Origin of the sequence: Lapillicoccus jejuensis (genome assembly GCF_006715055.1) — a bacterium.
Classification (GTDB): domain Bacteria; phylum Actinomycetota; class Actinomycetes; order Actinomycetales; family Dermatophilaceae; genus Lapillicoccus; species Lapillicoccus jejuensis.
In genome coordinates, this window is record NZ_VFMN01000001.1 from 1,413,260 (window position 1) to 1,528,602 (window position 115,343).

The window sequence follows — 115,343 nt, forward strand, 5'->3', positions numbered from 1 at the left end:
GCGGGTGGCGACCGTGGCCGCGGTGTAGACGGCCGTGGACCGCAGCACCGGGTGCTCGTCGCGCAGGACGGTGAAGAGGGCCCCCCGGAAGAACAGCTCCTCGCCGATCCCGTTGGCGCACGTCGTGAGGACGACCAGCGGCAGCTCGCCCTCGTCGGCGAAGCGCAGGACGTTGCCGATCGCGCTCTCCAGGAAGGGGATCCGCTTGGCGACGAGGGCCAGCCCGTAGAACGTGCCGAAGGCGAGGACGCCGGTCGCCACCGGCGTGACGACGGGCGTGCGGCGGATGTCGTCGCGCCCGCGGATCGTGCCGACGTGCAGCGGTCCGGACGCGAAGGCACCGATCGTCCACGTCGCAGCCACCGCCCCGGTGAGCAGGTAGAAGCGCGGCGAGCCCGGCTTCGTCGACAGCGAGAGGCCGAGCAGCCCCGCGCCGGTGAGCCCGACGATCCCGACGAGGCGGCGCCGCCGGGTGCGGACCGCCTCGCTCTCCTCGCTCAGCAACGGCTCCTGACGGGTCATGGGCAGCGGAAGGCGGCCGGTGACCTGGTCACGGGCCCGCTCCCACCAGGCGGTCACGAGCGACCCTTCGCCGCCGCGTCACCGCTCGGGGCCGGGTCGGCGGACCCGTCGGGGCCGAGGCGCCGGGCGCGGTCGCGCAGCGCCACTCGGACGGCGTCGTCGTACGTCATCGGCTCGAAGGGGACCAGCCGCCGGATGCTGTCGTCGCGCACGACGACCTCGTTGGTCATCGAGTCGACGAGCGAGCGCGCCGTCTGCGGGTCGACGCTCGTGACGAGCGAGAGCCACCGCGAGGACAGCCCGGGGGTGAGCAGCGGGACCGGGGCGACGACCAGCGGCCGCCCCTCGATGTCGGCCACGCGCTTCATCATCTCGGAGTAGGCGAGCACGTCGGGGCCGCCGACGTCGAACGAGCGCCCGTAGGCGTCCTCGAGCCCGAGCACACCGACGAGGTAGCGCACGACGTCGTCGAGCGCGATCGGCTGGGTGCGGGTCTTGACCCACTTGGGCGTGATCATCGCGGGGAGGTGCTCGACGAGCTGGCGGGTCATCTCCCACGAGATCCCCTCGTCGCCGATGACGATCCCGGCGCGCAGCGTCGTCACCGGCACGCCGGCGTCGGCGAGCAAGCGCTCGACCTCGCGCCGGCTGCGCAGGTGGGCGGACAGGTCGTCGTCGTCGTCCCCGAGACCGCCGAGGTAGACGACCTGCTTCAGCCCGACCTCGCGGGCGGCCCGACCGAACGACCCGGCCGCCTGGGCGTCCTTGGTCTCGAAGTCCGCGGAGTCGAGGGAGTGGACGAGGTAGTACGCCGCCTCGCAGCCCTCCATCGCCGTGCGCAGGCTGTCCTCGTCGGCGACGTCACCGAAGACGGCGGTGCCGGCCCCGCTGTAGTCGTCCGGGTGCCGGGTCATGGCGACGACGTCGTGGCCGGCGTCGGCGAGGGCGGGGGTGAGATGGCGCCCGACGAACCCGGACGCTCCGGTGACGAGGACCTTCACCCCTCCAACGTGCCAGACGCGCGCGCCCCCCGCAGCCGTGGGGCCGCGGGGGGCGAGCCCGGGTGGGGCGGGGCCGTCCGGTGGCTCAGGCGTTGAAGGGCTGCACCTGGAGCTGGTGGACCGACGGGTTCGCGCACGCCTGCAGCGAGTACGGCACGTACGCCGCCGCCGTGGTCCCCGGCAGGTACACCCGGAAGCCGGAGGCGGTGGTCTCGCTGCAGGACGGGAAGTTCGCCGCCTGGGCGACCTGGATGGTCGCGACGGCGGTCTTGCCCGGCTCGAGCCGCATGAGGGGGGCGGACTGACCGGTGGCCCGGTCGGCGGCCGCCCCGAGCTGCTGCCCGGTGCCGCCGGCCACGAGCGAGACGCCGGGGAAGCCCTGCGTCGTGCAGACCGTCGAGCCCTTGTTGGTCGCGATCAGCTGGACGGCGACGTGGCCGGCGCTGCCACCACCCGCGGGCATCTCGACGCGCAGGGTCATCTGCGAGGGCTGGCAGGTGGTGGTCGTGGCCGACCCTCCCGTGGTCGTCGTGGTCCCGGGCGCCTCGGCACCGCCGCTCGCGGTCGTCGTGGTGCCCGAGCCCGACCCGGCGTCGGCGGAGGTCGTCGTGCTCGCCGGCGGCTCGGTGCTCGTCACCGTCGTCGTCACCGGCGCCTGCGCGCCGGTCTGGGTGGTGCCGTCGCTCGTGCTGCAGGCACCGAGAGCACCCGCGGCGAGCAGGGCGGAACCGAGGGCGAGGGTCGCCCGGGTGGTGGTGCGGCGGGTCGTGGGTCGGTGTGCTGTCCCCATCACGCGTCCCTTCGAGGTGTGGTTCGTGGGTTGACGTCCTCTGGGACGCCGTACCGGGTCGTGGGGTTGGGCCCCGGTCCGGCTCAGTGCGAGCGCGGGCGGTCGCCGTCACCGGCGGGACCCGCGTCGGCGGCCGGGCCCGGCCCCGCGGGGTGCTCGGGGACGACGATCGGCTTGAGCCGGGCCCACGCGAGGAAGGCGAGACCGACGACGAGCATGCCGATCCCGGCCCACAGGTTGGCGTTGACCCCGCCGGTCTTGGCGGTCTCGGGGTCGGCGAAGAGCCCCATGACGGTGAGGACGACGCCGTACAGCCCGATGAGGGCGCCGATGATGTTGCGGATGTCGAAGGCGCCCGCGGTGTGCTGCCCGCCGCCCGTGCTCTTCTGGCCCGTGCTCTTCTGGCCCGTGCTCTTCTGGTCGGGGGTCTTCTGGTCGGGGGTCTTCTGGTCTGGGGTCTTCTGGTCTGGGGTCTTCTGGTCGGCCATGTCGAGGTCCTTCCGGCTCAGGCGAACACGAGGTTGAGGGCGACGACGAGGACGAGCCCGATCGAGGCCAGCGGGATGGTCCGCCGGTACCACGGGTAGGACTTCTCCTGCGGGTCGACGAGGTCCTCGCGCGGGGTCTCGGAGTAGACCAGCCCGCGCAGCTCGGAGACCGGCTTGGGCTCGGTGACCATCGACACGACCACCGACAGGACGATGTCGACGACGAAGGCGGTGCCGGCGGCCGCGAAGGACGCGCCCTGGCCGCCGACCGGGAGGACGCCCAGGCTGGCGGAGCCGAACGCGTCCTCGGACAGGAACGCGACGACGACGGCCGACAGCGTGCCCGCCGACAGGCCCACCCAGCCGGCCGTCGCGGTCATCCGCTTCCAGAACATGCCGAGAATGAACGTCGCGAAGAGGGGGGCGTTGAAGAACCCGAACAACGTCTGGATGTAGTTCATGACGTTGTTGAACGAGCTGGCGATGAGCGCGGTGAAGATCGCGATGACCGTCGCCCCGACCGTGGCGAGCCGCCCGATGCGCAGGTAGTAGTCGTCGTGGTGGTTCTTGCGGACGTAGCGCTCCCACAGGTCGTAGGAGAAGACCGTGTTGAAGGCCGAGATGTTCGCCGCCATGCCGGCCATGAAGGCGGCGAGCAGACCGGCGATCGCGACCCCGAGCAGGCCGTTGGGCAGCACGTCGCGCATGAGCAGGATGAGCGCGTCGTTGTAGGTGACGGTGCCCGACGCGCCGCCGGCGGTGGGGTTGCCGGCCTTGAGCTTGCCGATCTCCGGCACGAGCACGGCCGCGACCATCCCGGGGATGATGACGATGAAGGGGATGAACATCTTGGGGAAGGCGCCGATGATCGGGGTCTTGCGGGCCGCCGAGATCGACTCCGAGGCCATCGCGCGCTGGACCTCGACGAAGTTCGTCGTCCAGTAGCCGAAGGAGAGCACGAAGCCGAGGCCGAAGACGATGCCGATGACGGACAGCGTCGAGGAGCCGAAGCCGGTCAGCGCCGTGCCGGGCCAGGAGTGCAGCTGCTGGTCGGCCGTCGGGATCGTCGTCCCGGCCGCCGGCTGCGTCGACGTGGCGTACTCGGTGACCTTGTCCTTCAGCCCGCTCCAGCCGCCGACCCGGTTGAGGCCGACGAGGGTCAGCGGCAGCAGCGCGCCGACGATGACGAAGAACTGGAGGACCTCGTTGTAGATGGCGGCCGAGAGACCACCGACCGTGATGTACGACAGGACGATCGCGGCGGCGACCAGCAGCGTGAGCCACAGCGGCCAGCCGAGCAGCGCCCGCACGATCGAGCCGAGCAGGTAGAGGTTGACGCCGGCGATGAGCAGCTGGGCCAGGGCGAACGAGAGCGCGTTGACCAGGTGCGCCCCGGTGCCGAAGCGGCGGAACATGAACTCGGGGACCGAGCGCACCTTGCTGCCGTAGTAGAACGGCATCATCACGACGCCGAGGAAGAGCATGGCCGGGATGGCCCCGACCCAGAAGTAGTGCACCGTCGGCAGGCCGTACTGCGCCCCGTTGGCCGACATCCCCATGATCTCGACGGCGCCGAGGTTGGCCGAGATGAAGGCCAGGCCCGTCACCCAGGCCGGCAGCGAGCGGCCGGAGAGGAAGAAGTCGACCGAGTCCGAGACCTGGCGGCGGGCGACGAGCCCGATGCCGATGACGAAGACGAAGTAGAGCGCGACGAGCGCGTAGTCGACGGGCGACGCGTCGATGAGCGTGGCCGACGCGAGAGCCGGGACCGACGTGGCCGGGTGCACGGTGCCTCCTGCAGGCTGGGCGGGCGAGGGGTCGGGTCTGCCCGGCCATCGCCCACCGTATGCCCAACCCCGCGGGTCGTCTCGCGCGCGCGCCGCACGGGCCCCGCACCCTCGGGTCAGGCGCCGGCGGCGGGGTCCGGGGTCAGCCGGAAGACGGGGAAGCCGGCTGCGACGGCGGCGATCTCGTCGTCGGTGGAGGCCTTGGTCAGCCCCTCGACGAAGCGCCCGACCTCCCACCCCCACCGCACGAGGTACTGCCGGATGACGGACACCCGCTCGTCGACCGGGAGCTCGGTGACGGTCACGTGCTCCGTACGCCGCCCCACGGACAGCTGCGCGGTGCCGCTCACCCGCACGTTGCGCACCCACGCGGTGGTCCCCCGCGGGGCGACGAGGTAGCGCTCGCCGTCGAGGGTGAGCAGGTTGACCGGGGTGCTGTGCGGGGTGCCGGTCCGGCGGCCGGGGACGGTGAGGACCCGGGAGCCCAGGAGGCTGACCCCGTGCCGGGTCAGCCAGGCGACGACCCGGTTGAAGGCGAGGTCGCCGCTGGTGGGGCGGACGAAGCGGTCGGTGCTGGCGCTCATGATGACTCCCTGGGGGAAGTGAGAGCGGTGCTCTCGGATGAGACGACCGTACGGCGCGTCGTCCGGGATTGTCAAGAGCAGTGCTCTCGTTTTGCTAGGGTGGGGCGGTGCCGACGACCCGCGCCCCCTCGTCGACCCCCGCCCCCTCCACGCGCGCCGAGCGCCGCGAGGAGGTCACCCGGCGGATCCTCGAGATCGGGCGCGACCACCTCGCCAAGGAGGGCGCGGCGGCCCTGTCGCTGCGGGCGGTGACGCGCGACCTCGGCATGGTCTCCAGCGCGGTCTACCGCTACGTCGCCAACCGCGACGACCTGCTCACCCTGCTCGTCGTCGACGCCTACACCGAGCTGGCCGACCACGTCGACGCCGCCCTCGCCCGGTCCCGGGGCGGGTTCGCGGCGCAGGTCCTCGTCCTCGCCGGGACGATGCGGTCCTGGGCCGTCGCCGAGCCCGCCCGGTGGGCGCTGCTCTACGGCTCACCCGTGCCCGGGTACGCCGCCCCACCCTCCACGGTCGAGGCGGGGACCCGCGTCATGGTCGTCCTCATGCACCTGCTCGACGAGGGGGTCGCCGCCGGCGAGGTACCGACGGGGGCCGGGGCGGTCGCCCTGCCGCGAGCGCTGGGTCGCGACCTCGCGGCCGTCCGCACCGAGGTGGGGCTGCAGCAGGCGGACGACGCCACGCTCGCCCGCGGCATCCTCCTGTGGACGACGCTCGTCGGTGCGGTGAGCCTGGAGGTGTTCGGTCAGCTCGGCGAGTCGACCTTCGCGCACCCGGACGTGCTCTTCGAGCACCAGGTGCGCCAGGCGCTGCGGGTCGTCACCGCCCCCTGAGGTCGTCGCCCCCGTCACCCCGGCCGTCACCCCGGCCGTCACCCCGGCCGTCACCCAGCCGGTCGCGGATCGTGCGGGTGTCCTCGGCGAGCCGCACCAGGGCGAGGACCGCCTCGATGAGGACGCGCGCGCCGATGACCGTCACGAGGGCGAGGACGCCGCCGACGACGAGGACGACGAGCGCGTAGGTGGCGTCGGTCAGCAGCGCCCCGACCAGCTCGGCCACCCAGGTCAGCCCGACCGCGACGATGACGACGAGGTAGGCCACCTTGGCCACCACCGGCGTGACGAACCGGTCGAACGAGGTGTCGAACAGGCTGGCCAGGAAGCCGGCCGTCCGCGGCGCGTGGTGCTGGCCGGGGGCGGGGGGCCAGGCCCCGTGCTGGACCCCGTGCTGGACCCCGTGCTGAACCCCGTGCTGAACCCCGTGCTGGACCCCGTGCTGCGGGCTCGGCTGACCACCCCACGGCGGGCTGGGGATCCCGGCACCGGACGGGTCGCCGTACGGCGCGCCGTAGGGGCTCGCGGGCGACGGGCCCGAGGGCGTGGCCGTGGGGTCGCCGTACGGCGAGCCGTAGGCGGCGGCCACCCCCTCGTAGCCGGTGCCCGAGCCCGACGAGGAGCCCGACGAGGAGCCCGAGGGTGAGGTCAGCGGGGTGGGCTCCGTCGACGGCGAGCCGTAGCTCCCGGTCGCCCAGGACCCGGGCTCGGGCTGCACGGGTACCTGCTCGGTCGGCGCGGCCGCCTCGCGGACCTCGTCCTCGTCCCGGGCGTAGGGGTTCTCGCTCATCGCTGCTCCTCGGGTTCCTCGTGCTGCTGGGGCGGGCTCAGGTGAGCCGGCGGAACCCGTCGGTGGTGTCCGCGGGTCCGGGGGTGAACGGGTGGACGGCCTCGGTCCAACGGATCCCGGCGCGGTCGAGGGCCTCGGTGACCGCCTCGAGGACGTGCCCGGTGACGGACGCCCCCTGGGGCTCACCCATGACGACCTCGAACTCGACGACGCCGACGACCGTGGTGGGCGCGGTGGCCGGGCCGGGGCGGGCGGCGTACCGGGTGTCGCCGGTCCCGGAGTGGACCCACGCCTGGGTCTCGCCCTCGCGGGGGGCCACCGGGTCGACGACGGCGACGGTCGCGACCGCCTCGGCGAGCAGCGACGCGAGCTCGCCCGGGCCGCCCTCGGCCGTGACGGTGCGCCCGATCGTCCGCAGCCGGCGGTCGGTGAGGGTCTGGGACAGCGAGTCGCCGGCGTCGCGGACCGCGCCGGCCGTGCCGCGGGCGACGTCCGCGGCGGTGCCCGCGGCCTGGCGGGCCGTGCCGGCGGCGGCCCGGGCCTGCTCGGCCGCGGTGCGGGCCTGCTCGCGCGCCGAGCGGGCGAGGTCCTGACGGTTCTCCTTGCGGCCGAGCCCGGCGAGCCCGCCCAGGGAGCGACGGACCGACGGCATGAGCAGCAGGGCGAGCGCCAGCAGGAGCAGGACGGCGTAGACCTTGTACACGGCGGGACCCTGCTTCTCGTCGACGAGCCGCTGGCTGGGGTGGATGGGCGGCTGGGGTGCCACCAGGCTAGACGAGGGGGCTGTCACCACCCCCGAGGTGAACGAGTTCCGTGATGCGGTACGTGCGCGGTGGTGGTTGACTCCCCACGTTCGACGTCCATCCCGTACGACGTCCATCGCCCCTGGGGGTTGTCGCATGACCCGATCCACCCGGCCCACCCCGGGCCGTCACCGGCGCCGCGCCCTCGCGCTCGCCGCCACCACCACCCTCGCCGGCTCCCTCGTCGGCGCGGTCGCCCTCGGCGCCACCCACGCCGACGCCGCGTCGACCAGCGCGTCGGCCGGCAGCACGGGCCCGACCGCCCGCGGCGCCGCCTTCGGTGCGGCCGCCCGCGAGTTCGGCGTCCCGCAGAGCGTCCTCGAGGCGGTGTCGTACAGCCAGACGCGCTGGGAGGGCCACGCCGGCCAGCACAGCACCGACGGCGGCTACGGCCCGATGAACCTCGTCGACGGCACCCTCTTCGCCGACGACGCCGCCGAGGGCAAGGACGGCACCGACGGGTCCACCCCCGGTGCGGTCCCCGGCGGCGTCGACACCCTCGGCAAGGCGGCCGCCCTGCTCGGTCTCCCGCGCCAGACGCTGCGCACCTCCGACGTCGCCAACATCCGCGGCGGCGCCGCGCTGCTGGCGCAGGAGCAGCGCGCGCTCGGGTTGCCGACCGGCGTCTCGAGCGACCCCGGTGCGTGGTACGCCGCCGTGGCCCACGCCGGCAGCGCCACGACGGCCGACGACGCGAGGGAGTTCGCCGACGACACCTTCGCGCAGCTGCAGGCCGGCTCGGCGCGCACGACGACCGACGGCCAGACCCTGGCCATGGCCGCCACCCGCGTCACCCCGCAGACCGCGCAGCTCTCCAGGCTCGGGCTGAGGGCCGCGGCCAAGCGCGACCCGAACCTCGAGTGCCCGGCGGGCCTGCCCTGCGAGTGGGACCCGGCGCCGTACGAGCAGTACGGCCCGGGCGCGGGCGACTACGGGAACCACGACCTCGCCCGCCGCGACGTCGGGTCACCGAAGATCACGACCATCGTCATCCACGACACCGAGGCCACGTGGGACACGACGCTGGGTCTCATCGCCGACCCGACGTACGTCTCCTGGCACTACTCGATCCGCTCCGAGGACGGCTACATCGCCCAGCACGTCCCGACGAAGGACGTCGCCTGGCACGCCGGCAACTGGTACGTCAACATGCACTCCATCGGCATCGAGCACGAGGGGTTCGCACCGCAGGGGGCGACCTGGTTCACCGAGCCGATGTACCGCAAGTCGGCCAAGCTCGTCGCCTACCTCACGCAGAAGTACGGCATCCCGGTCGACCGCGCGCACATCATCGGTCACGACCAGGTGCCGGGGACGACGCCGTCGACCGTCGCCGGGATGCACTGGGACCCGGGCCCCTACTGGGACTGGTCGCACTACTTCGACCTCATCGGCAAGCCGCTGAGCGACGTCGGCCCGAAGCCCAGCTCGCAGCTCGTGCGGATCCTGCCCGGCTTCAACCGCAACCAGCAGCCGGTCACCGGGTGCGACACCTCCGGCTCCGGCAACCCGTGCGACCCCCAGGGGACGAACTTCGTCTCCCTGCGCCAGTCGCCGAGCGACGCCGCCCCGCTGGTCAAGGACCTCGGCCTGCACCCCGACGGCTCCGCGTCGACGACCGACGTCGCCGACATGGGCGCGCGCGCGGCCGCCGGCACCGACTACGCCGTCGCCGGTCGCCAGGGCGACTGGACCGCCATCTGGTACCTCGGTGACATCGCCTGGTTCAAGAACCCGGTCAAGCGCCCCACCGCGGTCCCGGTCACCGGCTCGTACGTCGTCCCGAAGGCGGGCAACGCGTCGGTCCCGGTCTACGGGCGCGCCTACCCGGAGGCGTCGGCGTACCCCGCCGGCATCCTCGTGCAGACCGTGACGCCGCTGCAGTACACGATCAAGGCCGGCCAGCGGTACGCCCTGCTCGACGCCCACATCCCGACCGACTACTACCGCGCGAGCACCTTCGCCGGCACCCCGCCGACGGACCACGTGGACGTCATGGGCCAGGACGTCTACTACGAGATCGACCTCGGTCACCGCGTCGCCTACGTGCGCGCCGCCGACGTCGACATCGTCCAGGCCAAGTGAGGCGCTAGCCCCACTACGGCTCACGTACGACGCCCCTCCCACCGCTGCGGTGGGAGGGGCGTTCGTCGTGCGGGTCGTGCTCGACGGCGGGGAGGGCGCGTCAGCCGCCGTACCGCTGGAGGAAGGCGGCGATGAGCGGGCCGGCGGTGCCGCTGCCGGACTGGCCGGTCTCGACGTAGGCCGCCACGGCGAGGTCGCCACGGGCGGCGACCATCCACGCGTGCGTCGGCAGCGGTGAACCGGTGCCGTACTCGGCGGTGCCGGTCTTGGCCAGGGTGACGCCGACGGGCGCGAGCACGCGCCCGCTGCCTTCGCTGACGACCGCGCCCATGAGGGTGCGCAGCGACGTCGCCTCGGCCGACGTCAGCGGCACCGCGGGCTTGGGGAACGAGGCGACCGCCGGGTTGTCGCGCACCAGCTGCGGTCGCACGGTCGTCCCCGTGACGACGCTCGCGACGACGGTCGCCATGTCCATCGGCGCCACCTCGACCTGCGCCTGGCCGATCATCGACGCGGCGTGCGTCGTCCCGGTCCCGGTCGACGGTACCGAGCCGAGGAAGGCCGGGAAGCCGAGGTCGAGGTCGACGCCGATCCCGAGGCTGGCGGCGGCGTTCGCGAGGTCGGCTTGGCTCACCTTGGCCTGCTGCGAGATGAACGCGGTGTTGCACGAGTTGGCGAACGCCACCCGCAGCTGGATGTCCCCGACCTTGTCCGCGGGGTAGTCGTCGTAGTTCTTGAAGCTGCGCCCGTCGACGGTGACCGTCGGGGTGCACGGCACGACGGTGTCGGGGGTGTAGCCCTTGCGCAGCAGGGCGAGCGCCGTGACGATCTTGAACGTCGAGCCCGGCGCGGACCGTCCCGTCGTCGCCAGCGAGCCCTGCGCCGCGGGGCCGTTCGCGGCGGCGACGATCTCGCCGGTCGACGGGCGGACGACGACCAGCGACGTCGGGGTCGAGGTCTGCGAGGCCAGGACCTCCTCGGCCGCGACCTGCGCGCCGACGTCGAGCGTCACCTGCAGCGGCGTGCCGTCCGAGGCGTCGCGGCTGAACAGCTCGCGCGACACCGTCTGCCCGGAGGCGTCGGTGCCGGCCGCGGTGACGGTGAGCCCGGTGGTCCCGCGCAGCCGGGCGTCGTACCGCGCCTCGAGGCCGGAGAGGCCGGCGACGTCCCCGGCCTTGAGCGTCCCGCCCGACTTCTGCACCATCTCGGCCGTCGCGTCGCCGACCGTGCCCAGCAGCGACTTCGCGAAGGTGGGGGTCGGACCGAGCACCTCGTTCCCCGGGACCGCGGCGCCACCGGGGACCGCCTGCACCTGGGCGACCTTCTGGGCCAACGGGTCCGACGTGCGCACGACGAGACCGACGACGAACTGCTTGGCCCCCGCGGAGGCGACCTTCTTGGCGTACGACGCCGCGTCGATCCCCAGCAGCGCGGCCAGCTTCGCCGCCGAGGCGGACGCGGTCGCCGCGTCGACCTTGCCCTTGTCGAGGCCCAGCTGGAAGACGGGCCGGGAGGTCATGAGCGGGGTGTTCCCGGCCCCGACGATGTCGGCGCGCTTGCCCTGGGTCGTGCGGACCTGGAGCTTCTCGCCCGAGGTGAGGTCGGGCGCGAGCAGCGCCGGGGACCACACCGCGTGCCAGGCCATCGACCCGTTCTGCTCGTCGTGGCGCACGAGCGGGACCTGCACGGTGTAGGTCCAGGGGCCCGTCGCGTTCGCGCCCGTCGTGCTCGTGCCGCTCGGGGTCGCGCTGGTCGTCGCAGGGGTGGTCGCAGGGGTGGTCGCTTCGGTGGTCGCGCTCGAGGTGGGGCTCGAGGTCGCCGTACCGGAGGCCGTCGAGGCCCCCGCCAGCGGCCAGCTCCACGTGAGCGTCGCCGTCGCCTTCTTCTCGTTCGTCGCGTCCTTGGCCACCGAGGTGACCGTGACGCTGCGGGCGGCGGTGGCGAGGTCGCCGAGCAGGCCCTTGGTCGACGCCGTGGCGTCGGCCCCGGTGGCCCCGTCGAGGGGGACGCTGTCGAGGGTGCCGCTCGTCAGGCCCTTGGCCAGGGCGGCGGCGACGCCGTCGGGCGCCGGCGGCGGGGGCGGGGAGGTGCAGGCGGCCACGCCGCCCGTCAGCGCGCCGAGAGCGATCGCCGCCACCCACGCGCGTGTCCGACGTGCCCGAACCTGTCCCTGCCTGGCCATGGCGCCGATCCTCGCACGCGTCCCTCAGAGCCCCCTCACGCTCCCGCGGCGCGCGAGGTCACGGTTCGGTGGTGGGGTGCGTCGCCGCGGGTAAGGCTTGCTGCATGACCGACTCCACTTCTCCCCAGACCCCCGAGCGGGTCGTCGTCGTCGGCGGCGGCCTGGCCGGCGCCCGCACCGCCGAGACCCTGCGCGACGCCGGGTACGACGGCTCCATCACCCTCTTCGCCGCCGAGAACCACCTGCCCTACGACCGGCCGCCGCTGTCCAAGGGCTTCCTCCAGGGCGAGACCCCGCGCGAGGAGACCGTGCTCCACCCGCAGGAGTGGTACGACGAGAAGAAGATCGACCTCAAGCTCGGCACCGCCGTGACCGCCGTCGAGGCCCACGACAAGCAGGTCCGCGCGACCGACGGCTCCAGCACGCCGTACGACGTCCTCGTCCTCGCCACCGGGTCCTCCCCGCGCCGCCTCGACCTGCCCGGCGCCGACCTCGGCGGAGTCGTCGTCCTGCGCACGGTCGACGACGCGCAGGCGCTGCGCGACTCCTTCGAGGAGGGCAGGCGGCTCGTCGTCATCGGCGGCGGGTGGATCGGGCTCGAGGTCGCCGCGTCCGCGCGCCAGGCGGGCGTCGAGGTCACCGTCCTCGAGAACGCCGCCCAGCCGCTCGTCGGCGTCGTCGGCGAGGAGATCGGGGCGTTCTTCGCCGCGCTGCACCGCGACCACGGCGTCGACGTGCGCACCGGCGTCGAGGTCGAGTCCATCGAGGCGGCCGAGGGCTCCCACAAGGCCGGGTCGGTCAGGCTGAAGGACGGGACCTCGGTCGCCGCCGACCTCGTGCTGCTCGGCGTGGGCGCCACTCCGAACGTCGACGTCGCGCGCGGCGCCGGCCTCCAGATCGGCGAGAGCGGCGGCGTCCTCGTCGACGCGCAGGGCCGCAGCAGCGACGCCTCGATCTTCGCCGTCGGCGACATCGCCGAGGCGGAGACGCCGGCGCTCGGCGACGGCGAGCGCGTGCGCACCGAGCACTGGGCGACGGCCAACGACCGACCGGAGGCGACGGCCGCCGCCATCGTCGGGAAGGACGACGCCTTCGACAAGCTGCCGTTCTTCTACTCCGACCAGTACGACCTGGGGCTGGAGTACAGCGGGCACGGCTCGAAGGACGACGAGGTCGTCGTGCGCGGGTCGCTCGAGAAGGGCGAGTTCGTGGCGTTCTGGCTCGACAAGACGGGCCGGGTGCGCGCCGGGATGAACGTCAACGTCTGGGACGTGCAGGACGACATCCAGAAGGTCATCGCCTCCGGCAAGGCCGTCGACAAGGCCGAGCTCGCCGACGAGGAGACGGAGATCGGGTCGCTCGCCTGAGCCGCCTTCCCGAGAGCCCGGGCTGTCGGGTCACGTGTCGTCGATCCGGTAGATAGTTCCGTGATCAAACCGTGACCCGACAACCGGCAACTTCGCCCCGCCCGCGAGCGACCTGTTGTCGACCGGATCGAGGAGGGGACGTCCCTCCTGGACGGGGGGCCGACCACAGGTCGGGGAGCAGGGGTTCGTCATGGTCGGCAAGGGTGCGGGGATCGTCGGGCGCGAGGGTGTGCGGCGGGGCGTGACCGGTAGCGGGTGGGCGCGTCTCGCGGCGGCCCTCGCCCTCGGGGTCGTCGGGGTGGGGGCCGTGGGCGGGCTGTCGGCCTGCTCCTCGAGTGCCTCGGCGAAGCCCGCGGCGCAGAGCACCCCGCTCACGTCCGCCATCACGTCGTCGGCCACCACCTCGGCCACCACCTCGGCCACCACCACCGCGTCGGCCACCTCGGCGACCTCGTCGGCCACCGCGAAGGCCACGACGACCACCGCGAAGGCGACCGCCCCGGCGACGGTCGTCCCCACGCGGAGCGCCAGCACGTCGTCCCGGCCGGCCACGCTCGACCCCGCGCTCGTCGGCCAGTGGAACGTCCACGACGCGTCGCTGACCATCCACGCCGACGGCACCGGCACGATGTCCGCGCACGGCTGCACCGCGGGGCCGGGCGGGCAGCAGGTCTGCGACCTGCTCAGCACGGTCCGGGTGACGCCGATGGGGTCGGGGGCGCGCCTGACGGTGACCGGAACCCGGGCGTACCTCAGCACCGGGACCCCCGGGCAGACCGCCCAGCTCGTGCCGGTGCCGAGCTGGGTCGACGCGAGCGGGCTGTACGCCGCGGTGGGTGACTACTCCGTCCTCGAGCCCTTCACGGCGGCGACCTGGCCCTACGCCACGCCGCTCACCTCGTCGGACCAGCGGGCGGTCTACAGCTGGCGCTCGGCCCACCGCGGTGGCTCGCTCGGCGACCCGAAGAACGTCCTGGCCCGCCAGTGCCACGAGGGTCTGCCGGTGAGCGCGCAGGTCCGCACCTACTGCGGCGGCTGACTCCTCGCTGGTGGGCTCAGCCGCGGCGGGCGACGGCGCGCCCGATCCGGGTCAGCGCCTCGTCGAGCAGCGGCGCGGTCGTCGCGTAGTTGAGCCGCGCGAAGCGGTGCGCCGGGGCCCCGAAGGGCACGCCGTCGTTGAGCGCGACCCGGGCCTCGCGCAGCAGCCAGGCGGCCGGCTCCTCGTCGAGCCCCAACCCGGTGAGGTCGAGCCAGGCCAGGTACGTCGCCTCGTTGGTCCGGTGCTCCACCCCGGGCCACGAGGCGACGGCCTCGGCGACCAGCAGCCGGTTCGCGTCGAGCCGCTCGCGCACCTGGGCCATCCACGGCCCGCCGTCCTCGTAGGCGGCGACGTTCGCGGCGATCCCCAGCGTGCCGACGCCGATGAGCTTCTCGTGCGGCAACCGGGAGAATGCTTCCTGGTCATCGTCGTTGCTCGTCACGAGCTGGGCGCAGGTCAGACCGGGCACGTTCCACGCCTTCGAGGCCGAGACCACCGTGACGGTGTGCCGCGCGGTGGCCGCGGACAGGGCGGCGTACGGCAGGTGGCGTCCCTCGAGGACGAGGGGCGCGTGGATCTCGTCCGAGACCACCCGCGCCCCGTGCCGCTCGACGACGTCGGCGAGACCGAGCAGCTCCTCGCGGGTGTGGACGTGGCCGAGCGGGTTGTGCGGCTGGCACAGGATCACCGTGCGGGCGCCGGCGGCCAGCGCGGCGTCGATCCCGGGCAGGTCGAGCGACCACGGCGCGCCGGCGCCGTCGCCGGCCCGCACCATCGGGACCGGCACGTGGTCCAGCCCCCGCAGGTGCACGACGTCGAAGAACGGCATGTACGCCGGGGTGGGGATGACGACCGGCGCGTCGGCGCACACCGTCTCGAGCGCGAGACCCACGCCCTTGACGACGTTCGGCACGAGGACGATCCGGGCCGGGTCGAGGGCCCACCCGTGCTCGCGCTCGTACCAGCCGGCGAGGGCGTCGGCGACACCCGACCGCTGCGCGTCGAGGGGGTAGCCGAGGCTCTCGCGGTCGAGGGCCCGCCGTACGGCGTCGAGCACGACCGGTGCCGTCGGGAAGTCCATCTCCGCCACCCACAAGGGGATGACGTCCGCCGGGTAGCGCGACCACTTGGCCGTCCCCCGGGCCCGCAGGTCGTCCGCGGTGAGGGCGTCGAGGTCGACGACCCCCGTGGTGGAGGCAGGGGTCGGGGCGGCAGCGGTCACCCGCTCATCCTGCCGCGAGGGGCTCCCCCTCGCGGGGCCGACGCCGCCGGCGTCGCCGGTCCAGCAGGTGCCTCCCGCAGAGGCGTCGTGGGGGATGCTCCTATGGATGTCAAATGGTCTGTAGGGCCGGCGACGGCTGAAGTCGTGGGTTGAGGACGTAGTAGATCTCCCGGGCGATGAGGCGCTTGAGGCAGCGGATGATGTCCTTCTTGCTCAGGCCTTGCTCGGTTCGGCGGTGCATGTAGGCCTGGGTGCGAGGGTCCCATCTCAGCCGGCACAGCACGACCCGGTACAGGGCGGCGTTGGCCTGACGGTCCCCTCCCCGGTTCAGGCGGTGGCGGTGGGTCCGCCCGGACGAGGCGGGGATCGGCGCGACGCCGCACAGCATCGCGAACGCGGCTTCGGAGTGGACCCGGTCGCTGTTCTCTCCGGCGGTGACCAGCAGCTGACCGGCCACGTCGGCGCCGACGCCGTTCAACGCGACGAGCTGGGGGTTGATCGCGGCCACGAGGGGGTCGATGACCGCGTCGAGGTCGGTGATCTCCTCACTGAGGGCGTGGTGGCGGCGGGCCAAGGCCCGCAGCGCAGTCTTGGTGGCCTGCTCGGGGTCACCGACCCGGGTCAGGTCCGGGCGCAGCCCGGCGCACGCTGCCAGCAGCTGCCGCGTCGGCAGGCCCCGCAGTCGCGCGCGTAGCGGCTCGGCCGCGGTCACGATGAGGGTCTTGATCCGTCGCTGGCAGTCCGCGCGCTGGTCGATCGCGCTGCGCCGGGCCACGCGCAGGTTCCGCAGCGCCTCGACCCGCCCGTCGCGCACCTTCGGGACCCCGGTGCGGGTGCGCGCTAACGCGGCCAGGGCCGCGGCTTCGGCGTCGAGCGGGTCGGACTTGCCGGCGCTGCGGCGCGCCCGCCGGTCGGGACGGTCGATCTCGAGCAGCTGCACCTGTTCGGCCCGCAGGTGGCGGGTTAGGCCGGCGCCGTACGCGCCGGTGCCCTCGACCCCAACCACCACCACCGTCCCGAACGACCGCAGCCACGCCAGCAGCGCCGCGTACCCGCCCGGGTCGGCCGGGAACGTGGCATGCCCGAGCAGCCGCCCGACCGGGTCGAGCGCGGCCGCCGTGTGGGTGTCAAGGTGGGTGTCCACCCCACCAACCACCTGACCGGGCTCGCGCTGCTGGTCCAGCTGCGGATCCGGATCCGCCTGCTGGTCTCGCCGATGGTTTGTCGTGGTGCCGCGTGCGATGGTGGTCATCGCCGTCCTCTCTCACTCTCGAACGGTGGGTGGGCGGCATGCACCATCCGAACGAGTGGACAAGACAGTGATGGGTGCCTGCTGGCACAGGCTCCTATGAGGTCACAACCCTCGGACGATGAGTGCCGTGAGACCCCGCGCCGGGACCGACCGACAGATCCCGTTGAAGACCTCAAGTCAGTCAGGCGGCGAGTCAGGACGACCCGGCGCGGGGGCCCGCACCCATCATCACTGTCAGGCGGGGGCCGGGGTGGTGAGCGTGCGGGTGAACGTGCGCCGGTAGTCCAGCGGGGGGACGCCGACCTCGCGGGCGAAGTGGTGGCGCAGCAGGGCGGCGCTGCCGAAGCCGGCCCGGGTCGCGACGGTCTCGACGGGCAGGTCGCTCGCCTCGAGCAGCTCGCGCGCGTAGTGGATCCGCTGCGACAGCAGCCACTTCGCGGGGGTCGTCCCGCTCTCGGCGACGAAGCGGCGGGCGAAGGTGCGCTCGCTCATCGAGGCGCGCCGGGCCAGCTCGCGCACCGGCTGGTCCTCGGCCAGGTGCTCGCGCATCCAGTGCATGACCGGCTCCAGGCTGTCCGCGGAGCAGGCCGGGACGGGCAGGTCGACGTACTGCCGCTGGCCGCCGTCGCGCTGCGGCGGGACGACCATCCGCCGCGCGATGGTCGAGGCGATCGCCGCGCCGCGGTGCTTGCGCACGAGGTGCAGGCAGGCGTCGATGCCGGCGGCGGTGCCCGCGCTGGTGACGACGTCGCCGTCGTCGACGAAGAGGACGTCCCGGTCGACCCGCAGGGCCGGGTACGTCGCCGCGAGCTCGTCGCAGTGCACCCAGTGGGCGGTCACCCGGCGGCCGTCGAGCAGGCCGGCGGCGGCGAGCGGGAAGACGCCCGTGCAGACGGAGGCGATGATCGCGCCGGCAGCGTGCGCCGCGCGGATGGCGTCGAGGAACGTCTCGTCGAACTCGCGCAGACCGGTGGCGCCGACGACGACGAGGTCAGCCCCCGCGAGCCCGTCGAGGCCGTGCGGGACGGTGAGGGTCAGGCCGCCGAGCAGGTCGACCTGCGGCTGCGCGGCGCAGACCCGGAAGTCGACGGCGGGGACGCCGTACGGCGTGCGGTCGACGCCGAACACCTCGGTGACGAGGGCGAACTCGAAGGCCGCCGACTGCGCCGGCAGCAGGAGGGCGACGGTGTCGAGGGCCACCGGCCCAGTCTGCCACGCAGGTGGCGGGATCTTGACGTCAGCCGTCGTTCCTGCCACTCGTGGCAGCGGATCGACGGGCGCAGGATTCCTGCCATGGAACTCCTGACGACCCTCTCCGCCCTGCTGTTCTTCGTCGGCTTCGTCGCCTGGGTCTCGGCGACCCTCGAGCGCCACCAGCGCGAGCACGGGGGCCTCGCCTGGTTCGAGGCGCTGGCCCGCCGGATGCCCTACGGCCTCGAGCACGAGGCGGACCGCGACGGCCAGCGCCTCGCCGACGACCTGCGCGCGGCCTCGCAGCGGGACGCCGGGACGCCGTGAGGGGGATGGCCTAGGTTTGTCCGCATGGCCCGCCCGCACGCCGCCGCGATCGTGGAGGACGCGTGGCACCGCCAGGTGGACCGGGCCCTGCGCCGACGGCACTGGACCAACCGTGTCATCGGGCACGTCGGCTACGGCTCGTCCGACTTCGTGCGCGTCTTCGCTCGCGTCGTGCTGAGCCGACCCAAGGACCCGCCGCCGGACGACGGGCTGCGCGAGGACGAGCCCGACAAGAAGGCGGAGAAGAAGGCCGGCGACAAGACGTACGGCGGCCTGCGGTCGCTCGACGGGCGGCGCCGCGGGTGGCGGGTGTTCTTCACCGCGCCGGCGATGGACGTCCCCGTCACCGTCACCGTCGGCGATCACCGCGCGCACGGGCGCAGCGACCGCAGCGGGCACGTCGACCTCACCTTCCGCGGGACCGGGCTCGACGCCGGCTGGCACTCGGCGACGGTCGAGGCCCAGAACTCCGAGCCCGTGCAGGTGCCGATCTTCGTCGTCGGCGACGACGTGACCTTCGGGATCGTCAGCGACATCGACGACACCGTCATCTCGACGTCCCTGCCGCGCATGTTCCTCGCCGCCTACAACACCTTCGTCAAGCACGAGGGCACGCGGCGGGTCGTGCCCGGGATGGCCCCGCTCTACCGGGCCCTGCTGGCCGAGCACCCCGGGGCCCCGACGGTCTACGTCTCGACGGGGGCGTGGAACACCGCGCCGCCGCTGACCCGGTTCCTCAAGAACCACGGCTACCCGATGGGGCCCCTGCTGCTCACCGACTGGGGCCCGACGAACACCGGCTGGTTCCGCAGCGGTCGCCAGCACAAGCGCGCCTGCCTCGACCGGCTGGCCCGCGACTTCCCGCACATCCGGTGGGTCCTCGTCGGCGACGACGGGCAGCACGACCTCGAGGTCTACAGCGACTTCTCCGAGGCCAGGCCGGAGTGCATCGAGGCGGTCGCCATCCGGCAGCTGACCCCGACCGAGCAGATGCTGTCGCACGGCATCCCGGTGCCGACCGACGAGCTGACCCGCAACCCGCGCACCCCGCGGGAGATCCCGATCTACTACGCGCCGGACGGCTTCGGCCTGCTGCGCATCCTGCGGCAGGCCGGGAAGGTGTCCGAGGCGGCCGAGCCCGGCTGACGCCGGCCCTCGACCCGGTCCGCCGACCTGCTGCGGGTGTCGGTGGCGCCTGACAGGATGGCCGGCATGCCGGAGCTGCCCGAGGTCCAGGCGCTGGTCGACTTCCTGGCCGAGCGCACCGCCGGCCTGGCCGTGGCCTCGCTCGACCTGGCCAGCTTCTCCGTGCTCAAGACGTTCGACCCGCCGCCGTCGGCGCTGGCGGGGGCCCCGATCGACGGGGTGCACCGGTACGGCAAGTTCCTCGACCTCGACGTCGACGGCACGCACCTGGTCTTCCACCTGGCCCGGGCCGGCTGGCTGCGCTGGTCCGACGAGCTCCCGCAGACGGTGCTGCGGCCCGGCAAGTCGCCCATCGCCTTCCGGCTGCGGCTGTCGGACGGGTCCGGGTTCGACGTCACCGAGGCGGGGACGAAGAAGTCGCTGGCGGCCTACATCGTGCGGGACGTGGCCGACGTGCCCCGGATCGCGAGCCTCGGGCCCGACCCGATGGCCGACGACTTCTCGCTCGAGCGGTTCGCCGCGATGCTCGAGGGCCGCCGCACCCAGATCAAGGGCCTGCTGCGCGACCAGGAGTTCCTCGCCGGCATCGGCAACGCCTACTCCGACGAGATCCTCCACGTCGCGCGGATGTCGCCCTTCGCCCTCGCCGCCACGCTCAAGCCCGCCGACGTCGAGCGGCTGTACGACGCGATGCGCGACACCCTGCGCGGCGCCGTCGTCGCCGCGTCGGGCAAGCCGGCCAAGGAGCTCAAGGACGCCAAGCGCGAGGGGATGCGGGTGCACGGCCGCACCGGCCAGCCGTGCCCCGACTGCGGCGACACCGTCCGCGAGGTGTCCTTCGCCGACTCCTCCCTGCAGTACTGCGCCACCTGCCAGACCGGCGGCAAGCCGCTGGCCGACCGCCGGATGAGCCGGCTGCTGAAGTAGCCCCGTCGGCGAGTGGGGCTCGCCCCACTACGCTCGTCCCCGATGGAGACGAGCCTGTGGGACCGGTCCGCGGACGAGCTGCTCACGCGGACGGCGTCGGCCGACCCGACCCCCGGTGGTGGCTCCGTCGCCGCCCTCACGGGCGCGCTGGGCACCGGGCTCGTGCTCATGGCGCTCGCGGTGACCGCGCGCCGGCGCGACCTCGAGGACGCGCAGCGGTCGCGGCTCGCGGACCTTGCCGCCCGCGGCGAGGCGCTGCTGACGCGGGTGCGGGCGGGGGCCGACCAGGACGTGGCGGACTTCGAGGCCCTCATGGCGGCGTACGGCCGACCCCGTGACGACGACGAGCAGCGCGCGGCCCGGTCGGCCGCGATCCGCACGGCCACCGTCGCGGCGACCCGCAGCCCGCTCGGGCTGGCCGAGGCGCTCGCTGACGTCGTCGACCTCGCGGCCCAGGCCGAGGGCGCCGTCCACGCGGGGATCCGCTCGGACGCGCTCGCCGGTGGGGACGTCGCCCGCGGCGCCGCATGGGCGGCGATCCGCACGGCCGACGTCAACCTCGCCGCCCTGGAGAGGGCCGGCGCCGACGAGACCACCGAGCTGGTGACCCGACGGGACGCCGTACGGCGGCGTCTGGAGACCCCCGGGACGCACGATCCCCACCAGCAACAGCACCAGGACCAGCGAAAGCAAGGAGACCCGGCGTGAGCGCGCTCGTCGTCGACCCCGCCGAGGTGGCGGCCCGGTTCCGGGCCGAGGTGCGCGACGAGGTGGCCGCGGTGACGCGGCGGCACGGGGCGACGCCCCGGATCGTCGGGCTGCTCAGCCAGGGCGCGGGCCCGGCCCGGACCTATGCCCAGTGGGCGGCCCGCGGCGCGGCCGACGTCGGCATCGACTTCGTCCTGCGCGAGGTCGAGCCGGGCGCGGCGGGCGACGCCGTCCGGGAGGCCAACGCCGACCCCGGAGTGCACGGGATCTTCTGCTACTACCCCCTCGCCGACACCGACGAGGACCCGTGGCTGCGCGAGCTCGTCGACCCGCGCAAGGACGTCGAGGGGATGCACTCGTTCTGGAGCCGGATGCTCTACGAGAACCGGCGCGTCCTCGACGGCGGCCGTCGCGCGATCCTGCCGTGCACGCCGCTGGCCATCCTCAAGCTGCTCGACGACGCCGGGCTGCGCCGCTCCGGTGAGCGCGCCCCGCTCGAGGGCGTCACCGCCTGCGTCATCAACCGCAGCGACGTCGTCGGCCGGCCGCTCGCGGCGATGCTCGCCAACGACGGCGCCGAGGTCGTCTCGCTCGACCTGGACGGCACCGTCGTCTTCGAGCCCGCCATCGGCCGGCACGCGCACGCCGTCCGCGACAGCGACGAGACCCGGGCGCGCGCGCTGGCCCGTGCCGACGTCGTCGTCACCGGGGTGCCGTCGCGCGACTTCCCGCTCGTCACCGCCGACGAGATCCGCGACGGGGCGATCTGCGTGAACTTCTCGCAGTTCAGGAACTTCGACGAGTCGGTGCTGGAGAAGGCGTCGGCGTTCATCCCCCGCGTCGGGCCGATGACGGTGACGATGGCGATGCGCAACCTCGTGCGGCTCGCCGCCTTCTAGCTCCGGACACGGGCAACCCCACGTCCGCCCGGTGCTCCGGCGCCCAGGACGTGGGGTTCCCTGTGTCCGGAGGTCAGGTGGTGAGGGTCGCCAGCCAGGCGTGCACGAGCGGCACGGCCGCGGCCCCCTCGCCCGACGCGGCGGCGACCCGCTTCATCGAGTCCACCCGGATGTCGCCGGCGGCGAAGATCCCCGGCACCGTCGTCTCGAGCGCCGCCGGCGGGACGCCCTCGCGCCACCGCTCGGGCGGCACGTCGCGGCCGGTGACGACGAAGCCGCGGGCGTCGCGGGCGACCTCGTCGGGCAGGTAGTCCGCGCAGGGCTCGGCGCCGAGCAGCAGCACGAGCCCGGAGGTCTCGACCCGCTCCTCGTGCCCGTCGGCGTCGCGCAGGGTCAGGCCCTGCAGCCAGCCCTCGCCGTCGGCGCCGACGACCTGGGTGCGGGGGCGCACCTCGATCCGCGGGTTCGCGGTGACCTCGCGGACCAGGTAGTCCGACATCGTCTCGGCCAGCCCGTCGCGCCGGACGACGATCGTCACCTGCTTGGCGAACCGCGACAGGTGCACCGCGGCCTGTCCGGCGGAGTTGCCCCCGCCGACGACGTGGACGGAGCGGCCGGTGAGGTACGGCGCGAGCGTCGTCGCGGCGCCGTACGTCACCCCGAGGCCCACCATGGACTCCACCGAGTCGACGTCGAGCCGCCGGTACGCCGCCCCGCTGGCCACGACGACCGCGCGGGCGCGGATCCGGGACCCGCCGGGCGTCCCGTCGTCGACGACGACGGTGTGCGGCTCGCCGTGGACGGCCGCCGTCTCCACCGCGCTGACCGGCATGCCGACGAAGAACCGCGCCCCGAAGCGCAGGGCCTGCATGCGGGCGCGCTGGGCCAGCCGCATCCCCGAGATGCCGCGGGGGAAGCCGAGGTAGTTGCGGATCATCGAGCTCGTGCCGGCCTGGCCGCCGATGGCCTCGGACTCGAGGACGACGGTGGCCAGGCCCTCGGACGCGCCGTACACCGCGGCGGCGATCCCGGCCGGGCCGGAGCCGATGACGAGGAGGTCGGCGACGAAGCCGTCCTCGAGGTCGGACGGGCGGCCGTACATCACCGCGCCGAGCTGGGCGAGCGTCGGGGCGGCGAGCACCTGCTCGGGCTGGACCTCGCCGCGCTCCCCGCGCCGCCCGACACCGGGAGCGTTGCGCACCAACGGGAACGGCGCGCCCGGTCCGGCGGCGGCGACGACGGCGCGACCCACCTCGGAGTCGGCGGCGTACTTGCGGCTGGGGATCCCCATCCGCTGGAAGTAGTCGAGGATCTGCGAGACCTGCGCGGTCTTGCGGTCGAAGACCACCTGCACGCCCTCGGTGCCGAGCGCGCCGGTCGACCAGGCCCAGTCCGAGAGCACCTCGACGACGGCGGTGTGGAACTCCTCGTCGCGCGGGCCGGTCGGGATGCCGAGCCAGGTGTCGAGCCGTCCCTCGGCCGACGCCTCCCGCAGCCGGGGCAGGCTGGCGCTGTAGCGGGCCGGGGCGAGCAGGGCGATCCGCCGCGCGGTGGCGGTGACGTCGTGGACGGTGTCGAGCGCCCCGATGCCGTCCCCGTCGGGCAGCTCGGTCTCGGCGGCGACGAGCGCGATGCCGCGCCCGTCGAGGGTCAGCTCGCGGGCGGTGTCGAGCAGCGCGTCGACGCCGTCGGTGAGGACGACGTCGTAGTCGTGCGCGTACCGCGAGGTGAAGGCCTCCTCGACGGCGTCGCGCTGGTCGGGACCGGCGGCGAGGAGGACGACGGGGCGGGTCGGGTCGGGCTGGTTCTCCACCACGACGCTCGAGCCTAGTCGCGTCAGCCCGCGAGCAGGGCGCGCGCGAGGTCGACGCCCGAGCGCCACGCGCTCTCCACCCGCGGCGTGCCGCCACCGGCCCACTGGTCGCCGGCCAGCCCGATCGTCCCCCCGTCGGTGCTCGAGAGGTGGTACGTCGTCTCGTGCGTCCCCTGCGGCTTGGCCATCCCCCAGCGCATGGCGTGGGTCCACTCCGGCTCACCCAGGTCGAGCAGGCGGCGCAGTGCGGCGACCACCGGCGGTACGGCGCCCAGCGGGTCACCGTCCGCCTCGGCGAGGACCCGGGCGGCGAGCTGCGGGCTCGAGTGCGCGACGAGGACCGGCGCGCCGTCCCCGCGACGCGACCCGTCGTCGGCGACGAAGACGACGTCCGGGTCGTCGTTGACGAAGGCGCAGCGCAGGTCCCAGGTGCGCTCCGGCCAGCCCGTCGCGACGGCGACGGTCGGGTCGTTCTCGACGACACCGATCTCGGCGAGCAGGTCGGGGGCGAGCCGGGCGGCCTGGGGGTCGGGCATGGCGAGGACGACTGCGTCCGCGTCGCCGCGGACCTCCCGCAGGTCGTCGACCGGGGCGCCGAGGTCGACGTGCAGCCCGGCGGCGACCGGGTCGCCGAGGACGTCGCGGACGAGGCTGCGCAGACCGCCCGGGGCGGCCCACCGCACGGGGCCCTCCTTGCGGGTGAGACCGTCCGGGCCGAGCACCTCGGTGCCGTCGACCCACGGCGTCGCCAGGCCGCGTCGCTCCCAGTCGCGCAGCAGCGCCCCGAACTCGTCGTCCTTGCTCGTGACGAACCCCGGGCCCAGGTCGACGCGGCGGCCGTGGACCTCAGGCGAGGCCATCCGCCCGCCGGGAGCGCGGCCGCGCTCGACGAGCCGGACCCGGGCGCCGCCGTCGACGAGGGTCCGGGCGCAGGCGGCCCCGGAGAGCCCGGCTCCCACGACGACGACGGACAGGGGGTGGTGCGGATCAGAAGGGGTCACCGGAGCGCCGTACCCGTTCGGGCGTCGGGAGTCCCGCGGTGGCAGGATCGGCCCATGGCCATCCCGCAGACCTCCGTCACCGACCTGCCCGACGACGCCGTGCTCCTCGACGTGCGTGAGCAGGACGAGTGGGACGCGGGGCACGCGCCCGGCGCCGTCCACATCCCGCTCGGCGACCTGCCGGCCCGCGTCGGCGAGCTGCCGCAGGTCGACGGCCCGCTGGCGGTGACCTGCAAGGCGGGCGGCCGGTCCGCCCGCGCGGTCGCGTGGCTCTCGCAGCAGGGGTACGACGTCGTCAACGTCGACGGCGGCATGGGCGCCTGGTCGGCGGCCGGCAAGCCGATGGAGTCGGCGTCCGGCGAGACCCCGCGGGTGAAGTGACGCGATGAAGGTCCTGTCGATCCAGTCGCACGTCGCCTACGGGCACGCGGGCAACTCGGCCGCCGTCTTCCCGCTCCAGCGGCTCGGCGTCGAGGTCTACCCGGTGCTCACGGTCACCTTCTCCAACCACACGGGGTACGGCGCCGTCCGCGGCCCGGTCGTCGCGCCGGACGACGTCCGCGAGGTGCTGCTGGGGGTCGAGGAGCGCGGGGCGTTCTCGACGATCGACGCGGTGCTGTCCGGCTACCAGGGCGCCGAGACGATCGGCGAGGTCGTCCTCGACGCGGTCGGCCGGGTCAAGGCGGCCAACCCGTCGGCGGTCTACTGCTGCGACCCCGTCCTCGGTGACGTCGGTCGCGGGTTCTACGTGCGGCCCGGCATCCCGGAGTACATGCGCGACCACGTCGTCCCCGCCGCCGACGTCGTCACCCCGAACCAGTTCGAGCTCGAGTTCCTCACCGGCAGCGAGCTGCCCACCCGCGCGGCGCTGCTCGACGCGATCGGCCGACTGCGGGAGCAGGGCCCGCGCACCGTCCTCGTGACGAGCGTGCAGAACGCCGACACCGCCGAGGGCACCATCGAGATGGTCTGCGTCAGCGACGAGGGCGCGTGGTCGGTCGCGACGCCGATGCTCGACATGGTCGTGCGCGGCGGCGGCGACGCCACCGCCGCGATCTTCCTCGCGCACCTCCTGCGCGACGGCGCCCGCACCGCCCTCTCGCGCACCGCCGCCTCGATGTACGCCGTCCTCCAGGCCACTCACGACGCCGGCGGCGGCGAGATGCGCCTCGTCGAGAACCAGGACGCCATCGCGCGCCCGGACGAGCGGTTCGCCCTCACCGACCTCGCGTGACCGACCCCGCCCTGAGGGGCCGGCCCACCGACTGCGAGGTCGATGCCCTGCTCGAGCGGGTCGTCGACCGGGTCGGCCGCGACCGGTTCGACGCGGCCGTCGAGTGGGCGTGGCGGACCGCGGAGGGGTCGGGGCGCGCGGAGACCCCGGAGGACGTCGTCCCGACGTGGCCGGACGACGTTCGCGAAGTGCCGCACGACGTGGCCGACGTGCTGTTCCCCGATCCGACCGACGACACCGACCCGCTGCGGGGACAGGACGACGTCACCCGGTTACGCGTGCTGCTCGCGGCGTACCGGCGGATGCCGACCTACGCGCTGCTCATGACCGCGCCAGCGGTGCGCAGCGACGAGGTGCTCGCCGTGTGGGACGACGCCGTACGGGCTCTGCTCGACGACCCGGACCCGCGGTTGGCCGACCTGATGAGCTACCACCTGTGGTCCGGCGACCTCGACGACCCCGACCAGATCGAACGGGCGTGGGACGCCGTGACGCAGGGTATCGAGGACGCCCCGTTGCGGCGGGTGCGGCTGCTCGAGATCGACGAGCCCGTGCCGTGGCGGCTCAAGCGCGTGCTGTACGGCGAGCACCCGCGCGACACGCCCTAGCCGTCTCTGCCGTCCTATCGGGTCCGCACTAGACGGCGCCATACGCTGCGATCGTGGACCCGATCCGGAACCCGTACGCCCCCGGCGCGGGTCAGCGCCCGCCCGAGCTGGCCGGCCGCGACGCGCAGCTCGACCAGTTCGACGTGACCCTCGAACGGGTTGCGCGGGGACGACCCGAGCGGTCGGTCGTGCTGACCGGGCTGCGCGGGGTCGGGAAGACGGTGCTGCTCAACGCGATGCGCTCGCAGGCGGTCCGGGCCGGCTGGGGGACGGGGAAGCTGGAGGCGCGTCCGGACCAGTCGCTGCGGCGACCGCTCGCGGCGGCGCTGCACGTCGCCGTACGGGAGCTGGGGCACCCCGACCGGGACCAGGCCGACGAGGTACTGGGGACGGTCAAGGCGTTCGCGCTGCGTGACCAGCCCGCGGCGAAGCTGCGGGACCGGTGGAGATCCGGGATCGACGTCCCGGCGACGAGCGGTCGCGCCGACTCCGGTGACGTCGAGATCGACCTCGTCGAGCTGCTCACCGACGTCGGCGGGCTCGCGGCGGACCGGGGTAAGGGCATCGGGATCTTCGTCGACGAGATGCAGGACCTCGGGCCGGCCGACGTCTCCGCGGTGTGCGCGGCCTGCCACGAGATCAGCCAGGCGGGCTTGCCCGTCCTCGTCGTCGGCGCGGGCCTGCCGCACCTGCCCGCGGTGCTGAGCGCCAGCAAGTCCTACAGCGAGCGTCTCTTCCGGTACTCCCGGGTCGACCGGCTCGACCGCGAGTCGGCCGACCGTGCGCTCGTCGCGCCCGCCGCGGAGGAAGACGCCGAGTTCACCCCCGAGGCGCTGCAGGCGATGTACGACGTCACCGCCGGCTACCCGTACTTCGTCCAGGCCTACGGCAAGGTCGTCTGGGATGTCGCGGCCCGGACGCCGGTGACCGCCGACGACGTGCGGGTCGCCGCCCCGGAGGCCGAGGCCGAGCTCGCCGTCGGGTTCTTCGGGTCGCGGCTCGAGCGCGCCACCCCGGCCGAGCGGGAGTACCTGCGGGCGATGGCCGACGTGGCGGTCGAGCCCGATGGCGCGACCGAGGAGAACGCCGACGTCGTGGGCCCCGCCGCGGCGGAGCAGGACTCGGTCCTCACGTCCGCCGTCGCGGCGCACCTGGATCGCAAGCCGCAGTCACTGTCCCCCGCGCGGGACGCGCTGCTGAAGAAGGGGCTGATCTACTCCGGCGAACGTGGTCGGATCGCGTTCACCGTGCCGCACTTCGGCCGGTACCTGCGCAGCGCGGCTGACGGGCCGGCGTGAGAACGTGCCTGACGAAGTCCTACGGCCCTGGTACTCGATCCCCATCGGCTACAGCATCTACTGCCCGCAGCACGTCCCGAGATGGGCCGCCTACATGGAGCGGTGCGCCGTCCGTGAGGCGTTCCAACAGAACAGTCCCGAGTACGGCGCCTGGGTGGCTGAGCACGTGCCGGTCGTCGACGTCTCCATGGTGCTCAAGATCCTGCCGGTGGCGGAGGGCCGCCGATCGAGCCGCCGGACAGCTACGGGAGTCTCGTTCACGATCACGCAGCCACTCGCCTCGTATCTTGCGGACCCGTCGCACGCCGGGATGGGGCGGTGTGCAGACAGCGACGCGGCGGTCTTCGACGCCCTCATGATCAGCCGCTGGCGCATCCCCGCACCGCCGCCGCTCGACCTTCCTCCTGCAGAGGACGCGCCGAGCTGGACTCGGCTCGGACGCTTGCTGATCGGCGGCGAGGAACCACACCACGTGATCGACCTCTGGCGGCGGGGTGAGCTGCCGGAGTCCTGAGCCCCCTCGTACCGGCTCCGAACTCGGCACGCGACAGGTGCGACCGGCGCGCATGCCATCGCCGTTCGCGAGCAGATCGCGGCGTTGTCACGTCCCCGCTCAGGTGCGCGTCGGTGGTGTCGGTGGTGGGGCGTGCCAGGTGACGCCGGTGGGGGTGATGGGTGCGTGCAGGTCGTGGGTGTGGACGTGGGTGTGGTGGCGTCGGCAGAGCAGAGCGGCGTTGCTGCGGTCGGTGGTGCCGCCGCGCGACCACCACTGGACGTGGTGGACGTCGCACCAGGTGGCGGGGACGGTGCAGCCGGGGTAGGTGCAGTGCTTGTCCCGTCGCCACACGATGAGGCGTTGGGCGGGGGTGAAGAGCCGCTTGGTGCGGCCGAGGTCGAGGACCTGTCCGTTGGTGCCGAGGATGGCGGGGATGATCCCGGCCTCGCAGGCGAGGCGGCGCACGGTCGCGGGGGAGAGGACCTCCCCGGTGGAGGTGATGCCGGCGCGGTCGAGGGCGCCGACCAGGGCGTCGAGGTCGATGGTGACGAGCAGCTGGGTCTTGTCCCCGAGTCCGGGCCGCGGCCCGAACGCCGCCCCAGCACCCGCGCCAGCACCCGCCCCAGCACCAGCCTCAGCCTTCGGGTCAGCCGTGGTGTCGTCATCCCGCGAAGAGCCGGTCGAGCCGCCGGTCGAGCCGCCGGTCGAGCCGCCGGTCGAGCCGCCGCCGGGGACGCCGGGGTCTTCGCCGCCGGCGGCGACGGCGCGGTTGACGAGGTCGAGCAGGGCGTCGGCGCGCCGCGTCGCGGGTGAGCGGGGGTCGCTCATCTCACCCGGTTCCAGGGTGCCGTCCTGCAGCCGCCGCGGCGCGGACAGCGCGGAGACGGCGGCGTCGACGATCGCGGCGCCCTCGGGGTCCAGGGTCAGCTTGTACGAGGCGAGGCCGGTGGCGGAGGCGCCGCCGTCGATGCGGGTGAACGCCCGCGCCTGCCGGGCGCGGCGTTCGTCGTCCTCGAGGTCCTTCGCCGGTTTGACCACGGCGGCGGCTTCGCGCAGGTGTCGGGCCAGCCGCTTCGCGTCCACGCCCCGAGAGGACCCCGGAGCCTCGGTCTCACGCGCATCCGTGGAGCCGTCTGGTCGGACGTCGGGCAGGACGTCGGAGGCGCCGACGACGAGCCCGGTCACCCACGTCGTCAGGTCGTCTTCGTCGGCGACCGGTTGGATCTGCTGGGCGAACCGCACGATCTGCGCGGCCCGCCCGACCGGCAGCGCGGTGGAGAAGACCGCCTCCCGCACGACGTCCGCACCGGGCACGCGGTCCCGCGACGCGCCCCCGAGCTGTCCTGTGTCGGCGAGGACGGTGGTGGCCCTCGCCACCGTGACCGCGGCGGCGACGGTGTTGACCTCCGGCAGCGGCGCCCGTGCCCCCAGGGCCTGACGGGTGTAGTCCGCCACCGAGAACCCCGCCTCGGACGCCAAGCCCCGCGAGAGCACCTCACCGAGCAGGACCTGCTCGAGGACCTCCAACCGTGCCCGCGCCTCCCCGACGTCCGCGAACGCGGCGAGGACCTGACCGGTCGACAGCCGGTACCCCTGCGACGTCGGCGTCGGTTCCGCCGCCGCCCGCAGGTGCGCCACCGCCACGGCGGTCGCGTCGGTCAGCAGCCGCTCAGCTCCGAGGTCACCCCGATCTTCAGGGGCGATGCCGTCACGCTGCTTCCCGAACCCCGCCGACCACTGCTCCGGCTCACCCAGGACGTCCCCGACCCGACGCCACGACCCCGCACCAGCGGACGCGGCAGCGGCGTCCGCCGCACCGCGCTCCGGGGTCAGGTCCTCGTCCATGTCCCTACGCTAGAACCGACCACCGACAGCCCAAGCCGGCTGTTGCGCGCCAATCCCGGTGTTGCACAGCCGGATTCGCGACACAGAACAATTCGGACGTCTCGTCACCCTGGCGGATCATCCGCTTGACAAAACCGTAGGAGCCTCTGTCAGGCGACGGAGGATGAGCGACCCGCCGGCACGTCGAGCACCAGCCGGTCCTTGCCGAGCCGCTTGGCCCGGTACATCGCGGCGTCCGCGCGGCCGACCAGCTGCTCCGGGGTCGTCGTCGCGTCCGCCCGGGCGATGCCGACGCTCATCGACACGGTCACCTCGTGACCGTCCCACCGCACCGGTCGGGACACGGCTCGCGCCAGGCGACCCGCGAGGCGGGAGACCTCGTCGTCGGTCCCGATCTCCTCGCACAGCACGAGGAACTCGTCACCACCGAGCCGGCCGACGGTGTCGACCGTCCGCACTGTCGCGCTGAGCCGGCGGGCGACCTCGACGAGGACCCGGTCGCCGGCGGCGTGACCGTAGGTGTCGTTGACGTCCTTGAAGCCGTCCAGGTCGCAGAAGAGCGCGTAGACGGCGCCGTCGCCCCGTCGCTGGCCGCGTGAGACCGCGGCACGGATCCGCTCGGACAGCAGGGTCCGGTTGGGCAGGTCGGTGAGGGCGTCGTACAGCGCCTGGTGGGTGAGCCGCCGCTCGGCCTCGCGCCGCAGGCTCACGTCCTCCGCCTGCAGCAGCAGGCAGTGGCCGAGCTCGGGGTCGGGCAGGTCGGTGACCGTGAGCAGGCACCACACCGTGCGGCCGTCGTGCGTACGCAGCTCGCGCTCGGCCGTCACCGCGTGACCGGGTTCGCGGTGCGCCAGGTCGACCAGACCGCGGACGACGTCGCGGTCACCCGGGGCGAGCAGCTCGTCGACGGTCTCGGCCGCCGCGACGCCCTGGGCGCTGAGCCCGAGGACGGTGGCTACCGCCGAGTTCGCCTGGACGACCCGCCCCTCCAGCGTGAAGAGGACGAGCGCCGCCGGGTCGGACTCGAAGATCGCCCGCGAGCGCGTCTCGCTGGCCAGCAGCGCAGCCTGCTGCGCCCGGGCCGCGGTGATGTCGTTCATGGCGACGACGGCGCCGAGCAGGTGCCCGTCCTCGTCGACCATCGACCGGCCGGAGCACTCCACCCGGGTCGCGGGCCGGTCCGCAGGGCTGATGACGATCTCGACGTCGTCGACCGTGCCGTCGCGCAGGGCCCGCAGCAGCGGCACCCGGTCGGGGACGAGGACGGTCGTGCCGTCGTCCTCGAACAGGGCGAAGGACGTGCCGAAGCTGTCGGGGTCCTGCGCACCCGCGTCGTCGACGCCCATCCCGTGCCACGCCTGGGTGGCCCGGTTGAAGACGGTCAGCCGGCCCCTCTCGTCGCACGCGACGATGCCGACGTCGATGCTGTCGAGCACGGCGTCGGTGAAGATCTGCCGGCGCCGCAGCTCCTCGTGGGCGGCGGTCAGCCGCTGCTCCGCGAGGACCTGGTCGGTGATGTCGGTGACGGTCGCGATGAGCCGGTCCTCGACGCCGTCGTACGCACCGGGGCCGAGCACCCGCGCGACCCCGACGAGCACGGGCAGCGACCCGCCGTCGGACTGCCGGTAGCGGCGCCGCGCGAAGTAGGACAGGCGGCCGTCGAGGGTGCCCAGGTCCGCCTCCTGGCGGGCGCGCTCCTCGTCGTCCGCCAGCAGGTCCGCGGAGAGCGTCCCCAGCAGCTCGTGCCGCTCGTACCCGAGCATCCGGCAGAGGGTGGTGTTGACGTCGACGAAGGTGCCGTCGGGCAGGCACTCGGCCAGCCCGATGGGCGAGTGGTCGAAGAGCACCCGGATCCGGCGCTCCGAGCGCGCCACCGACTCGGCCGCCTCTCGCAGGTCGGCCTCGACCTGCTCGCGGACCTCGGCCTCGCGGGTGAGCAGGGCGGCCTGACGACGCAGCACCAGCTGGCCCGAGGCCTGGCGCCCGAGCATCCACAGCTGGTCGAGCTGAGCCTCGGTGAGGTGCCCCGGCCGCGGGTCCATGACGCAGAGGGTGCCGACGACCTCGTCCTCGACGACGAGGGGCACCCCCGCGTACGAGCGGACGTACGGCGCCCCGGCGACCACCGCCCCGTCGGCGAACCGGGGGTCGAGCCGCGCGTCCTCGACGAGCAGGGGAGTCTCGTGCGCGACGACCCAGGCGCAGAAGGTGCCGTCCTTCGCCGTCTCGGAGGCGTCGAGCCCGCGGTGGGACTTGAAGAGCAGCCGGTCGCCGTCGACGAGGGTGACGAGCGAGATCTGCGCGTCGCAGAGCATCGCAGCGAGCCCGGTGAGGTCGTCGAAGTCCCGCTCCGGCGCCGCGTCCGGTCGGCCGGTGAGGGCGCAGGCCGACGTCACCACCACCTCGCTCATCCGGCCTCCCTTTGTCGACGGGCGGCGGATCCCACCGTCGGGAGAGCTCGCCCGTGCGCACCATCGGCCGGGGGTGGTCCCGTCTGAGGGTTCCCGTGTGAGCGTTTCCGCGCGCTACCCGCCCGTCCCGGTGACGTCGAGCAGCACCTTGCTCGCGACCGACCGGTCCCCGGCGAAGTCGAAGGCCTCCCGGGCCCGGTCGACGCCGACGACGTGCGGGACGACCGGCGCCACCGGTCGGCCGTCGGCCAGGAGCCGCAGCGCGTCGTCCAGCTCGTGGTCGAACCGGAACGCGCCGCGCCGCTCGATCTCGCGGGTCACGAGAAGGTTGCCGGAGAAGGCACGATGACCTCGTGCTGCTCACCCTCACCGCGACCGCCTCGCCGGGCCTGCCCGACGCGTCCGACCTGGGCTACCTGCTGCACAAGCACCCCGAGCGCGTCCAGCAGCTCGACTCCTCGGTCGGTCTCGCGCACGTGCTCTACCCGGAGGTCTCGCGCGAGCGGTGCACCGTGCTGCTGCTGCTCGAGGTCGACCCGGTCGGGCTGGTGCGCGGCACCCGGTTCGCCGTCGACGGCTTCGCGCTCGGCCAGTACGTCAACGACCGCCCGTACGCCGCCTCGTCGCTGCTCGCCGTCGCCCTGGGCCGGGTCTTCCGCACCGCCGTCGCCGGGCGGTGCGCCGCGCGCCCCGAGCTGGTCGACGTCCCCCTCGACCTCGAGGTCCACGTCCCCGCGCTGCCCGCCCGGGTGGGGAGTGGGACAGCCGGTGGCGCGGGCGGCGCGGACCTCGTCCGGCGCCTCTTCGGGCCGCTCGGCTGGGAGGTCGAGGCGCGCGAGGTGCCGCTCGACGACGAGCACCCGGAGTGGGGCGGGTCGCCGTACGTCGACCTGCGGCTGCACGGCACCCACCGGCTCGCCGACGCGCTCGGCCACCTCGTCGTCCTGCTGCCCGTCCTCGACGGGTCGAAGCACTACTGGGTGAGCAGCGACGAGGTCGACAAGCTCGTGCGCACCGGCGGAGGCTGGCTGGCCACCCACCCGGACCGCGACCTGGTGATGCACCGCTACCTGGCCCGGCAGCGTTCGCTGGTCCGCGAGGCCACCGCCCGGCTCGACGCGCTCGACGACACCCCGGAGCCGGACGTCGTGGACGCCGACGCCGATGCCGACGCCAGAGGACCCGAGGCACCCCTCGCGGTCCAGCGCCGCGACGCCGTCGCCGCCACCCTGCGCCGGCTCGGCGCCCGCTCGGTCGTCGACCTCGGCTGCGGCGAGGGCGCCCTGCTCTCCGTGTTGCTCGACGACCCGGCCGTCACCCGGGTCGTCGGCGTCGACGCCTCGGTCACCGTGCTGCAGCGGGCGGCCACGCGACTCCGGCTGGACCGGATGCCCGACCGCCGCCGCGAGCGCCTGGAGCTGCGGCAGTCGTCGGCGACGTACCGCGACCCCGCCCTCGCCGGCGCGGACGCCGTCGTCCTCATGGAGGTCGTCGAGCATGTCGACCCCGAGCGGCTGCCCGAGCTGGCCCGGTCCGTGCTCGCGCACGCGCGGCCGGCCCACGTCGTCCTCACGACCCCGAACGCCGAGTACAACGTGCTCTACCCGGCGCTGCCCGCCGGCGCGGTGCGCCACCCCGACCACCGGTTCGAGTGGACCCGGGCCGAGCTGGCCGCGTTTCTCGAGGACGTCGGGGCCACGTACGGCTACGCGGTGGAGGTCACGGGCGTCGGCCCGCAGGACGCGACGTACGGCGCCCCGACCCAGCTCGCCGTCCTCACCCGCCTCGACGTGCCGCCCGACCAGGAGGTGTCCGCATGACCGACACCCCGCGCACCCCTGTCGTCACCGTCCCCGAGCTGTCGCTCGTCGCGCTCGTCGGCGCGTCGGGCAGCGGCAAGTCGACCTTCGCCGCCCGCCACTTCGCGCCGTACGAGGTCGTCTCGAGCGACGCCTGCCGCGGGATGGTGTCGAACGACGAGGACGACCAGTCGGCCTCGGCCGACGCCTTCGGGCTGCTCGGCGAGATCGTCGCGCGGCGGCTGCGCCGCGGGTTGCTCACCGTCGTCGACGCCACCAACGTCACCCGCGACTCGCGCGCGCAGCTGGTCGCGCTGGCCCGCGCGCACGACGTGCTGCCCGTCGCCGTCGTCCTCGACGTGCCGGTGTCCGTCGCCGCCGAGCGACAGGCCGCGCGGCCCGGCCGCGGGATCGACCGGCGCGTCGTGCAGCGCCACCACGACCAGCTGCGCCGCTCCCTGCGCGGGCTCGAGCGCGAGGGGTTCCGCGTCGTCCACGTCCTGCACGGCGTCGACGAGGTCGACGCGGCGACGGTGGTCCGCGAACGGCTGCGGGGCGACCGGCGCGACGACCACGGCCCCTTCGACGTCGTCGGCGACGTGCACGGCTGCCTGCCCGAGCTGCTCACCCTCCTCGACCGCCTCGGGTACGACGTCGTCCGCGACGACGCGGGTCGCGCGGTCGACGCGGTGCACCCGCAGGGCCGTCGCGTCGTGTTCCTCGGCGACCTCGTCGACCGCGGGCCCGACTCGCCGGGCGTCCTGCGCCTGGCCATGGGGATGCACGCGGCCGGGCACGCCCTCGCCGTCCCGGGCAACCACGAGCACAAGCTCGTCCGCGCGCTCGACGGTCGGGAGGTCACCGTCAGCCACGGCCTGGAGACGACGCTCACCCAGCTGGAGGGCGAGAGCGAGGAGTTCCGGGGCGCCGTCCGGGCGTGGTGCCACGACCTCGTCTCGCACCTCGTCCTCGACGACGGCCGGCTCGTCGTCGCGCACGCCGGCCTCAAGCAGGAGTACCAGGGGCGCGCGTCGGGCCGGGTGCGCTCGTTCGCCCTCTACGGCGACACGACCGGCGAGACCGACGAGTTCGGCCTGCCGGTGCGCTACCCGTGGGCGCAGGACTACCGCGGGTCGGCGACGGTGCTCTACGGGCACACGCCGACACCGCGCGTCGAGTGGGTCAACGACACGGCGTGCCTCGACACCGGCTGCGTCTTCGGCGGTCACCTCACCGCCCTGCGCTACCCCGAGCGCGAGCTCGTCCAGGTGCCGGCGGAGCGCGTGCACTACGAGCCGGCGCGGCCTTTCCCGACGGCCGGCTCGCCGATCGACGCCGGTCGTGGCGCAGGAGACCTCTTCCTGGACGACGTCCTCGGACGTCGCTCGGTCGAGACCGGCCACCACGGTCGCATCACCGTCCGCGAGGAGCAGGCGGCCGCCGCCCTCGAGGTGATGAGCCGCTTCGCCCTGCCGCCGCGCTGGCTGCCGTACCTGCCGCCGACGATGTCGCCGGTCGCGACGTCGAGCGAGACGGGACTGCTGGAGCACCCCGCCCAGGCCTTCTCGGCGTACGACGACGCCGGCGTCGCCACGGTGGTCGGCGAGGAGAAGCACATGGGCTCGCGCGCGGTCGTCGTCCTCGCCCGCGACGAGGAGGTGGCCACGGAACGGTTCGCCGCCCTCGCTGGGGAGACCGGGGCGCTCTACTCCCGCACCGGGCGCGCGCTGCTCGACCGTCCGCTCACCGAGGCGCTGCTGGCACGGCTGCGCTCGGCCGTCACCGCCACGGGGCTGTGGGACGAGCTCGGCACCGGCTGGCTGGTCCTCGACGCCGAGCTGCTCCCGTGGTCGCTCAAGGCGGGTCCGCTCCTGCGGCAGCAGTACGCCGCCGTCGGGGCGGCCGCCGGCGCCTCCCTGCCCGCCGCCGTCGCGGCGCTCGAGCAGGCGGCGGCGCGGGGGCTCGACGTCGACGGGCTGCTGGCCCGCACCCGGGGCCGGGTCGACGACGCGGAGGCGTACGTGGCCTCGTACCGGCGCTACGTCCGGCCCACCGACGGTCTGGACGGGGTCGAGCTGGCGCCGTTCCAGGTCCTTGCCTGGGACGGTGGTCTCGGGAGCGAGCGCGACCACCTCTGGCACCTCGACGTGGCGGACCGGCTGGCCGCGGCGGACCCCGTCCTCGTGCGCCCGACGCGTCGCGTCGTCGTCGACCTCGCCGACGAGGCCTCGCGCGCGGCCGGGGTGCGGTGGTGGGAGGAGCTCACCGCCGCCGGAGGCGAGGGGATGGTCGTCAAGCCGGTCGCGAACCTCGTCCGCGGCCCGAAGGGGCTCGTCCAGCCCGGCCTCAAGGTGCGCGGCCGCGAGTACCTGCGGATCATCTACGGCCCGGAGTACACCCGGCCGGAGCACCTCGAGCGGCTGCGCGACCGGCAGCTCGGCCACAAGCGGTCGCTGGCGCTGCGCGAGTACGCCCTCGGCCTGGAGTCGCTGCAGCGGCTCGTCGACGGCGCGCCGCTGTGGCGGGTGCACGAGCCGGTCTTCGCCGTCCTCGCCCTCGAGTCGGACCCGGTCGACCCGCGGCTCTAGGTCACGCGGCCTCGTCGGGACGCACCGCGACGTCCGCCACCACGGGGGCGACGGGGGCGACGACGGGTGCGACGACGGGTGCGACGACGGGTGCGACGACGGTGCGGGCCAGGACGGTCGGCTCCGGGGCGACGGGGCGTCGTCCGCGCAGGACGTCGGCCACCGAGCGCACGCCGCACAGCGGGACCTCGAGGACGGCCAGGCCGAGCACGAGGACGAGCGTCGCGAGCGCGTTGACCGCGACGACGTCGCGGCCGGGCAGCACGAAGGAGGCGACGAGCAGGACGAGCGCGAGCAGCGTCGCGGCGAGGACCGGCATCAGCCCGTACGACGCGTCGCGGCGTCGCAGGCTGCCGACGACCCGCACCAGCCACGCGGCGAGCGTGGCGGCCGGGAGCAGGAACCACGTGAGCGCCTCGGCCCCTCCCGCGAACTGACCCATGCCCCCAGTCTCCCGGGCGGTCCCGCACCGCGTCTCGGCGGACGGGACGCGGGTGCGGGGCACGCGGGACGTGAGCGGTCAGTCGACGAGGAAGTGCTCCAGGTCCGCGACGATGCGGTCCGAGAGCCGCTCGAGCAGCGCGATCTCGTCGGCGCTGAACTCACGCGGCTCGTAGCCGAGCGTGCAGCAGGCGCCGAGCACGTGCCCGGAGGACGTGATGAGGGGGGCGCCGGCGTAGCTGCGCACGCCGTCGAGCAGGACGAGGGGGTTCGTCCTCTGGACCTCGTCGACCGTCGCGTCCGGGACGACGTACGGCGCCCTGGTGCGCACCGTCGTCGCGCAGAACGACCACTCGATCGGGGTGCCGGCGGCCTCGCCCATCCAGGAGCCGTCGAGGCCCCGCTGGCCGGCGAAGTACTGCGCGCCGTCGAGGACGATGCTCACCGCGCCGATGGGCAGACCGAACAGGTCGGCGGCCTCGCCGGCGTACCGGTCGAGGACGGCGGCCAGCTCCGGCGACTCGACGTCGTAGCGGGCCACCGCGAGCAGGCGGTCGACGTCGCCCACCGGGTCCTGCGCGGGATCCGCACCCGGGTCGATCACGTCGGTGGTGGTGTCCGTGCCAGCGCCCATGGGGAGGGTCATGGTGTCGCTCCTATCGTCCGAGTTGGGTGAGCTTGCGAGCGGCCGTGGCGCGGATGCGCCACGACATGGCCAGGACGCGGCACAGGCTGCCCTGCGCCGCGACCTGGGTGAGGAGGCTGTCGAGCTGGGCGTCGTCGAGGACGCTGACGGTGGTCGGCACGCCGACCCGTGCGCAGACCTCGGCCCAGACGAGCTCGAAGTCGTCGGCGGGCAGGGTCGCCTCGAGACCGTCGCGCACGTCCGTGACGGTCGGGGGGACGGCAGCGTGGTGGCCGGCCGGGGGGCGGGTGGCCAGGCGGGTGGAACCTGGGTGGGTCATGGGTGGTGGTCCTCGCTCCTGTGTGGTGGCGGTCGGTGGGCGGCACCCGGTGGGGTGACGCCGGTGTGAGGACGGCAGGTGGGTGCCGGTGGGGCAGCTCGTGGGGGTGGTGCGGGGATCCGGCTCAGGTGATCTTGAACTGGACGATGAGCGCGTTGAGGCTGCTCGAGAGCTCGGCGAGCTCGGCGATGGTCTCGGAGGAGGCGCCGACACCGGTCGACGTGGCGCCGACCGCGCGGGCCACGGCGGCGACGTCCTCGGTGATGGCCCCGGCGTTGCCGGCCACCTCCGCGGCCGACCGGGTGATCTCCGTCGTCGTCGCGTTCTGCTCCTCGACGGCGGCGGCGATCGCTCCCTGGATCTCGCTGATCTCCTCGATGAGGGCGCTGATCTCCGCCATCGACTCGACGGCCACGCCGGTGTCGGTCTGGATGGCGGCGACCTTGGCGGAGATGTCGCTCGTCGCGCCGGCGGTCTGCTGGGCCAGGGCCTTGACCTCGTTGGCGACGACGGCGAAGCCCTTGCCGGCCTCGCCCGCGCGGGCGGCCTCGATGGTGGCGTTGAGCGCGAGGAGGTTGGTCTGCTCGGCGATGGCGTTGATGAGCCGGACCACACCGTCGATCTCCGAGGAGGAGGCGGCGAGGCGTCGTACCCGCTCGGCGATCTCGGCGGTCCGCTCGCGGCCGCCGGAGGCCACCCCGGCCGCGTGCGAGGCGTTGCGCGCGATCTCGCTGATCGAGGCGCCCATCTGGTTGGCGCCCGAGGCGACCGAGGTGATGTGGGTGGCGACCTGGTCGGCCGAGGCGGCCGCCGACCGCGCGGTCGCCGCCGTGGCGTCCGCGTTCGTCGCGGTGTCGTGGGTGATGGCCCGCAGCGCCTCGGAGGCCGCCAGGAGGGCGACGATCGACTGCTCGAAGGCGACCATGACGCCCTGGATGCGGCCGATGAAGAAGTTGAACGCCCGGCCGAGGGCGCCGATCTCGTCCGACCGGGTCTCGTCGACCCGGGCCGTGAGGTCCCCCTCGCCCGTCGCGATGTCGTCCATCCGGGCGGCGAGCCGGTCCAGCGGGACCAGCACGGTGCGCGCGAAGAGCGCCCCGAGGACGAGCAGCCCGAGGACGATGACGACGGCGACCGCGATCGCCGTCGTGCGCATCAGCCGCTGCTTCTCGGTGAGGTCGGCCACCACGGCGGCGAGGTGCTCGTCGGCCGCGGTGCGGGCGGCGTCCAGGTCGTCCATGAGGCGGTTGGAGACCTCCTCGTTGCTGACCGTGATGAGCTTCGCGGCCGTGGCGACGTCGCCGGCCTGCTGGGCGACGCGGGCGCGGCGCGCGAAGTCCTCGTACGCCTGGAAGTCGCGCTGCACCGCGTCGAGCCCGGCCGCCTCGGACGGCGGGGCGAGCCGACGCGCCTCCGCGAGGTCGACCCCGAAGGCCTTGACCCCCTCGAGCCCCTGCGCGTACGTCGCCTCGACGAGCCGCGTGTTGCTCGGCGCCGTCGCCGCGACGAGGACGTACATGTTGTTCTGGTCGTCGTAGAGGTACCAGTCGGTGACGAGACCGCGGACCGCCCCCTGGTAGGCGGCGGCGTCGCTCTGGAACCGCTCGAGACTGGTGGCCGAGCTGGAGGCGTCGGCGATGACGAGGGCCTCGCCCGCGATCGTCACCACGGCGAGCACCCCGAAGGCCATCGCCGCCTTGCGGAACAGGTTCACCGCGATCCACCTCTGTCGTGGCCCGTGACACCCGGTCACCTCGAGCCGGGCTCGGCTCACCGAGAGTGATGCGCCGCACTGCGTACTATCGGCAGCGCGAGTAGTACCTGAGGGAAAACGACTGCGAAAACGTCTTCGCACACGCCGGTGGTCGACACCGAGCCCTTGTTGCCACCTGTCCGATAAGTCGAACTTGCGCAGATGTTCCCGAATCTGCACACGTTCGCTATCGTCGATCTGTCGTCGGACGGATGACCCCACCCTCCTCCCGCCGACCTCGTGCGTGACCCCCGTCGCGACGCCCCGGCAGCTCCCTCCCGTGCCGGGCCCGCCGTCGAGGGACACCCACCGGCACGACGAAGGGCCCGGTCGTCGACCGGGCCCTTCGGACGTCCAGCGGTGGATCGGTGCGCGGGGTGTCCCGACGGCCCGCCGCCGCGCTCACCGTCGGCAGTCGCCCGTGCCGTCCCCCGGGCGGCACAGCGTGATGCCGACCGGGACCGTCACCGTGCGTTCCGCCCCGTCGGCGTCCCGGTAGTGGACGGTGAAGCTCGTCGCCGCGTGGGAGCCGGACGGGGTACCGGTCACCTCCCAGGCGAGCCAGCTCATCGTCGTCGGTGTCTGGTCCGCCGGGTCCCGGCAGGGTGTCGTCACCACCTTGCCGCCGCTCCTGGCCTCGACGTCGGCGAGGCGACCGGTCCGGCTCAGGGGGATGTCCGACTGCGGCCCGGGAGTGCCGAGGAGGGTTCCGAAGGCGGTGACCGGCAACGGCGAGCCGTCGCCCCCGTTCGCCGTCACGGCCGTGAGGGTGACCCCTGTCCCGCCGGAGACGCAGGCGGCGATACCCGACGCGACCACCGGCTGACCGTCCTTGATGTCGTGGACCGTCATGGACGACGCGTCCCGGGCGACGATGGTCAGCTCCGAGGACGGGGCCGGGCTCGACGCGACGTCGCACCCCGAGCAGGCCCACACGAGGAGCGCGCCCAGGACGACGACGAGACGCTGCCTCGCGGTGGCACGCGAGAGGTCGGGCGCCGTGGTCATGTGGTGCCCCCCGTTCGAGCCGGTCCGGAGGGCGCCGTACTGCGCCTCGGGACCCTCAAGGAGCCGGGGACGATACCTGGAGTGTGTGCGCGAGGGGGGATTTGAACCCCCACGTCCTTGCGGACACTGGCACCTGAAGCCAGCGCGTCTGCCGTTCCGCCACTCGCGCGAGTGTGGGCCCAAGTGTGCCCGGTCACCGGTCGGATCACCAAACCAGCCCACCCGACCGTGGCATGAGGTGGCCTTGAGGTCGACCCCGTTACGATGACCCGACCGTGACAGCGACGTGACAGCGGGTCACGCCGAGGACGGTGAGAGCGCAGGAGGGGTGGCGGTGGGACTGTTCGACCGGGTCGAGCGCGGCCTCGAGCGCGCCGTCAACGGTGCCTTCGCCAAGGCCTTCAAGTCCGAGGTGCAGCCGGTCGAGCTCGCCTCGGCGATCCGCCGGGCCATGGACGACCGCGCCGCCGTCATGGGCCACGGCCGCACGATGGTGCCCAACCTCTACGCCATCGAGCTCTCGCCGAGCGACTACGACCACCTCAGCGAGTTCGAGGACGCGCTGGAGGACGAGCTCGTCGCCGCCGCGCAGGAGCACGCCGACACCCAGCGCTACCAGCCCGCCGGCCCGATCCGGGTGCAGCTGTCCGAGGGCACCGACCTCGAGACCGGCGTCTTCCGGATCCGCCCCGGCTCCAGCCGCCGCCCCGCGGGCGGCGCCCCCGAGGGCGGTCGCGAGGCGGCCCGCGAGCCCGCGCGCCCCGCCGCCCGTCCCGCCGCGTCGCCGTACGAGCGCGGGTCCGAGCGCGAGCCGGAGCAGCGGTACGACGCCCCGCGCCCCGCGGCGCCCGTGCCGGTGGGCCACAACCCGGCCGACCGGCCGTGGCTGACCATCGACGGCGAGCGCTACCCCCTCGTCGGCGCGCTGACCGTCATCGGCCGCGACGAGGTGGCCGACATCATCCTCGACGACCCGGGCGTCTCGCGGCGGCACTGCGAGGTCCGGGTCAGCACCGACGGACCCCACCTGGTCACGTCGGTGCGCGACCTCGGCTCGACGAACGGCACCTTCGTCAACGGCGAGCGCGTGACGACCCAGCGGCTGCGCGACGGCGACCAGCTGACCGTGGGCCGGACCCAGGCGGTCTTCCGCCCCGGCAAGCGGTGACGCCCCGCGTGACCGGGACTGCGAGCCGCCCGTGAGCGAGCTCACCCTCACCCTGCTGCGGCTGGGGCTGCTCGTGCTGCTCTGGCTCTTCGTCTTCGGGGTCGCCTCCGTGCTGCGCAGCGACCTCTACGGCACCCGGGTCAGCCGGCGCGTGCTGCCCTCGCGGGGCGGCCGGTCGGCGGACCCGGCGCCGTCGCGCGCCGAGGCCCGCCCCGAGCCGCGCCCCGAGCGCAAGCCCGAGGCGCGCAAGGAGAAGTCCGAGCGCCGCGGTCCGCGGCTGCCCACCCAGCTCGTCGTCACCGAGGGCCAGCTGGCGGGGACGTCGCTGCCGCTGGGTCGCAGCGGGGTCCTGGTCGGCCGGGCCCCCGAGTGCACCCTCGTGCTCGACGACGAGTTCGCCTCGGGCCGGCACGCCCGCATCTTCCCGCGCCCCGAGGGATGGTTCGTCGAGGACCTCGGCTCGCGCAACGGCACCTTCCTCGGCGGCTCCGCGGTGACCGGGGCCGTGCCCGTCACCGTCGGCAGCGTCCTGCGGATCGGGCGGACGACGATCGAGCTGCGCGGCTGAGACCATGGCCCTCGCCCTGCGCTACGCCGCCCGCTCCGACCTCGGTCTGGGACCCAAGTCCCGCAACGAGGACTCGGGCTACGCCGGCCCGCACCTGCTCGTCCTCGCCGACGGGATGGGGGGTCACGCCGCGGGCGACGTCGCCAGCTCGATGATCGTCGGCCACCTCGCCCCGCTCGACGGCGAGAGCATCCGGGCCGACGCGGCGATGCCGCGGCTGGAGACGGCGATCCGCGAGGCCAACGCCCAGCTCCGCTCGGCGATGCGCGAGGACCCGGACCTGGCCGGGATGGGCTCGACGGCGATCGCCATGCTGCGCTCGGGCAACAAGCTCGTCATGGCCCACATCGGCGACTCGCGGGCGTTCCTCCTGCGCGAGGGCGTCCTCACGCAGATCACCAAGGACCACTCCTTCGTCCAGCAGCTCTTGGACGACGAGCGGATCACGCCCGAGGAGGCGGTCGACCACCCGCAGCGCTCGCTCGTCACGCGGGTGATGACCGGCCAGCCCGAGGACGAGCCGGACCTGTCCGTCCGGGAGCTCAAGCCCGGTGACCGCTACCTGCTGTGCTCCGACGGCCTGAGCGACTTCGTCCGCGGCGAGGTCGTCCAGGAGATCCTCACCGAGGCGCGCACCGCCGAGGAGGCGGCCGAGCGGTGCATCGCGGTCGCCCTCAAGGCGCACGCGCGCGACAACGTCACCGTCGTCGTCGCCGACGTCGTCGACCTCGACACCACCTCCGCCCCGACGACGGTGCCGCAGGTCGTGGGCGCGGCCGCGGAGCGGGACCGCGAGGGGCGTCGTACGCGCGCCCTGCGGGTCTCCCCCGCCGAGAAGGCCGCCGCGCTCACCCGTACGGCGACCCGCGGCGAGGACGCCGACGACGCCGAGGACGACGGCCCGCGCCTGGCCGAGACGAGCCGCGGACAACGGGCCCGGTGGCGCGCCCTCGCCGTCGGGCTGGTCGTCCTCGTCGCGCTCGCGGGGGCCGGCTGGGCGGGGTGGACGTGGACCCAGCGCCAGCTCTTCATCGGCCCCGACGACGGGTACGTCGCCGTCTACCGCGGCGTCTCGCAGGACCTCGGCCCGCTGCACCTCTCGCACGTCGCGCAGCGCTCGGACATCGCGCTGACCGACCTGCCGGTCCACATCCGCGACCTCGTCGTCGGCCGCATCGTCGTCGCCGACGAGGCCGAGGCGACGTCGCGGCTCGGCGTCCTGCAGGCGGCCGCGACGAGCTGCCGGCTCCAGGCCGCGACGGGCGTCCCCTGCGGCGGGCTGCCCACCACCACGCCGTCGGCGACCCCGTCCACGAGCACGTCCTCGGCCACCCGCACCGCGACGGCGTCCCCGTCCGTCTCCGCCACCACCCCCACCCCGGCGAGGACGACCCCGTGACCACGACCGTCGCCACCCTCGTGCCGCGCACCCGCCGCAACGTCGAGCTGCTCCTGCTCCTCGTCGCGGTCGGGCTCGTCCTGCTCGCGTGGGTCAACGTCGACCTCGGCGTCCGCGAGACGGTGCCCGCACAGCTGCTCACCGTCGGCGGCGGCCTGCTCGGCCTGAGCCTCGCGTTCCACCTCGTCATCCGGTGGAAGGCGTCGTACGCCGACCCGGTGCTGCTGCCGATCGCCACGCTGCTCAACGGGTTCGGCCTGGTGATGATCCACCGGATCGACCTCGCCGGCGGTCGCGACGGCCTGGACAGCAACGCGGGCAAGCAGCTGGTGTGGACGGCGCTGTCGGTCGTCATCGCCGCCACCGTCGTCGTCGTGCTGCGCGACCACCGGCTGCTCCAGCGCAAGACGTTCACGGCGATGGCCCTCGGGCTCGTCCTGCTCCTGCTGCCGCTGGTCCCCTTCCTGGGCACGGAGATCTACGGCTCGCGGATCTGGATCCGCCTGGGCCCGCTGAGCTTCCAGCCGGGCGAGATCGCCAAGCTGACGATCACCGTGTTCTTCGCCGGCTACCTCGTCCAGGCGCGTGACGTGCTCTCGCTGGCCGGACGCAAGGTCCTCGGCTTCACGTTCCCCCGGATGCGCGACCTCGGTCCCATCCTCGTCGCCTGGGTCGTCTCGATCCTCGTCCTCGTGGCCGAGAAGGACCTCGGCTCCTCGCTGCTGTTCTTCGGCCTCTTCGTCGGGATGCTCTACATCGCGACCGAGCGCACGAGCTGGGTCGTCCTCGGGCTGCTGATGTTCGCCGGCAGCGCCTACGTCGCCTACCTGCTCTTCGGCCACGTGCAGGAGCGGGTCATGCTGTGGCTCGACCCGTTCTCGGCGTCGTCGCTGGCCGTGTCCGACCAGATCGCCAAGGGCCTCATGGGGATGGCGGCGGGCGGGCTGTTCGGCACCGGGCTCGGCCAGGGCCGCCCCTGGCTCGTCGCCTTCGCCGACAGCGACTTCATCTTCCCCAGCTTCGGCGAGGAGCTCGGCCTGTTCGGCGTCTTCGCCCTGCTGGCCCTCTACGCGATCTTCGTCGAGCGGGGTCTGCGGACGGCGCTCGGCGTGCGCGACGGCTTCGGCAAGCTGCTCGCCTTCGGCCTGTCCTTCTCGGTGGCCCTGCAGTGCTTCGTCGTCATCGGCGGCGTCACCCGGGTCATCCCGCTCACCGGCCTGACGACGCCGTTCATGTCGCAGGGCGGCTCCTCGCTGCTGGCCAACTGGACCCTCATGGCGCTGCTGCTGCGCATCTCCGACCAGGCCCGCCGACCCGTCCCCGAGGCCAAGCCGCTGCCGCGGGACGAGCCGGGTCGGGTCGGCGAAAACACCGAGGTGGTGAGGGTGCGATGAACACGCCGCTGCGCCGGATCTCGCGCTTCGTCGCGCTGCTCTTCGCCGCCCTGCTCGTCTCCTCGACGGTCATCCAGTTCGTCCAGGCCCCCTCGATCGACGCGCGCCCGGGCAACACCCGCACCACCCTCGACAGCTACTCGCGCGACCGCGGCAGCATCATCGTCGGTGACACCCCGATCGCCCGCAGCGTCGCGACGCCGCGCGACCAGATCGCCTACCAGCGCACCTACCCCGACGCGAAGCTCTACTCGCAGGTCACCGGTTACTTCTCGGTGGTGTACGGCGCCGGCGGCGGCCTCGAGGGGTCGGCCGACGACCTGCTCGCCGGCACCGCCGACCAGCTCTTCTACCGTCGCGTCACCGACGTCCTCACGGGGCGCCAGGTCAGCGGCGCGAGCCTGCGCCTCACCATCGACGCCAAGGCGCAGGAGGCCGCCGACCAGGCGCTGGGCGACCAGCGCGGCGCCGTCGTCGCGCTGGACCCGCGCACCGGCGCCATCCTCGCGATGGTCTCCCACCCGCAGTACGACCCCAACCAGCTCGCCAGCCACGACGGGGGCACCCAGCAGAAGGCGTGGACGCAGGACAACTCGGCGGCGTCGTACCAGCCGATCGTCAACCGCGCGATCGGCGGCAACCTCTACCCGCCGGGCTCGGTCTTCAAGATCGTCACCGCGGCCGCCGCCCTCGAGAACGGCGTCGTCACCCCGCAGACCCAGATCCCCGCGCCCGCCCGCCTCGACCTCCCGCAGACCAGCGTCGGGCTGCCCAACGAGAACGGCCAGGCCTGCGGCGCGAACGACCGCACGACCCTCCAGCACGCCCTCGAGATCTCGTGCAACACGGCGATGGGCTACCTCGGGATGCAGCTGGGCGCGGACCGGCTGGGCGCCGAGGCCGAGAAGTTCGGCTTCGGCCAGACCCTGCGGGTGCCCACCCGGGTCTCGCCGAGCGCCTTCCCGACCGACCTCGACCAGGCCCAGACCGCCCGTGCCGCCATCGGCCAGGAGAGCGTGCGCGTCACGCCGCTGCAGGTCGCCATGGTCGCCGCGGCGGTGGCGAACAAGGGCGTCGTCATGAAGCCCTACCTGGTCCAGGACGTGCTCGCCTCGGACCTGTCGACGATCGACGAGGCGCAGCCGGAGCAGCTCGGGCAGGCGATGTCCGAGCAGACGGCCGCCACCCTGACCCAGATGCTCATCGGCGTCGTGCAGCAGGGCACGGGCACGCCCGCCCAGATCCCCGGCGTGCAGGTGGCCGGCAAGACGGGTACGGCGGAGCAGGGCAACGGCAAGCCCCCGCACGCGTGGTTCACCGCGTTCGCTCCCGCGAACGACCCCAAGGTGGCCGTGGCCGTGGTGGTGGAGGACGGCGGCAACGCCGGCAGCGAGGCGGCAGGCGGGCGCAACGCCGGCCCGGTCGCGAAGGCAGTGATAGAGGCGGTGCTCAACCGATGAACCCCAGTCCCGGTCTGACCCTCGGGTCGCGCTACACCCTCACCGAGCGGATCGCCGCCGGGGGCATGGGGGAGGTGTGGAAGGCCCGCGACTCGCGCCTGGAGCGAGAGGTCGCCGTCAAGGTGATGCGTCCGTCGGCGGCCGACGAGCAGGAGTTCGTCGACCGCTTCCGCGACGAGGCCCGGCACACCGCGGCGCTGTCGCACCCCAACATCGCCACGGTCTACGACTACGGCGAGGACGACGGCAACGCCTTCCTCGTCATGGAGCTGGTGGACGGGCTGCCGCTGAGCAAGCTCATCGCGCGCGGGGCGATGCACCCCGACCGGGCCCGCTCGATCATGGGCCAGGCCGCGCTGGCGCTGGCCGCCGCCCACGACCAGGGCGTCGTGCACCGCGACGTCAAGCCGGCCAACATCCTCGTCACCCCCGAGGGCCGGGTGAAGCTCACCGACTTCGGCATCGCGAGCGCCGGCGACGGCTCGACGCACACCAAGACCGGCGAGGTCCTCGGCACGCCGCACTACCTCGCGCCGGAGCAGGCGACGGGCAAGGGCGCGACGGGCGCGAGCGACCTCTACGCGCTCGGCATCGTCGCGCACGAGATGCTCACCGGCCGCAAGCCGTTCGAGGGCACCTCGGCCGTGGCCACGGCCCTCATGCAGGTCAACGACCCTCCGCCTCCGCTGCCGCCGGGCACCCCGCCCGACCTGCTCGCGGCGATCGACCGCTGCCTCGACAAGGACCCGGCCGGCAGGCCGGAGTCCGCCGCGGCCCTCGCCGCCTCGCTCGGCGTCGCCGTCGGCGGCTTCGCCGACGCGGGCCCGGCGACCGCCGTCATCCACACCGGCTGGACCGACCCGGAGGGCACGGCCGTCGTCCCCGGGCCGGCCCCCGCCTCGGGCACCACCGTGCTGCCCGCCGGGGCCGCGGCCGCCGGCGGCGCCGCCCTCGGGTACGGCGCGGGCTACGCCGCCCGCTCGCCCCAGGACTCCCTCTTCGCGCAGGAGGGGTTCGCGGGCGGCGACGTCCCGACGAGCCGCGCCGTGCGCCAGGACCCGGAGGAGCCGCGGCGCTCGCGGGCCTGGCTGTGGGTCATCCCGGTCGTCGTGGCCGTCGCGGCCATCGCGTTCCTCGTCTGGGAGTTCAACCGCACGAGCACCCCGACGCCGACCGCGACGTCGACCGCGCCCGCGGTGACGCAGACGAGCACCGCACCCCCGTCGACCACCTCGACGACGAGCACGACGACGACCACGAGCACCACGACCACCGCGACGACCGCCTCGCCGCCCCCCACCGCGGCCGTCATCGACGCGGGGAAGTACGTCGGCAAACCGGAGCAGGACGTCGTCGCCGCGCTCAACCAGCTCGGCTTCACCAACGTGCGCACCGACAACCGGGTGCCGAGCGACACCGCGGCCGGGACGGTCATCGACATCCAGCCCCGCGGCAACGTCGCCTTCAACAACCCCGTCCAGCTGACCATCTCCAGCGGTCCGGCCCCGACCAGCACGACGACGACGACGACGTCGGCGCCGACCACGACCGCGACGACTCCGCCACCGAGCGGGGCCGCCCCCGCCGCGGCGCAGACCACGGCCACGTCGACGGCGGGCTGACGGGGCCGGAGCGGGCCGTGGACGGGCGTCGCCGCAGCCGGGCGGGAGGGTGCCGATGAGCACCCCCCGCCTGCTGGGCGGACGCTACGAGGTCCACGAGCTGATCGGCCGCGGCGGGATGGCGCAGGTCCACCGGGGCGTCGACACCCGGCTCGAGCGGCCCGTCGCCGTCAAGGTGCTGCGTTCCGACCTCGCTCGCGACCCGACCTTCCTGGCCCGTTTCCGCCGCGAGGCGCAGGCCGCCGCAGGCCTCAACCACCCGGCCGTCGTGGCGATCTACGACTCCGGCGAGGACGTGGACGAGGCGCTCGGGGTGCTCGACGCGTCGGTGGTGCCCTACATCGTCATGGAGGTCGTCGAGGGCGAGACGCTGCGCGAGCGGCTGCGGCGGACCGGTCCGCTCGAGCCGGCCGAGGCGGCCCGGGTCACCGAGGGGGTGCTGTCCGCGCTGGCGGCGGCGCACCGCAGCGGCATCGTCCACCGCGACGTCAAGCCGGCCAACGTCATGCTCACCGACGGGGGCCAGGTCAAGGTCATGGACTTCGGCATCGCCCGGGCCCTGGCCGACTCGGCGGCGACGATGACCCAGACCCAGGCCGTCGTCGGGACGGCGCAGTACCTCTCGCCCGAGCAGGCGCAGGGCCAGCACGTCGACGCGCGCAGCGACCTGTACTCGACCGGGTGCCTGCTCTACGAGCTGCTCACCGGACGACCGCCGTTCCGCGGCGACTCCCCGGTGGCCGTCGCGTTCCAGCACGTCACCGAGCCGCCGCAGCCCCCGTCGACCCACCGGGCGGGCATCGATCGCCCCTTCGACGAGGTGACGGTGCACGCGCTGGCCAAGGACCGCGAGCGCCGCTACCCCTCCGCCGAGCAGTTCCGGGCCGACCTCGTCGCCGCCCGCACCGGACGACCCGTGAGCGAGGCCGCCACCCGGTCGCTGTCGGCCGCGGCCCCTGGCACCCGTCCGACCCCCGGCACGACGGACGTCGCGACGGCGGTCGTGCGCCCGGTCCACCACGGGGGAGCGCCGGGCGCCGACCCGTACGGGGCCCGCCCCGCCCCGGGTCCGGGTGCACCTGCCGGGGACACGGCGCTGCTCGACCGGGACCGGGTCGTGGGCCGCCGCGAGCCCGACCGGCCGCGCCGGCGCCGCTCCGGGACGGCGGTCGTGCTCACCCTCGTGGCGGTGCTCGCGCTGGTCGTCGGCCTCGTCGCGGCCCGCGAGCTGCTCGGCCCCGGCGGGTCGGTCACCGTCCCGACCGTGGCCGGGCTCGAGATCGGCCCGGCGCAGGCCGCCGTCACGGCCCGCGGTCTGCTCGTCCAGGTCGCCGAGGTCACCGACCCGTCGGTCGCGCCGGGACGGGTCGTCCGGTCGGCGCCGGGGGCCGGGACGTCGGTGCCGAGCGGCTCGAGCGTGCGGCTCGACGTCTCGACCGGACCCGGGCAGGTGGCCGTGCCCCAGGTCGCGGGTCGCACCCAGGAGGAGGCGACGAGCGCCCTCGCGGCGGTCGGGCTGAGCGTCACGACGATCCGGCAGGTCGACGTCGCCGACCAGCCCGCCGGCCGCGTCGTCGCCACCGAGCCGTCCGTCGGCAGCGTCGTCGCCCCCACCCAGGGCATCACCCTCGACGTCGCGACCGGGAAGGTCCCGGTGCCCGACGTCGTCGGGCGCCACTACTCGGTGGCGCAGTCGACCCTCGGGCAGCAGGGGCTGAAGGTCGTCGTGCAGGAGGTCGACAGCGACCAGCTCGAGGGGACGGTGCTGTCCCAGGACCCGCCCGCCTCGAGCGTCGTCGACGTCGGGTCGAGGGTGACGCTGCGGATCGCGCGGCGGCAGGCCGCGACGCCCACCCCCACCCCGACGGCGACGCCCACCGCCACCTCGGCCCCCACCCCGACGCCCAGCGCCACCCCGACGCCCACGCCCACGCCGGACCCGACGAGGACCAAGCGCAGGCCCTGACGGTCAGCCGGCGACGAGCCGGGCCACCGCCTCGGCGTCGTGGACCAGGGGGCTGAGCCCCTCGGCGCGCCGTACGGCGTCGGTGACCCCGCACACCTGCAGCCAGTTGGCGAGCAGCCGGTGCCCGCCCTGGGTGAGGACGCTCTCCGGGTGGAACTGCACGCCGTGCAGCGGCAGGCTCGCGTGCCGGACGGCCATGACGATGCCGGTGTCGGTGCGACCCGTGGCGAGCAGCTCGGCGGGCAGCGTCGGGGGGTCGATGGTCAGCGAGTGGTAGCGCGTCGCCGTGAACGGCGTCGGCAGCCCGGCGAGGATCCCGGTGCCGTCGTGGTGGACCTGGGAGGTCTTGCCGTGCAGCAGCTCCGGGGCCCGGCCGACGGTCGCCCCCATGACGACGCCGAGGGCCTGGTGCCCGAGGCAGACTCCGAGCATCGGCTGCTCGCGCTCCGCGCAGGCCTCGATCATCGCCATCGAGACCCCGGCCCCCTCGGGGGTGCCGGGCCCGGGCGAGACGAGGACGCCGTCGTACCCCTCGCCGTCGGCGGCGGACAGGGCGTCGTTGCGCACGACGTCGCACTCGGCGCCGAGCTGCTGCAGGTAGCCGACGATGGTGAACACGAAGCTGTCGTAGTTGTCGACGACGAGGATCCGCGGCGCGGTGGTGACGGGCTCGCTCACGGTGCTCCTGGGCTGGTCGTGCCGGTGGTGGTGCCGGTGGTGGTGCTGCTGCTGGGCGGGTCGATCGTCACCTGGCCGCCGGGCAGGTGCGGGGCGAGCGCGGGGAAGACCCACAGGAAGAGTACGGCGACCACCAGGAGCGCCAGGACGAGGCACTGGGCCGACTTGGCCCGGCGGCCACCGGGGAGCCGGCGCCACAGCGCGGCGTACACCTCAGGCCGCCGTACGGGGATCGGCGAGCAGGCCGGACGGCAGGCCCTCGCCGCGCGGGACCATCCGCTCGAAGCGGGAGAACACGACGTAGCGCATCGACGAGCCGTAGCGCGGGTTGCACGAGGTGAGGGTGAACCAGCGCTCGCTCGGCTGCTCACCCGGCCGCTCGGGCACCGGGTCGAGCACGTCGACGGCGGTGGGGGCGACGATCTCGCTGCGGACGGCGCGGTAGACGTACCACCCCGCGCGGGTCTCGATGACGAGCACGTCGCCCGGGCGGATCGCGTCGATGTCGATGAGCGGGTTGCCGTGGCCGGCCCGGTGCCCGGCGATCGCGAGATTGCCGACCTCGCCCGGCAGCGCGGTCCCCGGGTAGTGACCGAGGCCGTCGGCGAGGACGTCGAGCCCGACGCCCTCGAGGACGGGCTTGGCCCAGGTCGGGCCGCCGAGGCGGGGGACGCGCAGCACCCCCCAGGCCCGGCCGGTGGCCAGGTCGGTGGGGGTCGGTGCGGAGGGCGCGGTGCCGCCCGGGGTGCTCCCGGGGGCGGCGGCGAAACCGCGCTCGAGCGCCTGGACGGTCCCGGCCTGGGCCCGGCCGTCGACGACCGCGGTGAACGCCAGCTGCCACACGACGAAGAGCAGGACGACGACGCCCGCGGTGAGCAGCAGCTCGCCCGCCACCCCGGCGACGACGAGGGCGGGGGACGGGCGGGGTCGCTCCGGTGGGGCGGCCGGGTCCGGTGGGGCGGTCATCGCCCGACCGAGGCCTCGCTCCGCGGCACGGTGAGAGCGTAGGCCGGGAACGTCGCGTCCTGGGAGTCGGTGACGGTGTAGCCGAGCCCGACCGCGGCGACCCACTCGCGGTAGACCATGACCGCCGGGTCGCGGTCGAGCGACGCGCGCAGCGCGTCGACCGGGCCGATGGCCGAGATGACGTACGGCGGCGAGTAGACCCGGCCGGCGAGGATGAGCGTGTTGCCGACGCACCGGACGGCGGTCGTCGCCGCGACCCGTTGGCCCTGGATGGTCATCGCCTCCGCACCGCCGCGCCACAGCGCGTTGACGACGCCCTGGACGTCCTGCTGGTGGACGACGATGTCGTCCGGCCCGTACGGCGCCGGCAGCGAGTCCGCCGTGCGGTGCGCGTCGTCGAGGGTGACGGTGAGGGCCGGACCGTGGACCGCGGTGGCCGCCGCCTGCGGCGCGGCGGCCGACGCCGCGGCGGTGAGCTCGCGGACCTGCGCGGAGCCGGGCGCGGCGGCGGCGGTCAGCCGGTCCACCTCGGCCTGCGCCGCGGCCACCTGTTCCTGGCGCTGCTCGACCTGGCGGCTGGCCTGCCGCACCAGCCCGGGCAGGTCCTGGCCGGTCGAGCGCAGCTCGGTGCCGCGAGCGGTCTGGAAGCTCGTCGCGAAGAGGACGCCGGCGCCGGCGGCGACGAGCGGGACGAGGACGCGCCAGGCCGAGGGGCGCGGACGCCGGGGGCGGCCCGGATCGTGCTGGGGGTTGTCCCCACCCGGCTCGGCCACGGTCACCTCCATCGTCGTCCCTTAGGCTACGGGCATCCGTGCGGGCCGGCCCGGCTCGCCCCGTCTCCACCCGTGGCGCCGACGACCGTCGACCGCGGGCCGCCCGAAGGAGCCCGAAGTGCCCGAGTCCACCGGCCGCCCCACGTCCGACGGGTCGAACGGGTCCGACGTCACGGGCGCCGAGGAGCTCGAGGCCACCGGGTCCACCGGGTCCACCGGGTCCACCGAGATCACGGAGACCACGGAGACCGGCTCGACGACCGCCCCGGACGCCGCGGCGACTCCCGCGAGCGCTCCGGAGAGCGCGTCGAAGAGCGCCCCGAAGAGCGCCCCGAAGAGCGCCCCGAAGAGCGCGCGGGCCACCGGGCCCGTCGTGCCGCCCAAGGCCAAGGCCAAGGCGAAGGTGGCGACCGCCGAGACCCGGGCCGCGACGGCGCGCGCTCGGGCCGCCGCCCCCAACCCCGAGTGGTGGGTGCCGGTCTTCGTCACCCTGCTGGTCCTGGGGCTGGCCTGGATCGTCGTCTTCTACATCTCGCAGGGGGCCTGGCCCGTCGCCGCGTTCGGCTACGGGAACCTCCTCGCCGGCTTCGTCCTGCTCATCGCGGGCTTCGCCATGTCGATGCGCTGGCGCTGATCCTCCCCAGGGTCCCGCGCCGGTCGTCCACAGCCCCCGGCGGTCGTCCCCGAGTTATCCACAGGGATGTCCCCACCCTGGGGAGAATCACACCGGTGTGATTCCCGGGGGTGGGCGGCTCAGACCAGGCCGGCGGAGGCGTACACGCCGACGTACGCCCCGACGAGGACCAGCCCGAGGCCGGCGAGCGCGGGCCACACCCAGCGTTGCCGCGCGGCCGGGCGCAGCGCCGTGAGCAGGGCGGCGGCGACGACCCCGGTGACCGCCCCGCCGAGGTGCGCCTGCCAGGCGATGCCGTGCAGGATCAGCGGCAGCGCCACGTTGAGCATGATGACGAACCCGACGCCCGCGGTGGCCCGGCCCAGGTGCCGGTTGAGGATGACGAGCGCGAGGAAGACGCCGCTGATCGCGCCCGAGGCCCCGACCGCGGCGGTGTACCAGGCGGCGACCTGCGCCTGGCTCGCGTCGATCCCGGGGGCGGGCGTGAGCAGGAGCAGCCCCAGCGAGCCACCGAAGGCGCTCAGCGCGTAGACGGCGACGAAGCGCGCCCGGCCGAGCAACGACTCGACGTACGGGCCGATGAACCACAGGCTGAGCATGTTGGTGCCCAGGTGCAACAGGTTGACGTGCAGGAACGCGCTGGTGAGCGTGCGCCACGGCTCCGCGGCGCCGTACGCCGGGACGAAGTCGAGCTGCTCGGTGATCGCGGGGCGCGCGGTCTGCAGGAGGTACCCGAGGACGCACAGGGCGATGATCGTCATCGTCACGAGGGGGCGTCCGTCGGACGCGGCGCGGCCACCGAGCACGGTGACGGTCGGGCGGCTCTCGCGGGCCTGCTCCCGGACGCAGTCGACGCACTGGAACCCCACGGCGGCCGGGCGCTGGCACTCCCAGCAGGCCGGGCGGCCGCAGCGCTGGCACCGGGTGCGGCTCTCGCGGTCCGGGTGGCGCGGGCAGACCGGGACGGTCGTCTCCTGCGGGGGCAGCGGCTGCTGGGTCATGCGCTCGGCTCGGCCTTCGGGTCGGGTTCGCGTCGCTCGGTCACCTGCTCCAACGAGCGGCGACGACGGCGGGTGCCGCAGGACGCCGTACGACGTCCCGCGGCACCCGACGTGGTCGTGCGAGCGGTGGTGCTGGGGGGGTGCGGCTCAGTCCTCGACGGTGACGCGCTCGATGACGACGTCCTCGCGGGGGCGGTCGTCGCGGTCGGTGTCGACCTTGGCGATCTTGTCGACGACGTCGCGGCTGGCCTGGTCGGAGACCTCGCCGAAGATCGTGTGCTTGCCGTTGAGGTAGCCCGGGGTCGAGACGGTGATGAAGAACTGCGACCCGTTGGTGCCCTTGCCGCCGCGCTTGCCGGCGTTGGCCATGGCCAGCAGGTAGGGGCGGTCGAACTGCTTGTCGGGGTGCGGCTCGTCGTCGAACGTGTAGCCGGGGCCACCGAAGCCCTTCCCGAGCGGGTCGCCGCCCTGGATCATGAAGCCGTCGATGATCCGGTGGAAGATCAGGCCGTCGAAGAACGGGGTCGGGTTGGTCCGGCCGGCGTCGTCCTTGTACTCCCTGGTGCCGGTGGCGAGGCCGACGAAGCTCTCGACCGTCTTCGGCGCCTCGTTCGGGAACAGCTCGACGTGGATGTCACCGTGGTTGGTGTGCAGCGTTGCCTTCATACGGACCATCCTGTCACGGGCGGGTGACACCGTCGGGGGCGTCCTCGGGGGCGTCCTCGGGGGCGTCGTGGGGGATCAGCCCTTCCCCTTGCCGCCGTGCCTGCCGCCCTTCCCGCCGCCGTTGTTCCCTCCACCGTTGTCGTTCCCGGGGCCCCCGTTCCCGGGGCCGCCGTTCCCGGGGCCGCTGCCCTGACCCGTGCCGGTTCCCCCACCGACCGTCGTCGTGGCCGCGGGAGCAGCCGTCGTCGAGGGGGCGGACGTGGTCGCCGTGGTCGCCGGGGTCGCCGGCGTGGTCCGTGTCGTCGTCGGCGGGACGCTCGCCGGGGCCGTCGGCCCCGGTCGGGTGAGCAGCGTGGCGCCGAGCACGACGGCGAGCACGAGTCCGACCAGGGCGAGCAGGAGACCCGCACGGCGCCGCGGTCGCACCGGCCGGCCCGCCGGGGCCGGACGAGCGGCCGGGGTGGTCGCGTCGAGGGTCCGGGTCTGCGGGTCGAGCGTCCGCGTCACGGGCACGCCCGGCTCGTTCAGGTCCACCGGCTTGCCCGGGTCGATCAGGGCGGGGAGGGGCGCCGTACGGGCTCCGGGGTCGAGGCGCGCGACCTGCTGCGACGTCGGGCGCCGGACCGGGTCGCTGGAGGTCATCGCCGTGAGCAGCGCCCGCAGCGGCTGCGGCAGCCCCGCCGGGACGGCCGGCGGCCGGGCGAGGCGGGCCGCGGCCGACTCGAGCGCGGGTCCGGGGTAGGCGACCTCGCCGCTCGCCGCCTCGAGCAGGACCAGCCCGAGCGAGTACACGTCGGACGGCGGACCGACCGCGCCGCCGCGGGCCTGCTCCGGGGAGAGGTAGGCCGCGGTGCCGAGGACCGTCCCGGTCGCGGTGAGCCGGGCGGCGTCGACGATCCGGGCGATGCCGAAGTCGGTGAGGCGGGCGTCGGGCGCCGTACCGGGCTCGAGCGGGGCCGCGAGCAGGACGTTGGCGGGCTTGAGGTCGCGGTGCACCATCCCGCGGTCGTGGATGTGCGAGAGCGCCGACCCCAGCTGGGTGGCGAGGCCCCGGACCTGGTCCGGGGTGAGCGGCCCGCCGTCGCGCAGCTGCGCGGCGAGGCTGGGGCCGGGGACGAGCTCCATGACGAGGTACGACGGCTCGCCCGTCAGGTCGGCGTCGTGCAGGGTCACCAGGTGCGGGTGCGAGACGCTGGCGAGCAGCAGGGCCTCGTCCTCTCGGGCCGCACCGGTGCCGAGGCCGGCGGCGAGCACCTTGACGGCGACCTCGCGGCGCAGCACCTCGTCCGTGGCGGCGTGGACGGTGGCCGTGCCCCCGCGCCCCAGGAGGCGGCCCACCCGGTAGCGACCGCCGAGCACGTCGCCCTCGCCGACGTCGCGGCGAGGACGGGGGGTCGTGGGGTCCATCGCGCCAGTCTGCCGGGACGCCGGGGCCGCGTCCGGTCGGGCCGGGTGACGGGTCGTGGGGAAACAGGGCAGGATGGGTAGGGACGATCCAGGCCGTCCCGTCCCGGGTGGCATGCCAAGGAGGACACGTGTTCCGCATGAAGAAGGAGCCCACCGCCACGGAGCGGTTGGCCGAGCTGCGCGACAAGGCCGCCCCGCTGGCCGAGACGGCCGTCGACGCCGCGCGCACCTACGCGCCGATCGCCAAGGAGCGGGCCACCGCCGCCGCCGAGTGGGCCCAGCCTCGGCTCGGGCACGCGATCGAGGTGGCCGAGCCCTACGCCAAGAAGGCCCGGCAGAAGGCGCAGCCGCTCGTCGACTCCGCGGTCGACTCCGTCGCCCCCAAGGTGCAGGGCGCGGTGGACAACCTCGCGCCGCGGGTCGACTCGACGCGCGACCACATCGTCGACGACTGGCTGCCGAAGCTGTCGGCCGCCGTCAGCGCGGTCGTCGCGGCGTCGGAGGCGGCCCGTGACAAGGCCGAGGACGTCTACGAGGGCGTCGCCGACAAGGCGACCGACGCGTACGGCACGGCCAGCGAGGTCGGCGGCCGTGCCCCGGGCGCGCTGTCGGTGCTCAAGGGCGACGCGGTCGCCAAGCCGCGCGGCCGCAAGCGCAAGGTCGCCCTCGTGCTCGCCGTCCTGGCGGCGGCCGGAGCCGGCATCTCGTACCTGCTCAACCGCAAGCCCAAGGACGACCCGTGGGCGACGCCGGTGTCCGACTCGTCCTGGAGCTCGTCGAGCTCCAACGGCTCGGTGTCCGACCTGCGCTCCAAGGCCGCCGACGCCGCCGGTGCGGCCAAGGACAAGGCCTCCGACGTCGCGGACAAGGCCAAGGACGCGGTGTCCGACGCCACCGACGCGGTGAAGGACAAGGCCTCCGACGCTGCGGACAAGGCCAAGGACGCGGCGTCGGACGCCAAGGACGGAGCCAAGGACGCCACGTCGGACGCCCAGCACAAGGCCTCCGACGCGGCCGACCACGCCAAGGACGCGGCCGAGGACGCCACCAAGCGCTGACCCCCCCTCCCGCTCACGACGCCCCGGTGCCCTCGGCACCGGGGCGTCGTGCGGTCACCGCCACCCACCCCCATGACGCCGTACGGCGTCGACGAGGGCCAGCTCGTCCGGTGAGGGCGGCTGGAACAGGTCCCAGGCCCGGGCCAGCCCGTCCTCCGTCACGGGGTGGTCGCCGGGGCGGGACGCCGCCAGACGATCGGCGAGCCGGCGTCGCAGGACGTCGTACGGCATGTCGAACACGTGCAGCTCCACGCGGGCACCGCACGCCCGCGCGTCCTCGAGCTTCTCGGCGCGCTCGGGCGCGGTCCACAGCCCGTCCTCGAGGATGACGTCGACCCCGTGGCGCAGCAGGGTGAGCGCGTGCTCGTAGAGCCGCCGTTGCAGCCGCTCGTGCAGCTCGGTGTCGTCGTGGCCGCGACCCAGCGCCCCCTGCCACTCGTCGGTGCACAGCCGCACGCCCAGGCCCTGCGCCTCGAGGCGGGTGGCCAGGGTCGTCTTGCCGGCGCCCGGCAGGCCGCAGAAGAGCGTCAGCGTCGTCACCCCCACACTCTGGTCCCGCTGCGGCCCACGCGCCCGGCACCCACGCGGGACCAACCGCTGTCGGTGGTCGCTGGCAGGGTCCTGCTCACGACCCGTGGAGCCGGCTCCGGTGTCATCGAGCGATCGACGCGACGACGAAGGAGTGCGGGATGGACACGAGTGAGGCGATGCGGTTGGCCGACGGGCTGGTGGCGCGGCACGGCCTGGCCGGGTGGTCGGTGGAGTTCGACACCGCCGTGACGAGGGCGGGGGCGTGCCACTTCGCGCTGCGCCGCATCACCCTCAGCGCCCCCCTGGTGCGGCTCTACAGCCGCGACCAGGTGCAGGAGGTGGTGCTGCACGAGATCGCGCACGCGCTGGCCGGCGCCGACGCGGGTCACGGTCCGCGGTGGCGCCGGCTGGCGCGGGAGCTGGGGGCCACCGGTCGGCGGTGCGTCGACCCGTCGGCCCCCCAGGTGGAGGGGGCCTGGGTCGGCACGTGCCCGGCGGGTCACCGCAGCACCCGGCACCGGCGCCCCGTCCGCGTCGTCAGCTGCGCCGTCTGCTCACCGCGGTTCGACCTGGCGCACCTCGTGGAGTGGACGCACCACGGGGCTCCGGCGTCGGCCCACCCGCGGTACGCCGCCGAGCTGCTGGCGCTGGGGGTGCTGGCCGCCGACCGGCTCCCGGTCGACGTGCGCACCGTACGACGTCCTCGCGCGGGCGCCCGGTGACCTGCTCCCCAGGGTCCCGCTGCTCGGCGCGGACGGCGACGGCCGGGCGGGGGCACGCACCCCGCCCGGCCGTGGGCCGTTCACCTCGGTCAGGCGGCGGCGACCCGCTCCTGCCGGCCCGCGACGACCGGGTGGAGCAGGCCCGCGACGACGGCGCCGACGACCGGGGCCACGATGAAGACCCACAGCTGGCTGAGCGCGGCACCGCCGGCGAAGAGCGCGGGGGCGATGGAGCGGGCCGGGTTCACCGAGGTGTTGCTCACCGGGATCGACACCAGGTGGATGACGGTCAGGGTCAGGCCGATGGCGAGCGGGGCGAAGCCCTGCGGCGCCCGCAGGTCCGTGGTGCCGAGGATGACGAGCACGAAGACGGCAGTGAGGACGGCCTCCGTGACGAGGACGGCGGTCAGGCCGTAGCCCTGGGGCGAGTGGTCGCCGTAGCCGTTGGTGGCGAACCCGGTCGAGGCGTCGAAGCCGGGACGGCCCGAGGCGACGGCGTAGAGCACGCCGGCGCCCGCGACGGCCCCCACCAGCTGGGCGACGACGTAGGCGGGGACGTCCTTCCAGGGCAGCCGCCCGGCGGTGGCGAGGCCGATGCTCACGGCGGGGTTGAAGTGGCCGCCGGAGACGTGGCCGACGCCGTAGGCCATCGTCGTCACGGCGAGGCCGAAGGCGAGCGCGACGCCGACGTAGCCGACGCCGACGAAGAGCGGGCTGCCGCCGGCGTCCTTGGCCGTGGCGGTCGCGGCGAGGACGGCGGTGCCGCAGCCGGCCAGCACGAGCCAGAAGGTGCCGAGGACCTCGGCGGCGATGCGGCGACCGAGGGTCGGCACCGCTGGGGTGGGGGTGGTGTCGGACACGGGGGATCACAACCTTTCGTGTCGCCGGTCGGGTCGGGGGTGACGGTGGGCGACGGGGGACGAGGACGGGGGTCGGTGCTCTACGGGCTCCGCGGGTCGGGGGACGCGGGCCCGGGCGCACGACGGGCCGGGCCCGAAGGCCCAGCCCGTCGTGGGGTGCGGCGTGTCGCCGCAGGAGGTGGTCAGCCCTTGAAGACGTCCTTGACGTCCTCGCCGGTCTGCTTGGCGTCGGCCCTGGTCTGCTCGGCCTTGCCCTCCGCCTCGAGGCGCTCGTTGTCGGTCAGCTTGCCGACCGTCTCCTTGGCCTTGCCGGCCGCCTCGTCGACGGCGTTCTTGGCCTTGTCCATGAGACCCATGGTGGTGCTCCTTCTCTCGTGGTGTGGGGGGACGGGTGGTGCTGTGGAACGGGTGGTGCGCTGGTGCTGTGCGGGGTGGGGTGTCACTCCACCCGGTGGTGGGTGACCTGCTCCTCGCGGCGGGCGACCCGCAGCTGCACGCGGTAGGTCAGGTCCTGGCGGCCGACCATCCGCACGAGCTTCTCGGCGGACGCCCGGGCCACCGGGGTGACGGCGGCGAGGTCGGCGCCCTGCTCGAGGACGGGCTCGAGGACGGCCACCATCTGGCCGCGGTCGAGGACGACCTTGGAGCGGCAGGACCGCACGTCGTCGCGGGCCGCCGTGATCTCGTCGGCGGCGGCCGCGGCCGCGGCACCGGCGTCCACGCGCAGCGCGCCCTGGGCGCCGGACCCGGGGAGGGTCAGCGTGCCGACGCGGCCACCGGTGAGGTGGCGCACCAGCCAGATGAGGGCGACGAGGGCGAGGGCGACGCCGATGGCGCCGGCCGCCCACGGCCACCACGACGCCCCGACCGTGGAGGTCATCCACGGGAAGGAGACCTGCGTGGCCGTGAAGCGGAACGGGTCCTTGGCCAGGTAGCCCTGGTGCCAGGCGAAGACGAAGGCGCCTCCGGCGACGAGCGCGAGGCCGGCGAGCAGGGTGACGACGCGGTCGAGCGCGACGACCCCACGGGGGGTGCTGGCCATCTCAGTCCTCCTTCGGTGACGACGTGACGACGCGGGTGCGGATGCTGGGGGTCGGACGCAGTGCCGCGAGCCGGTGGGTGACGGCCCGGTCGACCTCGGCGGTGACGCCGTTGGTGTCGGTCGCGACCGTGCGGGCGGTGACCCGCAGGGCGCGCCGGCCCGAGACGTCCGCCCGGGCGGCGACGACGGAGGTCGACTCGTGCGCCGCGTTGGCGACGAGGCGGGCGGCGTCGCTCCGGCCGATGTGGACGCCGGGCTCCTCGGCGGCCCAGTGGGTCGCCTTGCGCGGCTTGAGGGCCGCGACGATCAGGACGAGCCCGATCACGACGGCGACGGGGCCGGCCCAGAGCATCCACGGGCTGCTGGCGGAGATGAGCTCGGCCTTGTCGGCGAACCAGCGCAGCCACGGGGTGCCGGTGACGGCACCGGCGGCCAGCAGGGCGTCGCGCAGGAAGACGACGCCGACGCCGAGGAGCACGAGGGCCAGCAGGACACCGGTGACCACGGTGGCCGGCGCCGCGGCGGGGGCCTTGGCCGGCGCCGGGGTGACGTCGGAGGTGGGGATGGTGCTCACAGGAGGTTCCTCCTCTCGGGCTGGTGGTGGCGGCCGAACAGTCCGCCGTCCTCGTCACCGGTCGGGTCCTGGACCACCGAGGTGACCTGGACGTCGACGGTGTCCACGTCGAGACCGGTGAGGCGGCGCACCGTCTCGGCGACGTGCTCGCGCACCTCGGCGGCGACGGCGTACAGCGGCCGGTCCCACGAGGTGGCCACGTGGAGGGTGAGTCGGGCGTGGGTGGAGGTGAGGGTCACCTCGACCCGCGGCAGGCTGCGGCTGAGCGGGTTCAGGGGTGAGGACGTCCGCAGGACCGACGCGACCTCGAGGGCCGCCTTGCGGGCGATCGTCTCGACGACCTGGTCCTTGATGACCAGGCGACCGCGCTGGGCCGGTTCCGGCAGAGTCGTCGTGCCCCGCTGGGCCTCAGACATTGCCTCGGCTGCCGCGGCGCGGGAGCAGGTCCTCGACGCTCTCGGAGAGGCTGCCGTTGCCGCCGTCGAGGTAGTGACCGAGGACGAGGCCCACGGCGCCGAGGACGATGGCGATGAGGAAGCCGAGGAAGCCGCCGGCAGCAGCGGCCACGGCGAGCAGGAGGCCGACGAACAGGCCCTTGGTGCTGTTGCTCATGACGAGATCTCCTTGTTCAGGGGGGTTCAGTGGGACGTGGGGGACGAGGAGGTGGTGTCCGACACCGTGTCGTGCGCGACGTCGCCCGGCAGGACGACGTCGTCGACCGTGACGTGGACCGGACGACCCGCGACCGGCTCGAGGCGGGCGGCGACGGCCTCCGCGGTGGCGCGGACGGGCTCGTCGTACAGGACGCTGACGTGGATCTCCACGTGGTCGTCCTCGACGCGCACCCCCGCGACCTTGCGGCCGGGCAGGTACGTCGCGACCTCCCCGAAGACGCCGCCGTGCAGGTCGGCGACACCGGGGACGGCGCGGGTCAGGTCGGCGAGGCGGTCGGCGAGCTCGGGCTCCCCGGCCGGCTCGGCGGACACGGCGTCCGTCGAACCGGCAGGACCCGGGAGTCCGCTGCTCACTGGACGCGGCGCTCGGCCGGCTCGTCGTCCTTGCTCAGCTCGCGGGCGGCGGCGGTGGCCGGGGCGTCGTCGTCCTCGATGTGCACGTCGGACACGGCGATGTTGACCTCGGTGACCTGCAGGCCGGTCATCCGCTCGACGGAGGCGATGACGTTGCGGCGGATGCCGGAGGCCAGGTCGGCGATACCGACGCCGTACTCGGCGATGATCGTCAGGTCCACCGCGGCCTGCTTCTCGCCCACCTCGACCGAGACACCCTGGGAGAGGTTGGTCGAGCCGACCGGGATGCGCTCGCGCAGCAGGCCCACGGCGCGCTGGACGTTGCCGCCCAGGTCGTAGACCCCGTCGACCTCGCGGGTGGCGATGCCGGCGATCTTCGACACGACGGTGTCGGCGATCGTGGTCTTGCCCTTCTCACCGGAGGTCTGGGCCACGGTGGTCGAGCCCGTGGTGTGGGTGGTCGCCGGGGTGGTCGGCGCGGTGGTCTTGGTGGTGTCGCTCATGGTGTCTTCTTTCCCTTCGGTCACTGACTTGTCACCTGGTTAGTCGCGACGACGGGGGCGGACCTCACGCCGATCTCCTAGTTTCGTGGTGTGAACAGAGTCACGGCAGGTCCGCGTGACGGCCTCGCCTCCCCGCTCGTCCCGTCGGCGAGCGTCGGCGGGTACGCGGACGGCGGCGCCCTCGGCGGCGCCGCGGCGACCCCGCTGCAGGACCCGCCGACGGTCGCGCCCCGGCCCGCGCTCGAGCCACGGTCGTGGTCGACGGCGAGCGACGACTCGCTGCGGCGCGCTGCGGCGTTCGGTGACCTCGAGGCCTTCCACGAGATCGTCGGCCGGCACGGTCCTGCCATGTACCGCTACGCGCAGCGCACCGTGAGCGACCGCGGCGACGCCGAGGAGGCCGTCCAGGACGCCTTCGTCGCGGCGTGGCAGACGCTGCCGGACTTCCGGGGCGACTCGTCGCTGCGGACGTGGCTGTTCACCATCACCCGGCGCAAGGCGATCGACCTGCTGCGCAAACGTCGCCCGGTCCCCGTCGGGGACGACATGATGACCGAGCTCGTCCGGTCCGACGAGCAGGACGACGCGGGGTCCGGTTTCCTGGACGCGCTCGAGGTGGCGCTGGCCAAGCTGCCCGAGACCCAACGGTCGGTCTGGTTGCTGCGGGAGGTGGAACAGCTGAGCTACGCCGAGATCGCGTCCGTGCTGCGCAGCACCGAGACCGTCGTGCGCGGACAGCTGTCCCGGGCCCGCGCGAACCTCCAGGCCCAGCTGCGGGCGTGGAAGCCGTGAACCCCGTGTCCGAGGAGCCGTCCGTGCCCTATGCGTCCTCCGGGGCGGCGCCGGCCGAGCCCGACTTCCTCTCCGGTGCCGCCCAGCGGCTGCGGGAGAGCCCGGTCGACGGGTGGACCGACATCTCCGCCGCGATCCAGCGCCGCCTGAAGACGGTCCGCCGTCGCAGTCGACCCATCCGGGCGGTCACCGAGTCCGGTCGCACGATGTTCGTCGCCGACCGGGTCATCCTGTCGCGCCTGCGCGAGGCGGTCGCCGAGATCGAGGACTGCGAGCTGGACTCCGTGTCGCTCGTCGGTGAGGACGACACGTGCACCGGTGCGGCCATCGACGTCGTCAGCCGCTACGGCCACGACTACCAGGAGCTCGCCGACCGGGTCCGTTCGGTGGCGTACGACGTCTTCCGCGAGCTGCTCGGCCCCACCGAGCCGGCCTTCGGCATCGAGGGGGTCGACGTCACCGTCAAGGACCTGACCGACGAGGGGTGACGGTCGTCTCCCTCACGTTCGCGTGAGGATCGGGACCGACGACACGTCGTACGGGGTGACACCGGCTCCGCCTCCGGGCGGCGCCTCCCGTTTCGTCGAGAGGACCTCACCATGGCCCGCGCCAAGCGCACCGCGTTCACCGCCCTCGGATGGGTGGCCTGGCAGCTGCTCGCCCGGGTCGGCGTGCCCGCCGCGAAGCGGAAGGTGCGCGAGCGGCGTCACCGCTGAGGCGTCCGTGACACGACGACGCCCCGGGGCCGTTGCACCGCAACGGTCCCGGGGCGTCGTGTCGCCCGGGTGGGGCGCTCCGCTCAGAGGCGACCGAGGACCGCGAGGGTGCGGGCGGCCATGGCGGCCTCGCCCTGCGCGTTCGGGTGGATCGGGAAGGCGTTGACCGGACCGATGGCCGGCTCGATCCAGCGGGTGCCCTCGGGCTGGCAGGCGTCGTGGCCCATCGAGGCGTTCGTCATGTCGACGTAGACCGCGCCGGTCGCGAGGGCCGCGCGGCGCACGGCGTTGTTGAGGACGGCCTGCTGCTTGCCCAGCCACGGGACGTCGCCGAGCGCGATCGGCACGGAGGACAGGCACGCGGGGGAGCCGACCGCCGGGAGGATCGTCGGGTAGCCGACGATGACCACCGTCGCGTTCGGCGCCTTCGCCCTGACCGCGGTGAGCGTCTTGACGAGGTTGGGGTAGGTCGTCGTGCGGATCGCGTTGACGAAGGTGTTGCCGAACTTCTGCTCGCACGGGTTGCCGGTCGGGTCGCTCGCCGCGACGCTGGCGCAGCCGAAGAACGAGGTGGCGAAGACGTCGCCGTCGTTGCCGCCGATCGTCATCGTCACCAGGCGGGTCTGCTTGGTGACCGCGTCGAGCTGCGGGGCGACCCCGGCCAGCTGCGAGGTGAAGAAGTCGGAGGTCTTCGCGCCGCTGCAGGTGACGTCGGTGAACGACGACGCCCGGGTCGCGGTCGCGATGTCGTGGGCGAAGTTGAGCAGCGACCGGCTGCACGCGGCCGGCGCCCCCGGGACCTGCGGCATGACGCCGGCGGCGGACGAGTAGCTGTCGCCCAGGGCGACGTACGGCTGGGTGCGCACCGAGGTCGCGCTCGCGGGCGACGGGGCGGAGGACGTGGGCCTCGCGTCGGCGGTGCCGGCGAGACCGATCGCCGACGTGGCGGCGATGAGGGTGGACAGGGCGATCCCAGCGGTACGACGCATCGTCAACTCCGTTGTCGAGTAATGGTTCCAGGGGGGAACCTATGCCGGGCGCAGTCCCTCCACAACGGTCTCGGCGAAACTCCCAGCCGATCTGTCTCAGGCGGGCTCGACGGGCAGGCGCAGGAGCGTGCGCAACCGGGACGGATCGGTCCGGCGCGGGTCGCGAGGCAGATCTCGTGGTGGTGGCCGGTGGGTGGAGCCAAGGGGACTCGAACCCCTAACCCCCTGCTTGCAAAGCAGGTGCGCTACCAATTGCGCCATGGCCCCTGGTGGGTGGTGCCTCCTCAGCCGCCCGAGCGCACGTCGTCGGTGGCCTCGGCCCAGAGGTCCTGCTCGGCCTTCTGGTCGCGCAGCTTCTTCTGGACGGCCAGGGCGCCGGCGGCGGTCGCGGCGAGCAGGACCAGTCTCTTCAGCACGGCGGCCTCCTGAGCTACGACGCACGGTCCGCCGGGGGGCGAGGGGTGGGCCTAGGAGGACTTGAACCTCCGACCTCTTCCTTATCAGGGAAGCGCTCTAACCGTCTGAGCTATAGGCCCGTCGCCGATGGCGGTGGGCCTCGTGGACCCGACGCCCGAGACTACCGGACCGGGGGCGGGCCGACCAAAACGGTTGCCCCGCACCCCCACCGGACACAGCGAACCCCACGTCCGGCCGCCGCGAGGCGGACCAGGACGTGGGGTTCCGTGTGCCCGGACGAGGGTCAGTCGTCGGTGAGCGTCAGCTGCAGGCCGCCGACGAGGGCGGCGCAGATGTTGTAGAGGAACGCGGCCAGCGTGGCGATCGCGGTCTGGAGGATGACGTTGATGACGCCGAAGACGACGGCGAGCGAGATGACCCGGCCGAAGCCGATGTAGTCCATCAGCTCGAAGCCGCTCGTGCTCGAGGTCAGCAGGTCCTTGATGATGCGGTCGACGTCGGAGAAGACGCCCATCCCGCTGAGCACCAGCCAGATGACCATGGTGACGACGACGCCGGCGATCGCGCCCGCGACGGCGAGCAGGAAGGACATCTTCATGACCGACCACGGGTCGACGCGCGCGACGGCGAGCTTGACGCGGCGGGCGGTCGCGGGCGCCGTACGGCGTGGCGGCTGCGCCGGGCGGGTGGGCCGCGCCGCTCCGGCCGGGCGGCTCTGCGGCCGCTGGCCCTGGGGGCCGCCGGAGGCCCCGGTCGGCCGCTGGACGACGGGGGTGGACTGCGTCCGCGGGGACGTCGCCGTCCCCGACCCGCGCTGCCCGCCCGAGGGCGGGGTGCCGCCCTGGCCAGTCGTGCTCACTGCGTGCCTCCGTCGCCCTCGTCCTGCTGGTCCGGCTCGTCGCCGTGCTGGTCAGACCCCGACGGTACGCCATCGACCTGCGTGGACGCCCCGTCCGCGGCCGCCGTGGACACTTCGGCAGTCCCGTCGGCGCCCTCCTCGTCGAGGCCCACCTCGGCCTCGACGGCGCGCTCGACGTTGCGGGCGACGGCGACGATCGCGTCGCCCTTGTCCGGCGTCGCGAACTTGACGCCCATCGTGTTGCGGGCGGTCCTGCGCACCTCGTCGACCCGGGAGCGGACGATCTTGCCGCGCTCCATGACGACCATGACCTCGTCGTCCTCGGCGACGGTGAGCGCGCCGACGATGTCGCCGCCGCGGTCGGAGACCTGCGCGACCCGCACCCCGAGGCCCGCCCGGCCCTTGACCGGGTAGTCGCTCGCCTGGGTGCGCTTGGCCAGGCCGTTCTCGAAGACGACGAACAGGTCCGGGTCCTCGCCGGAGTGCACGACCGACATCGACAGCAGCTGGTCGTCCTCGCGGAACTTCATCCCGGTGACGCCGGACGTGGCCCGGCCCATCGGGCGCAGCGCCTCGTCGGTCGCGTGGAAGCGCGAGGACTGGCCCTTGCGCGAGACGAGGATGAGGTCGTCCTCGCTCGAGGCGAGCGCCGCCCCGACGAGCTCGTCGCCGTCGCGCAGGTTGACCGCGATGAGACCCCCGCTGCGCGGGCTGTCGTACTCGGTCAGCCGCGTCTTCTTCACCAGGCCCGTCTTCGTCGCGAGGACGAGGTACGGCGCCTGGTCGTAGTCGCGGATGTCCAGCACCTGCGCGATCTGCTCGCCCGGCTGGAAGGCCAGCAGGTTCGCCACGTGCGAGCCCTTGGCGTCGCGCGCCGCCTCCGGCAGCTCGTAGGACTTGGCCCGGTAGACGCGGCCGAGGTTGGTGAAGAACAGCAGCCAGGCGTGGGTGGAGGTCGTGAAGAAGTGCTCGACGACGTCCTCGCCGCGCAGCTGCGCCCCCCGGACGCCCTTGCCGCCGCGCCGCTGCGAGCGGTAGGCGTCGACCCGGGTGCGCTTGGCGTACCCGCCCCGGGTGATCGTCACGACGACGTCCTCCTCGGGGATGAGGTCCTCCATCGACATGTCGCCCTCGGACAGCTCGATCCGGGTGCGCCGGTCGTCGCCGTACTTGTCCGAGATCTCCGCCAGCTCGGTGGAGACGATGTCGCGCTGCCGCTCGGGCTTGGCGAGGATGTCGTTGTAGTCGTCGATGTCGGCCTGGAGCTTGTCGTGCTCCTCGACGATCTTCTGCCGCTCGAGGGCCGCGAGGCGCCGCAGCTGCATGTCGAGGATCGCGCGGGCCTGGATCTCGTCGATCTCGAGCAGCGCCATGAGGCCCTCGCGGGCGACCTCGACGGTGTCGCTGCGGCGGATGAGCGCGATGACCTCGTCGAGCGCGTCGAGCGCCTTGAGGTAGCCGCGCAGGATGTGGATCTGCTCCTCGGCCTTGCGCAGCCGGTAGCGGGTGCGCCGCTCGATGACCTCGATCTGGTGGTCGACCCACAGCCGGATGAACGCGTCGAGCGGCAGGGTGCGCGGCACCTCGTCGACGAGCGCGAGCATGTTGGCGCCGAAGTTCGTCTGGAGCGCGGTGTGCTTGTAGAGGTTGTTGAGGACGACCTTGGCGATGGCGTCGCGCTTGAGCACGATGACCAGGCGCTGGCCGGTGCGGCCCGAGGTCTCGTCGCGGATGTCCGCGATGCCGGCGAGCTTGCCGTCCTTGACCAGCTCGGCGATCCGCTGCGCGAGCGCGTCCGGGTTGACCTGGTAGGGCAGCTCGGTGACGACGAGGCACTGCCGGCCCTGGATCTCCTCGACCTCGACGACCGCGCGCATGATGATCGAGCCGCGGCCCGTGCGGTACGCGTCCTCGATCCCCTTGTGGCCCATGATGAGCGCGCCGGTGGGGAAGTCGGGGCCCTTGATGATCCCCAGCAGCGCCTCGAGCAGCTCCTCGCGGGTGGCCTCCGGGTGGGCGAGCGCCCACTGCGCCCCCGCCGCGACCTCGCGCAGGTTGTGCGGCGGGATCTGGGTGGCCATGCCGACGGCGATGCCCGAGCTGCCGTTGACGAGCAGGTTGGGGAAGCGCGACGGCAGGACCGTCGGCTCCTGGGTCTTGCCGTCGTAGTTGTCGCGGAAGTCGACGGTCTCCTCGTGGATGTCGCGGACCATCTCCATGGCGATCTGCGCCATCCGGCACTCGGTGTACCGCGGCGCCGCGGCCCCGTCGTTGCCGCGCGAGCCGAAGTTGCCCTGCCCGTCGACGAGCGGGTAGCGCATCGTCCAGTCCTGGACGAGGCGCACGAGGGTGTCGTAGATCGCCGTGTCGCCGTGCGGGTGGTACTGGCCCATGACGTCGCCGACGACGCGCGAGCACTTGTTGTAGCCGCGGTCGGGACGGTAGCCGCCGTCGTACATCGCGTAGATGACGCGTCGGTGCACCGGCTTGAGGCCGTCGCGCACGTCCGGCAGCGCGCGGCTGACGATGACCGCCATCGCGTAGTCGATGTACGACCGCTGCATCTCGGTGTTGAGGTCGATCGGCTCGACCCGGTCACCCGTCGTCAGGTGCACCGACTCGACGACGCCGTCGGTGGTGGGGACGACGACCTCGGGGGTCTCGTCGTCGGGTCCGGTGGGCGGCTGCTCGTCGGTCACTCAGATGTCCTTGCCTGTCACAGGAGGGGGTACGGGGCGCCGTACGTCAGATGTCGAGGAAGCGCACGTCGCGCGCGTTGCGCTGGATGAACCCGCGGCGGGACTCGACGTCCTCGCCCATGAGGATCGCGAAGATCTCGTCGGCCGCGGCCGCGTCGGCGAGCGTCACCTGCAGCAGCGTGCGGGTGTCGGGGTCCATCGTCGTGTCCCACAGCTCGTGGTAGTTCATCTCGCCCAGACCCTTGTAGCGCTGGGTCGGGTTGTCCTTGGGCAGCCGCTGGCCGCGGGCCTTGCCGTCGGCGATGAGGGCGTCACGCTCGCGGTCGGAGTAGGCGAACTGGTGCTCGACGTTGCTCCACTTGATCCGGTAGAGCGGCGGCTGCGCGAGGTAGACGTAGCCGGCCTCGATGAGCGGGCGCATGAAGCGGAAGAGCAGCGTCAGCAGCAGCGTGCGGATGTGCATGCCGTCGACGTCGGCGTCGGCCATCAGCACGATCTTGTGGTAGCGCGCCTTGGCGATGTCGAAGTCCTCGCCGATGCCGGTGCCGAAGGCGGTGATGAGCGCCTGGACCTCGTTGTTGGCGAGGATCTTGTCGATCCGCGCCTTCTCGACGTTGAGGATCTTGCCGCGGATCGGGAGGATCGCCTGGGTGTGCGGGTTGCGCCCCTGCACGGCCGAGCCGCCCGCCGAGTCGCCCTCGACGATGAAGACCTCGGAGATCGACGGGTCCTTGCTCTGGCAGTCCTTGAGCTTGCCCGGCAGGCCGCCCGACTCGAGCAGGCCCTTGCGGCGGGTGTTCTCGCGTGCCTTGCGGGCGGCGATCCGCGCCGCGGCGGCCTGCACCGCCTTGCCGACGACGTCGCGGCCCTCGCGCGGGTGCGCCTCGAGCCAGTGGCCGAACTCCTCGGTCATCGCGCGCTGGACGAAGCCCTTGACCTCGGAGTTGCCGAGCTTGGTCTTGGTCTGGCCCTCGAACTGCGGCTCGCCCAGCTTGACCGAGATGACGGCCACGAGACCCTCGCGGATGTCGTCGCCGGTGAGGTTGTCGTCCTTCTCCTTGAGCAGCTTGGCGCCGCGGGCGAAGTCGTTGACCAGCTTGGTCAGCGCCGCCCGGAAACCCTCCTCGTGGGTGCCGCCCTCGTGGGTGTTGATGTTGTTGGCGTAGGTGTGCACGGACTCGCTGTACGACGTCGTCCACTGCATCGCCAGCTCGAGCGAGAGCAGCCGCTCCTTGTCCTCCCACTCGATCGAGATGATCTCGGGGTTGACCGGCTCGGTCCGCTTGGACGACACGAGGTGCGTGACGTAGTCGACCAGGCCGTTGTCGTAGCGGTAGGACACCCGGCGGGCCTGCGGGCTGGCACCCTCGCCGTCGGCGGCGGTCGGGTCCGCGTCGAGGTCGCCGAGGTCCTGCTCGTCGGCCTCGGGGACGCGCTCGTCGACGAGGGTGATCGTCAGGCCCTTGTTGAGGAACGCCGTCTGCTGGAAGCGGGCGCGGATCGTCTCGTAGTCGTAGGTCGTCGACTCGAAGATGCTGCCGTCGGCCCAGTAGGTGACGGTCGTGCCGGTCTCGGCGTCCTCGGGCAGGTCGGCGATCGGCGCGAGCGGGGCGGTCGCGGCCCCGTGGTCGAAGGACATCGCGAAGACGTGGCCCTTCTGGCGGACCTCGACGTCGAGCCGGGTCGACAGGGCGTTGACGACCGACGAGCCGACCCCGTGCAGGCCACCGGACACCTTGTAGCCGCCGCCACCGAACTTGCCGCCGGCGTGCAGCTGGGTGAGGACGAGCTCGACCGCGCTCACGCCCTCGACGGGGTGGATGTCGGTGGGGATGCCGCGGCCGTTGTCCTTGACCCGCACCCCGCCGTCGGCCTGGAGGGTGACGTCGATCCGGGTCGCGTAGCCGGCCAGGGCCTCGTCCACGGCGTTGTCGACGATCTCCCACACGAGGTGGTGCAGACCGCGCTCGCCCGTCGACCCGATGTACATGCCCGGGCGCTTGCGCACGGCCTCCAGGCCCTCGAGGACCTGGATCGCGGCGGCGTCGTACACCGGGGAGGCGGTGTCGGGGAGGTCCTGCGTGCTGAGCGGCTCCACCGGGGTGGGCTCGACCGCCTGGTCCTGCTGGTCCTGCGGCTGGTCGGGCGTCTGGTCGGCCTCGGGCACGGTGCTCCTCGTGGGTCCGGGGGGACGCACCGCCCTCGCGGTCGGGCGCGCCACCCTCATGGGTGGACGGCGCCCAGGGCCTGCGGTCCGCTGCGTCGCGGTGCGATCTCGTGCGGCGCAGCAGGTGGCGGGCCGGGTGCCGTCCTCTACCGTCCAGTCTACCTGTCCCACGCCGCAGGACCGCCCGCGCAGGGGCGTTGCGCGCCCGCGAGCCGCGCGAAATACCGTCGTTCCGTGCGGGGGATCGTCGCCCGGTCCCTCAGCGCGGCTGCGAGCCGTACGGCGCCCCGCGGCGCAGGCCCCTCGCGCGGCGCTTGTCCACAGCCTGTGCACCGGTGTGGACAAGGTGGACGATGCCTGTGGACAACCGGTCGACGCGGTGGTCCGGAGGTCGCCGGCCCGGCCGCTCAGCCCGGGTCGGCTCCGGTGGCGACGGGGCGGTCGGGGTCGTTCGACCAGGCCGACCAGGAGCCCGGGAACAGGGCGGCGGGGCGACCGAGCGCGGCGAGCGCGAGGACGTCGCGGGCGGCCGACACCCCCGACCCGCAGTAGACCCCCACCGGCCGGTCCGGGTCGCCGGCGCCGGCGGCGTCCACCGCGTCGGTGAGCGACTCGTCGTCGGGGAGGGTCCCGTCGGCGGCGAAGAGACCCGCGGCCGGCAGGTTGCGGGCTCCGGGCACGTGGCCGGCGCGCGGGTCGAGCGGCTCGGTCTCCCCGCGGTACCGCTCGGCGGCCCGGGCGTCGAGCAGCACCCCGTCCCGGGCGAGCGCGGCGGCGACGTCGGCGGTGAGCACCGGCAGGTGGCCGGTGGTGAGGACGGGGGAGGAGGTCGGCGGCGTGACGACCTCGGCGTCGGTCGGCCCGCCGGCGGCGGTCCACGCGGCGAGCCCGCCGTCGAGGACCCGGACCCGCAGCCCCGCCCAGGTCAGCACCCACCAGGCGCGCTCGGCCGCGAACGACCCGGCCTCGTCGACGACGACCAGGTCGTCGTCCTCCCGCACGCCGACGGTCCCGAGCCCGTGCTGCAGGGTCGCGACGTCCGGCAGCGGGTGGCGCCCGTCGCGCGGGTCGTCGGTGTGCGTGGTGAGCACGCTCTCGAGGTCGAGGAAGCGCGCGCCCGGCAGGTGCGCGGCGTCGTACCGCCGGCGGCCGGCGCCGGGTTCCTCACCCAGCCGCCAGCGGACGTCGAGGACGACCGGGGGGTGGTCCCCGGCGAGCTCGGCGCGCAGCCCGTCGACGGTGATGAGGACGTCGTCGCGGCTCACGGTCCCAGCCTAGTCGGCGGCCGTCCGGGCTCAGCGGGTCAACGGGACGAAGACGAGGACCCCGGTCACGGCGCCGACGACCACTCCGACCGCCACGTGGCCGGGCGAGTGCCGGCCGGCCCGGACCCGCGCCCAGCCGACGAGCCCGACGAGGGCCGCCACCGGCACGGACGCCGGGGCCCCGAGCGTCGCGACGAGGACGACGCCGGACCCGGCCGCGACCCCGGCGTGGAACGACGCCTTGTACCAGTGGGAGACCAGCGTCATGACTGCCAGCCCGCCGAGCATCGACACCACGAGCGCGACGACGGGACGCGGGGCGCCCGCCGCGGTGAGCACCGCGAGCCCGACGAGGACGCACCCGAGCGCGGCGAGCAGCGGGACCCGCCGCTCACCGCGGCGGACGACCTGCCGGTCGGAGACGACGCCGCGCCGCAGCAGCAGGGCGAGGACGCCGTACGGCGCCCCGACGCACAGGGACACGTCGAGCAGCGTCCACCCGAGCCCGGCGAGCACCGAGCCCGAGGAGCGCAGGGCGACGACGAGGGTCGTCGCGAGGACGAGGACGGCCGGGTCGGCGAGCGTGCCGACGAGGTCCGCGACCCGCGAGGGCCGGGCGGCGTGCAGCCGCGCCACGTCGGGGTGCACGTCGGGGTGCACGTCGGGGTGCGGGTCGGGCGGGTCGGTCACCCGTAGGTGTCCCGCGGTCCGCGACCGGGCGCGCGGCGCGGTCCCCGGCTCCAGCTCGGCGCGCTCGGCCCGTGCACCTGCAGCTCCGTGACCGTGCCCGCGCCCACCTCCTCGGCCAGCCGCCCGAGCAGGGTCGAGGACAGCAGCCGCAGCTGCGTCGCCCAGGCCGTCGAGTCGGCGCGCAGCACGAGGACGCCGTCGCGGAACTCGACGGGCGTGACGTGCGCGGCGACCTCGGGACCGACGATCTGCGGCCAGCGGCCGATGACCGCCCCGACGGCGACGTCGACCTGCCAGCCGCGGTCGCCGATGAGCCGGTCGAGCTGGTCGCCCAGCAGCGCCGGGTCCCGGCCGTCGCGGCCGGGGGAGGAGCGGGTCGCGTCGGGCACCCCGGGTCGGCGGCGGCGCAGCGGCCGCAGCCCCGGCCGGAGCCCCTTGGCGCGGGCGGCGGCCCGCGCCCGGGCCAGGGCCGCGGCGGCCGCTGCCGCGACGTCCCCCTCGGCGTCACCCTCCTCGCTCGGGGTCGGCTTCGAGGTCGGCTCCGAGGTCGGCTCCGAGGTCGCGCCGGGGTCGGCAGTCTCCTCGGGGTCGCTCTCGGTCACGGGCAGCAGCGTACGGCGGGTCGGTGACCGCTCAGGGACCCTCCGACCGGCTCACCTCACCGAGCACGACCTCGTACGTCGTCCCGCTGGCCTGCAGCGCGGCGGGGACGTCGGCGCCGACGGCGGCGGTGACGAGCACCTGCTCGCAGTCGGCGACGAGCTCGGCCAGGCGCTGGCGGCGGCCGGTGTCGAGCTCGGCGAACACGTCGTCGAGGACGAGGACCGGGTCGTCACCGAGGTCGTGCCGCAGCAGCTGGTAGGCGGCCAGCTTGAGCGCGAGCGCGAAGGACCAGGACTCGCCGTGGCTGGCGTACCCCTTGGCCGGCAGCTCGCCGAGCGTGAGCACGAGGTCGTCGCGGTGCGGGCCGGCCAGCGTCGTCCCCCGCTCGACCTCGGCCGCGCGGCCCTCGAGCAGCGCCGCGGCCAGCAGCTCGCGCAGCTCCTCCCGCTCGGGCACCTCGCCGTCGGCGATCCGCGCGGCCGCGGCCTCGCCGAGGCCGGCCCGGTAGGTCAGGCGCGCCGCCCCCTGCCCGGCGCTCACGGCCTCGTACGCCGTCCCGAGGTGCGGGGCGAGGTCACGCAGCACCCGCAACCGCGCGTAGAGCAGCTGCGAGCCGACCTCGGACAGGTGCGTGTCCCACACGTCGAGGGTGTGCAGCGCCGAGGCGCGGGCGTCGTCGGGCTGCTCGCCGTCGGCCAGGGACCGCGACGGTCGGCGGGCCCCGCGGCGCAGGACCGGGGCGGCGGACTTGAGCAGGGCGTTGCGCTGCTTGAGCACCTTGTCGTAGTCCGAGCGCACCCCGGCCCAGCGCGGCTGACGCTGCACGAGCAGGTCGTCCACGAAGGCCCGGCGGCCGGCCGGGTCGCCCTTGACCAGGGCGAGGTCCTCGGGCGCGAAGAGCACGGTGCGCAGGGTTCCGAGCGCGTCCCGCGGGCGGGTGAGGGCGGCCTTGTTGAGCCGGGCGCGGTTGGCCCGACCGGGGTTGAGCTCGAGCTCGACGAGGGTCTCGCGGCCGTCGCGGACGACGACGGCGCGCACGACGGCCTGGTCGGCGCCGAAGCGGACCAGCGGCTGGTCCGTCGCGACCCGGTGGCTGGACAGGGTCGCGACGTACCCGACGGCCTCGACGAGGTTGGTCTTGCCCTGGCCGTTGAGCCCGACGAAGGTCGTCACACCGGGGGTGAGGGCGACGTCGGCCAGCGGGTAGCTGCGGAAGTCGGCGACCTGCAGGTGGCGGACGTGCACGTCAGCCGGTCCGACCGGCGCGCGGAGTCCCTGCGGTCACGCCTTCTTCGTGGCGCGCTTGGCCGTCGCGCGGCCGGTCGTGGCCTTGCGCGCCTGCTTGCCCTTGGTCTCGTGGGTGATGCCGGGGGTCGGGTCGGCGTCGCCGGCGTCGCCCTGGTTGCGCAGGCGCTCGCCGTCCTCGACGGTCATCACCGGGTGTCCGCCGAACTGCCCGCGCAGCGCCGCGACCATCTGCATGGTCGGGGAGATCTTCTGCCGCGAGGCGAACCGGGCGAAGAGGGAGGCCGAGATGACCGGCATCGGCACGTCGAGGTTGATGGCCTCCTCGACGGTCCACTTCCCCTCGCCGGAGTCGACGGTGTAGTCGGAGACGCCCTCGAGGGTCGGCTTCTCCTCGAGCGCGGCGACGGCGAGGTCGAGCAGCCAGGACCGCACGACGGTGCCGCGGCTCCACGCCTTGAAGGCGCCGGGGACGTCGGTGACGATGTCCTTCTTCTCGAGCAGCTCGTAGCCCTCGGCGTACGCCGCCATGAGGCCGTACTCGATGCCGTTGTGGACCATCTTCGTGTAGTGGCCCGCGCCGACCGCGCCGGCGTGGACGAAGCCCTCGTCGCGCGGGCCCTCGGGGCGGAGCGCGTCGAAGATCGGCATGGCCTTGTCGACCCAGCGCTTCTCGCCGCCGACCATGAGGCCGTAGCCGTTCTGCAGGCCCCAGATGCCGCCGGAGACGCCGCAGTCGACGTAGCCGATGCCCTGGGGCTTGAGCATCGCCGCGTGCTCGGCGTCGTCGGTGAACTTGCTGTTGCCGCCGTCGATGACCAGGTCGCCCTTGTCGAGCAGGTCGGCGAGCTTGGCGACGGTGTCCCGGGTGGGCTTGCCGGCGGGGACCATCACCCACACGACGCGCGGCGCCTCGAGCTTCTTGACCATCGCCGCGAGCGTCCGCACGTCGGCGACGTCGGGGTTGCGGTCGAACCCGACGACCTCGTGCCCCGCGCGACGCAGCCGCTCGCGCATGTTGCCGCCCATCTTGCCGAGACCGATGAGACCGAGCTGCATGGGAGGGAGCCTTTCGCGGGAGGGTCGGGTCGACGGGGGGCCCGCCGGGGCGGACGCCGCGCCGAGCCTATTCCCTGACGTCAGCTGGCGAAGCGCACGGGCATGAGGACGTACCGGTACGACGTGTCCGGCTCGCCCTCCTCCTCGGCCTGCCCGGTGAGCACCGCGGGGCGGCTGGGCTGGGTGAAGGACAACCGCGCGTACGGCGTCCCGACGGCGCCGAGCCCGTCGAGGAGGAACTGCGGGTTGAACGCGATCTCGATCTCGGGACCGGTGAGGGCGGCCTCGACCGCCTCCGACGCCTGGGCGTCGTCGCCGGTGCCGGCCTCGATGGCGACCTGGCCGTCGGTGAAGCGCAGCCGCACGGGCGTGTTGCGCTCGGCGACGAGGGCGACGCGCTTGACGGCCTCGACGAGCTCGGAGGTCTTGAGGACCGACTCGGTGTCGACGCTGCTGGGGAAGATCGAGGCGACCTTGGGGTACTCGCCGTCGAGCAGCCGGGTCGTCGAGCGACGCTGCCCGGCCTGGAAGCCGATGAGGCCGTCGCCGCCGGCGTTGCTGCCGAGCGCGAGCTCGACCGACCCGCTGGCGCCGAGCGCGCGGGCGGTGTCGGACAGGGTGCGGGCCGGGACGAGCGCGACGTACGACGTGTCGCTGCCGCCGGGGTGCCAGGTCAGCTCGCGCTGGGCGAGCCGGTAGCGGTCGGTGGCGAGCAGGGTGATCCGGTCGCCGTCGACCTCCATCCGCACGCCGGTGAGGATCGGCAGGGTGTCGCCGCGGTCGGCCGCGATGGAGACCTGCGCGACGGCCTGGGTGAAGACGTCGCCGTCGATGGTGCCGCTGGCCTCGGGGGAGGTGGGCAGCGTCGGGTAGTCGTCGCTCGGCATGAGCAGCAGGCTGAACCGCGAGGACCCGCAGGTCAGCTGGAGCTTGCTGCCCTCGGCGCTGACCTCGATCGGCCGCGCCGGGAGGTTGCGCGAGATGTCGGCCAGCAGGCGACCGAGGACGAGCACGGTGCCGCCGGTCTGGACCTCCGCGGGCACGGTGATCCGGGCGGAGACCTCGTAGTCGAAGGCCGAGAGGGTGAGCGTGCCCTCCTCCGACGCCTCGAGGAGCAGACCGGCGAGCACGGGCACGGGGGGCCGCGCCGGCAGCCCGCGGGCCACCCAGGTCACGGCCTCGGCCAGCACGTCGCGCTCCACCTTGAACTTCACGTCGGTCCTGCCTCAGGTCGCTGGTCGGTCTGGTCGATCGGGTCGGGGACCGCGGCGCGAGCCACGGGACTCGCACCCTAGTGGGCGGGGGTGACACGCACCAGAACGGGGTGGGCCACCTCCCGGTCGGCGCTCGTCGTCCGGCGCGAGAACGTGTCGTTCGCGGGGCTGCACCCCTTCGATGGAGGTCTCGTCGTCGTCATAGGGGCTGTGCATCGTGTGGACAGCCGGTGTCGTCGCAGGTCAGACCCTCCGCCGGGGTGGGGACGACGGGGGTGGACGACCGGTGGAGGACCGAGGGCCCCTGGGGACGTCGCGCGGGCGTCCACGGGTGGCTCGCAGGGCGCCGGCCCACCGTCCCCCGCCGCACCCCGGTTGTCCACCGATCCGGGACGTTGTCCACAGATCCTGAGGACACGAGGTCGTCCGTCCGGACGAGAGCGTCCTCCTCCGACCGATTTGACACCCGCGTCTCGATGCGCGTTGTCCACGCCCTGTGGATGACGGTGGGGACAGCGGGTGTGACCCACACCACATGCGTGCTCACACGTCGTCCCCAGCCTGTGGACGACGGGGACGGGTGGCTCAGTGCTGCTGCTGCTTGATCCGGTTGGTGATCTCGGTGACCTGGTTGTAGATCGCCCGGCGCTCACCCATGAGCTCGCGGATCTTCCGGTCGGCGTGCATCACGGTCGTGTGGTCGCGGCCGCCGAAGTGCTGGCCGATCTTCGGCAGCGACAGCTCGGTCAGCTCGCGGCACAGGTACATGGCGATCTGCCGGGCGGTGACGAGCTGGCGCGAGCGCGAGGCGCTGCAGAGGTCCTCGATGGTGAAGCCGTAGTAGGCCGCCGTCTGGGCCATGATCGTGCCCGGTGTGATCTGGTTGACGACCTCGTTGGGGATGAGGTCGCGCAGGACGATCTCGGCCAGGTCGAGGCTGACCGGCTGCCGGTTGAGGTTGGCGAAGGCCGTCACCCGGATGAGGGCACCCTCGAGCTCGCGGATGTTCGTCGAGATCCGGCTCGCGATGAACTCGAGCACGTCGTCCGAGGCCGACATCCGCTCGTGGATGGCCTTCTTGCGCAGGATAGCGATGCGGGTCTCGAGGTCGGGCGGCTGGACGTCGGTGATGAGGCCCCACTCGAACCGCGACCGCAGCCGGCCCTCGAACCCCGACAGCTGCTTGGGCGGCAGGTCGGAGGTGATGACGACCTGCTTGCTCGCGTTGTGCAGCGCGTTGAAGGTGTGGAAGAACTCCTCCTGCGTCTGCACCTTGCCCTGGAGGAACTGGATGTCGTCGATGAGCAGGACGTCGACGTCGCGGTAGATGCTCTGGAACCGGCTCGTCCGGTCGTCGCGGATGCTGTTGATGAAGTCGTTGGTGAACTCCTCGGAGTTCACGTAGCGCACCCGCAGGTGCGGCAGCAGCTGGCGCGCGTAGTGGCCGATGGCGTGCAGCAGGTGGGTCTTGCCCAGCCCCGAGTCGCCGTAGATGAAGAGCGGGTTGTACGCCTTGGCCGGCGCCTCGGCGACGGCGATGGCCGCCGCGTGCGCGAAGCGGTTGCTCGCCCCGATGACGAAGGTCTCGAAGATGTACTTCGGGTTGAGCCGGGTCGTGCGCTCCGTGCCCGGCGGCGGCTCCTCGCCGCGCCGGGGCGGGACGACCCCGTCCGGGGGGGCGTCGCGGAACGACGGCGGCCGCCGCTCGTCCTCGACCTGGTAGCGCTGCAGCCCGTCCAGCCCCATCGTGCCGTCGGTCCCGTCGGCGCGCCCGGGCGCGGGGACCGGGGGGTCGCCCAGCTCGGCGAGGTCCTCGGCCCGGTCGGGGTCCAGCCGCAGGCCGCCGTACGGCGCCCCGGGGTCGCCCGACCCGCTCGGGGGGACGCCGTCGCCGGCGCCACCGGCGACGGGCGGGGCGTCCTGGAGGGAGTCGTCGACCGACACCGACAGCTGGACGTCGCGGGTGAGCAGGTGGCCGAGCGACCCCCGCAGGGCGTCGCGCAGGTCGTGCTCGAGGACCTGCTTCGTGTAGGTGTTCGGCGCGGTGATGATGGCCAGGCCCTCGATGACCCCGACGAGCCGGCAGAGCTGGAGGTACGCGCGCTGGCGGGCCGGCATGCCGTCCGCCTCGAGGTGCTGGAGGGTCTGCACCCACACCGCCGCGTAGTCGAGGTCCCCGTCCGCCATGTCACCTGTTCCGTGCCGGGTCCGGACCGGGCTGCTCGCCCAGGCTCCGTGCTGTGTGGGGGGTCCCCGGGGTGCGCCGGGCGCCCCCGCGGTCGACGGTCTCGCGGTCGTCCACACGGTTCTCCACACCCTGTGCGTACTCACGAGTCGTGGGGCGTGACGCTAACAACATCCGGGTCCGCGCGACAACCCGGGGCCGGACCGCGAGCGTGTCGCCGGGGCGTCGTACGGCGTGTCGGCGTGACCCCGCCGCTCGGGGAGGGCACACTGCGCCACCCCCGAGAAGGGCAGCGGGTCGCCGGTTTGACCCCCCGGTCACGGCTCCCGTACTCTCGAGGTCAGTGCGTCCTCGGCCGTTTTCGCCTGCCCGACGCCGGGCACGACCACCGGTCACGGTGGTGGGGTGTCCCGGCACGGGTCCTCGATGACAGCCGAGCCGCCTGTCCTTCACCGACGTCCCCGGGACGTCGTCACCGCGTCCGCGGTGCGGAGCCCGGGTGTCCCACCTGACCGTACGGAGTCCTCGTGAGCAAGCGCACCTTCCAGCCGAACAACCGCCGCCGGGCCAAGGTCCACGGCTTCCGCCTGCGCATGCGCACCCGTGCGGGCCGCGCCATCCTGTCGGCCCGACGCGCCAAGGGCCGCTCCGAGCTGTCCGCCTGAGGCCGTGCTGCCGGCGCGGCACCGTCTGCGGGCCTCCGCGGACTTCGCGTCGGCGGTCCGCGGTCCCGGCGGTCGCTGCGGCGGACCACTGGTCGTCGTGCACGCCACCCGAGCCGACTCGCGCGAGCAGCAGCCCGCGCGGGTCGGTTTCGTCGTCTCCAAGGCGGTGGGCGGGGCGGTCGTGCGCAACCGGACCAAACGGCGGCTGCGCCACCTGGTCGCCGACCGGCTGACGCTGGTGCCGGACGGGACCGACCTCGTCGTGCGCGCCCTGCCGGCCACCGCGGCGGCCACCGGTGCCGAGCTGGGGGCCGAGCTGGACCGGCTCCTGCCGGTCGCCGTACGGCGGGCCGCGGCGCGGAGCCGCGCGTGAGCGCGCACCCCGCGCCGAGCAGGCCGCCGGTCGACTGGCGCCGCGTCACTGCCTGGCCGCTGGTGGTGCTGCTGCGCGGCTACCAGCTCTTCCTCTCGCCGCTGAGCCCGCCCTCGTGCCGCTTCTACCCGTCGTGCTCCGCCTACGCGGTCACCGCGCTGCAGCGCTTCGGTCCGTTCCGGGGGACGTGGCTGGCCGCGCGCCGGCTGCTGCGCTGCCACCCGTGGAACCCGGGCGGCGTCGACCACGTTCCGGAGAGACGCCCGCGCACCACCCCGTCGGCCTGACCGCCCGACCACCAGCCTCGTTCCACCCGCCCTGCCCGACACCCAAGGACGACCGTGTACGACTTCTTCGTCAACCTCCTCTCCCCGATCATGTGGGGGGAGGCCTGGATCATGACGGGCTGGCACAAGCTCTTCACGCTGCTGGGCATCCCGGAGGACTCCGGCTGGGGCTGGGCCCTGTCGATCGTCGGCCTCACCGTCGTCATCCGGATCATCCTCATCCCGCTCTTCGTCAAGCAGATCCACTCCTCGCGGCGGATGCAGCTCATCCAGCCGGAGATGCAGAAGATCCAGGCCAAGTACAAGGGCAAGACCGACCCCGACTCCCGTCAGGCCATGACGCAGGAGACGATGGCGCTCTACAAGGACACGGGGACGAACCCGTTCTCCTCGTGCCTGCCGATCCTCCTGCAGTCGCCGTTCTTCTTCGCGCTCTTCCAGGTCCTCAACAACCTGCCGCACGTCGCGAACGGCCAGCACGCCCCGATCGGGCCCATCTCGCGCTCGGTCGCCGGGATCATCGAGCAGTCGACCCTGTTCGGCGCACCGCTGTCGAGCCACTTCCTCGGCTCCTCGGACGTCAACACGAAGATCCTCACCGGCGTGCTCATCGTCCTGATGTCGCTGACGACCTTCACGACGCAGCGCCAGCTCATGCGCAAGAACATGCCCGCCACCGCGCTGACCGGGCAGTTCGCGACGCAGCAGAAGATCATCCTCTACCTGATGCCGTTCTTCTTCCTCATCTCCGGCATCAACTTCCCCATCGGTGTCCTGCTCTACTGGCTGACGACGAACCTGTGGTCGATGGGCCAGCAGTTCTACGTCATCCGCCGCATGCCGGCTCCGGGCTCCGAGGCGGAGAAGGAGTACGAGGAGCGGCAGCGCCGCCGCGGCAAGGAGATCAAGAAGCCGCAGGTCAAGGGCCTGCCGGCCGCCTCCGTGCAGGACGCGGTGGTGCCGATGGAGGAGAAGCCGCGCCAGCGCCAGCAGCCCAAGGGCAAGAAGCGCGCCAAGCGCTCGGGCCCGCGCCCCGGCCAGCCGGGCGCGGAGCCGCAGGACAACCCCGGCACCTGAGCCCCGGCGCGCCCGGCCCCCGCGACCCCGTCGCGGACGTCGGCCGGCGCCCCGTCCGGAGCGCCCCGTGGCGCCCGGCCCCCGACCCATCCCGTACGACGCAGGAGGAGACTCCATGACGGACTCCCAGATCGACACGACCGCCGACACGACCGCCGACACGACCGCCGACACGACCGCCGACACGCACGCCGGCACGCACCCCGGCACGGACGACCTCGGGGCGGTCACCCCGGCCGAGGCCCAGGACGCCGCGGCGCAGACCCCGCTCACCGGGCTCGCCGGTGACGTCGACGACGCGGACGCCGACGACGCCAACGCCGACGACGCCGACGACGCCGACGACGACGCCGCTGACGACACTCCCGCTGAGGGCACCTCCTCGCGCCGGGGTGGGCGGGTCGCCCAGCTCGAGCGCGAGGGGGAGGTCGCGGCGGACTTCCTCGAGACCCTCCTCGACATCGCCGACCTCGACGGGGACATCGAGGTCGACATCGAGGGCGACCGCGCGTCGGTCTCGATCGTCGACTCGGACGAGGGCCGCGTGCCGCGCCGTCTCGTCGGCCAGGACGGGCGCGTGCTCGAGTCGCTCCAGGAGCTGACCCGGCTGGCCGTGCAGACCGCGACCGGTGAGCGCAGCCGCCTCATGCTCGACGTCGCCGGCCACCGTGCGGCTCGCCGTACCGCGCTCGTCGAGCTCGCCCAGGCGGCGATCGCGCAGGTGCGCGAGAGCGGCCGCCGGCACTCGCTCGAGGACATGACCGCGTTCGAGCGCAAGGTCGTCCACGACGAGGTGGCCGCCGCCGGGCTCGACTCCGAGTCCGAGGGTGTCGAGCCGCACCGGCACATCGTCATCCTCCCCGTCTGAGGACGCACCACCGCTTCACGCTCGTTCAGCACGGCCCCGACCCGCACCGGGTCGGGGCCGTGTTGTTTCACGTGGAACAGCGACCAGTCGGACCGAATGTTCCACGTGGAACACCGCGATGACCCCCGGTCCTCGGTGACGATGGGGTGGATGAGGGGGCCTGACAGGGGATTGGCGGCAGCGGGACCGCTCGTGCCACCGTTGCCCTCAACCACCCCGTCCCGTGCCGTCGCCCGATCCTTGGAGAGCCGAGTGCCCGACCCGTCCCGACCGGCGGTCCCGCCGGAGGAGCGCATCCCGCCCACCCCCTCGAGTGCCGTGACGGTCTTCGGGGACCGGCTCGAGGTGGCCGAGCACTACGTGGCGCTGCTGGCGACGACGGGGATCGACCACGGGCTGGTAGGCCCTCGCGAGGCGCCGCGGCTGTGGGAGCGTCACGTCCTCGGCTGCGGCGTCGTGGCCCCGCTGCTGGGGCCGTCGTCGACCCTGGCCGACATCGGCTCCGGGGCCGGTCTGCCCGGGCTGGTCCTCGCCCTGGCCCGGCCCGACGTCACGGTGACCCTGGTCGAGCCCCTGCATCGCCGGGTGATCTGGCTCGAGCGAGCCGTGACGGAGCTGGGACTGGGCAACGTCACCGTGCACGAGGGACGCGCCGAGAGCCTGTGGACGCACCGGACCTTCGACGTTGTCACCGCCCGCGCAGTGGCCCGGATCGGCGTGCTGGCCGGCTGGTGCCTGCCGCTCGTCGCCCCCGGGGGACGGTTGCTCGCCATCAAGGGTCGTTCGATCGAGGACGAGCTGCGCGAGGACGCCGCCGCGCTCACGGCGGCGGGGGCCGACGCGTGGCAGGTCGAGCAGCTGGGCTCCTCCGTCCTCGAGCAACCGGCCACGCTCGCGGTCCTCGAGGTCGGTGACCGGACCCCGTCTCCCGTCCCCGACCGCCGGACCCCGGCGAAGCGCCCCGGGGCGAAGCGCTCGACGTCGACACGTCGCCGTCCCCGGTGACCGGCCGCTGTTTCACGTGAAACGCTGCGACGGCGTTTCACGTGGAACAGCCCCCACGCCGGGCTGGTCGGAGGCGACCCCGTGCTGTGATTGGATACCGCGGTGACTGCGAGCCCCACTCCTGCCGTCCGCCCGGGTCTCTCCCAGGAGGTCGTGGCCGGTCTCGGGTGGCCCGGTCAGAGCGACACCACCCCGGTGGGTGTCGGGTGGATGAAGGGCAGACCGGTCTCGGAGCCGAGTACCGACCACCAGCCGCCCGACGACGAGCGAGCCCGGTCCGACGACCCTGTCGCGGCCACGGTCTCCGACGAGGACGGGATCCCCGTGGTGGGTGACGACACCCCGCTCGCGCAGTCGCTGGCCACCGACACCCGTCGCCGGCTCACCCTCACGGGGACCCGCTTCCCCCGACCGGCCCGCACCCGGGTGATGACCGTCGCCAACCAGAAGGGCGGCGTCGGCAAGACGACGACGACGGTGAACATCGCCGCCGCGCTCGCCCAGTCGGGGCTCCAGGTGCTGGTCATCGACCTCGATCCCCAGGGCAACGCGAGCACCGCCCTGGGCATCGACCACCACTCCGAGGTCCGCAGCGTCTACGACGTCCTCGTCGAGGACGTGCCGGTCGCCGACGTCGTGGCCCCCTGCCCCACGGTGCCCGGCCTGACGTGCGTCCCCGCGACGATCGACCTGGCCGGCGCCGAGATCGAGCTGGTCTCGCTCGTCGCACGGGAGCAGCGGCTCGCGCGGGCGCTCGCGACGTACCTCGAGCAGACCCCCGTCGACTACGTCCTCATCGACTGCCCGCCGAGCCTGGGCTTGCTGACGATCAACGCCTTCGTCGCCGCGAGCGAGGTCTTCATCCCCATCCAGTGCGAGTACTACGCGCTGGAGGGCCTCTCCCAGCTGCTCAAGAACATCGAGCTGGTCCGCAAGCACCTCAACCCGGCCCTGCACGTCTCGACGATCCTCCTGACCATGTACGACGGCCGGACCCGGCTGTCCTCGCAGGTCGCGGACGAGGTGCGGGCGCACTTCCCCAAGGAGGTGCTGCCCACGTCGATCCCCCGGTCGGTGCGGGTGTCGGAGGCGCCCAGCTTCCAGGAGACGGTGATGACCTACGACCCGCTGAGCAGCGGGGCGCTGGCCTACCTCGAGGCGGCCAGCCACATCGCCGCCCGGGGCGCCGCGCAGGCCAGCACCCAGGAGGAGTCGTCGTGAGCGAGAAGCGTCGTGCGCTGGGCCGTGGCTTGGGGGCCCTCATCCCCAACGCCCCCGGCACCACCCCGGAAGGAGGACCTCGACCGGTCGACGTCTTCTTCCCCTCGTCGCGGCCCGTGCCCGGCGCGGCGTTCGGGGTGACCGAGGGTGGGACGTCCCCTGTCGACGCCCCTACCCCCGTCGAGAGCGCCCCCCGCGACGAGCCGGCCACGCCGGACGTGACCGACGACGCCGAGACCCCGGAGGCGCAGCCGGTCCCGGCCGCGGCCACCGAGGGCCTGGCTCCCGTGCCCGGGGCCGAGTTCGCCGAGCTGCCCCTGGACAGCATCCGCCCGAACCCCAAGCAGCCGCGCGCGGTGTTCGACCAGGACGACATGGACGAGCTCGTCCACTCGATCCGCGAGATCGGCGTCCTGCAACCCGTCGTGGTCCGGCGCGTCCCCGAGGGGACGCCCGACGTCCCCGAGGGCGTGCGGTTCGAGCTCATCATGGGCGAGCGGCGGTGGCGGGCCTCCCGGGAGGCGGGGCTCGACGCCGTACCGGCGATCGTCAAGGACACCCAGGACGACGCCCTCCTGCGTGACGCGCTGCTCGAGAACCTGCACCGCAGCCAGCTCAACCCCCTCGAGGAGGCGGCGGCCTACCAGCAGCTGCTCGACGACTTCGGGTGCAGCCACGAGGAGCTGGCGACCCGGATCGGTCGCTCTCGTCCGCAGATCTCCAACACCCTGCGGCTGCTGCGCCTGCCCCCCGTCGTCGCCCGCCGGGTCGCCGCCGGCGTGCTGAGCGCCGGCCACGCCCGGGCGCTGCTCGGCCTGCCCGACGGGGCGGCCATGGAGCGGCTCGCGCAGCGGATCGTGGCCGAGGGGCTGTCCGTGCGCAGCGTCGAGGAGATCGTCTCCCTCGGTGGCGACCAGGCCGCCCCCGGACCCGTGCGCCGCGGCCCGCGGGCGGGCGCGCACCACCCCCGGCTCGACGACCTCGCCGCCCGTCTCTCCGACCGCTTCGACACCCGCGTGCAGCTGGCGCTGGGTCAGCGCAAGGGGCGTCTCACGGTCGAGTTCGCCTCGGTCGAGGACCTGCACCGCATCCTCGACGTCATGGGCCTCGCGCAGGAGGCGGCCCAGGACTGACGCGCCGGCCCCACCAGATCGCGTTACGGCGCAACGGGATCGACGATCTATGCTCAGGAGATGGCTTCCTGAGCATAGATCAGGGCCAGGGCCGGGTCGTGCTCCGGCGGGACCTCCTCGCCGGCCCTGACCGGCCCCGGCGGGGTGCCGTCGCCGAAGGGCCGGCCGCCGAGGGCCTCCCGCCCGTGCGGGGTGGCCCACTGCTCGAGGACGGGCCCGGCCGGGACGATGCCGGTGGGGTTGATGTCGCGGTGCACCCGGTAGTAGTGCGCCTTGATGTCGTGGAAGTCGGTGGTGTCACCGAAGCCCGGCGTCTGGAACAGGTCGCGGGCGTAGGCCCAGAGCACCGGCATCTCGGTGAGCTTGGACCGGTTGCACTTGAAGTGGCCGTGGTAGACCGCGTCGAACCGGGCCAGCGTCGTGAACAGCCGCACGTCGGCCTCGGTGATCGTGTCGCCGACGAGGAAGCGGCGCGTGGTCAGCCGCTCCTCGAGCCAGTCGAGGGCGTCGAACAGGCGCCGGTACGCCGCCTCGTACGAGCTCTGCTTCCCGGCGAAGCCGCAGCGGTAGACCCCGTTGTTGACCTCGCTGTAGACGCGGGCGTTGACCTCGTCGATCTCGTCGCGCAGCGGCTCCGGGTAGAGGTCGGGGGCGCCCTCGCGGTGGTAACGCGTCCAATGCGAGCCCAGGTCGAGGGTGATCTGCGGGAAGTCGTTGGTGACGACCTGACCGGAGGGGACGTCGACGATCGCCGGCACGGTGATCCCCTTCGGGTAGTCGGGGAAGCGCGCCAGGTAGGCGTCCTGGATGCGGGGGATCCGCAGCACCGGGTCAAGGCCGTCCGGGTCGAGGTCGAAGGTCCACGACCGCTCGTCGTGGGTGGGCCCGCACACCCCCATCGACAGGACGTCCTCGAGGCCGAGCAGACGGCGCACGATGATGGCGCGGTTGGCCCACGGGCACGCCCGGGCGACGACGAGCCGGTAGCGACCGGGCTCGACCGGCCAACGGTCCCCGCCGTCGAGGATGCGGTCCTCGATGTAGGCGGTGTCGCGCTCGAACGAGTCCTCGACGTAGGTCCCACCCCCTCGCGCGCCGCTCGTGCCGTCCGTGGTCCCGCCGCTGCTCGCCATGTCCTCACCCTGCCATCGGGGGGCGGGTTCGGCAGCAGTGCGCGATGATCGGGGGATGGGACGCGAGATCCTCCCGCTCACGCTCGACCGGCTGTCGGACCTGCCGGGCGCGTGCGGCCGCTGCCTGTTCTGGGAGCTGGGCCCCGCGCAGGCCGCCCAGGTGCGCCCCGGTGACGACGCGATCGACGCCAAGGAGGGGTGGCTGACCACGGTCCTGCTGGAGTGGGGCAGCCCCGGGCGCGTCGCCTACGTCGACGGCGTGCCCGCCGGCTGGATCGGCTTCGCCCCCGCGCACCTCGTGCCGCGCTCGGGCGCGTTCGCGACGTCGCCGGTCAGCCAGGACGCCGTCGTGCTGACGACGGCGCACATCCTGCCCGAGCACCGCGGCACGGGACTGGGGCGCGTCCTCGTCCAGGCGGCGGCCAAGGACGGGCTGCGCCGGGGGGTCCGCGCGCTCGAGGCGTACGGCTCGACGCGGCTCACCCTGCCGGCCGCGGGCGCGGCGGGACCGGTGTGCGTGCTGCCCAGCGACTTCCTGCGCGCCGTCGGCTTCCGGACCACCCGCGAGCACCCGACGTCCCCCCGGCTGCGGCTCGACCTGCGCACGGTCCTGCGCTGGCGCTCCGAGGTCGAGCAGGCCGTGGAACGGCTCTTCGCCCCCGTGCGCGGCCTGGGTGCCCCGGCCCCGGTCGGCGCCGCGCACCGCGACGACCCCACCGCGCTCTGACCCACCCGAATCGGATTCGGTCCGCTCGGCTCGGGTCGTGACGGGAGCCGAGCCCGGTGAATCCGATTCAGGAGGGTCGGCTCGGTTTCACGTGAATCGGAGTCGGTCCACTCGGCTCGGGTCGTGACGGGAGCCGAGCCCGGTGAATCCGATTCGGGTGAGTCCGGGAGTCAGCCGGCGGCGCGGGCGGCGTCGAGCATCCGGCGCAGCTCGCCGAGGCGCAGCAGGCCGGTCTCGGCGACGTCGTCCTCACCGAGGTAGAGGCGCTGCAGGGCGACGACCACGCCCTCGGCGATGTCGTCGCGCACGGCGGGGGACGCCAGCGCGGCCGCGTCGGCGGGGTTGCTGAGGTAGCCCACCTCGAGCCGCACCGTCGGCATGGTCGTCGCCTGGAGCAGCGTCCAGGTGCGCGCGTGCGAGCGGCAGTCGGTCAGTCCGCTGCGGGCGACCACCTCACGCTGCATGAGCTCGGCGAGCTGGTGGCCGACGGCGGACCAGGCGCCGACGCCGTCGTGGCCGTAGTAGAAGGTCGCCACGCCGTTGGCGACGCCGGACCCGGCGTGGTCGCAGTGCAGGGACAGCACGAGGTCGGCGCCGCAGTCGTTGGCGAACTGCGCGCGCTCCTCCTCCGAGCCCCCGTCCGCGGTGCCCCCGGAGCGGCTGTGCAGCACCGTGGCGCCGTGCGCGCCGAGCCGCCCCTCGATCCGGCGGGCGAGGTCGAGGACGACGTCCGCCTCGTCGAGGTGGGCGCCGTCGGGAGTGCTCCCGCGACCGCCGCCGTCCTCGCCGCCGTGCCCGGCGTCGACGACGACGACCCGGCCGGCGAGCTGGTGGCCGGAGCGTCGTACGCGCTCGGCCTCGCGCAGGACGTGCGGCGCGCCACCGCTGACGCTGCGGCGCAGGTTGTCGAGGGAGCGCAGCGTCTGCGGTCCGACGAGCCCGTCGGGCACGAGGCCGTAGCCGCGCTGGAAGGCCCGGACGGCGTCCTCGGTCTGCGGCCCGTAGACCCCGTCGACGCGGCCCGGGTCGAAGCCGAGCCCGACGAGGCGCTGCTGGAGCGTGTCGACGTCGTCGCCGCGCAGCAGGTGGCCGGGCAGGTGCCGCAGCAGCCGGTCGCCGAGCGCCCACGCAGAGGCCTCGAGCGCGCCGGCGGTCGAGCGGCCGACGACGCCGTCGACGATGAGCCCGCGGCGCTGCTGGAAGGCGCGCACGGCCCGGTCGGTCGGCTCGTCGAAGCCGTCGTCCGGGGCGGGGCCGGTGGGCGTGAGGTCGCCGGTCGCGTGCAGACGGGCGCGCAGGCGCCGTACGGCGTCCCCCGCGGCACCACGGCGGAGCACGGTCTCGCCGGCGACGGTGTCGGGCTGGTCGGTCACGGCGGGCACCTCCGCAGGGCTGGTCGGGGCTGGGTCGGGGCTGGGTCGGGCAGGGTCGAGGGCGGCTCGTGGGAGCCATCGAGGGAGCCGTCGAGGGCGGGGTCGAGGCACCCTAGCCCCCCGCACACCCTCCAGACGCCGACGGCGCCGCCCGGGTTGGGCGGCGCCGTACGGGGTGGCCGGTTCAGGCCAGGTAGTCCTCAAGCTCGCGCAGCAGGCGCGGCTTCGGCAGGGCGCCGACGAGGGTCTTGACGACCTCGCCGCCGACGTAGACGTTCATCGTCGGGATGCTCGTGACGCCGTACTTCGTCGTGATCGCCGGGTTGGCGTCGGTGTCGAGCTTGTAGACCTCGATCTTGTCGGCGTGCGCGCCGGCGATCTCCTCGAGGACCGGGGCGACGGCCTTGCACGGGCCGCACCAGTCGGCCCAGAAGTCGACGAGGACGGGCTTGTCGCTCTTGAGGACGTCCGCCTCGAAGGTGGCGTCGGTCGTGTCCTTGGTGTGCTGGCCCATGGCGGGTCCTTCCGTGCGGTGGGTGGGTCGGGGGTGGTCTTCCGGTGGCGCTGCGGGGGTCGCGGGCGAGACGTTACGGCCGGGCGCCGACAGGCTCCGCGGTCGGGGCCTCCTGGTCGGCCGGCGAGGCGCCGTCCGGGTGGGCGGCGTACTCCGCGTCCTCGAGCGTGGCGAGGAAGCGCTCGGCGTCGAGGGCGGCCTGGCAGCCGGAGCCGGCGGCGGTGATGGCCTGGCGGTAGGTGTGGTCGACGAGGTCGCCGCAGGCGAAGACCCCGGGGATCCGGGTCGCGGTGTCGGCGTGGCCCTCGAGCCCGGCGTCGGAGCCGGTGACGACGTACCCCTCGGGGTCGAGGTCGACGAGCTCGCGGACCAGCTCGTTGCGCGGCTCGTGGCCGATGGCGACGAAGAGGCCGGTGACGGCCAGCTCGCGCTCCTCGCCCGTGACGGTGTCGCGCAGGGTGACGCCGCTGAGCTTGGGGTCGCCGTGGATCCCGACGACCTCGGAGTTCCACGCGAAGCGGATCTTGTCGTTGCCGTGGGCACGGGCGGCCATGATCTTCGAGGCGCGCAGCTCGTCGCGGCGGTGCACGATCGTCACCGACCGGGCGAACTTCGTGAGGAAGGTGGCCTCCTCGACGGCGGAGTCGCCGCCGCCGACCACGGCGATATCCTGGTCGCGGAAGAAGAACCCGTCGCAGGTCGCGCACCACGAGACGCCGTGGCCGGAGAGCCGCTTCTCGTCGGGCAGCCCGAGCTCGCGGTACGCCGACCCCATGGCGAGGATGACGCTGCGCGACCGGTGCACCCGGCCCTCGCCGTCGGTGACGGTCTTGATCTCGCCGGACAGGTCGACCGCGGTGACGTCGTCGGTGACGAGCTCGGCGCCGAAGCGCTCGGCCTGCGCGCGCATCTCCTCCATGAGCTGCGGGCCCATGATCCCCTCGCGGAAGCCGGGGAAGTTCTCGACCTCGGTGGTGTTCATCAGCGCGCCGCCGGCCGTCACGCTGCCCTCGAAGACGAGGGGGGCGAGGTCGGCGCGGGCGGCGTAGACGGCGGCGGTGTAGCCCGCCGGTCCGGAGCCGATGACGATGACGTTGCGGATGTCGGTGCGCACGTCGGTGCTCACGGGTACGCGTCCTCCGGTCGGGTCGATACGGGCGGCTCCCGGGGCGGGACGAGGGCCTCGTCCACCTGCCGGACCCCACATGCTGTGCGGGCGGGGAGCCGCGACCCCAAGATAGTGGTGTCGCCCAGCAGAACCATCCACGCCCCGCCGATGTTCCCCCGGGACGTGCGCTCAGGGCACGGGGACGTCGCCGCGCACCGTGCCGGGGTCCTGCGCCGAGCAGCTGCGGGCGACCACCCAGGCGCTCGTGCGGCCGCCGGCGGTGACGACGAGCACCGCGGCGGGGCGACCGTCGTACGTCGCGAGGTCGACCGCCACGGCGCTCGCTCCCTGCAGACCCAGCCCGCGCAGGCACGCGTCGACGCCGGCGCGGGTGGCCAGCGGCCCGGCGGCGGCCTCGCCCCCGCTCGCGCCGGTGCCGGGCGTGTCGAGCAGGCGGCGGGCCTGCGCCCCGAGCGACGCGGCGTCGTACCGGTGCTGGGAGGTGCCGACGCTGATCGCCGCGACGGACTCGTCGGGGGTGCTGCCGCGCACGGCGCGGACGACGACGGAGCCGAGCCCGGCGAGGACGACCACCGCGGCGGCCGCCGCCAGCACGAGGACCCACCGGGGGCGGGACCGCTCGGGGGTCCAGGCGGGCAGGCGCAGGTGGCGCCGGTGCGGGGCCGGCGCGACCGGGGTGGGGGCGGGCATGCCCTCGGCGACGAGGGCCGCGACGATGCGCTGCTCGACGTCGGCGGGCAGCGGCCCGGCGTCGTCGGCCGCGAGAGCGCTGCGCAGCCGGCGGACGGCCAGGTCGTCGATGTGGCGTGGCTCGGACCCGCGCTCCGCGGCCGCCGCGGCCAGGGCGGCCGCGACCTGGGCGTCGACCTCGGCGGGCAGGGCCGGCACGGGCTCGGCGGCCAGCAGCTCGCGCACCCGGGTGTCGGCGACCGCGCGGTCGTGCGCGAGGGCGGCGAGGGTGCCCTCGAGCCGGTCCGCGACCGGGGGCGGCAGGGCATCGTCGCGCCCGGCCGCCTCCCGCAGCAGCGCGGCCAGCCGGTCCGCCGCGCCGGGCGGCAGCTCCGGCGGGGGGCCGGTGGGGGGCGGGGTGCTCATGGGGATCCTGCTCGGTCGGGGCACGGGTGGAGCGGCGGCGGGCACGCGGGTGACCGTCGTTCCGACGTCACGGGACGCCCCCCGGTTCCCCCGGCTCGTCGAAGGGCTCCGGACATTATCGGGCGACCCGATAACGTCAGGCTCTGCCGGACAACGGTTCTCCGGCGGGGCCTGACTTTCTCGGGTGACCCGATAATGTCCGGGCGGGTCAGGGACCGGGGGGGTCGTCGGTGCGGTCGACGAGCCGGCCGTCGGCGGTGCGGACGAGGCCGAGGAGCTCGGCCATCTGGGCGCGGCCGCGGGCGCAGCGGGACTTGACGGTGCCCTCGGCGACCTCGAGGACGGCGGCCGCGTCGGCGACGGACAGGCCCTGCATGTCGACGAGGACGAGGGCGATCCGTTGACCCTCGGGCAGGCGGGCGAGGGCCTCGCGCACGTCGAGGGCGACCTCGGTGCTGCGGTGGTCGTCGTGCCGGTCGGGCAGCTCGGTGTCGGGCAGGGGCGACGTCGGACGGCGGCGGCGGAGCCGGTCGAGGCAGGCGTTGACGACGATGCGGTGCAGCCAGGTCGTCACCGCGGCGTCGCCGCGGAAGGTGCCGGCGCGCCGGAAGGCCGCGACGAAGGCGTCCTGCAGGCAGTCCGAGGCCAGCTCGCGGTCACCGCAGGTGCGCAGCGCGACGGCCCAGAGGCGGTCCTTGTGGCGGCGGAAGATCTCCCCGAACGCGTCCGGGTCACCCTGGACGTGCGCGGCGAGCAGGGTGGCGTCGTCGGCCGTGGCGAGGTCGAGCGCCGGCCGGTCCGGGTCGCCGGCCCCTTCGCCGGCTCCTCCCGGGTGGCTCACCGATCCACCGGCGTCGCCGGGGTCACCGGCTCACCGTGGCCTCGGCGACCTGGGCGCGGTAGGCGCCGTTCCCGTCGGGGGCGAGCTTGGTGAACCACAGGATCACCAGCTGGCCCTCGGCGCTGCCGGAGGGCGGGGTGAAGGTCAGCGTGCCGTCCTTGCCGCTGGAGCTGCCGACGAGCGTCGCCCCGTCGAGCGACTCGCGGGAGGCGACGTAGACCGACACGTCGGACCCGCCCACGAGGGTGACCGTGACCTGGCGGACCGGGGTCTGCTGCCCGAGGTCGAGGACGAGACCGATGCCGGTCTTGCTGAACCCGCCGAACGCCGCCGACTGGTAGGTCTGCGAGCGCCACATCGTGGACGGGTCCTTGTCGAAGGCCCGCGGCGCGGAGGCGTTGCCCTCCTGGCCGTCGCCCTGGGGGTCCCAGGGCTGGGCCTGCACGATGGCGACCTCCTGCAGCGGCGCGCCGGTGGCCGTCGTCGTCGCCGAGGGCGTCGGTGTGGCCGTGGGCCGGGCGCTCGCCGTCGCCGTGGACGTGGCGGTCGCGGCCGCCATCGGGCTGCCGTTGCTGCCGATCTGCGAGACCCCGACGATGCCGAGGACGGCGACGAGCACGACCGCGGCGGCGACGATCGCGAGGACGACGCCGGTGTGGTCCGCCCCCACCTGGGAGGGGACCCGCACCATCGGCAGGGGCGACTCGAGCTCCTCGTCGCTCTCGGCAAGCGTCTCCGAGACGCGCATGTCGCGGGTCATCCGCATCGGCGCGTCGGGTCGCTCCCGGCCGGGACGGCGCCGGCCGCGGGCGGCGGGGACGACCGGCTGCTCACCGGTGTCGTCGGCGCCGCGGTCGAGGACGGCGGCCCCGGCCACCGTCGCGCCCACGCCCTCGGCGCCCGCGGCGGTCCCGGCCCGGTCGGCGGCAGCCGCCGCGTCGGCGGCGTCCGCGGAGGCGGGACCGACCGCGGAGGCCGAGGTCTCACCCGCGGCGCGGCCCAGGCTCATCCCCAGGACGGTGGTCGCCCGCTTCGGGGTCGGTGCGCGGTCCCGCCGGTCCTGCGCGGCCGCCGCCTCCTGCCCGCCGGCGTCGCCGTCCTCACGGTCGTCGTCGCCCGCGAGCTCGAGACGCGCCGGACGGCCCCCGGGGACGGGGGACGGCACCATCGAGCGCGACCACGGTGCGATCTGCCCGGCGAGGTCGCCGGGGGTGAGCGGACCCTGCCCCTCGGCGAGGGTGAGCCGCGCGATGGTGTCGAGGTCGGCGGGCACGTCGGTGACGACCTCGGACGGCGCGAGCACGCCGGAGACGCTCCGTGGCGCCGGCGGCAGCGCCACCGGCGGCCCCTCGGTCCCGTCGGTCCCCCTGGCGCCACGGTGCAGCGCGCGGGCGGCGTGGTCGCCGGCCCAGGTGCCGGTCAGCGCCGCGTGGGCGAGGGCGACCAGGGTGACGGCATCCTCGCGGGACGCCGACGACGCGTCGAGGTCGTCGAGCCCCATTAGCGCCGCCTGCGTGGCCAGGCCCCGGACCTTGACCCGACCGTCGGGCATCCGCAGCAGACCCGCGGGGTCGAGGGCGCCGTGGTGCAGCCCGCGCCGACGGGCGGCCTCGAGCCCGGCCGCGGCCTCGCCGACGAGGCGACGTGCCTCCTCGCCGGGCAGCGGACCGTCGGCGACGAGGTCGACGAGGTCGCGGGCGCCGCCCAGGGGCTCCTCGACGACGTACGCCGTCGCGCCGTCGCGACCGACGTCGAGGACCCGGACCAGCCGGGCGTCCTCGACGCCCGCGGCCCGTCGCGCGGCGTCCAGGGCGGCGGCCGCCCGGTCGTCCGGTCGCCCGTCGCCGGTGTCCTCGGCCGCCCCCGCCTCGTCCGCCGACGCCCGGAGCGGGAAGCACAGGACGACGACCTCGCGCTCGAGGGTCTCGTCGGTCGCGTGCCAGCGCTCGAAGGCCGGTGCCTGCTGCACCCGGGTGTCGAGCACGTACCGGCCGCCGAGGGTCGACCCTGGGCCCACGCCGCGCACTGCTCCCCCTCGGGTTCCCGTCAGATCACCCGCCGCGGCCCGGTCGGGGACGACCGAGGACCCGTGGCGGGGCTTTTGCGCATCCTACGGGGACGCGACCGCGCGGCGGCGGCGGCGCCATCCCCGGGCCTGTCGCACGACGCCGGCGAGCAGGACGAGCACGACGACGCCCCCGGAGACGAGGTAGAACCCGCGTCCCGGCGGGTTCGCGCGCACGTTGAGCTGGGCCGGCGTGCCCACGCTCGCCCCGTCGGCGGTGCGCAGGTCGACGGTCACCGGCACCAGCCCCGCGGCGAGCGCGCGCACCCGCACCTGCACGGTGATCCGTGACTTGGCCCCGATGGTCACGGCGGCGGGTTGCTCGACGACCCGCAGCCGGGGGTTGCCCGGCGCCAGCCGGACGAGCAGGCCGGACACCGGGTCGGTGAGGTCGTTGACGACGGTGACCTGCAGGGTCCCCTCGTCGGCGAGGAAGTTCGTGTCCTGCGACACGACCCGGATGTTGCTCGTCGACGCGGTCGCCCAGCGCTGGGCGCCGGTGACGAGGCTCGCGGCCGCCGCGGCCTGCCCGCGCCAGCGGGTCGAGGTGAGCTGGTCGAGGGCGTCGGCCCACCGGTCGCGGTCGGTGCCGCGGTCGGGCAGCAGGCTCGCGACGGTGTCGAGGGCGCCGCGGGCGGTCTGCGCGCGGGCGAGCACGCCGGTGCCGGGCGCGGTCCCGGGCGTGGTCCACGTGCTCGTGCCGAGGGTGGAGACCGGCGACTCGGTGCGGGCGGCGGCGAGCAGCGTCGCGGGGTCGCCGACCTGCACCCACGGCGTCGTCCCCAGCGCGCCGAGGAGCCCCCGCAGCGCCGCGGGGTCCGGGTCCAGCCCGCGCGGCAGGGCGACGAGGAAGGAGCGCGGGATGCCGGGGCTCTGCCCGAGCAGGGCCGCGGTCTGCGCGACGAGCTGCTGGGTGGCCAGCACCCCCTGCTCGGTGCTCGTCGTGCGCGCGGCGAGGGCGCTGAGACCGTCGTCCCAGGCGAGGACGGGCAGCCCGCCGGGCGACTGGTGCGGCGAGGTGGGGGTGTAGCCGGAGGACCCGGGCAGGGTGCTGGAGGAGACGAACGCGCCCTGCAGCGCGGCGCCGTACGTCGTCCGCAGGCCCTGCTCCGTGGCCGGCGCCAGGGCCCCGTCGACGGGCCAGGCCAGGCCGGTGGTGACCGACGTCGTGGGCACCCGCAGCCGGGTGGCCAGCGCCGCCGAGTCGCGCACCTGCGCGGTGACGGTGGGGTCGCCGGCGCTCGCGTAGGCGGCCAGGTCGGGGTCCGCGGGCGGCAGGGCCCACAGCGGGTGCCCGGTCGCGCCCCGGACGAGCCGGGCGACGAGGGCGTCCTGCGCCCGCTCGACCCGGATCGCGGCGGCGTCCGCGATCGCCCCGCCGGTGCCCTCGGACGGGGTCGTGGGGGTCGTGGGGGTCGTGGGGGTCGTGGTGCCCGTCGAGGTCCCGCCGGGGGTGCTCGTCGGCGTGCCCGTGGACGTGCCCGTCGAGCCCGACGTGGGCGAGCCCGAGGACGTCCCCGACGACCCCGAGCCCGAGCCCGACGGGCTCGGGCCGGTGTCGTCGCCGACCGTCGCCGGGTCGACCGCCCACGCGACGGGCACGCCGGGGACGTCGGTGCCGGACAGCAGGTGGTCGACCGGGCTGCCGGGGCCGATCTCGTCGACCCAGGCGCGGACCCGGGCGTCGGGGTCGTCGGCCCACAGCCGCGTCGAGGGCTCGAGGGTGACGGGGGCGACGACGCCGACCTGCAGCGGCTGGTACTCCTTGCGGGCCCACCAGCCGAGGAACGTGTGCACGGCGCTGGCGCCCTGCGTCGACGTCACCTGCACCGACACCGGTAGCGCGCCCCACGGCGAGGAGTCGCGCACCCGCCCGGCGGGGACGGTGATGGTGAAGGCCACCCCCTGCCCGGGCGCCAGCGTCGGGGCGGGCTGCGCGGTCCCGTACGTCGTCCCGGTGGCGGGGTCCGTGCCCGCCGCCCAGCTCGTCACGTCGTCGCGGGTGTCGAGCCGCGTGGTGCCGCGCACCAGGCTCACCGTCGGGGCCTGCAGCGCCACCGACCCCGCGGTCAGCGTCCCCGTCACGGTCACGGCGGTGCCGCGGGTGACGACCGCGGGGGAGACGGCGGTGAGCACGACGGTGCCGGCGTCGGCGGTGGCGGCCGGGCGGGTCGCCGTACGGGCGGGGGTGGCGGACGAGGCGGGGGCCGCGGCGGCGGTGACGGCGACCGGGCCGGCGAGCAGGGCGACGAGGACCGCGGCCCCGGCCAGCCGCGCCGTCCGGGGCGGTCGCGTCACGCCGTCCCCGCCAGCCGCTCCCACGCCATCTGGGCGATGCGGCGCTCGTTGGGGAAGGTGAGGTGGCGGTGCACGTCGGGCAGCGGGAACCACGCGACGTCGATGGCCTCGTGGTCGGGGTCGTTCTCGATGGTCAGCTCGCCGCCGGTGGCCTCGAGCAGGTAGTGGTGCACGACCTTGTGGACGCGGTGGTCGGAGGTGGCGAACCAGTAGTCGATCGTCCCGAGCTCGGCGAGGACGCGGGCGGTGATGCCGGTCTCCTCGGCGACCTCGCGCTCGGCGGTCTGCGGGAGGGTCTCTCCCGGCTCGATGTGGCCCTTGGGCAGGCACCACTCGACCCGGCCGGCGCGGTTGCGGCGGGCGATGACGGCGATCCGCGCCGCCCCCTCGTGGACGTCGACGACGACGCCGCCGGCCGAGCGCTCCTCGACGGCGGGCAGACGGCGCGCGGACCGCGCCTCTCCCGACGTCTGCGCTGCCATCCCCCCACGATAACGACCGCGACCGTGACGCCCGGCGCCCTCGGGCCCGGGTGCGGGTCGTCCGGCGCGCCGTACGGCGTCCGGCGCCCCCCGCGCCAGCGCCTACGCTTGACGGTCGTGCCGCCGACCCCCGCCGACCCCCCGGCCGTGACCGCCCGGCTGCTCGAGCGCGCCGTGGCCGGGCTCGCCCCCGTCCTGCCGCTGCTGCAGGAGGTGGGCGCCCTCTTCGCGGCCGCCGGGCACGAGCTCGCGCTCGTCGGCGGCCCCGTCCGCGACGCCTTCCTCGGCCGCCCGGCGGTCGACCTCGACCTCACCACCGACGCCGAGCCGGACCGGGTGCTCGAGCTGACCCGGCGCTGGGCCGACGCGCACTGGGACGTCGGGCGCGCCTTCGGCACGATCGGGCTGCGCAAGGGGCACGACCACCTCGAGATCACGACGTACCGCACCGACGAGTACGACCGGACCAGCCGCAAGCCGCAGGTGCGCTTCGGCACCTCGCTCGAGGAGGACCTCGTGCGGCGCGACTTCACCGTCAACGCGATGGCGCTGCGGCTGCCGCAGTTGGAGTTCGTCGACCTCCACGGCGGGCTCGAGGACCTGGCCGGCCGGGTGCTGCGGACCCCGGCGACGGCGACCGAGTCGTTCGCCGACGACCCGCTGCGGATGATGCGGGCGGCGCGGTTCGCCGCGCAGCTGGGGCTGCGGGTCGGGACCGAGGTGCGCGCGGCGATGACCGAGCGGGCGCCGACGATCACCATGGTCAGCGCCGAGCGGGTGCGCGACGAGCTGTCCAAGCTGCTGCTCACCGCGCAGCCGCGCGAGGGCCTGCGGCTGCTCGTCGACACGGGTCTCGCCGCGCACGTCCTGCCCGAGCTGCCGGCGCTCCAGCTCGAGGTCGACGAGCACCACCGGCACAAGGACGTCTACGAGCACTCGCTCACCGTCCTCGACCAGGCCATCGCCCTCGAGGGCCCGCGCCGGGTGGTGGGCGTCGAGGCGCCGCTGGAGGTCCGCGGCCCCGACCTCGTGCTGCGGCTGGCGGCGCTGCTGCACGACATCGGCAAGCCGGCGACGCGGCGGTTCGAGGACGGCGGCGGCGTGAGCTTCCACCACCACGAGCTCGTCGGGGCCAAGCTGAGCGCCAAGCGGCTCACGGCGCTGCGCTACGACAAGGAGACGGTCAAGGCCGTCTCGCGGCTCGTCGAGCTGCACCTGCGCTTCCACGGGTACGGCGGCGGCGAGTGGACCGACTCCGCGGTGCGCCGCTACGTCACCGACGCCGGGCCGCTGCTGGCCCACCTGCACCTGCTGACCCGGTCGGACTCGACGACCCGCAACGCCCGCAAGGCGGCGCGGCTCGCCCGCACGTACGACGACCTCGAGGCCCGGATCGAGCGCCTCCAGGCGCAGGAGGAGCTCGCCGCCGTCCGGCCCGAGCTCGACGGGCACGAGATCAGCCGCGTCCTCGGCATCCCGCCCGGCCGGGAGGTCGGCGAGGCGTACCGGTTCCTGCTCGCGCTGCGGCTCGACGAGGGGGTGCTCGGTGAGGACGTCGCCCGCGAGCGGCTGCTCGCCTGGTGGGCGGCCCGGTCCGGCTGACCCGCGAATCGGGTTCGTCGGGCTCGGCTCGGGTCACGACCCGAGCCGAGCGGGCCGGATCCGATTCGCGGGGGTGCCGGTGGGGAGTCCTCCCCGTCGCGGTGAGGGGCAGGACGTCGTACGGTCGTCGTCCGCGGGGTCCCCACCACCGCACCCCGACCGACGTCCGTCGGACCCACCCAGGACCCACCCAGGACCCACCCACACGATGCCCACCCCCGTCAGCTTCCCGAGCGACCTCTTCCCGGGACCACCGAGCGTGCACGTCGTGCTGCCCGACGGCTGGGCGCCGGTCGTCGTGCCCGGGACGGTGCTGGCCGCCGGCCGGCTGCCGGGTGAGGACGAGCCCGCCGGACCGGTCCCCACGGTCGAGGTGCGGGTCGAGACGGGCGAGCCCGGGCTCGACGTCGCGGCCCCGCTCGCCGAGCTGCGGGGGTCCGTGGCGCAGCGGCCGGGCGGCGTCGCCTCGGACCCCTTCCGTGCGTCGCTCGGCGACCTCGAGCTCGTCGGGACCGACCTGTCGTGGGTGGAGGACGGCCTGGGCACGGTGCTCCAGGTCCACCTGCTCCACGTCCTGCCGGCGCTGGTCCCCGGTGGGCCCACCCGGCTGGTCCGGCTGACCGGGACCTGCGGAGGGCCGCGGGTGCGCGAGGAGTACGACGCCCTGCGCGAGGTCCTCTCGACGGCCACCGTCACCCCGTGGGCGGCGTCGTGATCCACGCCCCTGCCCTGGCCGCCGCGCTCGCCACCGACACCGGCCGGGTCCGCACCCTCAACGAGGACAGCGCCCTCGCGGCCGGCACGATCTTCGTCGTCGCCGACGGGATGGGCGGGCACGCCGCCGGCGAGGTGGCGAGCCGGATCGCCGCCGACGCCGTGGCCCGGCTCGACGGCCGCCCGGGCCTGCGCGTCGAGCACCTCGTCGCCCAGGTCGAGGAGGCCAACCGCGAGATCGTCGCCGAGGCCGGGCGCCACCCGGACCGGCGCGGGATGGGCACGACGGTGGCGGGGGTCGCGGTCGTCGACGTCGCCGGCGCGGCGCACTGGGCGGTCTTCAACGTCGGCGACTCCCGGGTCTACCACCTGCGCCCCGACTCGAGCCTCGTCCAGGTGTCCGTCGACCACTCCGAGGTGCAGGAGCTGGTCGACGCCGGCGTCATCACCGCGGAGCAGGCGCGCCGGCACCCGGCGCGGCACGTCGTCACCCGCTCCCTCGGCCACGACCCGCTCGGCGGCGTCGACACGTGGGTCGTCCCGCAGGAGGCCGGCGACCGGTTCCTCGTCTGCAGCGACGGCCTGACCAACGAGGTCGAGGACGCCGAGATCCGCGGCGTCCTGCTCGCCGTCCCCGACGTCGGCGCCGCCGCGCGCGAGCTGGTCCAGCGCGCCCGCGACCGCGGCGGCCGCGACAACATCACGGTGATCGTCGTCGCCTTCGGCCGGGTCCCCTCGGGCGGGGCCGACCACGACCGCGACGACGGCGAGGAGGAGACGGTCCCGAGGGACCGCCCGGTCGAGGGGGACGGACAGGTGACGTGGTGAGCACCCCCGCGCGGGTCGACGTCCCCGTCATCCTCAGCGGCTGGACCTACATCGGCGGCGCGACCCTGCACCTCGTCGTCGGCCTGCCCGACACCGACGCCCGGCTCCTGCGCGCCAGCGACGTCGCGGACGCCGAGGACGACCTCGGCGCGGTCCTCGCCTCGCTCGACGCCGACCCCGGTCAGGGGGCCGGGCCGGCGTACGTCGGCACCGCCCCCACCGACCGCGGTCCTCGCGTCGTCGCGCGCGGGCCCGTGTGGGCGCAGCTCGACGGCGACGGGGACCCGCGCGTCCTCGTCCCCGGTGGCGGTGCCCTGGACGAGGTCGTCGACGAGGTCGGCGGCGCGGCGGTGCGCACCGTGCGGCTGCGGGTCGGTGCGCCGCCGGCCCCCGGGGCGCTCGCGGTCCCGGCGCTCGCGGTCCCGGCGCCCGCTCCGGCCGTGCCCGTGGTCCCGGTCGAGACGCCGGCCCCGGCCCCGGCCCCGGCGGCGTCGGGCGACGGCGGAGCCGGTCCGCGGGGGTGGCTCACCGAGGACGACCCCGACCCCGTGACCCCGGCGCCCGTCACCCCGCCGGCCGTCACCCCACCGCCGCCCGCCCCTGCGTCCCCGTTCGCCACGCTGCCGCGATGGGGCGACCGGGCCCCGGTCCTCGCCACCCCACCGACCCCCGAGCCGACCCCCGAGCCGACCCCCGACCCGCTCGAGCACACGCTGCACGACGTGGCCCCGGTCCGGCCGGAGCCGCGGGTCGACCCGGTCTCCGCGGTCGACCCGGTCCCGGCGGTCGACCCGGCCCCCCCGGCCGCTCCCTTCCCGGCGAGCACCGCCCCGGACGACCCTCCGCCCGACTTCGGGCTCGACCAGCTCTTCTGGGGCACGGTGCAGCGCAGCGAGTACCTGCGCCGGCTCGAGCACGAGGAGCAGACGCGGGCCGAGGAGGCGCTCGCGGCCGAGGCCGAGGGCCCGGTCGAGGACCCGGTCGAGTCACCCGAGCCGGTCCCCGCGCACGCCCCCGATCCCGTCGTCGAGGAGCCCGCGCCGCCGCCGGCCGTCGTCGACTCCCCGGCGGTCCGCCCGGCGCCCGAGCCCGCGGACGGGGGCCTGCTCATCTCCTCCACCCCGTGGAGCCGCCGTGACGGCGCCGCCCCGGCCCCCACCGCGGCCCCCACTGCTGCCCCTACCCCTACCCCGGCCTCCACCCCGACCCCGGTCGCCCCTGCGCCCCCTCCGCCCCCCGTCGTGGTGAGCCCGGCGCCGTCCCCGGCCCCCGCCGGTCCCCGCTTCTACTCCGGCTCGGGCCCGGCCGTCCCCGATGCCCCGGAACCCACCCGCTGGGGACCGACCGCCCCGAGCGCCCCCACCACCCCCACCGCCCCCACCGCCCCCACCGGCGACGTCGACGACACCGACGAGGTCGACGACCGCACCCACGCCCGCAGCGACCTGCTCGGGGTGCCGGTCGCCGGACCGACGGTGCTCGCGGTGCGCTGCCCACAGGGGCACCCCAACCCGCCGTACGCCGGCTCGTGCCGCGCCTGCGGCGCGCCCGTCCCCGACCAGCAGCCGGTGCGGATCGCCCGCCCGCCGCTCGGGGTGCTGCGCCTGTCGTCCGGCGACACCGTCACCCTCGACCGGGGTGTCCTGCTCGGCCGCGCCCCGCGGACCCCCGACGTCCCCGCCGGCGACCGGCCGCACGTCGTCAAGGTCGCGAGCCCCCGCAAGGACGTCTCGCGCACCCACCTCGAGGTCACCCTCGACGAGTGGCAGGTCCTCGTCCGCGACCTGCAGACGACCAACGGCACGACGGTGGCCCTGCCCGGGCAGGCCCCGGTCCTGCTCCGCTCGGACGAGCCCCGCCTGATCGAGCCCGGCACCCGGATCTCGCTCGCGGACGAGGTCGAGGTCACCTTCGAGGTCGAGCGGTGAGCCCGCGCAGCCAGCACCGCCGGCCCGGCCAGCACGGACCAGACCCGGCGAGCGCGTCCGGGCCGCCGGACATCCCGGGGATGAGCTACCTCGAGCCGCTCGGCTCGGGCGGGTACGCCGACGTCCACCTCTACCAGCAGCAGTCACCCCGCCGGTCGGTCGCCGTCAAGGTCCTCAAGGGCCGCGGCCTTACCGACGACCTGCGCCGCCAGTTCGTCGCCGAGGCGGACACGATGGCGCTCTTCGGCAACCACCCGCACATCGTCCAGGTCTTCTGGGCCGACACCGCGCCCGACGGCCGGCCGTACCTCGTCATGGAGTACTACCCGCCGCCGCACCTCGGCGAGCGGGCCAAGCGCAAGCCGCTCACCGTCCAGGAGGTGCTGCGCACCGGCGTGCAGCTGGCCTCCGCCGTCGAGACCGCGCACCGCGGCGGGGTCGTGCACCGCGACATCAAGCCGGCCAACGTCCTCGTCGACCACTACGACCAGCCGGCCCTCACGGACTTCGGGATCGCCGGGCGCGGCGGCGCGGACGCCGACGTCGCCGACACGGGCGACATCGGCGTCAGCGTGCCGTGGGCGCCGCCGGAGGTCCTCACCGGCGACAGCAACGGCGACGTGGCCGGCGACGTCTACTCCCTCGCCGCCACCCTGTGGCACCTGCTCGTCGGCCGCTCCCCGTTCGCGGTCCCCGGCGGCGACAACACCCAGACCGGGCTGACGACGCGGATCAAGCGCTCCGAGGTGCCCCGCACCGGACGCGCCGACGTCCCCCTCTCGCTCGAGCGCGTCCTCGCGCGCGGCATGGCCAAGGACCGCCGGCTGCGGCCCGCGTCCGCCCTCGCCTTCGCCCGCGAGCTGACCGCGGTCGAGCAGGAGCTGCGGCTGCCGCCGACCCCGGTACGGGTCCGCGACGCCGGCGGCGGCACCGTGCTCGAGGGCCCGGGCGCCGGCCCGGAGGATCGCACGAGCGTCAAGGCCCCCTCCCGGGTGCAGGCCCAGCCACCCACCCCCGCGACGCCGTACGGCGCCCCCGCCGCACCCCCCGCCGCACCCGTGGGTCCCGCCGGCGAGGTCGAGGAGCGGACCGTGCGCCGCTCGGACGGGCCGTCCGGCACCGCCGCCCCGGGCCGGGCGGCGGGCGACCTCGGCCCGCAGCGCACGCCGCGGCTCATCGACGAGGACCTCGTCCCGCCGGCCGCGCGCCCCGCTCCCGACGGTCCGCCGGCCGGCCCGAGGGGGCGCCCCGGCTGGCTGGTCCCCGTCCTCGCGGCGGCCGTCGTCGTCCTGCTCGTCGTCGTCGGGGTCGCCGTGCTGCGCCCGCGCGGCGCGGCGACCCCCGCGGCGCCGACCCCGTCCCGCACGGTGTCCACCCCGAAGGACACCAGCGCGCTCGGCGACGCCGTCTACACGGCCCCGACCGTGACGGCGAGGGCCTCGGCGGGCGCGGTCGGTTTCACGTGGACCTACGACGGGCCGGAGAAGGGCGACACCTTCCGGGTCTTCGTCGGCCCGACCAAGGACGCCGCGCAGCAGGCCGCCCCGCAGACGGTGACGACCCCCGCCCTCACCCAGAGGGTCGCGGCCGGGACGACCCGGTGCGCCCAGGTCCAGGTCGTGCGCGGCGGGGTCGTCTCGCCGCCGTCGGACACGACGTGCGAGCGGGCGCTGTGATCCACGGGCGGGTGACGGTCGCGTTCTGCGGCGAGGAGCACACGGCGACGCCGGGGACGACGCTCACCATCGGGCGCAGCGGCGACGTCGAGATCGACGACAACCCGTTCCTGCACCGCACCTTCCTCAAGGTCACCTACGACGGCGGGCTCTGGTGGCTGGTCAACGTCGGCTCGACGCTCACCGCGACGGTCGCCGACGAGCACGGTCTCTTCCAGGCGTGGCTCAACCCGGGGGCGCGGATCCCGCTCGCGCTGAGCCGGCTGCTCGTGTGGTTCACCGCCGGCCCGACGACCTACGACTTCGAGGTCCTCGTCGACTCGCCCGCCTTCGTCGCCGTGGCCGCGGGGGAGGACCCGCCCGCCCGCGGCGCCGAGCCGGGGGAGGCGACGGTCGGCCGGGTGTCGTTCACCCCCGACCAGAAGCGGCTCGTCGTCGCGCTGTGCGAGCCGTTCCTGCGCCGTACGGCGCCCGGCGCCGCCGCCATCCCCTCCTCCGCCCAGGCCGCGGAGCGGCTCGGCTGGACCCTCACCCGCTTCAACCGCAAGCTCGACAACGTCTGCCAGAAGCTCGCCGACGCCGGGACCCGCGGCCTGCACGGCGGGGTCGGCAAGCTCGCGAGCAACCGCAAGGCCCGCCTCGTCGAGCACGCCCTGTCGACGAAGATCGTCACCGAGGACGACCTGGCGCTGCTCGACGCGTGAGCGGTCCGGGACCCGCGCGCGAGGCCCCCCCGCTCCCGTCGCCGGCTGCGCCCGCGCCGAACCGATGCCACACTGGTCCCCGCCCACCGGCACCACCGACACCATCGTCGCCACCGTCGCACCCGTCCCGGACTCGTCCATCCGGTCCCGATGCGCGAGGAAACCGGTCACACTTCTCCGGTCGCTCGTGGGAACGCTTGACCATCGAGGCCGGGTCGGGCGAGGCTGGGCCGCGCCGTCGGCACCTCGTCCGGGTCGCGGCGTCATCGCACCAGGGGGCAGGACCGCATGAGGACAGCCGCATCGGCACGTCGACGTCTCGGCGTGGCCTCGCTCGTCGTGCTCGCGCTCGTCGCCGGCGTGCTCACCTGGGTGGCGCTGCGCGCCGAGGGCGAGCTCGTGCGGAAGACCGACCTGCACGACGGCGGGGTCTGGGTGACCAACGGCCAGCGCGCGCTGCTCGGCCGGCTCAACAAGCCCGCCCAGCAGCTCGACGCCGGGGTCGCCGTCGACCAGACCGGCGGGTCCGGGCTCGACGTCCTCCAGGACGGTGCCTCGGTCGTCGCGCTCAGCGCCGCGACCAACCAGGCCACCCCGGTCGACACCGCCTCCGCCACGCTCGCCACCGACGGCGTCCTCACCCTGCCGAAGCCGGCCGCGACCACCGGGCTGGCCTACGCCGCCCAGCCGCCGGTCGACCTGCGCGGCGGCAGCGTCGCCGTGGTCGACCCGGCCACGGGGAAGCTGTGGGCCGCGCGCACCGCCGCCTCGGGCACCCCGACCCGCGTCGCCCTCGACGCCCTCCAGGCGCAGAGCACCCCGGTCGCCACCGTCGGGGCCGGCGCCTCCGTCGCGGTCGGCGCCGACGGCACGGTGTACGCCGTCTCCGGCACCACCGGCCGCCTCGTCACCCTCCCCGTCGGCGACGACGGCACCTTCGCCGCGCCGGTCACCCGCAGCCTCGGCGTGACGAGCAAGGCCCTCGAGGTCACCGCGGTCGGGGGCCGCTGGGTCGTCCTCGACGCCGCGACCGGCCTGCTGCGCGCCGCCGGGCTCGACCGGCCCGTCGAGGCCGCCGACGTCTCCGACGGCGGGCTCGCCCAGGCCGCCCTCCAGCAACCGGGCCCGGCCGCCACCTCGGTCCTGCTCGCCGGCCCCGACGGCCTGTCCGCCGTCCCCCTCGACGACGGCGGGGCCTCCGGCACCCTCGTGCAGGTGCCGGACACCGCCCGCCGCGGCACCGGGCCCGCGTCGGCGCTGAAGCCCACCGCCCCGGTCCGCCTCGGCTCGTGCGCGCACGCGGCGTGGGCCGGCCCGACGAGCACCTGGTACGGCCGGGCGTGCGGCTCGGTCCTCGACGGCGGCGACGTCGCCCCGGGGGCGAAGCCCCCGCAGGCCCTCGAGCTCGGCGGTCTCGGCGCGGCGACGCGGCGCGACGGCGTCCGGCTGCGGACCAACCGCGGCCTCGTCGTCCTCAACGACCTCGACAGCGGCAACCTGTGGGACCTCGACAACACCCCGCTGAAGATCGACGACTGGGACGCCGTCGTGCCGCCGCCCCAGCAGCAGGACAAGAACGCCAAGAAGGACCCGAACCAGCGCGACGACCAGGTCGTGCGCACCCCGCCGAAGGCCGAGCCCGACCAGCTGCGGGTGCGCGCCGGCCGCACGTCGACCCTGCACGTGCTCGACAACGACTCCGACGCGACCGGCTCGATCCTCGCCATCGCCCCCGGCGACGTCAGCCAGCCCTCGGTCGCCGGCGTGACGGCCGCCGTCTCGTCCGACGGCCAGGCCGTCGACGTCACGGTCCCCGACGACCCGGCCTCGAGCGAGTTCTCCTTCACCTACCGGGTCACCAACGGCACCGGCGGCGCCACCTCCGCGTCGTCGGCGCGGGTGACGGTGACCGTCGTCGACGACGCGGTCAACGGGGCGCCGTACGTGCGCCAGGGGCAGGCGCAGCTCGCGAAGGCGCGCTACGCCGCCGTCCCCGGCGGGCACGTCGCGGTCGGGGTCGTCGCCGACTGGCGCGACCCCGAGAACGACCCGCTCACCGTCGAGGCGAGCACCCCCGGCGTGGGCGTCGACCCCTCCGGGGCGCTCGCCGTCACCGCCCCGACGAGCCCCGGCGCCCTCACCGTCCGGTACGCCGTCGCCGACGGCCACGGTGGCTCCACCGCCGGCAGCGTGCCGGTCACCGTCCTCGCCGACGACGCCCGCCCGGTGCCGCCGCTGCCGCAACCGGACGTCGTGCGCGCCGTCGCCGGCAAGCCGGTCCAGATCCGGCCGCTCGGCAACGACGTCCCCGGCGCCGACCCGACCGACCCCGACGCCCGCATGCGGCTCGCCGCCCAGGTCCGCGCCCCCGGCCAGCTGCTCCTCGACACCGACCTCGACACCGGCGTCCTCACCGTGACCGGGCGGACCCCGGGCACCGTCTTCCTCACCTACGCCGCCCAGGTCGGGTCGGCGGTCGCCCCGGGCCGGATCCGCGTCGACGTGCTGCCCGACCCCGGCGCCGACCCCTCCCCGGTCGCCGCGCCCGACGCCGCCACCGTCCGCGGGCAGTCACCCGTCGTCACCGACGTCCTGGCCAACGACTCCTCGCCCCGCGGCGACGTGCTCGTCGTCCAGAAGGTGCTGAGCGACGCATCGTGGCTGCGCGCCTCCGTCGTCCAGGGTCGCTTCCTGCGCATCGAGGCGACCTCGTCGCTGTCCGACCAGCCGACCCGACGCGGGCTGCTGCGCTACACCGTCTCCGACGGGACGAAGACCGCCGTCGGCGTCGTCGCCGTCGTCCAGCAGCCCCCCGCCGACGCGCCCGTGCCGGACGTCGAGGACGACGAGGCGGTCGTGCGCACCGGCGACGTCGTCACCGTCCCGGTCCTCGACAACGACACCGTCTCCGGCGGCGTCCCGCTCGTCCTCGACCCCCGGTCGGTCAAGGTCGTCCAGGGCGGCGGCCAGGCCTTCGCCTCCGGGTCGGTGCTGCGCTACATCCCCGACGCGACCCCGCCGGGCGCCGACCAGGTCGTCACCCTGGAGTACGGCGCCCACCCCGAGGGCTCGGTCGCCACCGAGCGCACCGGGCGGGTCACCGTCACCGTCAAGCCGTTGCCCACCGCCGCGACCCCCGACCAGCCACCGACGGCGCGCTCCTTCTCGGCCAGCGTCACCGCCGGTGACACCATCACGATCACCGTGCCGACCTCCGGCGTGGACCCCGACGGCGACCTCGCGTACGTCGTCGGCGTGGTCGGCGGCGACGGCAAGGCCGTCGACCTCTCGCTCGGCCGCGTCCTGTCCGTCGGCCCGGCGACCATCCGCTACCAGGCCTACCCGCGCAGCGCCGGCACCGAGGTGATCCGGTACGCCGTCCGGGACCGCTTCGGCCTGGCCAGCGACGCCTTCGTCCGGGTCGGCGTCGTCCAGCCCGGCGACCCGCAGCCACCGGTGGCCGTCGCGGACGACGTCGTCGCCGCCCCGGGGCGCACCGTCACGGTCGACCCGACCGCGAACGACCTCGTCGCCCCCGGCGACACGGTCGAGTACGACGACTTCGCCCCCCGCAACGAGCCGGCCACCCTCAAGGACTTCGCCCGGCAGAAGGACGACACCTTCCGGGTCAAGGCGCCCGACGAGGCCGACCCGAGGACCCTCACCTACGGCATCACCGACGGCCTGTTCGACCCCTCGGTCTCCACCGTCACCGTCCGCGGCCAGAAGGGCTTCAACAACCCGCCCGTCGCCCTCGACGACGTCGCGCAGCCCAAGCCCGGCGAGACCGCCGTCGTCGCCGACGTCCTCGCCAACGACCGCGACCCCGACGGGGACGCCGCCTCGCTCAAGGTCGTGCGCGCCACCGGCGCCGGCGTCAGCGTCGTCGGGCAGCGCGTGCGCATCGCCCTGCAGGACCACCCCCGCGTCGTCCCCTACGTCATCGAGGACGCCGACGGCGCGCAGGCCATGGCGCTGGTCTACGTCCCGACCAGCAGCGACGGCGCCCCCTTCGTCATCCCCGGGCGCACGATCCGGATGGACGCGAACGCCACCGCGACCGTCGACCTGTCGCAGTACCTCGCCGACCCGCGCGGCCGCGCCCTCCAGGTCACCTCACCCGACACCGTCAGCACCTCGCCGAGCCAGGTCCTCGCGTCCGAGGTCACCGGCCCGCGGACCGTCCGGCTCACCTCGAGCCGCGACTACACCGGCCCCGGCGCGCTCATGCTCGAGGTCACCGACGCCACCGGCCCCGACGACAAGGCCGCCGTGACGGCGTACGTCTCCGTCCCCGTCCAGGTGGGCCCGCTCACCCCGGTGCTGCGCTGCCCGTCGTACGAGGTCTCGCTGATCGGCGGCGGCGTCCCGCGCACCGTCGACGTCCCCCGGCTGTGCCACGCGTGGCTCCCCGACGGGCTCGACCCGGCGTCGGTGACCTACACGGCGACCTGGGACCAGCGTCCCGAGGGCGTCGAGCTGCGCCAGCAGGACGGCGAGAGCCGGGGCAGCCGCGTCCGGCTCGCCGCCGCCGCCGACGCCCCCTCCGGCACCGGCACGGTCACCGTCGGCGTGCAGGGCAGCGGGGAGAGCGCGAGCTTCCGGGTCCGGGTGACCTCGACGAAGCCGGTGGCCACCGCGCCCGGCCGGCCGGCCGCGCCGCCCCCGGCCGCCCTGCCCCGGGTGCGCCCCATCACCGTCGACGGGCTCCAGCCCGGCCAGTCGCGCGCGGTCGACGTCCGCGCCTACCTCGACAGCCCCCTCGCCACCCCGCAGTGCAGCGTGAGCGGGGTCCAGGTGGTCTCGGGCACCGGCGTCACCGGCTCGGCGTCCGGGTGCTCGCTCACCGTCACCGCGTCCTCGTCCGCCCGGCGCACCGCCGTCCTGTCCCTGCGGGTCGCCGACGGCCCGGGCCGCGAGGTGCCGACCCAGGCGACCGTGACGATCAAGGCCCCGCCGGACGCGCCGGCCGGCGTCACCGCCGTCGCCGACCGGGTCGCCGGCGGTCAGGCCCGCGTCTCGTGGCGCCCGCCGGCGTACGACGGCGGTCTGCCGGTCCTCGAGTACGAGGTCCGCGCCTCCACGGGCAAGGTGCTGGCCTGCACCGCCTCGCCGTGCACCGTCACCGGCCTCGCCAACGGCACACCGGTGACCTTCACCGTCCGCGCGCGCAACGGCGTCGACTGGTCCCCGGCCAGCGCCCCCTCGGGGCCGGTCACGCCGGACACCAAGCCGCAGGCCGTCACCGTCGGTCGGATCACCCCGGGTGACCGCACCCTGAAGGTCACCTGGAGCGCCCCGAAGAACGAGGGCAGCCCGGTCGACCGATACCAGGTGCAGTGGGTGGACGTGAACGGCGGCTCGGGCTCCGGGACCGCGCAGGTCGCCGGCTCCGCGCTCGCCCACACCGTGACCGGCCTCGTCAACGACGACCAGTACAAGGTCCGCGTCCAGGCCCACAACGGCGCGGGCTGGGGCCCCTACGGACCCGCCGTCACCGCGCAGTCCGTCGGCACGCCGGCCACCGTCGCCGCGCCGCGCGTCGACGCGCGCCCGGCGACCCCGTCGACGTCGACGGCGGCGCTGACCATCACGTGGTCGCCGGTCGACCCCGACGGCCCGGCCATGCAGAGCTACACGGTGTGGCGCGACGGCGCCCGCCTGCGCACCGTCTCGGCCAAGGCCTCGCTCCAGGTGAGCGACAGCGTCCCGTACGACGGCCGCACCCACCGGTACGCCGTCTCCGCCACCAACGGCGGCGGGAAGAGCAGCAAGCCCGGCCCGGCCTCCTCGTTCCGGGCCGCCGGGGTCCCGGCCACCCCGGGCACGCCGGGCGTCACCACCGGGTCGCCGACCTACTCCGGCCGGGCGAGCTGGCGGCTCGGGGACCCGCACTCGGGCGGGTACCGCACCCTCCAGTGGGAGACCACGGCCGGTCACGGCGGCACGATCAGCTGCTCGCCGACCTGCTCGAGCGCGACCTTCGGCGGGCTCGGGACGGCGCCGCAGCAGCTGCGGGTCCGGGCCCAGAACGACACCCCCGAGTGGTCGCCGTGGTCGGCGTACTCCGCGTCCTTCCAGCCCTACGGGCCCACCCGCACCGTGGCGAACCTCCAGGCGTCGGTGAGCGGGAGCGGCGGCAGCTACACCGTGACCTGGACCTGGTCCACGGTCGAGAACGGACGGTCGGTCAAGGTCACGGCCACCGGGTGCACCTTGCGCTCGCAGACGTCGTGCTCGCGGACGGGCGTCGGCTACCAGACCACCGCGTCGGCGACGATCACGCAGACCGCCGTCAACGCCCCGGGCACCCGCCCCGCCTCGACGAGCAAGAGCGCGAGGACGCCGGACAAGCCGCTGCCCGCCGTGTCGGTGCGGCCGTCGTCGGCGACCTGTGGTGACAGCATCGGCGTCGGCTGCCCGCAGCCGGGTGTCTGCCGGACGGTCTGCAACTTCGTCGACGTCAAGATCGACAACTCGAGCGGGACGGCCACCTGCACCGTCAACACCGACTCCGGCGGGGGCTTCTCCCCCCACCCGGTCGCGGCCGACGGTGGCTGGCACCGCACCTCGTCGTACTACGGCGGTCACGGCGGGTGGGTGACGGCCACCTGCGACGGCCGGACGAGTCCTCGGTACTCACCCTGGCCGTGACGCCACGGCCCTCCCCCCACCACCACCAGCAGGAGAACCCCCATGCCGCTCACCCAGGACCAGGCCGACTGGTTCGCCACGACCTTCGGCCAGCTCGTCGCCAACGTCGAGAAGGCCGTCCTCGGCAAGCACCACCCCATCCGTCTCGCCCTCACCTGCCTGCTGTCCGAGGGGCACCTGCTCCTCGAGGACTACCCGGGCACCGGCAAGACGCAGCTGGCCCGCGCCCTCTCGGCGACCGTGCAGGGCAGCCACAGCCGCATCCAGTTCACCCCGGACCTGCTGCCGTCCGACGTCACGGGCACGTCGGTGCCGCGGCCGGACACCATGCAGTTCGAGTTCCACCGGGGCCCGATCTTCGCGACGATCGTCCTCGCGGACGAGATCAACCGCGCCTCGCCGAAGACGCAGTCGGCGCTGCTCGAGGTGATGGAGGAGGGCCGGGTCACCGTCGACGGCACCACCCACTCCGTCGGCCGCCCGTTCATGGTCATCGCGACGCAGAACCCCATCGAGCAGGCCGGGACCTACCGGCTGCCGGAGGCGCAGCTCGACCGGTTCCTCATGAAGACCTCGCTCGGCTACCCCGACCACGAGGCGACCATCGCCGTCCTCGCCGACGCCCGGACCCGCGACCGCACCTCGCTCGTCACCCCCATCGTCACCGCCCAGGTCATCACCGAGATGGCCGCCGCCGCCGACGAGGTGCACGTCGACCCGGCCCTGCTCGCCTACGTCAGCCGGATCGCCGAGGAGACCCGCCGCCACCCGAGCCTCAAGCTCGGCGTCTCGGTCCGCGGCTGCCTGGCCTACGTGCGGTGCGCGAAGACCTGGGCGCTGTCCCAGGGCCGTTCCCACGTCGTCCCCGAGGACATCAAGCTGCTCGCCGAGCCGATCCTGGCCCACCGCCTCATCCTCGACGCCGAGGCGCAGTTCACCGGCGTCACCGTCGACCAGGTCGTCGGCCAGATCATGAGCGAGGTCGCCCCGCCGACCCAGCGGGTGGGCGTCTGATGCCCGGCGCGGCCGAGCGGCTGCGCGCCTCGGTCGGCCCGCGGGTCGCGCCGGTCCGCGACGCCACCCGGGTCGTCTGGGAGCCCGTCCTCACCGTCCTGCGCTGGGTCAGCCCGGTGGGCTGGACCGTCCTCGGGCTGGGCCTGGCCGCGTGGTGGATCGGGGCCCGCTTCGAGTGGCCCGAGCTCCTGATCGTCGCGACGACCGCGCTGCTGCTCGTCGGGCTCTGCGTCCTCCTCGCGCTCGGCGCGGTGCGGCTCGACATCGACGTGCACCTGGCCCAGCGCCGCGTGACCGTGGGCGACTCCGCGTCCGGGTCGCTGCGCGTGCGCAACGCCTCGCGCGCCTCGGTCCTGCCGGTGCCGCTCACCGTCGAGGTGCCGATCGGGGCCGCGCTGTGGCAGATGCGGCTCGGCCGGGTCGCCCGCGGCCAGGTCGTCGAGGACTCCTTCGAGGCCAACACGACCCGCCGCGGCGTCGTCCGCGTCGGCCCGGCCACGAGCGTGCAGGGCGACCCGCTCGGCCTGGTGCGCCGCACCGTGCACTGGAACGACAGCCAGGAGCTCTTCGTCCACCCGCGCACCGTCCCGCTGGCGCACATGGGCGCCGGTCTGCTGCGCGACCTCGAGGGCTCGGTCACGCAGGACCAGTCGCGCAGCGACATGGAGTTCCACACGCTGCGCGAGTTCACCCCCGGCGACGACCGCCGCCACATCGCCTGGCGCGCCACGGCGCGGACCGGCCACCTCGGGAACCGCCGGATGGGCTCGCTGCTCGTGCGCCAGTTCCTCGACACCCGCCGCTCGCACGTCACCGTCGTCGTCGACAGCGACCTCGGGGCGTACGACGAGTCGCGGCCGATCATGCGCCCGGTCGCCCCGAGCGACCCGGACCGGACCAGCGGCGCGCTCGCGGCCACCGCGCCGATGGACCTCAGCGAGGACTTCGAGACGGCGATCTCGGCCGGGGCCTCGATCGTCGTGCGCGCGATCCTCGACGAGATGGACGCGACCCTCGTCGTCGGCGACCACCGGGTCACCAAGGCCGCCGCGCCGCGCTACCTCGACGAGCTGTCCCGCGCCGAGCCCGCCCCCGTCTCGCTGCTGCGCGCCGCGACCTCCGCCGTCGAGCTCGCGCCCGACACGAGCACCGTCTTCCTCGTCACCGGCCCGCACCGGCCGTTCCTCGAGATCCGCCGGGCCCTCGGCCAGTTCCCCCCGGAGGTGCGCGCGGTCGCCGTCGTCGTCGACCCGCGCGGCGCCGGCGGGCTGCAGCGCGGTGACGGCCTCGCCTTCCTCTCACTGCGCTCGCTCTCCGACCTCCGCCCCCTCGTCCAGGCAGGACTGCACGGATGACCTCACCGTTCCAGGCCCCCCCGGAGCACCTGCTGCGCCGGGAGCCGACCGCCCGCGAGAAGGCCGCCGCCCGGCTGCGCGCGCTGCGGCCCGGCGCCGCCCGGCTCGTCGACGCCGGCTTCGCCGCCGCGCTCGTCCTCGTCGCGCTGCTCGGCCTGCGCACGACGTACGACGGCTGGCTGTGGCTGGTCCCCGGCGTGGTCGGGCTCGTCCTCGGGGTCGTCGTCACCCACGCGGTGCTCGCGTGGCGCCTGCCCGGGATCGTCGCCGCCCTCGTGCTCACCGTCCTCTACGCCCTGCTCGGCGGCGCCGTCGCGACCCGCGACGACCTGCTGTGGGGGTTCCTGCCCACCGGGGCCACCGTCACCGAGCTGGCCCGCACCGCCGTCCTCGGCTGGAAGCAGCTGCTCACCTCGCTCCCGCCCATCGACTCGCGCGGCCCCCTCATGGCGCTGCCGC

The 115,343-nt window shown here is 74.5% G+C and carries 106 protein-coding genes and 3 tRNA genes (2 of these 109 running past the window's edge); 47 read left to right on the forward strand and 62 right to left on the reverse strand.

The window, feature by feature from the left end; all coding sequences use genetic code 11:
• The 6 genes from FB458_RS06730 to FB458_RS06755 all read right to left on the reverse strand — a co-directional run.
• Positions 1-579, reverse strand: partial view of a CPBP family intramembrane glutamic endopeptidase gene (locus FB458_RS06730; protein ID WP_211355953.1) — the 5' portion only. 240 nt of this gene lie to the left of the window's left edge; only the first 579 of its 819 coding nucleotides appear in the window; the start codon lies at positions 577-579; its stop codon lies off the left edge, out of view.
• Positions 576-1,523, reverse strand: coding sequence for an NAD(P)H-binding protein (locus FB458_RS06735; RefSeq protein ID WP_141847808.1), 948 nt, complete (start codon positions 1,521-1,523; stop codon positions 576-578). Before FB458_RS06735 ends, FB458_RS06730 begins: the two co-directional genes overlap by 4 nt.
• Before the next feature lie 85 nt (positions 1,524-1,608).
• Positions 1,609-2,313, reverse strand: a complete 705-nt coding sequence (locus FB458_RS06740; protein WP_141847809.1) for a DUF4232 domain-containing protein — start codon at positions 2,311-2,313, stop codon at positions 1,609-1,611.
• Positions 2,314-2,396: 83 nt separating this feature from the next.
• The gene (locus FB458_RS21805) at positions 2,397-2,801 is read right to left on the reverse strand and encodes a hypothetical protein (RefSeq protein ID WP_246061096.1); all 405 of its coding nucleotides are present in this window, start codon (positions 2,799-2,801) and stop codon (positions 2,397-2,399) included.
• Between the two features lie 17 nt (positions 2,802-2,818).
• On the reverse strand, positions 2,819-4,588 hold the full coding sequence (locus tag FB458_RS06750; protein ID WP_141847810.1) for a sodium:solute symporter family protein: 1,770 nt from the start codon (positions 4,586-4,588) through the stop codon (positions 2,819-2,821).
• Positions 4,589-4,704: 116 nt separating this feature from the next.
• The gene (locus FB458_RS06755; RefSeq protein WP_141847811.1) at positions 4,705-5,172 is read right to left on the reverse strand and encodes a nitroreductase/quinone reductase family protein; all 468 of its coding nucleotides are present in this window, start codon (positions 5,170-5,172) and stop codon (positions 4,705-4,707) included.
• Between the two features lie 107 nt (positions 5,173-5,279).
• Between FB458_RS06755 and FB458_RS06760 the strand changes: the two genes are divergently transcribed.
• The gene (locus FB458_RS06760; protein ID WP_141847812.1) at positions 5,280-6,005 is read left to right on the forward strand and encodes a TetR/AcrR family transcriptional regulator; all 726 of its coding nucleotides are present in this window, start codon (positions 5,280-5,282) and stop codon (positions 6,003-6,005) included.
• On the opposite strand, the gene FB458_RS06765 is transcribed toward FB458_RS06760, so the two are convergent.
• Positions 5,992-6,795, reverse strand: coding sequence for a DUF4282 domain-containing protein (locus FB458_RS06765; protein ID WP_141847813.1), 804 nt, complete (start codon positions 6,793-6,795; stop codon positions 5,992-5,994). The two genes, FB458_RS06760 and FB458_RS06765, sit on opposite strands and share 14 nt — an antisense overlap.
• Positions 6,796-6,832: 37 nt before the next feature.
• A complete protein-coding gene (locus FB458_RS06770) occupies positions 6,833-7,561 on the reverse strand; it encodes a hypothetical protein (RefSeq protein WP_141847814.1) in 729 nt (242 codons plus the stop codon).
• Between the two features lie 133 nt (positions 7,562-7,694).
• On the opposite strand from FB458_RS06770, the gene FB458_RS06775 reads away from it, so the two are divergent.
• Positions 7,695-9,683 carry an N-acetylmuramoyl-L-alanine amidase gene (locus tag FB458_RS06775; protein WP_141847815.1) on the forward strand — a complete coding sequence of 663 codons (1,989 nt, stop codon included), beginning with the start codon at positions 7,695-7,697 and terminating at the stop codon, positions 9,681-9,683.
• 100 nt (positions 9,684-9,783) lie between these two features.
• On the opposite strand, the gene FB458_RS06780 is transcribed toward FB458_RS06775, so the two are convergent.
• Positions 9,784-11,820 carry a penicillin-binding transpeptidase domain-containing protein gene (locus FB458_RS06780; RefSeq protein ID WP_141847816.1) on the reverse strand — a complete coding sequence of 679 codons (2,037 nt, stop codon included), beginning with the start codon at positions 11,818-11,820 and terminating at the stop codon, positions 9,784-9,786.
• A 149-nt stretch (positions 11,821-11,969) separates the two neighbouring features.
• On the opposite strand from FB458_RS06780, the gene FB458_RS06785 reads away from it, so the two are divergent.
• Positions 11,970-13,232, forward strand: a complete 1,263-nt coding sequence (locus FB458_RS06785) for an NAD(P)/FAD-dependent oxidoreductase (protein ID WP_141847817.1) — start codon at positions 11,970-11,972, stop codon at positions 13,230-13,232.
• A gap of 241 nt (positions 13,233-13,473) precedes the next feature.
• The gene (locus FB458_RS06790) at positions 13,474-14,271 is read left to right on the forward strand and encodes a hypothetical protein (protein WP_141847818.1); all 798 of its coding nucleotides are present in this window, start codon (positions 13,474-13,476) and stop codon (positions 14,269-14,271) included.
• A gap of 16 nt (positions 14,272-14,287) precedes the next feature.
• Here the strand turns inward: FB458_RS06790 and FB458_RS06795 are convergent, their stop codons facing one another.
• The 3 genes from FB458_RS06795 to FB458_RS06805 all read right to left on the reverse strand — a co-directional run bounded on the left by FB458_RS06795 (position 14,288) and on the right by FB458_RS06805 (position 17,945).
• A complete protein-coding gene (locus tag FB458_RS06795) occupies positions 14,288-15,493 on the reverse strand; it encodes a MalY/PatB family protein (RefSeq protein WP_141847819.1) in 1,206 nt (401 codons plus the stop codon).
• 109 nt (positions 15,494-15,602) lie between these two features.
• On the reverse strand, positions 15,603-16,745 hold the full coding sequence (locus tag FB458_RS06800) for an IS110 family RNA-guided transposase (protein ID WP_246061097.1): 1,143 nt from the start codon (positions 16,743-16,745) through the stop codon (positions 15,603-15,605).
• Between the two features lie 234 nt (positions 16,746-16,979).
• Positions 16,980-17,945, reverse strand: coding sequence for a helix-turn-helix domain-containing protein (locus FB458_RS06805; RefSeq protein ID WP_141847820.1), 966 nt, complete (start codon positions 17,943-17,945; stop codon positions 16,980-16,982).
• Positions 17,946-18,038: 93 nt separating this feature from the next.
• Between FB458_RS06805 and FB458_RS06810 the strand changes: the two genes are divergently transcribed.
• From FB458_RS06810 to FB458_RS06830, 5 genes are all read left to right on the forward strand, one after another.
• Positions 18,039-18,263, forward strand: coding sequence for a hypothetical protein (locus FB458_RS06810; RefSeq protein ID WP_141847821.1), 225 nt, complete (start codon positions 18,039-18,041; stop codon positions 18,261-18,263).
• A 24-nt stretch (positions 18,264-18,287) separates the two neighbouring features.
• Entirely contained in the window at positions 18,288-19,409 is a 1,122-nt protein-coding gene (locus tag FB458_RS06815; RefSeq protein ID WP_141847822.1) for an App1 family protein phosphatidate phosphatase, read from the forward strand.
• 66 nt (positions 19,410-19,475) lie between these two features.
• Positions 19,476-20,336: an Fpg/Nei family DNA glycosylase gene (locus FB458_RS06820; RefSeq protein ID WP_141847823.1), complete on the forward strand. Its 861-nt coding sequence runs from the start codon at positions 19,476-19,478 to the stop codon at positions 20,334-20,336.
• Positions 20,337-20,378: 42 nt separating this feature from the next.
• On the forward strand, positions 20,379-21,044 hold the full coding sequence (locus tag FB458_RS06825) for a cyclodeaminase/cyclohydrolase family protein (protein WP_141847824.1): 666 nt from the start codon (positions 20,379-20,381) through the stop codon (positions 21,042-21,044).
• Positions 21,041-21,943: a bifunctional methylenetetrahydrofolate dehydrogenase/methenyltetrahydrofolate cyclohydrolase gene (locus FB458_RS06830; protein ID WP_141847825.1), complete on the forward strand. Its 903-nt coding sequence runs from the start codon at positions 21,041-21,043 to the stop codon at positions 21,941-21,943. The genes FB458_RS06825 and FB458_RS06830 overlap by 4 nt, the downstream gene beginning before the upstream one ends.
• Before the next feature lie 73 nt (positions 21,944-22,016).
• Here the strand turns inward: FB458_RS06830 and FB458_RS22040 are convergent, their stop codons facing one another.
• Entirely contained in the window at positions 22,017-23,759 is a 1,743-nt protein-coding gene (locus tag FB458_RS22040; RefSeq protein WP_141847826.1) for an NAD(P)/FAD-dependent oxidoreductase, read from the reverse strand.
• 20 nt (positions 23,760-23,779) lie between these two features.
• On the reverse strand, positions 23,780-24,757 hold the full coding sequence (locus FB458_RS06840) for an NAD(P)/FAD-dependent oxidoreductase (RefSeq protein ID WP_211355954.1): 978 nt from the start codon (positions 24,755-24,757) through the stop codon (positions 23,780-23,782).
• 54 nt (positions 24,758-24,811) lie between these two features.
• On the opposite strand from FB458_RS06840, the gene FB458_RS06845 reads away from it, so the two are divergent.
• The 5 genes from FB458_RS06845 to FB458_RS06865 all read left to right on the forward strand — a co-directional run bounded on the left by FB458_RS06845 (position 24,812) and on the right by FB458_RS06865 (position 28,411).
• Positions 24,812-25,138 (forward strand): rhodanese-like domain-containing protein, encoded by a 327-nt coding sequence (locus FB458_RS06845; RefSeq protein ID WP_141847827.1) that lies wholly within the window; start codon positions 24,812-24,814, stop codon positions 25,136-25,138.
• Positions 25,139-25,142: 4 nt separating this feature from the next.
• Complete coding sequence (gene pdxY, locus FB458_RS06850; RefSeq protein ID WP_141847828.1) at positions 25,143-25,991, forward strand: pyridoxal kinase PdxY; 849 nt, start codon at positions 25,143-25,145, stop codon at positions 25,989-25,991.
• Positions 25,988-26,599, forward strand: coding sequence for a hypothetical protein (locus tag FB458_RS06855; protein ID WP_141847829.1), 612 nt, complete (start codon positions 25,988-25,990; stop codon positions 26,597-26,599). The genes pdxY and FB458_RS06855 overlap by 4 nt, the downstream gene beginning before the upstream one ends.
• A gap of 53 nt (positions 26,600-26,652) precedes the next feature.
• Complete coding sequence (locus tag FB458_RS06860) at positions 26,653-27,897, forward strand: ATP-binding protein (protein WP_141847830.1); 1,245 nt, start codon at positions 26,653-26,655, stop codon at positions 27,895-27,897.
• A gap of 154 nt (positions 27,898-28,051) precedes the next feature.
• Positions 28,052-28,411 carry a hypothetical protein gene (locus tag FB458_RS06865; RefSeq protein ID WP_141847831.1) on the forward strand — a complete coding sequence of 120 codons (360 nt, stop codon included), beginning with the start codon at positions 28,052-28,054 and terminating at the stop codon, positions 28,409-28,411.
• A 99-nt stretch (positions 28,412-28,510) separates the two neighbouring features.
• Here the strand turns inward: FB458_RS06865 and FB458_RS06870 are convergent, their stop codons facing one another.
• The 3 genes from FB458_RS06870 to FB458_RS06880 form a co-directional block, all read right to left on the reverse strand.
• On the reverse strand, positions 28,511-30,238 hold the full coding sequence (locus FB458_RS06870; protein WP_141847832.1) for an HNH endonuclease: 1,728 nt from the start codon (positions 30,236-30,238) through the stop codon (positions 28,511-28,513).
• Between the two features lie 149 nt (positions 30,239-30,387).
• Positions 30,388-32,649 (reverse strand): sensor domain-containing diguanylate cyclase, encoded by a 2,262-nt coding sequence (locus tag FB458_RS06875; protein WP_141847833.1) that lies wholly within the window; start codon positions 32,647-32,649, stop codon positions 30,388-30,390.
• Positions 32,650-32,763: 114 nt separating this feature from the next.
• Positions 32,764-32,970, reverse strand: coding sequence for a hypothetical protein (locus FB458_RS06880; RefSeq protein ID WP_141847834.1), 207 nt, complete (start codon positions 32,968-32,970; stop codon positions 32,764-32,766).
• A 32-nt stretch (positions 32,971-33,002) separates the two neighbouring features.
• On the opposite strand from FB458_RS06880, the gene FB458_RS06885 reads away from it, so the two are divergent.
• Together FB458_RS06885 and FB458_RS06890 are read left to right on the forward strand one after the other, a co-directional pair.
• Entirely contained in the window at positions 33,003-34,469 is a 1,467-nt protein-coding gene (locus FB458_RS06885) for a 3' terminal RNA ribose 2'-O-methyltransferase Hen1 (RefSeq protein WP_141847835.1), read from the forward strand.
• Positions 34,466-37,036, forward strand: coding sequence for a polynucleotide kinase-phosphatase (locus FB458_RS06890; protein WP_141847836.1), 2,571 nt, complete (start codon positions 34,466-34,468; stop codon positions 37,034-37,036). Before FB458_RS06885 ends, FB458_RS06890 begins: the two co-directional genes overlap by 4 nt.
• Position 37,037: 1 nt before the next feature.
• Here FB458_RS06890 and FB458_RS06895 read toward each other — a convergent pair whose 3' ends face one another.
• The 6 genes from FB458_RS06895 to FB458_RS06920 all read right to left on the reverse strand — a co-directional run bounded on the left by FB458_RS06895 (position 37,038) and on the right by FB458_RS06920 (position 41,372).
• The gene (locus FB458_RS06895; RefSeq protein WP_141847837.1) at positions 37,038-37,478 is read right to left on the reverse strand and encodes a hypothetical protein; all 441 of its coding nucleotides are present in this window, start codon (positions 37,476-37,478) and stop codon (positions 37,038-37,040) included.
• 78 nt (positions 37,479-37,556) lie between these two features.
• Complete coding sequence (locus tag FB458_RS06900; protein ID WP_141847838.1) at positions 37,557-38,123, reverse strand: GAF domain-containing protein; 567 nt, start codon at positions 38,121-38,123, stop codon at positions 37,557-37,559.
• A gap of 10 nt (positions 38,124-38,133) precedes the next feature.
• Positions 38,134-38,442 (reverse strand): hypothetical protein, encoded by a 309-nt coding sequence (locus FB458_RS06905; protein ID WP_141847839.1) that lies wholly within the window; start codon positions 38,440-38,442, stop codon positions 38,134-38,136.
• 124 nt (positions 38,443-38,566) lie between these two features.
• Entirely contained in the window at positions 38,567-40,156 is a 1,590-nt protein-coding gene (locus tag FB458_RS06910) for a methyl-accepting chemotaxis protein (protein ID WP_141847840.1), read from the reverse strand.
• A 441-nt stretch (positions 40,157-40,597) separates the two neighbouring features.
• On the reverse strand, positions 40,598-41,203 hold the full coding sequence (locus tag FB458_RS06915; RefSeq protein WP_141847841.1) for a hypothetical protein: 606 nt from the start codon (positions 41,201-41,203) through the stop codon (positions 40,598-40,600).
• An 86-nt stretch (positions 41,204-41,289) separates the two neighbouring features.
• A tRNA-Leu gene (locus tag FB458_RS06920) sits at positions 41,290-41,372 on the reverse strand.
• 165 nt (positions 41,373-41,537) lie between these two features.
• Here FB458_RS06920 and FB458_RS06925 point away from each other — a divergent pair.
• From FB458_RS06925 to pknB, 7 genes are read left to right on the forward strand one after another with little or no spacing between them, the layout of a single operon-like run.
• Entirely contained in the window at positions 41,538-42,371 is an 834-nt protein-coding gene (locus FB458_RS06925; protein ID WP_141847842.1) for an FHA domain-containing protein, read from the forward strand.
• Between the two features lie 31 nt (positions 42,372-42,402).
• Entirely contained in the window at positions 42,403-42,939 is a 537-nt protein-coding gene (locus FB458_RS06930; protein WP_141847843.1) for an FHA domain-containing protein FhaB/FipA, read from the forward strand.
• 4 nt (positions 42,940-42,943) lie between these two features.
• A complete protein-coding gene (locus tag FB458_RS06935) occupies positions 42,944-44,338 on the forward strand; it encodes a PP2C family protein-serine/threonine phosphatase (protein WP_141847844.1) in 1,395 nt (464 codons plus the stop codon).
• A complete protein-coding gene (locus FB458_RS06940) occupies positions 44,335-45,732 on the forward strand; it encodes an FtsW/RodA/SpoVE family cell cycle protein (RefSeq protein ID WP_141847845.1) in 1,398 nt (465 codons plus the stop codon). The genes FB458_RS06935 and FB458_RS06940 overlap by 4 nt, the downstream gene beginning before the upstream one ends.
• Complete coding sequence (locus FB458_RS06945) at positions 45,729-47,192, forward strand: peptidoglycan D,D-transpeptidase FtsI family protein (RefSeq protein ID WP_141847846.1); 1,464 nt, start codon at positions 45,729-45,731, stop codon at positions 47,190-47,192. The genes FB458_RS06940 and FB458_RS06945 overlap by 4 nt, the downstream gene beginning before the upstream one ends.
• Positions 47,189-48,814 carry a serine/threonine protein kinase gene (locus FB458_RS06950; protein WP_141847847.1) on the forward strand — a complete coding sequence of 542 codons (1,626 nt, stop codon included), beginning with the start codon at positions 47,189-47,191 and terminating at the stop codon, positions 48,812-48,814. Before FB458_RS06945 ends, FB458_RS06950 begins: the two co-directional genes overlap by 4 nt.
• A gap of 55 nt (positions 48,815-48,869) precedes the next feature.
• Positions 48,870-50,780, forward strand: a complete 1,911-nt coding sequence (gene pknB, locus FB458_RS06955; RefSeq protein ID WP_141847848.1) for a Stk1 family PASTA domain-containing Ser/Thr kinase — start codon at positions 48,870-48,872, stop codon at positions 50,778-50,780.
• A 3-nt stretch (positions 50,781-50,783) separates the two neighbouring features.
• Here pknB and FB458_RS06960 read toward each other — a convergent pair whose 3' ends face one another.
• Genes FB458_RS06960 through FB458_RS06975 form a run of 4 tightly spaced genes read right to left on the reverse strand, consistent with a single transcriptional unit; the run spans position 50,784 to position 53,209 of the window.
• Positions 50,784-51,458: an aminodeoxychorismate/anthranilate synthase component II gene (locus tag FB458_RS06960; protein WP_141847849.1), complete on the reverse strand. Its 675-nt coding sequence runs from the start codon at positions 51,456-51,458 to the stop codon at positions 50,784-50,786.
• Positions 51,455-51,670 (reverse strand): hypothetical protein, encoded by a 216-nt coding sequence (locus tag FB458_RS06965; RefSeq protein WP_141847850.1) that lies wholly within the window; start codon positions 51,668-51,670, stop codon positions 51,455-51,457. The genes FB458_RS06960 and FB458_RS06965 overlap by 4 nt, the downstream gene beginning before the upstream one ends.
• A 1-nt stretch (position 51,671) precedes the next feature.
• Positions 51,672-52,424: a class E sortase gene (locus tag FB458_RS06970; protein ID WP_141847851.1), complete on the reverse strand. Its 753-nt coding sequence runs from the start codon at positions 52,422-52,424 to the stop codon at positions 51,672-51,674.
• Positions 52,421-53,209 carry a DUF881 domain-containing protein gene (locus tag FB458_RS06975; protein WP_141847852.1) on the reverse strand — a complete coding sequence of 263 codons (789 nt, stop codon included), beginning with the start codon at positions 53,207-53,209 and terminating at the stop codon, positions 52,421-52,423. Before FB458_RS06975 ends, FB458_RS06970 begins: the two co-directional genes overlap by 4 nt.
• Before the next feature lie 106 nt (positions 53,210-53,315).
• On the opposite strand from FB458_RS06975, the gene FB458_RS21815 reads away from it, so the two are divergent.
• Complete coding sequence (locus tag FB458_RS21815) at positions 53,316-53,831, forward strand: cell division protein CrgA (RefSeq protein ID WP_246061098.1); 516 nt, start codon at positions 53,316-53,318, stop codon at positions 53,829-53,831.
• Positions 53,832-53,950: 119 nt separating this feature from the next.
• Here the strand turns inward: FB458_RS21815 and FB458_RS06985 are convergent, their stop codons facing one another.
• The 3 genes from FB458_RS06985 to FB458_RS06995 form a co-directional block, all read right to left on the reverse strand.
• Positions 53,951-54,832, reverse strand: coding sequence for a rhomboid family intramembrane serine protease (locus FB458_RS06985; protein WP_141847853.1), 882 nt, complete (start codon positions 54,830-54,832; stop codon positions 53,951-53,953).
• A 147-nt stretch (positions 54,833-54,979) separates the two neighbouring features.
• Entirely contained in the window at positions 54,980-55,498 is a 519-nt protein-coding gene (locus FB458_RS06990) for a peptidylprolyl isomerase (protein ID WP_141847854.1), read from the reverse strand.
• Positions 55,499-55,573: 75 nt separating this feature from the next.
• On the reverse strand, positions 55,574-56,905 hold the full coding sequence (locus FB458_RS06995) for a serine/threonine-protein kinase (protein WP_170185588.1): 1,332 nt from the start codon (positions 56,903-56,905) through the stop codon (positions 55,574-55,576).
• A 128-nt stretch (positions 56,906-57,033) separates the two neighbouring features.
• Here FB458_RS06995 and FB458_RS07000 point away from each other — a divergent pair, with 128 nt between their 5' ends.
• A complete protein-coding gene (locus FB458_RS07000) occupies positions 57,034-57,963 on the forward strand; it encodes a hypothetical protein (RefSeq protein ID WP_141847856.1) in 930 nt (309 codons plus the stop codon).
• A 54-nt stretch (positions 57,964-58,017) separates the two neighbouring features.
• Here FB458_RS07000 and FB458_RS07005 read toward each other — a convergent pair whose 3' ends face one another.
• On the reverse strand, positions 58,018-58,503 hold the full coding sequence (locus tag FB458_RS07005; protein ID WP_170185589.1) for a P-loop nucleotide/nucleoside kinase family protein: 486 nt from the start codon (positions 58,501-58,503) through the stop codon (positions 58,018-58,020).
• Between the two features lie 149 nt (positions 58,504-58,652).
• Here FB458_RS07005 and FB458_RS07010 point away from each other — a divergent pair, with 149 nt between their 5' ends.
• A complete protein-coding gene (locus FB458_RS07010; RefSeq protein ID WP_141847858.1) occupies positions 58,653-59,216 on the forward strand; it encodes a SprT-like domain-containing protein in 564 nt (187 codons plus the stop codon).
• Positions 59,217-59,305: 89 nt separating this feature from the next.
• On the opposite strand, the gene aqpZ is transcribed toward FB458_RS07010, so the two are convergent.
• The 8 genes from aqpZ to FB458_RS07050 all read right to left on the reverse strand — a co-directional run bounded on the left by aqpZ (position 59,306) and on the right by FB458_RS07050 (position 63,223).
• A complete protein-coding gene (gene aqpZ, locus FB458_RS07015) occupies positions 59,306-60,076 on the reverse strand; it encodes an aquaporin Z (protein ID WP_246061099.1) in 771 nt (256 codons plus the stop codon).
• A gap of 182 nt (positions 60,077-60,258) precedes the next feature.
• The gene (locus tag FB458_RS07020; RefSeq protein WP_141847859.1) at positions 60,259-60,432 is read right to left on the reverse strand and encodes a CsbD family protein; all 174 of its coding nucleotides are present in this window, start codon (positions 60,430-60,432) and stop codon (positions 60,259-60,261) included.
• An 83-nt stretch (positions 60,433-60,515) separates the two neighbouring features.
• Positions 60,516-61,118, reverse strand: a complete 603-nt coding sequence (locus FB458_RS07025; RefSeq protein WP_141847860.1) for an Asp23/Gls24 family envelope stress response protein — start codon at positions 61,116-61,118, stop codon at positions 60,516-60,518.
• 1 nt (position 61,119) lies between these two features.
• Positions 61,120-61,692, reverse strand: a complete 573-nt coding sequence (locus FB458_RS07030; protein ID WP_141847861.1) for a DUF6286 domain-containing protein — start codon at positions 61,690-61,692, stop codon at positions 61,120-61,122.
• On the reverse strand, positions 61,689-62,108 hold the full coding sequence (locus tag FB458_RS07035) for an Asp23/Gls24 family envelope stress response protein (protein ID WP_141847862.1): 420 nt from the start codon (positions 62,106-62,108) through the stop codon (positions 61,689-61,691). The genes FB458_RS07030 and FB458_RS07035 overlap by 4 nt, the downstream gene beginning before the upstream one ends.
• Entirely contained in the window at positions 62,101-62,304 is a 204-nt protein-coding gene (locus tag FB458_RS07040) for a hypothetical protein (protein ID WP_141847863.1), read from the reverse strand. Before FB458_RS07040 ends, FB458_RS07035 begins: the two co-directional genes overlap by 8 nt.
• 26 nt (positions 62,305-62,330) lie before the next feature.
• Positions 62,331-62,678, reverse strand: coding sequence for an Asp23/Gls24 family envelope stress response protein (locus FB458_RS07045; RefSeq protein WP_211355955.1), 348 nt, complete (start codon positions 62,676-62,678; stop codon positions 62,331-62,333).
• A gap of 38 nt (positions 62,679-62,716) precedes the next feature.
• Positions 62,717-63,223, reverse strand: coding sequence for an Asp23/Gls24 family envelope stress response protein (locus tag FB458_RS07050; protein ID WP_141847864.1), 507 nt, complete (start codon positions 63,221-63,223; stop codon positions 62,717-62,719).
• Positions 63,224-63,313: 90 nt separating this feature from the next.
• Between FB458_RS07050 and FB458_RS21570 the strand changes: the two genes are divergently transcribed.
• Positions 63,314-64,015, forward strand: coding sequence for an RNA polymerase sigma factor (locus FB458_RS21570; protein WP_211355956.1), 702 nt, complete (start codon positions 63,314-63,316; stop codon positions 64,013-64,015).
• Positions 64,016-64,038: 23 nt separating this feature from the next.
• Positions 64,039-64,503 (forward strand): hypothetical protein, encoded by a 465-nt coding sequence (locus tag FB458_RS07060; RefSeq protein ID WP_141847865.1) that lies wholly within the window; start codon positions 64,039-64,041, stop codon positions 64,501-64,503.
• Between the two features lie 311 nt (positions 64,504-64,814).
• Here the strand turns inward: FB458_RS07060 and FB458_RS07065 are convergent, their stop codons facing one another.
• The 14 genes from FB458_RS07065 to dnaA all read right to left on the reverse strand — a co-directional run bounded on the left by FB458_RS07065 (position 64,815) and on the right by dnaA (position 80,125).
• Positions 64,815-65,720, reverse strand: coding sequence for an SGNH/GDSL hydrolase family protein (locus FB458_RS07065; protein WP_141847866.1), 906 nt, complete (start codon positions 65,718-65,720; stop codon positions 64,815-64,817).
• 194 nt (positions 65,721-65,914) lie between these two features.
• A tRNA-Ala gene (locus FB458_RS07070) sits at positions 65,915-65,987 on the reverse strand.
• A 17-nt stretch (positions 65,988-66,004) separates the two neighbouring features.
• The gene (locus FB458_RS21575; RefSeq protein ID WP_246061100.1) at positions 66,005-66,136 is read right to left on the reverse strand and encodes a DLW-39 family protein; all 132 of its coding nucleotides are present in this window, start codon (positions 66,134-66,136) and stop codon (positions 66,005-66,007) included.
• 46 nt (positions 66,137-66,182) lie between these two features.
• Positions 66,183-66,256, reverse strand: a tRNA-Ile gene (locus FB458_RS07075).
• Between the two features lie 164 nt (positions 66,257-66,420).
• Entirely contained in the window at positions 66,421-66,996 is a 576-nt protein-coding gene (locus FB458_RS21820) for a DUF3566 domain-containing protein (RefSeq protein ID WP_141847867.1), read from the reverse strand.
• Positions 66,993-69,560 (reverse strand): DNA gyrase subunit A, encoded by a 2,568-nt coding sequence (gene gyrA / locus FB458_RS07085; RefSeq protein WP_425460873.1) that lies wholly within the window; start codon positions 69,558-69,560, stop codon positions 66,993-66,995. Before gyrA ends, FB458_RS21820 begins: the two co-directional genes overlap by 4 nt.
• Before the next feature lie 181 nt (positions 69,561-69,741).
• Positions 69,742-71,922 carry a DNA topoisomerase (ATP-hydrolyzing) subunit B gene (gene gyrB / locus FB458_RS07090; RefSeq protein ID WP_141847869.1) on the reverse strand — a complete coding sequence of 727 codons (2,181 nt, stop codon included), beginning with the start codon at positions 71,920-71,922 and terminating at the stop codon, positions 69,742-69,744.
• 347 nt (positions 71,923-72,269) lie between these two features.
• The gene (locus FB458_RS07095; protein ID WP_141847870.1) at positions 72,270-73,127 is read right to left on the reverse strand and encodes a sulfurtransferase; all 858 of its coding nucleotides are present in this window, start codon (positions 73,125-73,127) and stop codon (positions 72,270-72,272) included.
• A gap of 30 nt (positions 73,128-73,157) precedes the next feature.
• A complete protein-coding gene (locus tag FB458_RS07100) occupies positions 73,158-73,817 on the reverse strand; it encodes a phosphoesterase PA-phosphatase (protein WP_141847871.1) in 660 nt (219 codons plus the stop codon).
• Entirely contained in the window at positions 73,814-74,419 is a 606-nt protein-coding gene (locus FB458_RS07105; protein WP_141847872.1) for a DciA family protein, read from the reverse strand. The genes FB458_RS07100 and FB458_RS07105 overlap by 4 nt, the downstream gene beginning before the upstream one ends.
• Before the next feature lie 31 nt (positions 74,420-74,450).
• Positions 74,451-75,665: a DNA replication/repair protein RecF gene (recF, locus tag FB458_RS07110; protein WP_141847873.1), complete on the reverse strand. Its 1,215-nt coding sequence runs from the start codon at positions 75,663-75,665 to the stop codon at positions 74,451-74,453.
• A gap of 36 nt (positions 75,666-75,701) precedes the next feature.
• Positions 75,702-76,724, reverse strand: coding sequence for a phosphogluconate dehydrogenase (NAD(+)-dependent, decarboxylating) (gene gnd, locus FB458_RS07115; RefSeq protein WP_141847874.1), 1,023 nt, complete (start codon positions 76,722-76,724; stop codon positions 75,702-75,704).
• Positions 76,725-76,804: 80 nt separating this feature from the next.
• On the reverse strand, positions 76,805-77,938 hold the full coding sequence (dnaN, locus tag FB458_RS07120; protein WP_141847875.1) for a DNA polymerase III subunit beta: 1,134 nt from the start codon (positions 77,936-77,938) through the stop codon (positions 76,805-76,807).
• Between the two features lie 585 nt (positions 77,939-78,523).
• Positions 78,524-80,125, reverse strand: coding sequence for a chromosomal replication initiator protein DnaA (dnaA, locus tag FB458_RS07125; RefSeq protein WP_141847876.1), 1,602 nt, complete (start codon positions 80,123-80,125; stop codon positions 78,524-78,526).
• Positions 80,126-80,650: 525 nt separating this feature from the next.
• On the opposite strand from dnaA, the gene rpmH reads away from it, so the two are divergent.
• The 8 genes from rpmH (at position 80,651) to FB458_RS07165 (ending at position 86,752) form a co-directional block, all read left to right on the forward strand.
• Positions 80,651-80,788, forward strand: coding sequence for a 50S ribosomal protein L34 (gene rpmH, locus FB458_RS07130; protein ID WP_141847877.1), 138 nt, complete (start codon positions 80,651-80,653; stop codon positions 80,786-80,788).
• Between the two features lie 4 nt (positions 80,789-80,792).
• Complete coding sequence (gene rnpA / locus FB458_RS07135) at positions 80,793-81,161, forward strand: ribonuclease P protein component (RefSeq protein ID WP_141847878.1); 369 nt, start codon at positions 80,793-80,795, stop codon at positions 81,159-81,161.
• The gene (gene yidD / locus FB458_RS07140) at positions 81,158-81,448 is read left to right on the forward strand and encodes a membrane protein insertion efficiency factor YidD (protein ID WP_141847879.1); all 291 of its coding nucleotides are present in this window, start codon (positions 81,158-81,160) and stop codon (positions 81,446-81,448) included. The genes rnpA and yidD overlap by 4 nt, the downstream gene beginning before the upstream one ends.
• A 54-nt stretch (positions 81,449-81,502) precedes the next feature.
• Positions 81,503-82,525: a membrane protein insertase YidC gene (gene yidC / locus FB458_RS07145; RefSeq protein WP_141847880.1), complete on the forward strand. Its 1,023-nt coding sequence runs from the start codon at positions 81,503-81,505 to the stop codon at positions 82,523-82,525.
• A gap of 115 nt (positions 82,526-82,640) precedes the next feature.
• On the forward strand, positions 82,641-83,393 hold the full coding sequence (locus FB458_RS07150; protein ID WP_141847881.1) for a Jag family protein: 753 nt from the start codon (positions 82,641-82,643) through the stop codon (positions 83,391-83,393).
• 252 nt (positions 83,394-83,645) lie between these two features.
• The gene (rsmG, locus tag FB458_RS07155) at positions 83,646-84,398 is read left to right on the forward strand and encodes a 16S rRNA (guanine(527)-N(7))-methyltransferase RsmG (RefSeq protein ID WP_246061101.1); all 753 of its coding nucleotides are present in this window, start codon (positions 83,646-83,648) and stop codon (positions 84,396-84,398) included.
• A 210-nt stretch (positions 84,399-84,608) separates the two neighbouring features.
• Positions 84,609-85,619 carry a ParA family protein gene (locus FB458_RS07160; RefSeq protein ID WP_141847883.1) on the forward strand — a complete coding sequence of 337 codons (1,011 nt, stop codon included), beginning with the start codon at positions 84,609-84,611 and terminating at the stop codon, positions 85,617-85,619.
• On the forward strand, positions 85,616-86,752 hold the full coding sequence (locus tag FB458_RS07165; RefSeq protein WP_141847884.1) for a ParB/RepB/Spo0J family partition protein: 1,137 nt from the start codon (positions 85,616-85,618) through the stop codon (positions 86,750-86,752). Before FB458_RS07160 ends, FB458_RS07165 begins: the two co-directional genes overlap by 4 nt.
• Before the next feature lie 53 nt (positions 86,753-86,805).
• Here the strand turns inward: FB458_RS07165 and FB458_RS07170 are convergent, their stop codons facing one another.
• Complete coding sequence (locus tag FB458_RS07170; protein WP_141847885.1) at positions 86,806-87,885, reverse strand: glutathione S-transferase family protein; 1,080 nt, start codon at positions 87,883-87,885, stop codon at positions 86,806-86,808.
• A gap of 55 nt (positions 87,886-87,940) precedes the next feature.
• On the opposite strand from FB458_RS07170, the gene FB458_RS07175 reads away from it, so the two are divergent.
• On the forward strand, positions 87,941-88,612 hold the full coding sequence (locus FB458_RS07175) for a GNAT family N-acetyltransferase (protein WP_141847886.1): 672 nt from the start codon (positions 87,941-87,943) through the stop codon (positions 88,610-88,612).
• Between the two features lie 170 nt (positions 88,613-88,782).
• On the opposite strand, the gene FB458_RS07180 is transcribed toward FB458_RS07175, so the two are convergent.
• From FB458_RS07180 to FB458_RS07215, 8 genes are all read right to left on the reverse strand, one after another.
• The gene (locus FB458_RS07180; protein ID WP_246061102.1) at positions 88,783-89,985 is read right to left on the reverse strand and encodes an N-acetylmuramoyl-L-alanine amidase; all 1,203 of its coding nucleotides are present in this window, start codon (positions 89,983-89,985) and stop codon (positions 88,783-88,785) included.
• A 184-nt stretch (positions 89,986-90,169) separates the two neighbouring features.
• On the reverse strand, positions 90,170-90,499 hold the full coding sequence (gene trxA / locus FB458_RS07185) for a thioredoxin (RefSeq protein ID WP_141847887.1): 330 nt from the start codon (positions 90,497-90,499) through the stop codon (positions 90,170-90,172).
• A gap of 73 nt (positions 90,500-90,572) precedes the next feature.
• Complete coding sequence (gene trxB, locus FB458_RS07190) at positions 90,573-91,625, reverse strand: thioredoxin-disulfide reductase (protein WP_246061103.1); 1,053 nt, start codon at positions 91,623-91,625, stop codon at positions 90,573-90,575.
• Positions 91,626-91,796: 171 nt separating this feature from the next.
• Positions 91,797-92,723 carry a hypothetical protein gene (locus tag FB458_RS07195; protein ID WP_141847889.1) on the reverse strand — a complete coding sequence of 309 codons (927 nt, stop codon included), beginning with the start codon at positions 92,721-92,723 and terminating at the stop codon, positions 91,797-91,799.
• Between the two features lie 208 nt (positions 92,724-92,931).
• On the reverse strand, positions 92,932-93,564 hold the full coding sequence (gene sigM / locus FB458_RS07200; RefSeq protein WP_141847890.1) for an RNA polymerase sigma factor SigM: 633 nt from the start codon (positions 93,562-93,564) through the stop codon (positions 92,932-92,934).
• Between the two features lie 22 nt (positions 93,565-93,586).
• Entirely contained in the window at positions 93,587-95,581 is a 1,995-nt protein-coding gene (locus FB458_RS21580; RefSeq protein WP_211355957.1) for a protein kinase family protein, read from the reverse strand.
• A 93-nt stretch (positions 95,582-95,674) separates the two neighbouring features.
• Positions 95,675-97,927 carry a DUF6049 family protein gene (locus FB458_RS07210; RefSeq protein ID WP_141847891.1) on the reverse strand — a complete coding sequence of 751 codons (2,253 nt, stop codon included), beginning with the start codon at positions 97,925-97,927 and terminating at the stop codon, positions 95,675-95,677.
• A complete protein-coding gene (locus FB458_RS07215; protein ID WP_141847892.1) occupies positions 97,924-98,409 on the reverse strand; it encodes an NUDIX hydrolase in 486 nt (161 codons plus the stop codon). The genes FB458_RS07210 and FB458_RS07215 overlap by 4 nt, the downstream gene beginning before the upstream one ends.
• Positions 98,410-98,526: 117 nt before the next feature.
• Here FB458_RS07215 and FB458_RS07220 point away from each other — a divergent pair, with 117 nt between their 5' ends.
• The 10 genes from FB458_RS07220 to FB458_RS07260 all read left to right on the forward strand — a co-directional run.
• A complete protein-coding gene (locus tag FB458_RS07220) occupies positions 98,527-100,011 on the forward strand; it encodes a CCA tRNA nucleotidyltransferase (protein ID WP_246061104.1) in 1,485 nt (494 codons plus the stop codon).
• A 208-nt stretch (positions 100,012-100,219) separates the two neighbouring features.
• On the forward strand, positions 100,220-100,726 hold the full coding sequence (locus FB458_RS21260; protein WP_170185590.1) for a hypothetical protein: 507 nt from the start codon (positions 100,220-100,222) through the stop codon (positions 100,724-100,726).
• Positions 100,711-101,553, forward strand: coding sequence for a PP2C family protein-serine/threonine phosphatase (locus tag FB458_RS07225; RefSeq protein ID WP_246061105.1), 843 nt, complete (start codon positions 100,711-100,713; stop codon positions 101,551-101,553). The genes FB458_RS21260 and FB458_RS07225 overlap by 16 nt, the downstream gene beginning before the upstream one ends.
• Positions 101,550-103,481 carry an FHA domain-containing protein gene (locus tag FB458_RS07230; protein WP_141847894.1) on the forward strand — a complete coding sequence of 644 codons (1,932 nt, stop codon included), beginning with the start codon at positions 101,550-101,552 and terminating at the stop codon, positions 103,479-103,481. The genes FB458_RS07225 and FB458_RS07230 overlap by 4 nt, the downstream gene beginning before the upstream one ends.
• Positions 103,478-105,157: a serine/threonine-protein kinase gene (locus FB458_RS07235; protein WP_246061106.1), complete on the forward strand. Its 1,680-nt coding sequence runs from the start codon at positions 103,478-103,480 to the stop codon at positions 105,155-105,157. Before FB458_RS07230 ends, FB458_RS07235 begins: the two co-directional genes overlap by 4 nt.
• Before the next feature lie 11 nt (positions 105,158-105,168).
• Entirely contained in the window at positions 105,169-105,861 is a 693-nt protein-coding gene (locus tag FB458_RS07240) for an FHA domain-containing protein (protein ID WP_246061107.1), read from the forward strand.
• Between the two features lie 324 nt (positions 105,862-106,185).
• On the forward strand, positions 106,186-112,515 hold the full coding sequence (locus tag FB458_RS07245) for an Ig-like domain-containing protein (protein WP_141847896.1): 6,330 nt from the start codon (positions 106,186-106,188) through the stop codon (positions 112,513-112,515).
• A 42-nt stretch (positions 112,516-112,557) separates the two neighbouring features.
• Complete coding sequence (locus FB458_RS07250) at positions 112,558-113,529, forward strand: AAA family ATPase (RefSeq protein WP_141847897.1); 972 nt, start codon at positions 112,558-112,560, stop codon at positions 113,527-113,529.
• Entirely contained in the window at positions 113,529-114,884 is a 1,356-nt protein-coding gene (locus FB458_RS07255; protein ID WP_141847898.1) for a DUF58 domain-containing protein, read from the forward strand. Before FB458_RS07250 ends, FB458_RS07255 begins: the two co-directional genes overlap by 1 nt.
• On the forward strand, positions 114,881-115,343 hold the beginning of the coding sequence (locus FB458_RS07260) for a transglutaminase-like domain-containing protein (protein ID WP_141847899.1). 2,204 nt of this gene lie beyond the right edge of the window; 463 of the gene's 2,667 nt are visible here — the first part of the coding sequence; the start codon lies at positions 114,881-114,883; its stop codon lies off the right edge, out of view. The genes FB458_RS07255 and FB458_RS07260 overlap by 4 nt, the downstream gene beginning before the upstream one ends.

Excerpts from the sequence above, each read along its gene's own strand:
- FB458_RS06935 (WP_141847844.1), top strand. The coding sequence starts at position 42,944 with ATGGCCCTCGCCCTGCGCTACGCCGCCCGCTCCGACCTCGGTCTGGGA.
- FB458_RS06970 (WP_141847851.1), bottom strand. The coding sequence starts at position 52,424 with ATGACCGCCCCACCGGACCCGGCCGCCCCACCGGAGCGACCCCGCCCG.
- FB458_RS07255 (WP_141847898.1), top strand. The coding sequence starts at position 113,529 with ATGCCCGGCGCGGCCGAGCGGCTGCGCGCCTCGGTCGGCCCGCGGGTC.
- FB458_RS06845 (WP_141847827.1), top strand. The coding sequence starts at position 24,812 with ATGGCCATCCCGCAGACCTCCGTCACCGACCTGCCCGACGACGCCGTG.
- FB458_RS07010 (WP_141847858.1), top strand. The coding sequence starts at position 58,653 with ATGGACACGAGTGAGGCGATGCGGTTGGCCGACGGGCTGGTGGCGCGG.
- FB458_RS06825 (WP_141847824.1), top strand. The coding sequence starts at position 20,379 with ATGGAGACGAGCCTGTGGGACCGGTCCGCGGACGAGCTGCTCACGCGG.
- FB458_RS07020 (WP_141847859.1), bottom strand. The coding sequence starts at position 60,432 with ATGGGTCTCATGGACAAGGCCAAGAACGCCGTCGACGAGGCGGCCGGC.
- FB458_RS06740 (WP_141847809.1), bottom strand. The coding sequence starts at position 2,313 with ATGGGGACAGCACACCGACCCACGACCCGCCGCACCACCACCCGGGCG.
- FB458_RS21260 (WP_170185590.1), top strand. The coding sequence starts at position 100,220 with ATGCCCACCCCCGTCAGCTTCCCGAGCGACCTCTTCCCGGGACCACCG.
- pdxY (WP_141847828.1), top strand. The coding sequence starts at position 25,143 with ATGAAGGTCCTGTCGATCCAGTCGCACGTCGCCTACGGGCACGCGGGC.
- FB458_RS06985 (WP_141847853.1), bottom strand. The coding sequence starts at position 54,832 with ATGACCCAGCAGCCGCTGCCCCCGCAGGAGACGACCGTCCCGGTCTGC.
- dnaA (WP_141847876.1), bottom strand. The coding sequence starts at position 80,125 with ATGGCGGACGGGGACCTCGACTACGCGGCGGTGTGGGTGCAGACCCTC.
- FB458_RS07170 (WP_141847885.1), bottom strand. The coding sequence starts at position 87,885 with ATGGCGAGCAGCGGCGGGACCACGGACGGCACGAGCGGCGCGCGAGGG.
- FB458_RS07035 (WP_141847862.1), bottom strand. The coding sequence starts at position 62,108 with ATGTCTGAGGCCCAGCGGGGCACGACGACTCTGCCGGAACCGGCCCAG.
- FB458_RS07250 (WP_141847897.1), top strand. The coding sequence starts at position 112,558 with ATGCCGCTCACCCAGGACCAGGCCGACTGGTTCGCCACGACCTTCGGC.
- FB458_RS07160 (WP_141847883.1), top strand. The coding sequence starts at position 84,609 with ATGAAGGGCAGACCGGTCTCGGAGCCGAGTACCGACCACCAGCCGCCC.
- FB458_RS06785 (WP_141847817.1), top strand. The coding sequence starts at position 11,970 with ATGACCGACTCCACTTCTCCCCAGACCCCCGAGCGGGTCGTCGTCGTC.
- FB458_RS06995 (WP_170185588.1), bottom strand. The coding sequence starts at position 56,905 with ATGGACCCCACGACCCCCCGTCCTCGCCGCGACGTCGGCGAGGGCGAC.
- FB458_RS06975 (WP_141847852.1), bottom strand. The coding sequence starts at position 53,209 with ATGGAGGTGACCGTGGCCGAGCCGGGTGGGGACAACCCCCAGCACGAT.
- gnd (WP_141847874.1), bottom strand. The coding sequence starts at position 76,724 with ATGCAGCTCGGTCTCATCGGTCTCGGCAAGATGGGCGGCAACATGCGC.
- FB458_RS06950 (WP_141847847.1), top strand. The coding sequence starts at position 47,189 with ATGAACCCCAGTCCCGGTCTGACCCTCGGGTCGCGCTACACCCTCACC.
- FB458_RS06820 (WP_141847823.1), top strand. The coding sequence starts at position 19,476 with ATGCCGGAGCTGCCCGAGGTCCAGGCGCTGGTCGACTTCCTGGCCGAG.
- FB458_RS07195 (WP_141847889.1), bottom strand. The coding sequence starts at position 92,723 with ATGAGCACCCCGCCCCCCACCGGCCCCCCGCCGGAGCTGCCGCCCGGC.
- trxA (WP_141847887.1), bottom strand. The coding sequence starts at position 90,499 with ATGGGCCAGCACACCAAGGACACGACCGACGCCACCTTCGAGGCGGAC.
- FB458_RS07050 (WP_141847864.1), bottom strand. The coding sequence starts at position 63,223 with ATGAGCGACACCACCAAGACCACCGCGCCGACCACCCCGGCGACCACC.
- FB458_RS06810 (WP_141847821.1), top strand. The coding sequence starts at position 18,039 with ATGGAACTCCTGACGACCCTCTCCGCCCTGCTGTTCTTCGTCGGCTTC.
- FB458_RS06870 (WP_141847832.1), bottom strand. The coding sequence starts at position 30,238 with ATGGACGAGGACCTGACCCCGGAGCGCGGTGCGGCGGACGCCGCTGCC.
- gyrB (WP_141847869.1), bottom strand. The coding sequence starts at position 71,922 with ATGAGGGTGGCGCGCCCGACCGCGAGGGCGGTGCGTCCCCCCGGACCC.
- FB458_RS07150 (WP_141847881.1), top strand. The coding sequence starts at position 82,641 with ATGACGGACTCCCAGATCGACACGACCGCCGACACGACCGCCGACACG.
- FB458_RS06895 (WP_141847837.1), bottom strand. The coding sequence starts at position 37,478 with ATGGGTCAGTTCGCGGGAGGGGCCGAGGCGCTCACGTGGTTCCTGCTC.
- FB458_RS06890 (WP_141847836.1), top strand. The coding sequence starts at position 34,466 with ATGACCGACACCCCGCGCACCCCTGTCGTCACCGTCCCCGAGCTGTCG.
- FB458_RS07215 (WP_141847892.1), bottom strand. The coding sequence starts at position 98,409 with ATGGCAGCGCAGACGTCGGGAGAGGCGCGGTCCGCGCGCCGTCTGCCC.
- pknB (WP_141847848.1), top strand. The coding sequence starts at position 48,870 with ATGAGCACCCCCCGCCTGCTGGGCGGACGCTACGAGGTCCACGAGCTG.
- FB458_RS07025 (WP_141847860.1), bottom strand. The coding sequence starts at position 61,118 with ATGGCCAGCACCCCCCGTGGGGTCGTCGCGCTCGACCGCGTCGTCACC.
- FB458_RS06800 (WP_246061097.1), bottom strand. The coding sequence starts at position 16,745 with ATGACCACCATCGCACGCGGCACCACGACAAACCATCGGCGAGACCAG.
- FB458_RS07065 (WP_141847866.1), bottom strand. The coding sequence starts at position 65,720 with ATGCGTCGTACCGCTGGGATCGCCCTGTCCACCCTCATCGCCGCCACG.
- FB458_RS06915 (WP_141847841.1), bottom strand. The coding sequence starts at position 41,203 with ATGACCACGGCGCCCGACCTCTCGCGTGCCACCGCGAGGCAGCGTCTC.
- FB458_RS07040 (WP_141847863.1), bottom strand. The coding sequence starts at position 62,304 with ATGAGCAACAGCACCAAGGGCCTGTTCGTCGGCCTCCTGCTCGCCGTG.
- FB458_RS06765 (WP_141847813.1), bottom strand. The coding sequence starts at position 6,795 with ATGAGCGAGAACCCCTACGCCCGGGACGAGGACGAGGTCCGCGAGGCG.
- FB458_RS06990 (WP_141847854.1), bottom strand. The coding sequence starts at position 55,498 with ATGAAGGCAACGCTGCACACCAACCACGGTGACATCCACGTCGAGCTG.
- FB458_RS21805 (WP_246061096.1), bottom strand. The coding sequence starts at position 2,801 with ATGGCCGACCAGAAGACCCCAGACCAGAAGACCCCAGACCAGAAGACC.
- FB458_RS07175 (WP_141847886.1), top strand. The coding sequence starts at position 87,941 with ATGGGACGCGAGATCCTCCCGCTCACGCTCGACCGGCTGTCGGACCTG.
- FB458_RS06875 (WP_141847833.1), bottom strand. The coding sequence starts at position 32,649 with ATGAGCGAGGTGGTGGTGACGTCGGCCTGCGCCCTCACCGGCCGACCG.
- FB458_RS06755 (WP_141847811.1), bottom strand. The coding sequence starts at position 5,172 with ATGAGCGCCAGCACCGACCGCTTCGTCCGCCCCACCAGCGGCGACCTC.
- FB458_RS06775 (WP_141847815.1), top strand. The coding sequence starts at position 7,695 with ATGACCCGATCCACCCGGCCCACCCCGGGCCGTCACCGGCGCCGCGCC.
- FB458_RS06815 (WP_141847822.1), top strand. The coding sequence starts at position 18,288 with ATGGCCCGCCCGCACGCCGCCGCGATCGTGGAGGACGCGTGGCACCGC.
- FB458_RS06900 (WP_141847838.1), bottom strand. The coding sequence starts at position 38,123 with ATGACCCTCCCCATGGGCGCTGGCACGGACACCACCACCGACGTGATC.
- FB458_RS06905 (WP_141847839.1), bottom strand. The coding sequence starts at position 38,442 with ATGACCCACCCAGGTTCCACCCGCCTGGCCACCCGCCCCCCGGCCGGC.
- gyrA (WP_425460873.1), bottom strand. The coding sequence starts at position 69,560 with ATGCAGCGGTCGTACATCGACTACGCGATGGCGGTCATCGTCAGCCGC.
- FB458_RS06945 (WP_141847846.1), top strand. The coding sequence starts at position 45,729 with ATGAACACGCCGCTGCGCCGGATCTCGCGCTTCGTCGCGCTGCTCTTC.